This is a genomic window from Pseudaquabacterium inlustre (genome assembly GCF_038066595.1).
GTDB lineage: Bacteria > Pseudomonadota > Gammaproteobacteria > Burkholderiales > Burkholderiaceae_C > Pseudaquabacterium > Pseudaquabacterium inlustre.
The window spans coordinates 57,672-170,195 of record NZ_JBBUTH010000008.1 but is presented as its reverse complement, the minus strand read 5'-3'; the positions used below and the strand labels follow the sequence as shown (position 1 = coordinate 170,195).

General features: G+C 71.7%; 99 protein-coding genes and 1 riboswitch (1 of these 100 cut by a window edge). Of the genes, 38 read left to right on the top strand and 61 right to left on the bottom strand.

Annotated features, from left to right (window positions below):
- A protein-coding gene (locus tag AACH10_RS15340) for a serine/threonine-protein kinase (protein ID WP_341411325.1) crosses the window boundary here: on the bottom strand, positions 1–920 show its 5' portion. The gene continues 511 nt to the left of window position 1, outside the view; the window shows 920 of its 1,431 coding nt (coding positions 1–920); its start codon is at positions 918–920; its stop codon lies off the left edge, out of view.
- Positions 921–1,056: 136 nt separating this feature from the next.
- Here AACH10_RS15340 and argS point away from each other — a divergent pair, with 136 nt between their 5' ends.
- The 7 genes from argS (at position 1,057) to AACH10_RS15305 (ending at position 8,906) form a co-directional block, all read left to right on the top strand.
- Positions 1,057–2,775, top strand: coding sequence for an arginine--tRNA ligase (gene argS / locus AACH10_RS15335; protein WP_341411324.1), 1,719 nt, complete (start codon positions 1,057–1,059; stop codon positions 2,773–2,775).
- Positions 2,775–3,530, top strand: a complete 756-nt coding sequence (locus AACH10_RS15330) for an SPOR domain-containing protein (RefSeq protein ID WP_341411323.1) — start codon at positions 2,775–2,777, stop codon at positions 3,528–3,530. The genes argS and AACH10_RS15330 overlap by 1 nt, the downstream gene beginning before the upstream one ends.
- A gap of 86 nt (positions 3,531–3,616) precedes the next feature.
- Entirely contained in the window at positions 3,617–4,255 is a 639-nt protein-coding gene (locus AACH10_RS15325) for a thiol:disulfide interchange protein DsbA/DsbL (protein ID WP_341411322.1), read from the top strand.
- A gap of 143 nt (positions 4,256–4,398) precedes the next feature.
- Positions 4,399–5,058, top strand: a complete 660-nt coding sequence (gene lptA / locus AACH10_RS15320) for a lipopolysaccharide transport periplasmic protein LptA (protein ID WP_341411321.1) — start codon at positions 4,399–4,401, stop codon at positions 5,056–5,058.
- A gap of 29 nt (positions 5,059–5,087) precedes the next feature.
- Positions 5,088–5,864 (top strand): LPS export ABC transporter ATP-binding protein, encoded by a 777-nt coding sequence (gene lptB, locus AACH10_RS15315; protein WP_341411748.1) that lies wholly within the window; start codon positions 5,088–5,090, stop codon positions 5,862–5,864.
- Between the two features lie 16 nt (positions 5,865–5,880).
- Positions 5,881–7,422 (top strand): RNA polymerase factor sigma-54, encoded by a 1,542-nt coding sequence (locus AACH10_RS15310; protein WP_341411320.1) that lies wholly within the window; start codon positions 5,881–5,883, stop codon positions 7,420–7,422.
- Positions 7,419–8,906, top strand: a complete 1,488-nt coding sequence (locus tag AACH10_RS15305) for a THUMP domain-containing class I SAM-dependent RNA methyltransferase (RefSeq protein WP_341411319.1) — start codon at positions 7,419–7,421, stop codon at positions 8,904–8,906. The genes AACH10_RS15310 and AACH10_RS15305 overlap by 4 nt, the downstream gene beginning before the upstream one ends.
- Here the strand turns inward: AACH10_RS15305 and AACH10_RS15300 are convergent, their stop codons facing one another.
- The 6 genes from AACH10_RS15300 to AACH10_RS15275 all read right to left on the bottom strand — a co-directional run bounded on the left by AACH10_RS15300 (position 8,907) and on the right by AACH10_RS15275 (position 16,314).
- Positions 8,907–10,073, bottom strand: coding sequence for an MFS transporter (locus AACH10_RS15300; protein WP_341411318.1), 1,167 nt, complete (start codon positions 10,071–10,073; stop codon positions 8,907–8,909).
- 16 nt (positions 10,074–10,089) lie between these two features.
- Complete coding sequence (locus AACH10_RS15295; protein WP_341411317.1) at positions 10,090–10,839, bottom strand: 16S rRNA (uracil(1498)-N(3))-methyltransferase; 750 nt, start codon at positions 10,837–10,839, stop codon at positions 10,090–10,092.
- A gap of 30 nt (positions 10,840–10,869) precedes the next feature.
- Complete coding sequence (locus AACH10_RS15290; RefSeq protein WP_341411316.1) at positions 10,870–11,466, bottom strand: hypothetical protein; 597 nt, start codon at positions 11,464–11,466, stop codon at positions 10,870–10,872.
- Positions 11,463–13,139 carry a long-chain-fatty-acid--CoA ligase gene (locus AACH10_RS15285; protein WP_341411315.1) on the bottom strand — a complete coding sequence of 559 codons (1,677 nt, stop codon included), beginning with the start codon at positions 13,137–13,139 and terminating at the stop codon, positions 11,463–11,465. The genes AACH10_RS15290 and AACH10_RS15285 overlap by 4 nt, the downstream gene beginning before the upstream one ends.
- A 132-nt stretch (positions 13,140–13,271) precedes the next feature.
- Positions 13,272–14,690: a Re/Si-specific NAD(P)(+) transhydrogenase subunit beta gene (pntB, locus tag AACH10_RS15280; protein WP_341411314.1), complete on the bottom strand. Its 1,419-nt coding sequence runs from the start codon at positions 14,688–14,690 to the stop codon at positions 13,272–13,274.
- Between the two features lie 34 nt (positions 14,691–14,724).
- On the bottom strand, positions 14,725–16,314 hold the full coding sequence (locus AACH10_RS15275; protein WP_341411313.1) for a Re/Si-specific NAD(P)(+) transhydrogenase subunit alpha: 1,590 nt from the start codon (positions 16,312–16,314) through the stop codon (positions 14,725–14,727).
- A gap of 198 nt (positions 16,315–16,512) precedes the next feature.
- Here AACH10_RS15275 and AACH10_RS15270 point away from each other — a divergent pair, with 198 nt between their 5' ends.
- The gene (locus AACH10_RS15270; RefSeq protein WP_341411312.1) at positions 16,513–17,037 is read left to right on the top strand and encodes an NUDIX hydrolase; all 525 of its coding nucleotides are present in this window, start codon (positions 16,513–16,515) and stop codon (positions 17,035–17,037) included.
- Positions 17,034–17,936 carry an MBL fold metallo-hydrolase gene (locus AACH10_RS15265; protein ID WP_341411311.1) on the top strand — a complete coding sequence of 301 codons (903 nt, stop codon included), beginning with the start codon at positions 17,034–17,036 and terminating at the stop codon, positions 17,934–17,936. Before AACH10_RS15270 ends, AACH10_RS15265 begins: the two co-directional genes overlap by 4 nt.
- Before the next feature lie 88 nt (positions 17,937–18,024).
- On the opposite strand, the gene AACH10_RS15260 is transcribed toward AACH10_RS15265, so the two are convergent.
- The gene (locus AACH10_RS15260) at positions 18,025–19,455 is read right to left on the bottom strand and encodes an esterase-like activity of phytase family protein (RefSeq protein WP_341411310.1); all 1,431 of its coding nucleotides are present in this window, start codon (positions 19,453–19,455) and stop codon (positions 18,025–18,027) included.
- A gap of 95 nt (positions 19,456–19,550) precedes the next feature.
- On the opposite strand from AACH10_RS15260, the gene mnmA reads away from it, so the two are divergent.
- The 4 genes from mnmA to AACH10_RS15240 all read left to right on the top strand — a co-directional run bounded on the left by mnmA (position 19,551) and on the right by AACH10_RS15240 (position 24,607).
- Positions 19,551–20,693, top strand: a complete 1,143-nt coding sequence (gene mnmA / locus AACH10_RS15255; RefSeq protein ID WP_341411309.1) for a tRNA 2-thiouridine(34) synthase MnmA — start codon at positions 19,551–19,553, stop codon at positions 20,691–20,693.
- A gap of 148 nt (positions 20,694–20,841) precedes the next feature.
- Entirely contained in the window at positions 20,842–21,474 is a 633-nt protein-coding gene (locus tag AACH10_RS15250; RefSeq protein ID WP_423228613.1) for a methylamine utilization protein, read from the top strand.
- On the top strand, positions 21,474–23,903 hold the full coding sequence (locus AACH10_RS15245) for a putative bifunctional diguanylate cyclase/phosphodiesterase (protein ID WP_341411308.1): 2,430 nt from the start codon (positions 21,474–21,476) through the stop codon (positions 23,901–23,903). The genes AACH10_RS15250 and AACH10_RS15245 overlap by 1 nt, the downstream gene beginning before the upstream one ends.
- A 209-nt stretch (positions 23,904–24,112) precedes the next feature.
- Positions 24,113–24,607 carry a DUF1097 domain-containing protein gene (locus AACH10_RS15240; RefSeq protein WP_341411307.1) on the top strand — a complete coding sequence of 165 codons (495 nt, stop codon included), beginning with the start codon at positions 24,113–24,115 and terminating at the stop codon, positions 24,605–24,607.
- Here the strand turns inward: AACH10_RS15240 and AACH10_RS15235 are convergent, their stop codons facing one another.
- Positions 24,608–25,675, bottom strand: a complete 1,068-nt coding sequence (locus tag AACH10_RS15235; RefSeq protein ID WP_341411306.1) for a lytic transglycosylase domain-containing protein — start codon at positions 25,673–25,675, stop codon at positions 24,608–24,610.
- Between the two features lie 242 nt (positions 25,676–25,917).
- Between AACH10_RS15235 and AACH10_RS15230 the strand changes: the two genes are divergently transcribed.
- Positions 25,918–27,210 (top strand): O-acetylhomoserine aminocarboxypropyltransferase/cysteine synthase family protein, encoded by a 1,293-nt coding sequence (locus tag AACH10_RS15230; protein ID WP_341411305.1) that lies wholly within the window; start codon positions 25,918–25,920, stop codon positions 27,208–27,210.
- 17 nt (positions 27,211–27,227) lie between these two features.
- Here AACH10_RS15230 and AACH10_RS15225 read toward each other — a convergent pair whose 3' ends face one another.
- The gene (locus AACH10_RS15225; protein WP_341411304.1) at positions 27,228–27,566 is read right to left on the bottom strand and encodes a hypothetical protein; all 339 of its coding nucleotides are present in this window, start codon (positions 27,564–27,566) and stop codon (positions 27,228–27,230) included.
- 189 nt (positions 27,567–27,755) lie between these two features.
- A complete protein-coding gene (prsT, locus tag AACH10_RS15220) occupies positions 27,756–31,214 on the bottom strand; it encodes an XrtA/PEP-CTERM system TPR-repeat protein PrsT (RefSeq protein WP_341411302.1) in 3,459 nt (1,152 codons plus the stop codon).
- Between the two features lie 287 nt (positions 31,215–31,501).
- On the opposite strand from prsT, the gene AACH10_RS15215 reads away from it, so the two are divergent.
- Complete coding sequence (locus tag AACH10_RS15215; RefSeq protein ID WP_341411300.1) at positions 31,502–32,191, top strand: cistern family PEP-CTERM protein; 690 nt, start codon at positions 31,502–31,504, stop codon at positions 32,189–32,191.
- Between the two features lie 101 nt (positions 32,192–32,292).
- On the opposite strand, the gene AACH10_RS15210 is transcribed toward AACH10_RS15215, so the two are convergent.
- Positions 32,293–34,017: a S8 family serine peptidase gene (locus AACH10_RS15210; RefSeq protein WP_341411299.1), complete on the bottom strand. Its 1,725-nt coding sequence runs from the start codon at positions 34,015–34,017 to the stop codon at positions 32,293–32,295.
- 191 nt (positions 34,018–34,208) lie between these two features.
- Positions 34,209–34,295: riboswitch (cyclic di-GMP riboswitch) on the bottom strand.
- Between the two features lie 298 nt (positions 34,296–34,593).
- On the bottom strand, positions 34,594–35,907 hold the full coding sequence (locus AACH10_RS15205) for a serine hydrolase domain-containing protein (RefSeq protein WP_341411298.1): 1,314 nt from the start codon (positions 35,905–35,907) through the stop codon (positions 34,594–34,596).
- 111 nt (positions 35,908–36,018) lie between these two features.
- Between AACH10_RS15205 and AACH10_RS15200 the strand changes: the two genes are divergently transcribed.
- Positions 36,019–36,687, top strand: a complete 669-nt coding sequence (locus AACH10_RS15200) for a histidine phosphatase family protein (protein WP_341411297.1) — start codon at positions 36,019–36,021, stop codon at positions 36,685–36,687.
- A 27-nt stretch (positions 36,688–36,714) separates the two neighbouring features.
- On the opposite strand, the gene AACH10_RS15195 is transcribed toward AACH10_RS15200, so the two are convergent.
- From AACH10_RS15195 to AACH10_RS15175, 5 genes are all read right to left on the bottom strand, one after another.
- Entirely contained in the window at positions 36,715–37,254 is a 540-nt protein-coding gene (locus AACH10_RS15195) for a PEP-CTERM sorting domain-containing protein (RefSeq protein ID WP_341411296.1), read from the bottom strand.
- Between the two features lie 121 nt (positions 37,255–37,375).
- The gene (locus AACH10_RS15190) at positions 37,376–38,722 is read right to left on the bottom strand and encodes a tetratricopeptide repeat protein (protein WP_341411295.1); all 1,347 of its coding nucleotides are present in this window, start codon (positions 38,720–38,722) and stop codon (positions 37,376–37,378) included.
- Positions 38,719–40,212, bottom strand: a complete 1,494-nt coding sequence (locus tag AACH10_RS15185) for an ABC transporter substrate-binding protein (protein WP_423228612.1) — start codon at positions 40,210–40,212, stop codon at positions 38,719–38,721. The genes AACH10_RS15190 and AACH10_RS15185 overlap by 4 nt, the downstream gene beginning before the upstream one ends.
- A gap of 9 nt (positions 40,213–40,221) precedes the next feature.
- Positions 40,222–40,611 (bottom strand): thioredoxin family protein, encoded by a 390-nt coding sequence (locus AACH10_RS15180; RefSeq protein WP_341411293.1) that lies wholly within the window; start codon positions 40,609–40,611, stop codon positions 40,222–40,224.
- Complete coding sequence (locus AACH10_RS15175) at positions 40,608–41,543, bottom strand: LysR family transcriptional regulator (protein ID WP_341411292.1); 936 nt, start codon at positions 41,541–41,543, stop codon at positions 40,608–40,610. Before AACH10_RS15175 ends, AACH10_RS15180 begins: the two co-directional genes overlap by 4 nt.
- A 135-nt stretch (positions 41,544–41,678) precedes the next feature.
- Between AACH10_RS15175 and AACH10_RS15170 the strand changes: the two genes are divergently transcribed.
- Both AACH10_RS15170 and AACH10_RS15165 read left to right on the top strand, forming a co-directional pair.
- Complete coding sequence (locus tag AACH10_RS15170; RefSeq protein WP_341411291.1) at positions 41,679–42,380, top strand: haloacid dehalogenase type II; 702 nt, start codon at positions 41,679–41,681, stop codon at positions 42,378–42,380.
- 44 nt (positions 42,381–42,424) lie between these two features.
- Positions 42,425–44,620 carry a malate synthase G gene (locus tag AACH10_RS15165; RefSeq protein ID WP_341411290.1) on the top strand — a complete coding sequence of 732 codons (2,196 nt, stop codon included), beginning with the start codon at positions 42,425–42,427 and terminating at the stop codon, positions 44,618–44,620.
- Positions 44,621–44,713: 93 nt separating this feature from the next.
- On the opposite strand, the gene AACH10_RS15160 is transcribed toward AACH10_RS15165, so the two are convergent.
- Both AACH10_RS15160 and AACH10_RS15155 read right to left on the bottom strand, forming a co-directional pair.
- Positions 44,714–45,094 carry a hypothetical protein gene (locus AACH10_RS15160; protein WP_341411289.1) on the bottom strand — a complete coding sequence of 127 codons (381 nt, stop codon included), beginning with the start codon at positions 45,092–45,094 and terminating at the stop codon, positions 44,714–44,716.
- A 97-nt stretch (positions 45,095–45,191) separates the two neighbouring features.
- Positions 45,192–45,581: a TraR/DksA family transcriptional regulator gene (locus AACH10_RS15155; RefSeq protein ID WP_341411288.1), complete on the bottom strand. Its 390-nt coding sequence runs from the start codon at positions 45,579–45,581 to the stop codon at positions 45,192–45,194.
- Positions 45,582–45,725: 144 nt separating this feature from the next.
- Between AACH10_RS15155 and AACH10_RS15150 the strand changes: the two genes are divergently transcribed.
- From AACH10_RS15150 to AACH10_RS15135, 4 genes are all read left to right on the top strand, one after another.
- Positions 45,726–46,997, top strand: a complete 1,272-nt coding sequence (locus tag AACH10_RS15150) for an NAD(P)/FAD-dependent oxidoreductase (protein ID WP_341411287.1) — start codon at positions 45,726–45,728, stop codon at positions 46,995–46,997.
- A gap of 26 nt (positions 46,998–47,023) precedes the next feature.
- Positions 47,024–47,785: a class II glutamine amidotransferase gene (locus AACH10_RS15145; protein WP_341411286.1), complete on the top strand. Its 762-nt coding sequence runs from the start codon at positions 47,024–47,026 to the stop codon at positions 47,783–47,785.
- Between the two features lie 448 nt (positions 47,786–48,233).
- The gene (locus tag AACH10_RS15140; RefSeq protein ID WP_341411285.1) at positions 48,234–49,283 is read left to right on the top strand and encodes a hypothetical protein; all 1,050 of its coding nucleotides are present in this window, start codon (positions 48,234–48,236) and stop codon (positions 49,281–49,283) included.
- A 65-nt stretch (positions 49,284–49,348) separates the two neighbouring features.
- Entirely contained in the window at positions 49,349–51,046 is a 1,698-nt protein-coding gene (locus AACH10_RS15135; RefSeq protein WP_341411284.1) for a M14 family metallopeptidase, read from the top strand.
- Here AACH10_RS15135 and AACH10_RS15130 read toward each other — a convergent pair.
- From AACH10_RS15130 to AACH10_RS15085, 10 genes are all read right to left on the bottom strand, one after another.
- Positions 51,033–52,109, bottom strand: a complete 1,077-nt coding sequence (locus AACH10_RS15130; protein ID WP_341411283.1) for an MHFG family PEP-CTERM protein — start codon at positions 52,107–52,109, stop codon at positions 51,033–51,035. The two genes, AACH10_RS15135 and AACH10_RS15130, sit on opposite strands and share 14 nt — an antisense overlap.
- A 132-nt stretch (positions 52,110–52,241) precedes the next feature.
- Complete coding sequence (locus AACH10_RS15125) at positions 52,242–55,520, bottom strand: PAS domain S-box protein (protein WP_341411282.1); 3,279 nt, start codon at positions 55,518–55,520, stop codon at positions 52,242–52,244.
- Positions 55,521–55,684: 164 nt separating this feature from the next.
- Positions 55,685–56,512 (bottom strand): orotidine-5'-phosphate decarboxylase, encoded by an 828-nt coding sequence (pyrF, locus tag AACH10_RS15120; protein ID WP_341411281.1) that lies wholly within the window; start codon positions 56,510–56,512, stop codon positions 55,685–55,687.
- A gap of 46 nt (positions 56,513–56,558) precedes the next feature.
- Entirely contained in the window at positions 56,559–57,926 is a 1,368-nt protein-coding gene (purB, locus tag AACH10_RS15115) for an adenylosuccinate lyase (protein ID WP_341411280.1), read from the bottom strand.
- Positions 57,927–58,034: 108 nt separating this feature from the next.
- Positions 58,035–59,129 carry a M48 family metallopeptidase gene (locus AACH10_RS15110; protein ID WP_341411279.1) on the bottom strand — a complete coding sequence of 365 codons (1,095 nt, stop codon included), beginning with the start codon at positions 59,127–59,129 and terminating at the stop codon, positions 58,035–58,037.
- 16 nt (positions 59,130–59,145) lie between these two features.
- On the bottom strand, positions 59,146–60,333 hold the full coding sequence (locus AACH10_RS15105; protein WP_341411278.1) for a YjgN family protein: 1,188 nt from the start codon (positions 60,331–60,333) through the stop codon (positions 59,146–59,148).
- A 78-nt stretch (positions 60,334–60,411) separates the two neighbouring features.
- Positions 60,412–61,260 (bottom strand): DUF3667 domain-containing protein, encoded by an 849-nt coding sequence (locus tag AACH10_RS15100; RefSeq protein ID WP_341411277.1) that lies wholly within the window; start codon positions 61,258–61,260, stop codon positions 60,412–60,414.
- Between the two features lie 17 nt (positions 61,261–61,277).
- Positions 61,278–62,213, bottom strand: a complete 936-nt coding sequence (locus AACH10_RS15095; protein WP_341411276.1) for a sugar kinase — start codon at positions 62,211–62,213, stop codon at positions 61,278–61,280.
- Positions 62,214–62,265: 52 nt separating this feature from the next.
- Entirely contained in the window at positions 62,266–63,777 is a 1,512-nt protein-coding gene (gene amaB, locus AACH10_RS15090; protein ID WP_341411275.1) for an L-piperidine-6-carboxylate dehydrogenase, read from the bottom strand.
- Positions 63,778–63,788: 11 nt separating this feature from the next.
- Complete coding sequence (locus AACH10_RS15085; protein ID WP_341411274.1) at positions 63,789–64,907, bottom strand: saccharopine dehydrogenase family protein; 1,119 nt, start codon at positions 64,905–64,907, stop codon at positions 63,789–63,791.
- A gap of 133 nt (positions 64,908–65,040) precedes the next feature.
- Here AACH10_RS15085 and AACH10_RS15080 point away from each other — a divergent pair, with 133 nt between their 5' ends.
- A complete protein-coding gene (locus AACH10_RS15080) occupies positions 65,041–65,475 on the top strand; it encodes an Lrp/AsnC family transcriptional regulator (RefSeq protein WP_341411273.1) in 435 nt (144 codons plus the stop codon).
- Between the two features lie 23 nt (positions 65,476–65,498).
- Positions 65,499–66,056, top strand: a complete 558-nt coding sequence (locus AACH10_RS15075) for a GNAT family N-acetyltransferase (RefSeq protein WP_341411272.1) — start codon at positions 65,499–65,501, stop codon at positions 66,054–66,056.
- Between the two features lie 16 nt (positions 66,057–66,072).
- Here the strand turns inward: AACH10_RS15075 and holA are convergent, their stop codons facing one another.
- The 7 genes from holA to AACH10_RS15040 form a co-directional block, all read right to left on the bottom strand.
- A complete protein-coding gene (gene holA, locus AACH10_RS15070) occupies positions 66,073–67,170 on the bottom strand; it encodes a DNA polymerase III subunit delta (protein ID WP_341411271.1) in 1,098 nt (365 codons plus the stop codon).
- A 52-nt stretch (positions 67,171–67,222) separates the two neighbouring features.
- Entirely contained in the window at positions 67,223–67,762 is a 540-nt protein-coding gene (locus AACH10_RS15065) for an LPS-assembly lipoprotein LptE (protein ID WP_341411270.1), read from the bottom strand.
- A gap of 5 nt (positions 67,763–67,767) precedes the next feature.
- The gene (gene leuS / locus AACH10_RS15060; RefSeq protein ID WP_341411269.1) at positions 67,768–70,422 is read right to left on the bottom strand and encodes a leucine--tRNA ligase; all 2,655 of its coding nucleotides are present in this window, start codon (positions 70,420–70,422) and stop codon (positions 67,768–67,770) included.
- Between the two features lie 50 nt (positions 70,423–70,472).
- The gene (locus AACH10_RS15055) at positions 70,473–70,895 is read right to left on the bottom strand and encodes an ExbD/TolR family protein (RefSeq protein ID WP_341411267.1); all 423 of its coding nucleotides are present in this window, start codon (positions 70,893–70,895) and stop codon (positions 70,473–70,475) included.
- A 25-nt stretch (positions 70,896–70,920) separates the two neighbouring features.
- Complete coding sequence (locus tag AACH10_RS15050; protein WP_341411266.1) at positions 70,921–71,571, bottom strand: MotA/TolQ/ExbB proton channel family protein; 651 nt, start codon at positions 71,569–71,571, stop codon at positions 70,921–70,923.
- Between the two features lie 79 nt (positions 71,572–71,650).
- Complete coding sequence (dapB, locus tag AACH10_RS15045) at positions 71,651–72,466, bottom strand: 4-hydroxy-tetrahydrodipicolinate reductase (protein WP_341411265.1); 816 nt, start codon at positions 72,464–72,466, stop codon at positions 71,651–71,653.
- Positions 72,463–73,014, bottom strand: coding sequence for an outer membrane protein assembly factor BamE (locus AACH10_RS15040; protein WP_341411264.1), 552 nt, complete (start codon positions 73,012–73,014; stop codon positions 72,463–72,465). Before AACH10_RS15040 ends, dapB begins: the two co-directional genes overlap by 4 nt.
- A 99-nt stretch (positions 73,015–73,113) precedes the next feature.
- On the opposite strand from AACH10_RS15040, the gene fur reads away from it, so the two are divergent.
- The gene (gene fur, locus AACH10_RS15035; protein ID WP_341411263.1) at positions 73,114–73,566 is read left to right on the top strand and encodes a ferric iron uptake transcriptional regulator; all 453 of its coding nucleotides are present in this window, start codon (positions 73,114–73,116) and stop codon (positions 73,564–73,566) included.
- A gap of 71 nt (positions 73,567–73,637) precedes the next feature.
- Here the strand turns inward: fur and hprK are convergent, their stop codons facing one another.
- The 3 genes from hprK to hpf all read right to left on the bottom strand — a co-directional run bounded on the left by hprK (position 73,638) and on the right by hpf (position 75,652).
- Positions 73,638–74,591, bottom strand: coding sequence for an HPr(Ser) kinase/phosphatase (gene hprK, locus AACH10_RS15030; protein ID WP_341411262.1), 954 nt, complete (start codon positions 74,589–74,591; stop codon positions 73,638–73,640).
- Between the two features lie 25 nt (positions 74,592–74,616).
- The gene (ptsN, locus tag AACH10_RS15025) at positions 74,617–75,087 is read right to left on the bottom strand and encodes a PTS IIA-like nitrogen regulatory protein PtsN (protein WP_341411261.1); all 471 of its coding nucleotides are present in this window, start codon (positions 75,085–75,087) and stop codon (positions 74,617–74,619) included.
- Between the two features lie 214 nt (positions 75,088–75,301).
- A complete protein-coding gene (gene hpf / locus AACH10_RS15020) occupies positions 75,302–75,652 on the bottom strand; it encodes a ribosome hibernation-promoting factor, HPF/YfiA family (RefSeq protein ID WP_341411260.1) in 351 nt (116 codons plus the stop codon).
- A 410-nt stretch (positions 75,653–76,062) separates the two neighbouring features.
- Between hpf and AACH10_RS15015 the strand changes: the two genes are divergently transcribed.
- The 4 genes from AACH10_RS15015 (at position 76,063) to AACH10_RS15000 (ending at position 78,812) form a co-directional block, all read left to right on the top strand.
- On the top strand, positions 76,063–76,683 hold the full coding sequence (locus AACH10_RS15015) for a response regulator (RefSeq protein ID WP_341411259.1): 621 nt from the start codon (positions 76,063–76,065) through the stop codon (positions 76,681–76,683).
- A 28-nt stretch (positions 76,684–76,711) separates the two neighbouring features.
- Positions 76,712–77,083 carry a response regulator transcription factor gene (locus AACH10_RS15010; protein ID WP_341411258.1) on the top strand — a complete coding sequence of 124 codons (372 nt, stop codon included), beginning with the start codon at positions 76,712–76,714 and terminating at the stop codon, positions 77,081–77,083.
- Positions 77,084–77,285: 202 nt separating this feature from the next.
- Entirely contained in the window at positions 77,286–78,248 is a 963-nt protein-coding gene (gene corA / locus AACH10_RS15005) for a magnesium/cobalt transporter CorA (RefSeq protein ID WP_341411257.1), read from the top strand.
- A 165-nt stretch (positions 78,249–78,413) separates the two neighbouring features.
- Positions 78,414–78,812, top strand: a complete 399-nt coding sequence (locus tag AACH10_RS15000) for an energy transducer TonB family protein (protein ID WP_341411256.1) — start codon at positions 78,414–78,416, stop codon at positions 78,810–78,812.
- A 10-nt stretch (positions 78,813–78,822) separates the two neighbouring features.
- Here AACH10_RS15000 and AACH10_RS14995 read toward each other — a convergent pair whose 3' ends face one another.
- From AACH10_RS14995 to AACH10_RS14955, 9 genes are all read right to left on the bottom strand, one after another.
- Positions 78,823–79,263 carry a nuclear transport factor 2 family protein gene (locus AACH10_RS14995; protein WP_341411255.1) on the bottom strand — a complete coding sequence of 147 codons (441 nt, stop codon included), beginning with the start codon at positions 79,261–79,263 and terminating at the stop codon, positions 78,823–78,825.
- 7 nt (positions 79,264–79,270) lie between these two features.
- Positions 79,271–80,053 carry an SDR family NAD(P)-dependent oxidoreductase gene (locus tag AACH10_RS14990; protein WP_341411254.1) on the bottom strand — a complete coding sequence of 261 codons (783 nt, stop codon included), beginning with the start codon at positions 80,051–80,053 and terminating at the stop codon, positions 79,271–79,273.
- A gap of 9 nt (positions 80,054–80,062) precedes the next feature.
- Positions 80,063–80,692 carry a DUF3833 domain-containing protein gene (locus AACH10_RS14985; protein ID WP_341411253.1) on the bottom strand — a complete coding sequence of 210 codons (630 nt, stop codon included), beginning with the start codon at positions 80,690–80,692 and terminating at the stop codon, positions 80,063–80,065.
- On the bottom strand, positions 80,689–81,954 hold the full coding sequence (locus tag AACH10_RS14980; protein ID WP_341411252.1) for an MFS transporter: 1,266 nt from the start codon (positions 81,952–81,954) through the stop codon (positions 80,689–80,691). Before AACH10_RS14980 ends, AACH10_RS14985 begins: the two co-directional genes overlap by 4 nt.
- A complete protein-coding gene (locus AACH10_RS14975; RefSeq protein ID WP_341411251.1) occupies positions 81,951–82,520 on the bottom strand; it encodes a chalcone isomerase family protein in 570 nt (189 codons plus the stop codon). Before AACH10_RS14975 ends, AACH10_RS14980 begins: the two co-directional genes overlap by 4 nt.
- Before the next feature lie 98 nt (positions 82,521–82,618).
- Entirely contained in the window at positions 82,619–83,857 is a 1,239-nt protein-coding gene (locus tag AACH10_RS14970) for a class I SAM-dependent methyltransferase (protein ID WP_341411250.1), read from the bottom strand.
- Positions 83,858–83,931: 74 nt separating this feature from the next.
- Positions 83,932–84,720 carry a DUF1365 domain-containing protein gene (locus AACH10_RS14965; RefSeq protein WP_341411249.1) on the bottom strand — a complete coding sequence of 263 codons (789 nt, stop codon included), beginning with the start codon at positions 84,718–84,720 and terminating at the stop codon, positions 83,932–83,934.
- On the bottom strand, positions 84,717–86,096 hold the full coding sequence (locus AACH10_RS14960) for an NAD(P)/FAD-dependent oxidoreductase (protein WP_341411248.1): 1,380 nt from the start codon (positions 86,094–86,096) through the stop codon (positions 84,717–84,719). The genes AACH10_RS14965 and AACH10_RS14960 overlap by 4 nt, the downstream gene beginning before the upstream one ends.
- A gap of 321 nt (positions 86,097–86,417) precedes the next feature.
- Complete coding sequence (locus tag AACH10_RS14955; RefSeq protein WP_341411247.1) at positions 86,418–87,005, bottom strand: glutathione peroxidase; 588 nt, start codon at positions 87,003–87,005, stop codon at positions 86,418–86,420.
- Positions 87,006–87,067: 62 nt separating this feature from the next.
- On the opposite strand from AACH10_RS14955, the gene AACH10_RS14950 reads away from it, so the two are divergent.
- Positions 87,068–87,949, top strand: coding sequence for a diiron oxygenase (locus tag AACH10_RS14950; protein WP_341411245.1), 882 nt, complete (start codon positions 87,068–87,070; stop codon positions 87,947–87,949).
- Positions 87,950–87,991: 42 nt separating this feature from the next.
- Here the strand turns inward: AACH10_RS14950 and AACH10_RS14945 are convergent, their stop codons facing one another.
- The 6 genes from AACH10_RS14945 to glnE form a co-directional block, all read right to left on the bottom strand.
- The gene (locus tag AACH10_RS14945; protein ID WP_341411244.1) at positions 87,992–88,849 is read right to left on the bottom strand and encodes an AraC family transcriptional regulator; all 858 of its coding nucleotides are present in this window, start codon (positions 88,847–88,849) and stop codon (positions 87,992–87,994) included.
- A 58-nt stretch (positions 88,850–88,907) separates the two neighbouring features.
- Positions 88,908–89,411, bottom strand: a complete 504-nt coding sequence (locus tag AACH10_RS14940) for a NuoB/complex I 20 kDa subunit family protein (RefSeq protein ID WP_341411243.1) — start codon at positions 89,409–89,411, stop codon at positions 88,908–88,910.
- A gap of 82 nt (positions 89,412–89,493) precedes the next feature.
- A complete protein-coding gene (locus tag AACH10_RS14935) occupies positions 89,494–90,156 on the bottom strand; it encodes a glutathione S-transferase (RefSeq protein ID WP_341411242.1) in 663 nt (220 codons plus the stop codon).
- A 110-nt stretch (positions 90,157–90,266) separates the two neighbouring features.
- The gene (locus AACH10_RS14930) at positions 90,267–91,193 is read right to left on the bottom strand and encodes a DMT family transporter (RefSeq protein WP_341411241.1); all 927 of its coding nucleotides are present in this window, start codon (positions 91,191–91,193) and stop codon (positions 90,267–90,269) included.
- A 30-nt stretch (positions 91,194–91,223) separates the two neighbouring features.
- Entirely contained in the window at positions 91,224–91,853 is a 630-nt protein-coding gene (rrtA, locus tag AACH10_RS14925) for a rhombosortase (protein ID WP_341411240.1), read from the bottom strand.
- Positions 91,846–94,605 carry a bifunctional [glutamate--ammonia ligase]-adenylyl-L-tyrosine phosphorylase/[glutamate--ammonia-ligase] adenylyltransferase gene (gene glnE, locus AACH10_RS14920; protein WP_341411239.1) on the bottom strand — a complete coding sequence of 920 codons (2,760 nt, stop codon included), beginning with the start codon at positions 94,603–94,605 and terminating at the stop codon, positions 91,846–91,848. The genes rrtA and glnE overlap by 8 nt, the downstream gene beginning before the upstream one ends.
- A 127-nt stretch (positions 94,606–94,732) precedes the next feature.
- On the opposite strand from glnE, the gene AACH10_RS14915 reads away from it, so the two are divergent.
- Positions 94,733–98,905 carry a YhdP family protein gene (locus tag AACH10_RS14915; RefSeq protein WP_341411238.1) on the top strand — a complete coding sequence of 1,391 codons (4,173 nt, stop codon included), beginning with the start codon at positions 94,733–94,735 and terminating at the stop codon, positions 98,903–98,905.
- Here the strand turns inward: AACH10_RS14915 and AACH10_RS14910 are convergent.
- Positions 98,891–99,802: an MmyB family transcriptional regulator gene (locus AACH10_RS14910; protein ID WP_341411237.1), complete on the bottom strand. Its 912-nt coding sequence runs from the start codon at positions 99,800–99,802 to the stop codon at positions 98,891–98,893. The two genes, AACH10_RS14915 and AACH10_RS14910, sit on opposite strands and share 15 nt — an antisense overlap.
- A gap of 146 nt (positions 99,803–99,948) precedes the next feature.
- Between AACH10_RS14910 and AACH10_RS14905 the strand changes: the two genes are divergently transcribed.
- The 5 genes from AACH10_RS14905 (at position 99,949) to AACH10_RS14885 (ending at position 104,514) form a co-directional block, all read left to right on the top strand.
- A complete protein-coding gene (locus AACH10_RS14905) occupies positions 99,949–100,371 on the top strand; it encodes a hypothetical protein (protein ID WP_341411236.1) in 423 nt (140 codons plus the stop codon).
- Between the two features lie 25 nt (positions 100,372–100,396).
- Positions 100,397–100,639, top strand: a complete 243-nt coding sequence (atpE, locus tag AACH10_RS14900) for a F0F1 ATP synthase subunit C (RefSeq protein WP_341411235.1) — start codon at positions 100,397–100,399, stop codon at positions 100,637–100,639.
- Between the two features lie 103 nt (positions 100,640–100,742).
- Entirely contained in the window at positions 100,743–101,564 is an 822-nt protein-coding gene (locus AACH10_RS14895; protein ID WP_341411234.1) for a carbon-nitrogen hydrolase family protein, read from the top strand.
- Positions 101,565–101,665: 101 nt separating this feature from the next.
- Positions 101,666–103,486 (top strand): PAS domain-containing sensor histidine kinase, encoded by a 1,821-nt coding sequence (locus AACH10_RS14890; RefSeq protein WP_341411233.1) that lies wholly within the window; start codon positions 101,666–101,668, stop codon positions 103,484–103,486.
- 74 nt (positions 103,487–103,560) lie between these two features.
- A complete protein-coding gene (locus AACH10_RS14885; protein ID WP_341411232.1) occupies positions 103,561–104,514 on the top strand; it encodes a PEP-CTERM sorting domain-containing protein in 954 nt (317 codons plus the stop codon).
- On the opposite strand, the gene AACH10_RS14880 is transcribed toward AACH10_RS14885, so the two are convergent.
- Complete coding sequence (locus AACH10_RS14880) at positions 104,515–105,444, bottom strand: carbohydrate kinase family protein (RefSeq protein ID WP_341411231.1); 930 nt, start codon at positions 105,442–105,444, stop codon at positions 104,515–104,517.
- Positions 105,445–105,539: 95 nt separating this feature from the next.
- Here AACH10_RS14880 and AACH10_RS14875 point away from each other — a divergent pair, with 95 nt between their 5' ends.
- The gene (locus AACH10_RS14875) at positions 105,540–106,727 is read left to right on the top strand and encodes an ROK family transcriptional regulator (RefSeq protein ID WP_341411230.1); all 1,188 of its coding nucleotides are present in this window, start codon (positions 105,540–105,542) and stop codon (positions 106,725–106,727) included.
- Between the two features lie 12 nt (positions 106,728–106,739).
- On the opposite strand, the gene AACH10_RS14870 is transcribed toward AACH10_RS14875, so the two are convergent.
- From AACH10_RS14870 to AACH10_RS14860, 3 genes are all read right to left on the bottom strand, one after another.
- Positions 106,740–107,636 carry a substrate-binding periplasmic protein gene (locus AACH10_RS14870; protein WP_341411229.1) on the bottom strand — a complete coding sequence of 299 codons (897 nt, stop codon included), beginning with the start codon at positions 107,634–107,636 and terminating at the stop codon, positions 106,740–106,742.
- Positions 107,637–107,745: 109 nt separating this feature from the next.
- On the bottom strand, positions 107,746–108,069 hold the full coding sequence (locus AACH10_RS14865; RefSeq protein ID WP_341411228.1) for a c-type cytochrome: 324 nt from the start codon (positions 108,067–108,069) through the stop codon (positions 107,746–107,748).
- 11 nt (positions 108,070–108,080) lie between these two features.
- On the bottom strand, positions 108,081–109,748 hold the full coding sequence (locus AACH10_RS14860; protein ID WP_341411227.1) for a PQQ-dependent dehydrogenase, methanol/ethanol family: 1,668 nt from the start codon (positions 109,746–109,748) through the stop codon (positions 108,081–108,083).
- Between the two features lie 236 nt (positions 109,749–109,984).
- Between AACH10_RS14860 and AACH10_RS14855 the strand changes: the two genes are divergently transcribed.
- Positions 109,985–111,160: a helix-turn-helix domain-containing protein gene (locus tag AACH10_RS14855; RefSeq protein WP_341411226.1), complete on the top strand. Its 1,176-nt coding sequence runs from the start codon at positions 109,985–109,987 to the stop codon at positions 111,158–111,160.
- 60 nt (positions 111,161–111,220) lie between these two features.
- On the opposite strand, the gene AACH10_RS14850 is transcribed toward AACH10_RS14855, so the two are convergent.
- Positions 111,221–112,432 (bottom strand): FAD-dependent monooxygenase, encoded by a 1,212-nt coding sequence (locus AACH10_RS14850; protein WP_341411225.1) that lies wholly within the window; start codon positions 112,430–112,432, stop codon positions 111,221–111,223.
- Positions 112,433–112,524: the final 92 nt, after the last annotated feature.

The following is a 112,524-nucleotide window of genomic DNA, read 5'->3' as shown; positions in this document are numbered from 1 at the left end:
GCAAAGCTGTCCCAGTCGGCCGGCCGCTCGTCGCGCTGCTTGCTCAGCGCGCGCATCAGCAGCGCCTCCATGCGCGGCGGCACGCCTTCGCGCAGGCTGCCCAGCGGCTGCGGCGGCTGGTGGTAGATCATGTTCATCAGCGCCACCTGGTTGCCGGCCTCGAAGGGCGGGCGGCCCGAGACCAGGTGGTACAGCACCGCGGCCAGCGAGTAGATGTCGGCGCGCGCATCCACCTGCGTGCCGTCCAGCTGCTCGGGTGACATGTAGGCCAGCGAGCCGACGCGGAACACCTGCGTGCGGTCGCTGGTCTGGTCGAAGACGCTGCCGAAGTCGGTGATCTTGATGTCGGTCACCAGGTCGTTGTGCAGCAGCGCCAGGATGTTGGCCGGCTTCACGTCGCGGTGGATCAAGCCCTTGCGCGCCACGTAGCCCAGGGCCATTGCGCACTTGAAGCCGATCTCCACCACCTGCTCCAGTGACAGCAGGTTGTCGGGTCGGCAGAAGCGGCGCAGCGTGCTGCCCGGCACGTACTCCATCACCAGGTAGGGCTGCAACGGGTCTTCGACCGCGTCGATCAGCCGCACCACGTTGGGATGCTGCAGCTTGCCGACCAGGTCGGCCTCGGCGGCGAAGAAGCGCTCACGGTAGTGCAGGTCATCGCCGAACTGCGCGCTGGCGGCGCGCGCGCGCTTGATCGCCACCTGCTGCTGGTGGAACTCGTCCTCGGCGAGGAACACCTCGCTGGTGGCGCCCTCGCCCAGCCGGGCCAGCACGCGGTACTTGCCGATGCGGTCGGGCAGCGCGTTGCCGGCGGCCGCGGCCGGCGCCGGGGCCGCCGACGCGGGCGGTTCGGCGACTGGCGGTGCGGCGGTCGGCGCCAGCGGCGCGCTGAGATCGGCGAAGACGGACGAAAGGGCCATGGCTGCTGGGACTCCAAGGTCTGTCTTCGGCACCGCCGGGGCCCGGCTGTAGGCCGCCGGTCCACGCAATTGCAACCAGGCGTTCGGCGCGCCGGCGGCCGGGGCGCCGCCACCCCGCCCCGTAGAATCCCGCCCCATGATCCAAGCCAAGCAGGAGCTGTTGGCGGCACTCGGTGCCGCGGTGCAGCAGCTCGCGCCAGACACCCCGTTCACGCCCGCTTTCGAGTCGCCCAAGCAGGCCGCCCATGGCGACTTCGCCATCACCGCGGCCATGCAGCTGGCCAAGGCCGCCAAGCGCAACCCGCGCGAGCTGGCCACCGCCCTGGTCGAGGCGCTGAACGCGCAAGGCGCCGTGCAGCGCTGGGTGGACGCGCTGGAAATCGCCGGCCCCGGCTTCATCAACCTGCGCCTGAAGCCCGCCGCCAAGCAGGCCGTGGTGAGCGAGGTGCTGGCCGCCGGCGAGGCCTATGGCCGCCAGCCGGCGCACGGCCGCAGCGTGATGGTCGAGTTCGTGTCGGCCAACCCCACCGGCCCGCTGCACCTGGGCCATGCGCGCCAGGCGGCGCTGGGCGATGCGATCTGCAGCCTGTTCGCCACCCAGGGCTGGGCGGTGACGCGCGAGTTCTATTACAACGACGCCGGCGTGCAGATCGGCACCCTGGCGCACAGCACGCAGTGCCGCCTGAAGGGCCTGAAGCCCGGTGACGCCGGCTGGCCCGAGGCCGCCTACAACGGCGACTACATCCAGGACATCGCCGACGCCTTCCGCGCCCAGGCCACCGTCAAGGCCGACGACCGCGCATTCACCGCCAGCGGCGATGTGGACGACCTGGACGGCATCCGTCAGTTCGCCGTGGCCTACCTGCGCCACGAGCAGGACCTGGACCTGCAGGCCTTCGGACTGCGCTTCGACAACTACTACCTCGAGAGCGGCCTGTACACCAGTGGCCGCGTCGAGGCGGCGGTGCAGCGCCTGATCGCCAACGGCAAGACCTACGAGTCCGAAGGCGCGCTGTGGCTCAAGAGCACCGAGTACGGCGACGACAAGGACCGCGTGATGCGCAAGTCCGACGGCACGTACACCTACTTCGTGCCCGATGTGGCGTACCACATCCACAAGTTCGAGCGTGGTTTCAGCAAGTGCATCAACATCCAGGGCACCGACCACCACGGCACCATCGCCCGCGTGCGTGGCGGCCTGCAGGCGGCGGATCTGGGCATCCCGCCCGGCTTCCCCGACTACGTGCTGCACAAGATGGTGCTGGTGATGCGCGGCGGCCAGGAGGTCAAGCTCAGCAAGCGCGCCGGCAGCTACGTGACGCTGCGCGACCTGATCGACTGGACCAGCCGCGACGCGGTGCGCTTCTTCCTGGTCAGCCGCAAGGCCGACACCGAGTTCACCTTCGACGTCGACCTGGCGCTGAAGGCCAATGACGAGAACCCGGTGTTCTACGTGCAGTACGCCCATGCGCGCATCTGCTCGGTGCTGGCCGCCTGGCGCGAGAAGCAGGGCGCGGCGGTGGACGCTCCGGCCGACCTGTCGCTGCTGACCGCGCCGACCGAAACCGCGCTGATGCTCAAGCTGGCGGCTTACCCCGGCATGCTGGCCGCCGCCGCCGCCGACCTGGCGCCGCACGACGTCACCTTCTACCTGCGCGACCTGGCCGCCGCCTTCCACAGCTGGTATGCGGCCGAGCGCTTCCTGGTCGATGACCTGGCGCTGGCCGGTGCGCGCATGGCGCTGCTGGCCGCCACCGCCCAGGTGCTGCGCAATGCGCTGGCGGTGCTGGGCGTCAGCGCCCCCGAGGCCATGGCGCGCGAGGCCGCGCCCACCGACGCCGGGGAGCCGGCCTGATGGCCGCGGCGAAGGCGGGCGGCACGGTGAAGACCGTGAAGGCGGCACCGGCGCGCGGTGGCTTCGGCGTCGGCCTGGTCGTCGGCCTGCTGATCGGCCTGGCCGTCGCGCTGGGCGTGGCGCTCTACATCACCAAGGCGCCGATCCCCTTCGTCAACAAGCTGCCGCAGCGCACCGCCGAGCAGGACGCCGCCGAGGCCGAGCGCAACAAGCACTGGGACCCGAACGCACCGCTGGCCGGCAAGGGCGCCGCACCGCGGGCCGCGGTGGCCTCGGGCGCCAGCGCGCCGGACGCGGCCACCCCCGCCCCCGCACCGGCGGCCACGCCCGCACCGGCCCCCGTGGCCACCAGCCCGGCACCTGGCACGGCCCCGGCCGCGCCCACCGGCGCCCAGGCCCACTCCCCCGCGGCGCCGGCTTCGGCGGCCACCGCGCGTGCATCGGCGGCCGCATCGGCGCCGGCACGCGATCCGGCGGCCATCCTGGCCGGCCAGAACGGCACGGCGCCGGCGGCCAAGCCGGCCATGTTCTTCGTGCAGGCGGGCGCCTACTCGAACCCCGACGACGCCGAGGCGCAGCGTGCGCGGCTGGCGATGTCGGGCTTCACGGCCAAGGTGATGGCGCGCGAGCAGTCGGGCAAGACGGTCTACCGCGTGCGCCTGGGCCCGTTCGACGAGCGCGATGCCGCCGACGACCTGCGCGACAAGCTGGGCGCGGCCGGTGTCGAGTCCACGCTGGTGCGTGTCGAGCGTTGAACCAGGGTTGAACCTGTGGCGGTCGGCTGACTCCATGGGCGATCCACCCCTGAAATGCATGCCCTGAGCCGGGCAAAGGAAGTCGAATGAACCGTCGTGACATCGTGATCGGTCTGCCCGCCGCGGGCCTGCTCAGCGGCCTGGCGCTGCCCAGCCTGGCCCAGGGCGGCCCGGTCGAGGGCCAGGACTACAAGAAGCTCGACAAGCCGCTGGCCGTGGCCGCCGGCAAGATCGAGGTGGTCGAGTTCTTCGGCTACTGGTGCCCGCATTGCAACGCCTTCGAGCCGGCGCTGGACGCCTGGCAGCGCAAGCTGCCGGCCGACCAGGTGGCCTTCCGCCGCGTCTCGATCTCGTTCCGCCCGAACCAGGAGCCGCTGCAGCGCCTGTACTACGCGCTGGAGGCCCTGGGCCAGGTCGAGGCGCTGCACCGCAAGGTGTTCAACGCCGTGCACATCGAGCGCAAGCCGTTCAACAACGACGCCGACGTGCTGGCCTGGGCCCAGGCCAGTGGTGCCGATGGCGCCAAGATCGTCGAGGCGATGAAGAGCTTCGGCGTGGCCACCAAGGTGCGCCTGGCGCGCCAGCTGGCCGAGGGCTATGGCATCGACGGCGTGCCCACGCTGGGCGTGCAGGGCCGCTGGCGCACCGCGCCGTCGATGGCCGGCAGCGAGGTTCGCGCACTGGCCGTCACCGACGCGCTGATCGCGATGGCGCGCAAGGCCTGATACATCCTCTGGAAAACCCTGGGTTTCTGACGCCGCGCTGACGGCGTCACCAAGGCCCACCGGATGCCACAGATTTGGCATCCGGGTATTCCGCAGCGAACGGCACTTGGGCCTAGAATGGTCTGCAAGTTTTGTGCCGTTCGATGCCCATCCTGCCCGCCCTCACCCCGTCCGCCGCCCGGCTGCTGCCCGGTGCCGCCCTGGCCTTGACGCTGGCGGTGGCCGGACCGGCGCTGGCCGAGCGCGCCGACCGCACCAAGCCGATGGCGCTGGAAAGCGATCAGCCCTGCGTGGTGAACCTGGCCAAGCAGATCAGCCAGTGCAGCGGCAACGTGGTGATCAGCCAGGGCACGCTGCTGTTGCGCGCCGACAAGCTGGAGGTGCGTGAGACGCCCGAAGGCTGGCAGGTGGTGCAGGCCAGCGGCACGGCCGACAAGCCGGCCCGCGTGAAGCAAAAGCGCGACGGCATCGACGAGAGCGTCGAGGGCCAGGCCCAGCGCATCGACTACGACAGCAAGACCGGCGTGATCCGCTTCGAAGGCGCGGCCGTGGTGCGGCGCCTGCGCGGCGCCACGCTGGCCGATGAGATCCAGGGCGCGCGCATCGTCTGGGACGGCCAGGCCGAGACCTTCAATGTGCAGGGCGGTGGGGCCACCACCGCCACCAACCCCGGCGGCCGCGTGCGCGCGGTGATCACGCCACGCCCCGGCACCGAGGCCGCCGCCGCGATGGCCGCCGAGGCCGCGTCCGCACCCGCGCAGGCCCCGCTGAAGAGCACGCCGGCCCTCGGGGAGCGGCGGTGACATCCGCCCAGGCGCCAGAGCGCGTGGCGATGGCGGCGCAGCCCCCGATCGGCCAGAGCCAAGGGCTCCAAGGGCTGACGGTCCAGGGGCTGCAAAAGAGCTACGGCTCGCGCCAGGTGGTCAAGGAAGTGCACCTGGCCGTGGGCGCCGGCGAGGTGGTGGGCCTGCTGGGCCCCAACGGCGCCGGCAAGACCACCACCTTCTACATGGTGGTGGGTCTGGTGCGTGCCGATGCCGGCGAGATCCGCATCGACGGCCAGGCCGTGCAAGGCAAGCCCATCCACCAGCGCGCGCGCATGGGCCTGAGCTACCTGCCGCAGGAAGCCTCGATCTTCCGCAAGCTCACGGTCGAGGAGAACGTGCGTGCGGTGCTCGAGCTGCAGGTGGGCGCCGACGGCCGGCCGCTGGCGGCCACCGAGATCCAGCAGCGCCTGGACGGCCTGCTGCACGACCTGAGCATCGAGAAGCTGCGCGACTCGCCGGCGCCGGCACTGTCGGGCGGCGAGCGTCGCCGTGTCGAGATCGCCCGCGCGCTGGCCACGCAGCCGCGCTTCATCCTGCTCGACGAGCCCTTCGCTGGCGTCGATCCGATCGCGGTGATCGAGATCCAGCGCATCATCGGCTTCCTGAAGCAGCGCGGCATCGGCGTGCTGATCACCGACCACAACGTGCGCGAGATGCTGGGCATCTGCGACCGCGCCTACATCATCAGCGAGGGGCGCGTGCTGGCCGAAGGCACGCCGTCCGAGATCGTCGAGAACGCCGACGTTCGCCGGGTGTACCTCGGCGAGCATTTCAAGATGTGATGACAGGCCCGAAGTCATGAAGCCTTCATTGCAGGTCCGCCTGTCGCAGCACCTGGCGCTGACGCCCCAGCTGCAGCAATCGATCCGCCTGCTGCAACTCTCCACGCTGGAGCTGCACCAGGAAATCGAGCAGATGCTCGAGGCCAATCCCTTCCTCGACGTGGAGGACGGCGGCGACGACTCGCTGGCCTATGGCCTGGAACGCGTGGCCGCCACGCCGGAGAGCGGTGCCGGCGCCGAGCGCGAGAAGGAGCGCCTGAGCGAGCGCGAGGACGCCGGCAGCGACGAGCCTGCCGGCGTGGACACCGCCGAGTTCGGCGCCACCGAGCGCGACGACTGGGAGAACGGCACCGAGCGTGACGACTTCGACGGCATCCGCGAGGCGCCCAGCAACAGCCCCTCGGGCAGCGGCGACGACGACTTCGAGCCGGTGGACGCGGCCAGCAGCGGCCCCACGCTGCAGGAGCACCTGCGCCGCCAGCTGCTGGGCATGCGCCTGTCGGACGAAGACGCGGCCACCGTGATGGTGCTGATCGAGAGCCTGGACGAGGACGGCTGGCTGGCCGACCCGCTGGCCGAGATCGCCGAGCGCGTGGCCGCCTCGCTGGACATCCCCGAAGACGACCTGGAGGCGCGCGAAGACCTGTTCGAGCGCCTGCGCTGCGGCCTGAAGTGGCTGCAGAGCCTGGAGCCCACCGGCGTGGGCGCCGCCAACCTGGGTGAGTGCCTGTGCCTGCAACTGCGCGAGAAGCCGGCCAGCCCGGCGCGCAAGCTGGCCATGCGCATTGCCGAGCAGCACCTCGAGCTGCTGGCGCGGCGCGACATGAAGAAGCTGACGCAGGCCACCGGCGCTGATGAAGCGCTGCTGCGCGAGGCCCAGGCGCTGATCCTGACCTGCGAGCCCAAGCCGGGCCGGCCGTTCACGCGCGCCGAGGCCAACATCATCGTGCCCGACGTCATCGTGCAGAAGGCCGGGCGCGGCTGGAAGGCCGTGCTCAACCCCGACGTGATGCCCAAGCTGAAGATCAACGACCTCTATGCGCAGGCCATCCGCGGCCAGCGCAACGGGGCCGCGGGTGGGCTGTCGTCGCGGCTGCAGGAGGCGCGCTGGTTCATGAAGAACATCCTGCAGCGCTTCGACACCATCCTGCGCGTCAGCCAGGCCATCGTCGAGCGGCAGAAGGGCTTCTTCACCCACGGCGAGATCGCGATGAAGCCGCTGGTGCTGCGCGAAATCGCCGACGAACTGGGCCTGCACGAGAGCACGATCTCGCGCGTGACCACGGCCAAGTACATGAACACGCCGTTCGGCACCTTCGAGCTGAAGTACTTCTTCGGCTCCAGCCTGAACACCGAGGCCGGCGGCAACGCCAGCTCCACCGCCGTGCGCGCGCTGATCAAGCAGCTGGTGGCCAACGAAGACCCGGCCAAGCCGCTGTCGGACAGCCAGCTGTCGGACATGCTGTCCGAGCAGGGCATCCAGGTGGCGCGGCGCACGGTGGCCAAGTACCGCGAGGCGCTGAAGATCGCGCCCGCCAACCTGCGCAAAGCCCTTTGACCAAGACCCCCCGTCCGCCGATCGGCGGCTACAAGACCCAGCGCCACACCGAGGCGCGTGGGCCCGGCCCGCGTTCCGGCGGCCCTGGCGGTCCGGCCATGCGCGGTCCCGGTGGCCCCGGCATGCCGGCCCGCGGCCCGGTGCGCCTGCCCGTCAAGGCCATCGCGCCGGTGGGCGACACGCCGGTGTCGCTGTTCCTGCCCTGTGCCGCTGGCGTCGAGCCGCTGCTGGCCGACGAGGTGGCGGCCCTGCTGGGCGTGGACCGCGCCGTGGTGCCGGCCGACCCCAGCCGCCGCCGCGTGGTGGAGCAGCGTGGCGGCGTGCAGGTGCTGGGCGATGCCCGCGTGGCGATGCAGCTGAACCTGCACAGCCGCCTGGCGCAGCGCGTGCTGTGGCCGCTGGCCTTCGGCCCCTACGAGAGCGAGCACGACCTGTACGACCTGGCGCGCCGCGTGCCGTGGGGCGACTGGATCACGCCCGAGCAGACCTTCCGCATCGACACCAGCGCCACGCGCAGTCCGCTGCAGAGCCTGAACTTCGCCACGCTGCGCGTGAAGGACGCGCTGTGCGATGTGCTGCGCGACGCCACCGGCAGCCGCCCCAGCGTCGACACCCGCCACCCCGATCTGCCGCTGGTGCTGCACCTGACGGCCGACACCGCGTCGCTGTATGCCGACACCTCGGGCGAGGCGCTGTTCAAGCGCGGCTGGCGCGACGAGCGCGATGGCGGCCTGAAGGGCGAGGCGCCACTGAAGGAAACCCTGGCCGCCGCGATGCTGGCCGCCGCCGGCTGGCAGGGCCGGCCCGAAGACGGTGCGCTGCTCGACCCCTGCTGCGGCGCCGGCACCATCGCCATCGAGGCCGCGCAGATCGCCTGTGGCATCGCGCCGGGGCTGAAGCGCCGCTTCGCCTTCGAGCGCATGCTGCCGTTCCGCACGCAACTGTCCGCCTGGGGCCAGCTGAAGGCCGAGGCGCAGGCGGCCGTGCACGCGCCGGCCGTGGCCATCCACGCCGGTGACGTGAGCTTCCGCATGACCGACTTCGCCGCGCGCAATGCCCAGCGCGCCGGCGTCGGCCATGCCATCGTCTTCAAGACCGCCGACGCGCTGCAGCGCCCGCCGCCGGCCGAGGCCGGCCTGCTGGTGTTCAACCCGCCGTACGGCGAGCGCATCGAGGCCAAGGGCTCGCGCGGCGAGCGCGGCGCCGAGCGCGCGGTGCGCGAGGGCTTCGCTGAAGGCCCTGCGGGTGCGCCCGAGGGCGAGAAGGACGCCGCCGGCGCCGCCTTCTTCAGCGGCCTGGCCGCGCACTGGAAGCGCGCCTATGCCGGCTGGACGGCCTGGGTGCTCAGCCCCGACATGAAGCTGCCGCAGGCCCTGCGCCTGAAGGAAGCCCGCCGCGTGCCGATGTGGAACGGTCCGATCGAGTGCCGGCTGTTCCGCTTCGACCTGATCGCCGGCTCGGCGCGGGCGCCGCGCGCCGAGTGATCAGCGCGCCGGCCGCACCTGGCGCAGCCACAGCAGCGCGGCCCCCATCAGCGCCAGCGGCAGCAGCGCGCCCAGGTTCATGGCCTGCCAGCCGCCGGTGGTGACCAGCGCGCCCGAGCTGAACGAGGTCAGCGTCATCGTCGTGTAGACGCAGAAGTCCAGCGCCGCCTGGGCGCGGGTCTTTTCCTCGGGGCGCCAGGCCTCGGTGGCCAGCGTGGTGCCGCCGATGTAGAGGAAGTTCCAGCCCAGGCCCAGCACCATCAGCGCGCCCAGGAAGTGCATGACGTCGTTGCCCGACAGCGCGAACGCCACGCAGCCCAGGTTCAGCAGCAGGCCCACGGCCATCACCGGCTCCACGCCGAAGCGCTGGATCAGCCGGCCGGTGACGAAGCTGGGCACGAACATCGCCAGCACATGCCACTCCAGCACCAGCGCGGCGGCCGAGAACGGGTGGCTGCACTGGGCCATGGCGATGGGCGTGGCGGCCATCAGCAGGTTCATCACGCCGTAGCCGATGCTGCAGGCCGCGGCGGCGATGATGAACAGCGGCTGGCGCACGATCTCGCCCAGCGGACGGCCCTGCACCGCACCACCGCCCTGGCCCGGCAGCGGCGGAAAGGGAATCAGGCTCATCACACCCAGGCTGGCCACGGCCACGCCGGCCAGCACCAGGTAGGCGCCGGCAAACGGTGCGCCGGCCAGCAGGTCACGGCTGTGCGTGGCCAGGTTGGGGCCCACCACGCCGCCCAGGATGCCGGCCGCCAGCACCCAGGAGATGGCCCGCTCCTTGGCCTGCGGCGGCACCAGCTCGATGGCGGCAAAGCGGTACAGCGCGCCGTTGGCGTTGTAGAAGCCGGCCAGCAGCGTGGCCGCGCACAGCAGCCAGAAGCTGGCGTGGGCCGCGGCCCAGGCGCACAACAGCGCGCTGACGATGGCCACCACCAGCCCCAGCTGGAAGCTGCGCTGGCGGCCCCAGCGGCGCTGCACCCGCGCCACGATGCCGGTGGCCAGCGCGCCGCCGGCCACATAGCCGGTGACCGGCAGTGTGGCCATCCAGCCGGCCGGCGCCAGCGCCAGGCCCACCAGGCCGTTGATGGCGATGAAGGTCACGTTGTTGACCATCAGCAGGCCCTGGCAGATCACCAGCAGCGCCAGGGGGCGGTTCATGGGCGGTGCGTCCTGTTCAGGCCGTGTGGCCGTGGGCGGCGATGACGGCCAGTGCGGCCAGCGGCGCGGTGTCGGCGCGCAGCACGCGCGGGCCCAGCGACACGGGCTGGAAGCCGGCCTTCTCGGCGGCCGCCTGCTCGGCGGGGCTCAGGCCGCCCTCGGGGCCGCTCAGGAGCACCCAGTGCGTGCCCGGCGCTGCGGCGTCCAGCACCTGGCGCAGCGGCGGGGCGGTGGTGTCCAGGCTCAGCTGCAGGCCACGGGCCCCCGCACCGGCGGCGCCCAGCGCGCCGGGCAGCCAGGCGGCCAGGGTCTGTGGCGCAGCGATGGGCGGCACGCGGTTGCGCCCGCTCTGCTCGCAGGCCGACACGGCCACGGCCTGCCAGTGCTGGGCCTTGCGCTCGGCGCGCTCACCGGCCACGCGCAGCACCGAGCGCTCGGTCACCAGCGGCGCGATGGCCGTGGCGCCCAGCTCGGTGGCCTTCTCGATCAGCGTGTCCATGCGCTCGTTGGCGGGCATGCCGGGCGCCAGCGTCACGGCCTGGGCCAGCTCGACCTCCAGCGCCTCGTGCGCGATGGCGCGCGCCGTCACCTCGCGCCGGCCCATTGCCAGCACCTCGGCCTGCCACTGGCCACCGGTGCCGTCGAACAGCGTCAGCGCATCGCCGGGCTGCAGGCGCAGCACCTGCACATGGCGCGTGGCATTGGGCGGCAGCGCGATCTCGGCGCCGGGTGAGAGCGGGGTGTCGACATGCAGACGGGGAGGCATCGGCCGAGTGTGCCGCAGGGCGCGGCCGGTTCAGCCCGGCGCGCCCGCATTCGCGGCCGGCTCGGGCGCCGTCAGGCGGCCGGCCAGCGCCAGCGCAGCGGCCGGCCCCTCGGTCACGCGCACCTGCTCGACGAATTGCAGCGCCAGCGCGCGCAACTCGTCGGGGCCGTTGCAGCGTTCGACGTCGAGGACCAGCCGGTAGCCCTTGATCAGGCCCAGCACCGGCCGCGCCTCGGCGGTGATGCGGTCGTACAGCGTGCGGTAGCCCAGGCCGGCCAGGGTCTGGGCCAGCGTCGGGCGGGTGCCGGCGGCCGGCGCCGCGGCCTCGGGGGCTGGTGCGGCCGTGCCGGCGACGGGCGCCGCCGGGGTGGCCGGCGCGATCAGCCCGGCCTCGCGCAGGGCCTGCAACTCGGCGGGGCCGCAGCCCTGCACCATGGCCATCCAGTCGGCGGCCGCACGGCCGGGCTCGATGATCAGCAGCAGGTTGCGCGCCTGGCGGCTGAGGGCCAGCGCGCGGCCGCGCACCTCGGCGCGGCCGGCCTCGGTCTTGGCGTAGCGGCGCTGGGCCGCCACCGCGGGATCGTCGGGAAGGGAAGCCGCGTCGCGATCGACGGGCGGCGGGTTCACTTCGTGGCCTGTCGCAGTTCTCGCCGCAGGATCTTGCCGACGTTGGTCTTGGGCAGATCGGTGCGGAACTCGACCACCCGCGGCCGCTTGTAGCCGGTGAGGTTGCTCTCGCAGTAGGCGCGCACGTCGGCCTCGGTGATGGCCGGGTCCTTCTTGACGATGACCACCTTGACCACCTCGCCCGACTTCTCGTCGGGCACGCCCACGGCGGCGCATTCCAGCACGCCGGGCATCTGGCTCAGCACGTCTTCCACCTCGTTCGGGTAGACGTTGAAGCCGCCCACCAGGATCATGTCCTTCTTGCGGTCGACGATGCGGAAGTAGCCGCGCTCGTCGACCATGCCGACGTCGCCAGTGCGGAAGAAGCCGTCGGCGGTCATCACCTTGGCGGTTTCATCGGGGCGCTGCCAGTAGCCGGCCATCACCTGCGGGCCGCGGATGGCGATCTCGCCGGCTTGGCCGGGGCCGACTTCGCGGCCATCGTCGTCCAGCAGCTTCAGCTCGGTGCCGGGCATCGGCAGGCCGATGGTGCCCGAGTACGAGGTGCTGTCCACCGGGTTGCAGGTGGCCGAAGGGCTGGTCTCCGACAGGCCGTAGCCTTCGCAGATCGGGCAGCCGGTCTTCTCGAGCCACAGGCGGGCGGTGCCGGCCGTGACGGCCATGCCGCCGCCCACGCTGATCTTCAGGTGGCTCCAGTCGACCTTGTCGAAGTCGGGGTGGTTGGCCAATGCCGTGAACAGCGTGTTCACGGCCGGGAAGCTGTGGAAGCGCTGGCCGGCCAGGTCTTTCAGCAGCGAGCCGAAGTCGCGCGCGTTCGGGATCAGGATGTTGCAGCCGCCCATGCGCAGGCTGAGCATCATGTTCGTGTTGAAGCCGAAGATGTGGTACAGAGGCAGCGCGCACACGGTGACGATCTGCTCGCCGGCCGGAATCTTCTTGAGCGCCGGCTGGTACCAGGCCTCGGCCTGCAGGATGTTGGCCACCAGGTTGCGGTGCAGCAGCACGGCGCCCTTGCTGACGCCGGTGGTGCCGCCGGTGTACTGCAGCACGGCGATGTCTTCGGGCCCGATCTTGGGCGCGGTGTAGGTCTTGCCGCGGCCCTCGGACAGCGCGTCCTTGAAGCGCACGGTGCCCGGCAGGTTGAAGGCCGGCACCATCTTCTTCACGCGGCGCACCACGTGGTTGACGATGGCGCCCTTGACCAGGCCCAGCATGTCGCCCATGGCCGCCAGCATCACCTTCTTGGTGGGCACATGGTCGATCACCTGCTGCAGCGTGGCGGCGAAGTTCTCGAGGATGATGATGGCCTTGGCGCCCGAGTCCTTGAGCTGGTGCTCCAGCTCGCGCGGGGTGTAGAGCGGGTTCACGTTCACCACCACCATGCCGGCACGCAGGATGGCGGCCACCGCCACCGGGTACTGCGGCACGTTGGGCATCATGATGGCCACGCGGTCGCCACGCTCCAGGCCGCTGGCCTGCAGCCAGGCGGCCAGCGCGCGCGAGGCGTCGTCCACCTCGCCGAAGCGGATGGCCTTGCCCATGAACAGGTAGGCCGTCTGGTCGCGGTAGGTGCGGAAGCTGTCGTCGATCAGGGCCACCAGCGACGGGTAGGCCTCGGTGGAGATGTCCGCCGGCACGCCTGCGGGGTAATGCTTGAGCCAGATCTTGTCCATGCCGGGATTCTTGCGGATTCCTGACGGGCCAAGCCTCAGGGTAGTCGATAGCGTGCCTAGGGCGAGCTGTCTACGCCGGGCATGAAAAAGGCCCGCCAAGCGGGCCTTTCGGGTGCAGGCGGGGCGGCCGGGTCAGGCCTTCAGCGCCCCCAGCACCTCGTCGAGCATCTTCTTGGCATCGCCGAACAGCATGCGGTTGTTCTCTTTGTAGAACAGCGGGTTGTCCACGCCGGCATAGCCGCTGGCCATGCTGCGCTTCATCACGATGCTGGTCTTGGCCTTCCACACCTCCAGCACCGGCATGCCGGCGATCGGGCTGTTGGGGTCGTCCTGCGCGGCCGGGTTCACGATGTCGTTGGCGCCGATGACCATCGTGACGTCGGTGTCGGGGAAGTCCTCGTTGATCTCGTCCATCTCCAGCACGATGTCGTAAGGCACCTTGGCCTCGGCCAGCAGCACGTTCATGTGGCCCGGCATGCGGCCGGCCACCGGGTGGATGCCGAAGCGCACGTTCACGCCCTTCTCGCGCAGCAGCTTGGTGATCTCGTACACCGTGTGCTGGGCCTGGGCCACGGCCATGCCGTAGCCGGGCACGATGATCACGTTCTTGGCTTCCTTCAGCAGCTCGGCGGTCTCCACCGCGCTGACCGGGCTCACCTCGCCCTGCGGCTCGGCCGCAGCCCCGCCGGCCGGCTTGGCCGCCGGCGCACCGCCGCCGAAGCCACCGGCGATCACGCTGATGAAGTTGCGGTTCATCGCGCGGCACATGATGTAGCTGAGGATGGCGCCCGAGCTGCCCACCAGCGCGCCGGTCACGATCAGCAGGTCGTTGCTGAGCATGAAGCCGGTGGCCGCGGCGGCCCAGCCCGAGTAGCTGTTGAGCATCGAGACCACCACCGGCATGTCGGCGCCGCCAATGGCCATCACCATGTGGATGCCGAACAGCAGCGAGATCACGGTCATCACCAGCAGCGGCGTCATGCCGGCCTGGATGTCGTGCGCATGCAGGAATTCGCGGCCGAACCAGACGACGATCAGCAGACCGGCCAGGTTCAGCCAGTGGCGTGCCGGCAGCAGCAGCGGCTTGCCGCCGATCTTGCCGCTGAGCTTGCCGAAGGCCACGATGGAACCCGAGAAGGTCACCGCGCCGATCAGGATGCCGACATAGATCTCCACCTCGTGGATGGCCTTCTCGGCTTCGGTGGGGAAGACGGTGGAGGTGTCCACATAGCTGGCAAAGCCCACCAGGCAGGCCGCCAGGCCCACCAGGCTGTGCATCAGCGCCACCAGCTCGGGCATCTGCGTCATCTGCACCTTCTTGGCGGCGATGACACCGATGGCGCCGCCGATGGCCAGCGCGCCCACGATGTACGGGATGCCCGCCGGCGTGACGCGCGGGCCCAGCACGGTGGCCAGCACGGCGATGGTCATGCCGACCATGCCGAACAGGTTGCCGCGGCGGGCGGTCTCGGGGTTGGCCAGCCCGCCCAGGCTGAGGATGAAGAGGATGGTCGCGCCGATGTACGACACGGTGGCCAGGCTCGAAGTCATGATGTTCCGGTCCTTGTTGTTGTCGTTGTCGGGATCACTTGCGGAACATCGCCAGCATGCGACGCGTGACCGCGAAGCCGCCGAACATGTTGACGGCCGTGAGCGCCAGCGCAAAGACCGCCAGGCCCAGGATCAGCGCATTCGGCCGGTTGGCTGCACCCCCGGCATCCAGCGGCGGCGCCACCTGCACCAGCGCGCCGATGGCGATGATCGAGCTGATCGCGTTGGTCACGCTCATCAGCGGCGTGTGCAGGCTGGGCGTGACGTTCCACACCACCATGTAGCCGATGAAGCAGGCCAGCACGAAGACGGTGAAGTGGCTCAGGAACGCCGCCGGCGCGTACAGGCCCACCAGGCCGAACAGCAGGGCGCCCATGCCGAACACGATGGCCAGCGATTGGCCCGACATCGGCTCGCCCGGGCCGTGGCCGTGGGCCGGTGCCTTGGGCACGGCGGCGGCCGCAGCCTTGGGGGCCGGCGGCGCGGGCAGCTTCAGCGGCGGGGCGGGCCAGGTCACTTCACCGGCCTTGACCACCGTGAGGCCGCGGATCGCGTCGTCCTCGAAGTTGACGTTCAGCTGCCCGTCCTTGGCCTTGCACAGCTCTTCCGTCAGGCGCAGCAGGTTGTTGGAGTACAGCGTGGACGATTGCTTGGCCAGGCGGCTGGCCAGATCGGTGTAGCCCACGATGGTGACGCCGTGGCGCACCACGGCCTCGCCCGGCACGGTGAGCTCGCAGTTGCCGCCCTGCTCGGCGGCCATGTCGACGATCACCGAGCCCGGCTTCATGCTCTGCACCATCTCGGCCGTGATCAGCCGCGGCGCGGGCTTGCCGGGGATCAGCGCGGTGGTGATGATGATGTCGCACTCCTTGGCCTGCTGCGCGTACATCGCACGCTGCGCGGCCTGGAAGCCTTCGCTCATCACCTTGGCATAGCCGCCGCCGCCCGAGCCTTCTTCCTCGTAGTCGACCTTGACGAACTCGCCGCCCAGCGAGGTGACCTGGTCGGCCACCTCGGCGCGCGTGTCGTTGGCGCGCACGATGGCGCCCAGGTTGGCGGCGGTGCCGATGGCGGCCAGGCCCGCCACGCCGGCCCCGGCGATGAACACCTTGGCCGGCGGGATCTTGCCCGCGGCCGTGACCTGGCCGTTGAAGAAGCGGCCGAAGGCATTGGCGGCTTCGATGACGGCGCGGTAGCCGCTGATGCCGGCCATCGAGGTCAGCGCGTCCATCTTCTGCGCGCGGCTCAGCTGGCGCGGCAGGCAGTCGATGGCCAGCACGGTGAGTTTCTTGGCGGCCAGTTGCTGCATCAGCTCGGGGTTCTGCGCCGGCCAGACAAAGCCGATCAGCGTGCTGCCTTCGCGCAGCTGGGCCACTTCTTCGGCGGTGGGCACGCGCACCTTGAACACCACATCGGCCTGGGCGTACAGCGTGGCGGCATCGGGCAGCACCTCGGCGCCGGCGGCGCGGTAGGTGTCGTCGGCAAAGTTGGCCGCATCACCCGCGCCGCTTTGCACCGCCACCCGGAAGCCCAGCTTGATGAGCTTTTCCACCACCTCCGGCACGGTGGCCACGCGCTTCTCGCCCGCGGCCGTCTCCTTCGGGACGCCAATCAACAAAGCCATGAACGGAACTCCTCGTCGTGTCGGGTGGGCGCGGTGGGCTCGTGCCCCGCACCGCGCGTGCTTTCAACGCCTTGGAAGGCGCCCTTTTGTCTGCAAGAAGCTTACCTGACTTCATTCTTGCGGCCGTCGCGCGCGTGATAGAGGTCGCACCCCATTGACACTGCATCATCGCGACATGAACCGCTGCCAGAGACACCGATGACTGACTCGCGTTGGAAGCCCAGCGTCACCGTGGCCGCCATCGTGTCGCGCAATGACCCCGACGGCCCGCGCTACCTGCTGGTGGAGGAGATGACGCCCGAGGGGCTGAGGCTCAACAACCCGGCCGGCCACCTGGACCCCGGCGAATCCCCGCAACAGGCCGCTGCGCGCGAGTGTCTGGAAGAGACAGCCTGTGCCTTCGTGCCACAGGCGCTGGTGGGTGTGTACCTGTCGCGCTTCCAGCGTGGTGAGCGCCTGGTGGATGGCCTGCCCCGGCCGGCCGAGGACATCACCTTCGTGCGCTTCGCCTATTGCGGCAGCGTGGGCGAGCCCGAGCCCGGCCGCGCGCTGGACGCGCCCATCGTGCGCACGCTGTGGCTCACGCCCGACGAGGTGCGCGCCAGCGTGGCCCGCCACCGCAGCCCGCTGCTGCTGCAATGCATCGAGGACCACCTGGCCGGCAAGCGCCTGCCGCTGGACGCGGTGACGACCCACGCCTCGGTGCACGGGGCCGTGCGATGAGCGGCGAGGTGCGCAGCTTCGGGTCGGTGACCATCCACCTCGGCGACAAATCCGGCAAGTACCCTGACGGCAACCAGGTGCTGGTGAGCGGCGCCGAAGAGCGCGTGGCCTTCGACACGCCGCTGGTGGCGCAGCGCATCGGCGAGGCCTTCGACACCGTGGACCGGGTCATCCTGGGCCATGTGCACGAGGACCACATGGCGGGCTTGAGCCGCGTGCCGCAGGCCGCCGTGCAGGTGCACGAGGCCGACCTGGCGGCCGCGCAGAGCTGGGACGGCCTGGCGCGCCACTTCGGCTACGAGGAGGCGGTGCTCACGGCGTTGAAGGCGCGCATCGAGCGCGACTTCGCCTACGCCCCGCGGCCCGACGCCACCGGCTACGCCGACGGCGCGCAGTGGTCGCTGGGCGGCGGCGTCACCGTGCGCGCCCAGCACCTGCCGGGCCACACCGCCGGCCATTGCGCGCTGATCGTCGACAGCGAGGGCCTGGCCTTCATCGGCGACATCGACCTGTCCAGCTTCGGCCCGTACTACGGCGATGCCACGTCCAGCCTGGCCGACTTCCGGCGCACGCTGCGCGCCGTGGCGGCACTGGAGGCGGGGGTGTGGGTCACCTCGCACCACCGCGCGGTGCTGACCGACCGCGACGAGTTCCTGGCGGCACTGAGGGCCTTTGCCGGCCGCATCGACGAGCGCCGCGCGCGCCTGCTGGCCATGCTGGCCGATGGCCCGCAGACGCTGGATCAGCTCGCCGCGCGCCGCCTGATCTACAAGCCCGACCACGAGGCCGACTGGATCACCGGCGTCGAGCGCCGCAGCATCGGCCAGCACCTGGACGAGTTGCTGGCCGACGGCGATGCCCGCCAGTTGGACGACGGGCGTTGGGCGCTGGCGGGCTGAGGAGACCCAGGCGAGCGCCGGGCCGCCCCAAGCCGCCTGGGCACCCGCCCGGCGGGTGGTCGCCGTACCCGGCGACCGGGTGCACCAGTCAGCCGCGGCGGCGCCGTGCCACCGCGCCCAGCAGGGCCAGGCCACCGGCCATCAGCGCGTAGCTGCCCGGCTCGGGCACGGCGCTGACATTCAGCGGCGTGCTCAGGCCGATCTTCAGGAACTCGGTGTGGTCCGAGGTCAGCGCGCGGCCGCCGCCACCGGGGAAGTTGTTGTCATTGATCACGAGCAGCGTCTGGCTGTCGAGGATCAGCACATCCTCGATGGTCACGTAGGGGAAGGTGAAGGCGGTGCTGCCGTCGCCGTTCAGGTCGTGCGGGTCGGCCACGTTCATCAGGTCCACCACCTCGGTCTTCTTGGCGAAGCCGGCGGCGTCCACCTCGGCGATGTCGATCAGGAAGATCTTCTTGAACGGCGTGCCGGTGGCGCTGGTGGCCGTGGTGCCGTTGCGCTCGATCACCAGGAATTGGTGGTCGTTCACCGCGGTCATGTCGCCGATGTTGGTGCCGGCGGCGTCCAGCTTGTAGAGCCACTGCTGGCCGGTGTAGGCCTCGGCGTCGATGCTGAACTCGTCGATGCGCAGGGCCTTGTTGGTGCCGTCGTCGCCGGTCACCGTGCCTTCCAGCAGCGTGAACAGCTTGTCGCCGGCCGGGTTGATGGCCATGCCCTCGAAGCCGTTGGAGTTGCGCAGGTTGGCCGTGCCGCTGCCCAGGAAGGGGTTGCTCGGTGACATCACGAAGCCGCCCGTGGCCGTGGAGCCGGCCGGCTTGAAGTTCGGCAGCGGGATCTCCTGGCGCAGCACCTTGCCTGTGGCGTCGGTCTTCACCAGGAAGGGGCCGAACTCCTCGCCGAACCACAGGTTGCCGTGCTTGTCCTTGCGCACCGACTCGATGTCGAAGTCGGCGCCGGTCAGCAGGCGGCCGGCCTTGATGGCCGGGTCGACCAGCGGATTGGCGGCGTTGTTGTAGTAGTTCAGGTAGTCGGCCTGGATCGCGAAGCCGAGCTTGCGGTCGGGGTCGGCCAGCGTGATGTGGCTGGCCGCGCTGAAGCTGCCCAGCGCGGCGCCGCTGCTGTGGCTGGCGGCCGCCACCGTGCCGCTGCCGCCGCTGGCGGTGCGGAAGTCGGGCGCCACGGCATAGACGCGCAGCAGCGTGTCGGCCGAGCTGGCCTTGCTGCCGAAGCCGTTGTCGGGCATCACGTAGTAGCTGCCGGCCGTGGGCCCGGCCAGCACGGCCGAGAAGCCCTGCACCGGCTGCGCGTTCAGGTAGGGCGGGTTGTTGGCGGGGCTGGCGCTGTTGGTGAACGCGAACTGGCCCGAGGTGGGGCCGGGCGCAAAGGTGGCCGCGGGCATCACGGCCCAGCCTTGCAGCGTGCCGGCGGCCTGCGCGGTGACGGGCAGCGCGGCCAGGGTGGCGAGGGACAACAGACAGGCGGCGACGACGGCCGGGCGCGCGCGACGGTGGTGGGACATGGGCTCCTCCTCAGGGGCAGTGGAGCGGCGGATTCTTCGCAGCGCCCATGTCCTGGCCGTGACGGGGTTCGGGGCGGGCAAGGGACAATCGGGCCATGTCTCCCGTTCCTGCTCCCGGTTCCCTGCAGCGTGTGGTCGTCGGCCTGTCCGGCGGCGTGGATTCGGCCGTCACGGCCTGGCTGTTGAAGCAGCAGGGCCACGAGGTGGTCGGCATCTTCATGAAGAACTGGGAAGACGACGACGACAGCGAGTACTGCTCGTCGCGCCAGGACTTCCTGGACGCCGCCGCGGTGGCCGACGTGATCGGCATCGAACTGGAGCACGTGAACTTCGCGGCCGAGTACAAGGACCGCGTGTTCGCCGAGTTCCTGCGCGAGTACCAGGCCGGCCGCACGCCCAACCCCGACGTGCTGTGCAACGCCGAGATCAAGTTCAAGGCCTTCCTCGACCACGCCATGCGCCTGGGCGCGGCCAAGATCGCCACCGGCCACTACGCGCGCGTGCGGCTGAATGCGGCCACCGGCCGGCATGAACTGCTGAAGGGCCTGGACCCGCTGAAGGACCAGAGCTACTTCCTGCACCGGCTGAACCAGGCGCAGCTGGCCAACACCCTGTTCCCGGTGGGCGAGCTGCCCAAGACCGAGGTGCGCCGCATCGCCGCCGAGATCGGCCTGCCCAACGCCAAGAAGAAGGATTCCACCGGCATCTGCTTCATCGGCGAGCGACCGTTCCGCGAGTTCCTGAACCGCTACCTCAGCCACGCGCCCGGCGACATCGTCGACGAGCGCGGGCGCCGCATCGGCCAGCACGTGGGGCTGAGCTTCTACACGCTGGGCCAGCGCCAGGGCCTGGGCATCGGCGGCGTGAAGGAGAAGGGCGCGGCGCGCGGTGCTGGCGACCACGAGCCCTGGTTCGTGGCGCGCAAGGACCTGGCGCGCAACCGCCTGGTGGCGGTGCAGGGCCACGGCCACCCGTGGCTGCAGTCGCCCGAGCTGAGCTTCGACGACTGCGCCTGGGTGGCCGGTGAACCGCCGGCCGATGGGCCGCTGGCCGCCAAGACGCGCTACCGCCAGGCCGATGCGGCGTGCACGCTGCAGGCGCTGGACGGCGGCCGCTTTGCGCTGCGCTTTCCCGAGCCGCAATGGGCGGTGACGCCGGGGCAGTCGGCCGTGCTGTACGACGGCGAGGTGTGCCTGGGTGGCGGCGTGATCGCCAGCGCGCAGACGCTGGCGGACTGAAGCGCCCGGCCAGCGCCGGGGGGGGGGGGGGCGGGCGGCCACGGCCGCCGTGCCTCAAGTCGGCGCGCCGCGCGGCCGATAGACGAGTGTCGGGTCTCGCCGTGCCTGCGGCGCGGGCTCCGGTCGTCCGTCCGCCTGCCTTCCGCCCATGCCCAGCCTTCCTGCCCTGCTGCCGTCTGTCGCCCGTCTGGCGATGGTGCCGGCCTTTGGTGCGGCCCTGCTGCCCGCCGCCGCCGGCACCCTGCAGGTGCAGGTGACCGATGCCGCCGGCAAGCCGCTGGCCGGCGCCGTGGTGTTCGCCGAGTCGCCCGAGGCGCGCGCCGCGCTCAAGCCGGCCGCCGGGGTGGCCATCGTGCAGCGGCACAAGCAGTTCGAGCCCCAGGTCACCGTGGTGCCGGTGGGCACGGCGGTGAGCTTTCCGAACGAGGACACGGTGCGCCACCATGTCTACTCGTTCTCGCCGACCAAGAAGTTCGAGATCAAGCTCTACGTCGGCACACCGGCCGCGCCGGTGGTGTTCGACCGCCCCGGCATCGCCGTGCTGGGCTGCAACATCCATGACCAGATGGCCGCCTGGGTGGTGGTGCTGGACACGCCGCATGTCGGCCGCAGCGGTGCCGATGGCCAGGCCACGCTGGCCGGCGTGCCGGCCGGCGCCTACCGGCTGCGCGCCTGGCATCCCGAGCTGCCGCCGGGGGCACCGGCCGCCGAGCAGGCGGTCACCGTGGCCGCCGCCGGTGCGCCGCAGCGCGCCCAGTTCCGCCTGGGTGGGGGCAGCTGATGGACGCCCGATCACCCTCGCCGTCCCTGCCCGTGGCGGGCGAGCTGCGCCGCTGGTGGGTGACCCGCGGCCTGGTGGCGCGCCTGGTGGTGGTGTCGCTGGCGCTGCTGCTGCTGGTGCAGCTGGCCGGCTTCGTGGCCATCCGCCAGGGCATCGAGGTCAACGCCCGCCGCGGCCTGGACGAGCGCATCGCGCTGGGTGCCCAGGTGTGGCAGCGCCTGCTCGACCAGCGCTCGGCCACCTTGCACCAGGGCGCGGCGCTGCTTGCGGCCGACTATGGCTTTCGCGATGCCGTGGCCAGCCACGATGTGGCCACGCTGCGCTCGGCGCTGGACAACCACCGCCGCCGCATCGGCGCCACCGACGCGGCGCTGCTGGACACGCAGCTGGCCGTGGTGGCCACGCACGAGGCCGCCGACCCCGCGCTGGCCGAGGCCCTGCGCCGCGCCGCGCCCGAGCTGGCCAAGCGCCAGGGCCGCACCCAGGTGGCCCTGGTAGATGGCCGGCCGCTGCAGCTGGTGCTGGTGCCGATGCGCGCGCCGGTGCTGGTGGGCTGGGTGGCGATGGGTTTCCCACTCGACCGCGCGCTGGTGGACGACATGCATGCCGTCTCGGGCCTGCAGGCCACGGTGCTGGCCCAGCCGCTGCGCGCCGCGGCGCGGGTACTGGTCAGCAGCCTGCCGGCGGGCGTGTCGCCCCAGCCGCTGGCCGAGCAGCTGGCCGATGGCGAGCTGGCGTTGGGCGCCGAGAGCTGGCTGGTGCGCACCGTGCCGGTGGCCGCCGGCAACGAGGGCCGCGTGGTGCTGCGCCTGGCCGGATCGGTGGACGCGGTGGTGGCGCACTACCGCGTGCTGCAGGCCACGCTGGCGCTGATCACGCTGCTGGGCCTGGTGCTGTTCGGTGCCGGCAGCCATTGGCTGGCGCGACGCGTGACCCGGCCGCTGCGCCAGCTGGCCCGCGCCAGCGACGCGCTGGCCCGCGGCGACGCCACGGTGCCGCTGGCGCACCTGCAGCGCCGCGACGAGATCGGCGAGCTCAGCCGCGCCTTCGACCACATGCGGGGCAGCCTGGCCGAGCAGCAGCAGGCGCTGCGCGACCTGGCCTTCCGCGACCGCCTGACCCAGCTGCCCAACCGCAGCGCGTTGCGCGGCAGCCTGCAGGCGGCGATCGGCGAGGCCGATGCCGACCACGACGAGATGGCTGTGGTGATGCTGGACCTGGACCGCTTCAAGCATGTCAACGACGTGCTGGGCTACGACTTCGGCGACCGCGTGCTGTGCAGCGTGGCCGAGCGCCTGCCGCACCTGGTGCGCGAAAGCGACCTGGTGGCGCGCCTGGGCGGTGACGAGTTCGCGCTGCTGCTGCGCGGTGCCGGCATGGCCCATGCGGCCGCCGTGGCGCAGCGCCTGGCGGTGTGCTTCGAGCAGCCGCTGACGCTGGACGACCAGACCATCGACCTGTCGGCCGGGGTGGGGATCGCGCTGTGGCCCGAGCACGCCCTGGACGCCGACGGTCTGCTGCGCCGCGCCGAGGTGGCGATGTACGCCGCCAAGCGCCAGACCGGCGGCGCCCAGGTCTACGACCCGTCGGTGGACACCGCCAGCGCGCAGACGCTGTCGCTGCTGAGCGAGCTGCGCCGCGCCGTCGACCGCGACGAACTGCGCCTGTACCTGCAGCCCAAGATCGACATCGCCACCGGCGTGGTGTGCGGCGCCGAGGCGCTGGTGCGCTGGCAGCACCCTGAGCGCGGCCTGGTGCCGCCGCTGCAGTTCATCCCCTTTGCCGAGCAGACCGGCTTCATCCGCCAGCTGACGCTGTGGATGGTGGAACAGGCCGCCGCCGCGCAGGCCGCGCTGGCCCGCGCCAACGTGCGCCGCGTGTCGGTGAACCTGTCCACCCGCGACCTGATGGACCAGGAGCTGCCCGACAAGCTCGACGAGATCCTGCACCGCCACCGCGCCAAGGCCGAGGGCTTCTGCCTGGAGATCACCGAGAGCGCGATCATGGACGACCCGGCCCGCGCCGAGGCCACGTTGAACCAGCTGGCCAGCCGCGGCTACAAGCTGTCGATCGACGACTACGGCACCGGCTACTCGTCGCTGGCCTACCTGCGCCGGCTGCCGGTCAGCGAACTGAAGATCGACAAGAGCTTCGTGATGGGCATGGAGCGCAGCAGCGGCGACGCGACCATCGTGCGCAGCACCATCGACCTGGCCCACAACCTGGGCCTGACCGTGGTGGCCGAGGGCGTCGAGAACGAGGCCATCCTGAAGCTGCTGCACGGCCTGAAGTGCGACGAGGGCCAGGGCTACCACATGAGCAAGCCGCTGCCGCTGGCGCAGTTCCACGACTGGGCGCAGCGCTGGCAGGTGGTGCCGCCGCAGGTGCTGGCAGGCACCGAGCTGGCCTCGGGCGCCATGCTGCACTGAGCCGCTACCCTGCGTCAGTGCGGCGCAGACCGCCTGCGCAGGATCGGCGTTAACCCGCGCTCATCGGGTACTTGGATGGCCGAAGTGGCACACACGGCGCATGGCCCGTGTCTTGCGGTGGCCGCTGGCGGCGCGCACCCGTGCGCACCGCCATGCCGGCCGGGTGGCTGGCATGGGTGTTCCCATACCCACACATCCGGAGACAAACCATGAGCGTGCTGTTTGCGCTGACCTTTTCCATTGGCGGCCTGGCCGTGCTGGCCACCTGGCTGTTCCTCGGGCCGCTGGCGGCCCTGCAGGTGCAGGTGTGGCAGGCCTTCGTGGCCTGGGCCTGCTTCTACCACTCGGGCGGCAAGACGGCCGGCGCCACCAAGACCGTGGTGTGCATGGCCTTCGGTGCGCTGGTGGGCATGCTGAGCGTGATGCTGGCCGGCCAGCTGGGCGCCGTGGGCGCGCTGGCGGCCCCGGTGGCCGTGGGCCTTGGCGCCGCCGCCATCGTGATGGCGGCGCACGTGGGCCTGCTGGGCACCATCCCGGCCAGCGTCTACGGCTTCGCCTGCGTGGCCGGCCTGATCCTGCCGAAGGGTCTGGCGCCCGCCGATGCGCTGCTGCCCACGCTGGTGTCCATCGCCATCGGCACGGCCTTCGGCTGGCTGTCGGAGTTCATCGGCGGCAAGCTCACCGCCGCACCGGCCGCCGCCTGATCAGCGGATGTGGACTGCGCCCGTCACGCTGCGCATCAGCGGCAGGGCGGGCGTGGGCTCGGTGACGCGGGCGTCGAAGGGCTGGCGGCTGCCGTCGCCCAGCAGCGCCACCACCTTGCGCACATAGGCGCGGGTTTCGGCGTACGGGGGCACGCCGCGGTAGCGCACCACGGCGCCCTCACCCGCGTTGTACGCGGCCGCGGCCAGCGTCACGTCGCCTTCGAAGAAGGCCAGCAGCCAGCGCAGGTAGGCCATGCCGCCGCGGATGTTCTGCGCCGGGTCCATGATGTTGCGCACGTTGAAGCGGCGCGCCGTGTCGGGGATCAGCTGCATCAGTCCCATCGCGTTCTTGGGCGACTGGGCGTTGGCGTTGTAGCCCGACTCGGTGGCGATGATGGCCAGCACCAGCTGCGGCGACAGCTGGTACTCGGGCGCCACGATCTTGACGAAGTCGACGATGGGCTTGGGCGCTTCGTCGAACAGCGGATGCCAGGCGGCGCGCGACATCGGCACGCGTGCCGCGGCGGCGCGGTTGGGCAGGGCCGGCGGCACGGGCTTGGCATCGGCAGCGGCCAGCGCGCGGTCGCTGTCGGGCGGGCGCAGGCACACCGGCGGCTCGCCGCGCGGCTCGCCCAGGCGCTTGGCCATCTGGATGGCCTGCGGCAGGCCCTGCTCGGCCGCGGCCGCGAACAGGTGGGCGGCGGCCACGTCGTCGCGCAGCACGCCGCGGTCGTTGGCCAGCATCCAGGCCAGGTTGAACTGCGCCTCGGCATCGCCGTGGCGCGCCGCCTGGCAGTACAGCGTGGCGGCGCGCGCCGGGTCGCGGTCCATGCCGTTGCCGCCATGCTCCAGCAGCTTGGCCTCCTCGCGCCAGCGCTCCACGGTGGCCGGCACCACCGGGCCGGCGGGGGCGCGCGGCGCCACCATCGGCAACGCGGCCACGCCGGCGTTCAGCGCCGCGTCGATGCCCGGCACCTGGGCCTGCGCCGCACCGGCGGCCCAGGCCAGCGCGCACAGGGCGGCCGTGGCCAGGCGGCGTGGGAGGCGGGGGCGGTGCGGGGTGGGCATGGCGGGAAAACCCGAGACTCTAGTCTTTGGCCACGCCGCGCGGTGGGGCGCATTCCCGAGAACGCGGGGGGATGGCCGGGTCGGGCGCGTCGCGCCTGCTGCGGATTTCACGCATCGATGCGCGTTCTTCGCATGGCGTGCCGCGTCGGTCGGGGCCTAGACTGGCCGGCTGCCGTGTCGATCGGTGTCGATCGGCACGGTGGCCATTGCCAACCCTGGCCCATGCAAGCAGGAGAGAAGACATGACCCGTGACACCCGCGCCTGGCGCTTCGAGACCCAGCTCGTCCACGCCGGCTACCAGCCTGAGCCGACCACCCACGCCGTGGCCGTGCCGCTGTACCAGACCGTGGCCTACAGCTTCGACAGCGCCCAGCACGGCGCCGACCTGTTCGATTTGAAGGTGCCAGGCAACATCTACACCCGCATCATGAACCCCACCCAGGCGGTGCTGGAGGAGCGGGTGGCGGTGCTGGAAGGCGGCATCGCGGCGCTGGCACTGGCCTCGGGCCAGGCGGCCATCACCTACGCCATCCAGACCATCGCCGAGGCCGGCGACAACATCGTCAGTTCCACCAGCCTGTACGGCGGCACCTACAACCTGTTCGCCCACACGCTGCCGCAGTACGGCATCAGCACGCGCTTTGCCGACGACCGCGACCCGGCCAGCTTCGAGCCGCTGATCGACGAGCGCACCAAGGCCATCTACGTGGAAAGCCTGGGCAACCCGCGCGGCAACATCACCGACATCGCGGCACTGGCGGCCATCGCCCACCGCCACGGCATTCCGCTGATCGTCGACAACACCGTGCCCAGCCCCTACCTGTGCCGGCCCATCGAGCATGGCGCCGACATCGTGGTGCACAGCCTGACCAAGTACCTGGGCGGCCATGGCACCAGCATCGGCGGCGCCATCGTCGACAGCGGCAAGTTTCCGTGGGCGCAGCACAAGGCGCGCTTCAAGCGCCTGAACGAGCCCGATGTGAGCTACCACGGCGTGGTCTACACCGAGGCGCTGGGCCCGGCGGCCTACATCGGCCGCGCCCGCGTGGTGCCACTGCGCAACATGGGCGCGGCGATCTCGCCGTTCAACGCCTGGCAGATCCTGCAGGGCGTGGAGACCCTGGCGCTGCGCATGGACCGCATCTGCGACAACACGCTGGCCGTGGCGCGCCATCTGCAGCAGCACCCCAAGGTGGGCTGGGTGAACTACGCCGGCCTGGAAGACCACCCCGACCATGCGCTGGTGCAGCGCCAGATGGGCGGCCGCGCCTCGGGCCTGCTGACCTTCGGCGTGAAGAGCGGCCGCGCCGGCGGCGAGCGCTTCCTGGACGCGCTGCAGCTGTTCACCCGACTGGTCAACATCGGCGACACCAAGAGCCTGGCCACCCACCCGGCCAGCACCACCCACCGCCAGCTGTCACCCGAGGAACTGGCCAAGAGCGGCGTGGGCGAGGACACGGTGCGCCTGTGCGTGGGCATCGAGCACATCGACGACCTGATCGCGGATCTGGATCAGGCGTTGGCGGCCAGTTGAGTACTGGGCCGCCTGGTTCAGCGCGCGGTGCGGCGGCGCGTGGCGGCGCCCGCCAGCAGCAGGCTCATCGGCTCGGGCACCTGGCCAGGGCTGAAAGGCGACGCACCGATGAACACCTGCTCGAAGTTGTTGACCTGCGAGACGGCGGTGCCCCCGTCACAGCGAGCATGGCCGCCGTTGCCAATGACGGCAAAGGGCTCGGCCCAGCCATACCGCAGATCCACCCGCAACATGTACTGGCTCAGATCGGCGACCAGCGGCGCACCGCCGCGCACCGGAGACGGGGCGTGATCCGGGGCCGCCGGCATAACCGCCAGCCGTTGTGCCTGGGTGCGCGAGTCATTGGTGGCATCCAACGCCCGACTGCGCCGCCGCAGGCGTGACGACTGGCCACCACCAGCGAGTGGCTGTTGGCATCGCCGCAGGTGACATGGCCGAGGCCGGTCAGGTCCACCGTGGGCGCCACGCCGGCCAGCGCGACCCGCGAGGCCCGGCGGGTTCAGCACCCCAAGCAGGGGCGCCAGTATCAACGCTTTCGACGTAGGTCAGGCGTTCTCGTGCCCCTGCTCGCCGTGGCTGCTCAGCGCCTGCAGCCGGGCCAGGTCGGCCTGCAATTGCGAGGACAGGCGCCGCAGGTGACCACTGAACATCAGGCGCAGGTGGCGGCCGAAGTGGGCCGGTTCGCGCACGGTGCAGGTCAGCAGCGTGCCGCCGGCGCCGTCGGGCTGCGGTGCGAAGTCCCACAGCTGGCGAAGGCCCTGTGTGCCCTCGTCGATGCGTTCGGCCAGCACATGGCCGGCCTCCAATGCCGGCAGAAGCTCCAGCGTGCCGCCAGGCAGGGCGCCGCGCGCTGGCCACTCGCAGCGCTTTGACGCCGTGCTGTTGGCAACGGCGTCAAAGCGCGGCGCGCGGTCATCGGCCAGGCCCGGCAGCGTGCTCCAGGTTGGCCACTGGCGCAGGTCGCCCAGCAGCGCGCGCACCCGCTCGGGCGGAGCGGCCAGCGGCAGGGTCTGGCGCACCAGCACGAACGGCGGGTGCCTTGCGGCGCGCAGCAGCAAGGCCAAGCCGCCCAGCAGGCCCAGTGCCAGCACCGCCGCGGCCGCTGTCTCGGCGCGGGCCAGCCAGCCGGTTGGGCCGCCGGCCGGGGTCGCGCCCGCGGATGGTGCTGAGGCTTGCCAGGCCTCGTTGCCCTGCAGGGCGCCGCCGGCCGGCAGACCCAACTGCTGGCGCAGTTGCTCTGCCTCGGCACCCAGGGGCGTGCCCAGGCCGATGCGGGTCAGCTGCACAAAGGACTCGCGCGCGGCCTCCAACTCACCGGCGCGGAACTGCAGCGAGGCCAGGTTCAGCAGCAGGCCGCGGTCCAGCGGTTGCAGGCTCACCGCACGACGCTGCAGCTCGATGGCGCGAGCCCACTGGCCTGCCTCGCCGTGGGCCCGCGCGGCGGTGTCGATCACCGCCGGATGCTGCGGCGCGCGCGCCAGTGCCTTCTCGGCCAGGGTCAGGGCCTCGGGCTTGCGCTGGCGAAGCAGTGCCATGGCCAGGTTGTTCAGCACGAGCAGGTCGTCCGGGCGTTGACCCAGCAACTGGCGGTACAGGCGCTCGGCGTTCGGCCAATCGCGCCGGCCCAGGCTGGCCGACGCCAGGTGTTGCAACAGCGTCGGGTCGTCAGGATGGGCGCGTTGCCAGTTCGCCAACGTCTGCGCGGCGGCCTCCGCCTGGCCGTCGGCCAGCAGGGCGTCGTGCAGGCGCTGGGTCAGCTCAGCCGAGCCGGGCTGCCGCGCCAGCGCCTCACGGTAGGCGCTGATCGCCTCGGCCCAGCGCTGGGTGCTGGCGGCGATGTCGGCCAGCAGTGCCGCCGCCAGCGGCAACTGCGGCCAGCGCTGGCGCGCCTCCTGTGCCAGGGCGCGGGCGTTGTCGACGCGGCCGTCGCGCAGCGCCATCGCCACCGAGGCACGCAGGGCCTCGATGTCGTCAGGCTCGAATTGGCGCGCCACGCGAAGGCTTTCGCGCGCGCTGTCGAACTGGGCGCGGCCCAGCTGGGCCTCGGCCACGCGAACATAGGGGTAGGCGCGTCGGTCCATCAACGCGGCCAGGCGCTTGAAGGTGGTCTCGGCCTGCAGCAGTTCGCGCTGCATCAGGTGGGCGCGGCCCAGGCGGTCCATCAGGTCCACATGATCGGGCACGGCGGCGGTGGCCGCCTTGGCCGCCACCAGCATGGCGTCGCCGCGCTGGTCGGCCGCCAGTGCGTCGATCAGCGCCAGGTGTGCCTTGGGGTCTTGCGGATGCAGGCGCACTGCCTCGGCCAGCACGGCCTGCACCTGCGCCGGCTCGGCGCCGCGCTGGCGCATCACTTGTACCTTGGCCAGGCGCGCGTCCAGGTTGCGCGGCGAGACCGCCAGCAGGCTGTCCAGGCGCACCATGGCCGCATCGGGACGGCCCTCGTCCAGGTCGAGACGCGCCAGCAGCGCCACCGCAGCAGGGTGGGCGGGGTCGCGCTCGCGCGCTTGCTCCAGCCGCTGGCGTGCGGTCGCGCGCTGACCTTCCGCCAGCGCCAGCCGGGCGCGCAGGATCTGCCAGCCAGCGACCCCGGGCTGCGCGCGCTCCAGCGCGTCCAGCGTACGCCGCGCGCCGGCAAGGTCGCGGGCGGCCAGTTGCAGACGGACCAGGCCTGGCAGGCCGCCGGCCTCGAGCTCGGCCGACCCACCGTCCAGCGGATCGCTGGCAATGGCCTCGCGCAGCCGACCTGACATCCACAGCGCGACGGTCAGGCGCCAGCGCCCGTCGTCAGGGCGCAGGGCCAGCGCACGCCGGGCCAGCGCTTCGGCGTTTGGGGCGTCGCCCTTCAGCCGCATGGCGCGGGCCGCCAGCAGCAGGGCGTCGGCATCGCGCGCGGCCTCGCCGATGAACGGGCGCAGTGCGGCCAGGGCCTTGTCAGGCCAGCCGGTGCGCAGCTGGGCCTGGGCCAGCAATCGGCTGGGCTCGGCATTTCGGGGCGCCAGCCGCGCTGCGCGTGCCAGCAGGCTGATCCCCTGGCCGTAGGCGCCAGCCTCCATGGCTGCGCGGCCGGCCAGCATCAGGATGGCCGTGTCTTCTGGGAGGCGGCGCACCAGTTCCTGGGCCAGGCCGCGTACCCGCGCGCCATCGCCGGCGTGCTCGGCCAGCACGGCCTCGAAGTACAGCGTGCTGGCATGGTGCGGCTGCAGTTGAGCCAAGGTTTGGTGCCGCCGTCCGGCCAGCGCCAGGTCGCCGCGCTCCAGGGCCAGCGAGATCAGGCCTGCATGCGCCGGCACCAGGTCTGTGCGCAAGGCCAGCGCACGTTCCAGGGCAGCCTGGCGCTGGCTGTCCGGCGCACGCAGCCGGGCCAGCAGTTCGGCTTTGAACAGCCACAGGTCGGGTTGGTCGTTCACCTCGCCGAGCAGGGCGTCCATGCGCGCCAGGGCGGGCTGCAGTGCCTCGTCGGCGGCCAGCAGCCGTGCGTCGAGCAGGCGTGCGCCGACATGGGCCGGCTGCGCCTCCAAGGCCAACGCCAGCCGCTTGCGGGCCTCGGCGCGCTCGCCGCGGATGGCCAGCGCTTCGGCCTGGTGGCGCCAGACGCTGGCGCGCGCATCGGCGCGGGCCGGCAGCGGCGGCTCGCGCATCAAGGCCAGCAGGGGCTCGAACTTGCGCTGCGCCAGCAGCGCCTCGGCCAGCAGCGGCAAGGCATCGTCGGCGGACGCCCCCAGCGACTGCGCGCGGCTGATCTCCACCTCGGCCGCCACCCCGTCGCCGGCGGCCAGCAGCGCCTGGCCCAGCAGCAGGCGGGGCTCGGGTGCGTCGGGCTGGGCCGCCACCGCGACCTTGACCGCCTGCACGGCGCTGGCGGCATGGCCGGCCGACAGCAGGGACCGCGCCTCGGTGGCTGAGTGGCTGGCGTCGGGCGCCTCGCCGCAGCCGGCCAGCCAAAGTCCCAGCAGCAGGCCAGGGGCCAGGCGGAACGGGGTCGAGAACGGACTGCGCAGCGTCAAGCGGTCTCCCAGATCGGTGAAACCGGACGCAGCGTCACGCGCGCGGTTCCTGGTAACCAAGCGTATCGCAAGCTGCCGGCGCTGGCGGTGGGTCCCACCCGGGCGGGTGGCCAGTCCCACGCAGTCTTGTCGGGAAACTTGACGGCCGTCGCGACATGATGTGACAGTTTCGGAGCTGGTCAGTGCCAACTCATTGATCAGTGGAAGTTTTTTGCCTTTGGCTCGAGATTTGCTTTCGTTTGTGCGGAGACCCTCTTGCGGTCGGCTGGAGATTCGACGTGTTGGGCATGACTTCGCTTCGTGGTTGGGTGGTGGCTGCAGCGGCTTTGGCTGGCTCGGCCCAGGCGGCTGACTTGAACTTTGCATCGGTCAGCAGCAGCGGCACGCTGCTGTTTCAGACCGTGCGGGACGGCGCCACCCTGAATGCGTCTGCCAACTTCGTGCTGACGGCCCTGACGGCCACCAGCGCCACTTTCAACGTCACGATCGCCAACAACTCCAGCGGCCCGGGTCAAAACACGCTGACGGCGCTGGGCATTGACGTGGTGTCGCCCACGCTGACCGGTGTCACCGACACCTCCGGCACCTGGGATTCGGTGCTGAACGATACGCTGCCCACCTTAAAGAGGGTGGATTTGTGCGTCTACACCTCCAACGGCTGCAGCGGCGGCGACATTGGCGACGGCATGGCCGAAGGCGGTTCGTCGAGTTTCCGGATGACGCTGACCACGGCCGGCAACTTCACCACCAACGGGGTCACCTTCACCAGCCCCTACGGCGCGAAGTTCCAGGGTGTGGGCAACACCGGGAAGTCTTATGAGTTCGCTGGCTGCATCAGCGGAACCACGGGGTGCGGTGGAGGCGGTGGCGGTGGTCAGAACCAGGTGCCTGAGCCGGGCTCGGTGTTCCTGGCTGGTCTGGCTCTGTTGGGCATGGGCACGGCCACGGCCATGCGTCGCCGTCCGCGCGCTGCCTGAGCCGGCGAACACGTCGCTCGGCTCCATGGCAAAGGCCCGCTTCGGCGGGCCTTTTTGCTGGGCTGCGCTGGGCGCGCCGCGACTGGAGCGGCCGCGGCCCCTCAGTTGCTGACCGTCACCGAGGTCCGGGTCTCGTTGCCGGCGGCGTCGCGGGCTACGGCGGTCAGCGTGTGCGTGCCCCGTACCGACTTGCGGGTGTTCCAGTTGTAGGACAGGCTGCCACCGGTGCCGCTGGTCACCAGTACGCCGTCCAGGTACAGCGACTGCTTCAGCGCGGCCGTGCCCAGGTTGTCACTGCCGCTGATGCTGACTGCGGTGGTTCCGCTGACCTTGCTGCCCTGGGCTGGCTGGGTGATGGCCACCACCGGTGGCGTGCTGTCGGCCACCAGCAGGCTGGCATTGGCCACCGTGACGGCCAGGCTGGTCGAAGAGGCGCTGTTTCCCGCCGAGTCATAGGCCACAGCCTTCAGCGAGGCACTGCCGTTGCCCAGCGTGGCCGAGTCCAAGGCGAACTGGTAGGGCGCCACGGTATCTGAGGCCACCAGTTTGCCGTTGACCATCAAATCGACGCGGGTGACGCCAATGTTGTCGCTGGCAGCGACATCGATCGTGGTCACGCCGCTCACTGTGCTTCCGCCCGCTGGCGTGGTGATGGCCACGCTGGGCGCCTGGGTGTCCGCCGCCACGGCGCTGCGCGCAGCAACGACCGCGGCGGCTGCGTCCACACGGCCGTGGCCGTAGTAGATGTCGCGGCCGGCGCCTCCCAGGTCGGTGGCGGTGCCGTACAGGAGGCTCTCGACCTGCGATGGCCCCAGCGCCGGGTTGGTGGCCATCATCAGCGCCACGACACCGGCGGTCACCGGCGCGGCGAACGAGGTGCCCGAGGCGGCGCGGTAGCTGCCGTCGGCGGCAGTGGTCCAGATGCCGACGCCGGGCGCGGCCACTGCCACGTAGTTGCCATAGCTGGACCAACTGGCCCGCACATCGGCGCTGTCGGTGGCCGAGACCGGGATCATCGAGGTCACGGCGGGCGATCCGTCATTGCTGCCGGTGTTGCCGGCGCTGACCACCACCAATCCGCCCTTGCTGCGGAAGTACTGCGCTGCGCTTTGAACGGCTGCGCTGGCGTACACGCCAGCAAAGCTGACATTGGCCACCCGCGCGCCACGGTCGGCGGCCCAACTCAGACCACTCGCGATGGTGCTGTAGTAGGCATAGCCGGTGCTGTCGGCCACACGGATCGGCATCACGCTGGCGGCGCCGGCCACGCCGGCCACGCCACTGGCGTTGTTGGCGATGGCCGCGGCCGCACCGGCCACCGAGGTGCCATGGCCGGTGACGTCGGCGGTGTTGCTGTTGTTGTCCACCATGTTCCAGCCCGCCACCTGCCGCAGGTCGGGATGGGTGGGCAGCACACCCGAGTCGAGGATGGCGATGGTCACGCCACCGCCCTGGCTGGTGTCCCAGGCGCTCGGCGCCTGGATGCGACCGAGATGCCACTGGCTGCCGATGTAGGGATCGTTGGCGACCAGGGCGGTTGGTACGCGTCGGTCCAACTCGGCGAACTTCAGATGCGGATGCTTCTTCAGTTGCGCCAGCACGGCTGTTTCAGAGGCGCCGACGGGAAGTTGCAGCAAGTGCAGGTTGTCCTGACCCAGTTTGCGCGTGCTGCCGCCGTGCGGCTTGAGCGCCTTGCCGAGGTCGGCGCTGCTCAATCCGGCGCGCGGCATCAGCAGCAGTCGACCCAGAGCCCAGTCCGGCACCTGGGCCAGGGTCCCCAGAGGCAGCGTGCAGGCCGCCAAGCCGGCGGCCCAGGCCGCGAGCATGCGACGCGGCGGCAGGGAACCGCGGATGGACGCAGCGGATGCAGCGCGGCGCGTCAGGAGGGGACCGGAAACCATCGACATGCTCCAACTCGTGACTGCAGCCACGAGCGGCGGACTGGCGCAGACGATGGGCACCCCCAGCCCGTGGGGGCGCTGGTCATGGCGAAGTGCAGCGGGCACTGCGCGTGGCGTCTGGCAGTCCTGCCGTCATGGGGCTGCCGCCCTTTAGACCGTTGACTTTGCGTCCCACGCTTTCGCGTGGTTTGCCCTTTGCAGAACAACACTGCTGTCGAGTGCCTTCCCTGGACTGCAGAAGGGAATGACGGGTGGGTCTCGATCCGAGCTCATCCGTCAACCGTTGCGATTCTGCCGTCCACCTCGGCACCCGATGGTTCGGTTGTCGGCACGCGAATGGGTGGTTTCGAGGCCCGAACTGCGTCGACTTGTAACCCCGATCCGTGCAAACCCGGGGCGCGAGCCCGGTTGTGACCGATCCGCACGAGGGAACGGTGGATCGGGCGCACCGGATTGCGTTTTGTCACAGTCCGGTGCGCCAGAGGGGGCGTCGTGCGCCGCTCACCGGCTGTTGGGCACCCGTGGCTCCATCACCGCCCCCGCCACGATGTTGCGCAGGATGCTGCGGTAGGGCACGCGCATCTTCGGGCTTTGCATCATGAACACCACGGCCAGGTCCTGCGCCGGGTCGAGCCACATGTAGGTGCCGCCGGCGCCGCCCCAGTAGACCTCTCCCACCGCGGCCGGGTAGGCGGCCTCGCCGGCGCTGGTGCGCACCGCCAACCCCAGGCCGAAGCCGTAGCCCGGGCCGGGCAGGTACAGCGGCGTGCGTGCCACGCTGCTGCCCAGGTGGTCGGCCGTCATGTAGGCCAGCGTGGCCGGGCTGATCAGGCGCTTGCCTTCCAGTTCGCCGCCGTGGCGCAGCATGGCCAGGAAGCGCATGTAGTCCGGCGCGGTGCTCACCAGGCCGCCGCCGCCCGATTCCATCTTCTCCACCTGGCGCGGGTTGCCCACCTGCGCGCCCACGCCGATCACGCGGTCGTCGGGCAGGGGCTCGGCCAGCCGGGCCTGGCGTTCGGGCTCGGGCACGTAGAAGCTGGTGTCCTTCATGCCCAGCGGCGCGAAGATGCGCTGCTGCAGGAAGGCGCCCAGCGTCTGGCCCGAGGCCACCTCGATCACGCGGCCCAGCACGTCGGTGGCGTTGCTGTAGTCCCAGGTGCTGCCGGGATGGAAGGCCAGCGGCATCTTGGCGATCTTCTCGGCGAACTCGGCGTTGGTGATGTCGCCGGCGGCGGTGATGCCGGCCTTCTGGTAGGCCTGCTTGACCAGGCCGTCGCCGAAGAAGCCATAGGTCAGGCCGGCGGTGTGGCGCAGCAGGTCTTGCACGGTGGGCGGGCGGCGCGGCGGCACCAGTTCCAGCGTCTTGTGGCCTTGCGCGTCGGTCTTCTCGACGCCCACCTTCACGTCGGCAAAGGCCGGGATGTAGCGCGCAATGGGCGCCTCCAGCAGCAGCTTGCCCTCCTCGGCCAGCATCAGCGCGGCCACGCTGACGATGGGCTTGGTCATCGAGTAGATGCGGAAGATGTCGTCGGTCTTCATCGGCGCCGGGCTGGCCGGGTCGCGCTGGCCGACGGCGTCGACATAGGCCAGCTTGCCGCCGCGCATCACCATCACCACCGCGCCGGGGATGCGCTTGGCGGCCACCTCGGCACGCAGCCAGTCGCTCACCCGCGTGAGCCGCTCGGACGACAGGCCCACGGCCTCGGGCCGGGCGATCGGCAGGCCCTGCGCCTGCACCGGGGCCAGTGGCGCGGCGGTGGCCAGGCCCAGCAGCGCGGCCAGCAGCAGGGGGCGGATGGGGGTGCTCAGGCGCATGCGGTCTCCTCGTGTGGGGTTTGGTGGTGCGGCGGATGATGCCGCGCCGGGCGGCCTGTGGTGTCACCCAGGCTGCGCGGCGGCCCTGGGGATTGCCCGGACAATGGCGCGATGACCGAACTGCTCGTGATTCGCCATGGTGAGACCGACTGGAACCGCCAGCACCGCTTCCAGGGGCAGATCGACGTGCCGCTCAACCCGATGGGCCTGGCGCAGGCCGAGCGCCTGGCGCAGCGCCTGGTCGACGAGCCGCTGGACCTGATCATCACCAGCGACCTGCAGCGCGCCCGCGCCACCGCCGAGTCGGTGGCACGTCGGCACGGGCGTGTGCCGCCGTTGCTGCCGCTGCCCGAGGCGCTGTGGCGCGAGCAGGGTTTCGGGGTGCTGGAAGGGCTGGATGTGCCCACCATCCGCAGCCAGCACCCGCAGGTTTGGCAACAGTGGGTGCGGCACGAGGCCGACTACGCGCCGCCCGGCGGCGAGAGCAACGCGGTGTTCCACGGCCGTGTGATGCAGGCGCTGCATGCGCTGCTGGCCGAGCACGCGGGCCGCCGCGTGGCGGTGTTCAGCCACGGGGGCGTGCTGGACATGCTGTGGCGCACCGCGCAGGGCCAGCCGCTGGCCGGCCCGCGCACCTGCGAGATCCCGAACACCGGTCTGAACCGGCTGCGCTGGGAGGGCGGCACGCTGCGCATCGTGCAGTGGGCCGAGGCCGGGCACCTGCAGGGCCTGCCGCCACAGCCCAGCACGGCGCAGACACGGCACCCCGAGGCACCGTAGCCGGGCGCAAGCGCCCGACGCGCAGCGTCAGCGCCGACGCGTCGCGCGCAGCGCCAGAGCGGCCAGACCGCCCGCCAGCATCAGCCAGGTTCCCGGCTCGGGCACATGGGCCACCTGGAATGCGGCAAAGCCGCCCGGCGACTGGCCCTGGTTGTCGACCGACTGGGCCCAGGCTGCCAGATTCCACTGGTGGGCCAGCGTGTGCGGCGTGGACGGCAGATGGTCTTCGGTACCGCCGGAGAAGCTGGAACCACCGGCGGCCACCACGGCCACCGGCAGGGCATGGATGACGTTCTCGATCTGTTCCCCATGCGGGCCCGTCTTGTGCAGATAGCTCAGTTCGACGCGCCAGGCCTTTGCCAGGTCATCCCAGGTTTCGGCGAACCAGACGTCCCAGTATTGCCCCTTGACGTACCCGCTGCCGCCCACATCCCAGCCCAGGTCGATCTTCAGGTTGGTGACGGTGTCCTGCATCACCTGCGGCATGTTGTTGACGGCATGTGCCGCCGGCAGGGCGGTGGCGGCCAGGGCCAGCAGGCCCGACTGGAGCCAGTGTTTCGCGATCACGGCAGTCCTCCCTCGTGAATGAGGCCTCCAGCTTAGGAAGTGCACGCCTGGGGTGGGCTGCGCTCGATCATGCGGAAACCCCGGATTTGCGGGGGTGACAACCGCGCCCTTCGCGTGGCGCTCAGTGCCTGTCTGGCAGCCCCAAGGCCGCATGCACCGTGCGCAGCCGGCGCGCCAGCCGCCGCGACTGCGGCGCCGCGTTCAGCCGCGGCTGCAGCACATTGAGCACGGTGGCCGCGTCGCCCGCGCGTTGGGCGGCATCCAGCCAGATCTGCTCGAACAGGTCTCGCTGGGCGTGGCTGCCGCCAATGCGCACCAGGCGCGGCAAGGCCACGGTCAGGGCCTCGGCGGCCTCGGCCCAGCGGCCTTGCGCATGGGCCAGCAGGCCGTGGGCGGCGGGCACCGCCACCTGCTGCCAGGCTGAGCGGCTGGTGGCGGGGGCGCGTGGCGCGAAGGCCACGATGGCGTCGCGCAGCGCCAGTGCCTCGGGCCGGCCGGCGCGCGCCAGGCCGTACAGGTACTGCAGGTCGAGGAAGGGCTGCACCTGGTCGTGCACGCGGCCGGCCAGGTGGTCGGCCAGGTCCTGCCAGCGATCGCCCACATCGACGCCGGCCAGCTCCAGCCGCGCCAGCAGTGACACCGCGCCCACCTGGTCCTGGCTGTAGCCCTTGTCCACGCCCCACACCTCGCGGTCGTACTGCGCCAGCGCCGCGGCCTCGTCGCCCAGCTCCAGGTGGAACAGCGCCAGGTGCCACCCGTTGTGGGTGCGCATGAAGGACGTCAGCCCTTGCCACGGCGCGCTGGCGCGGGCCATGAAGTCGCGCCCCTCGGCGAAGCGGCCGTCGGTGAGCATGACATGGGCGATGGCGTGCTCGGCCCAGGGCTCGGCGGCGCGCAGCGCCAGCGCGCGGCGGGCGCAGGCCTTGGCCTCGTGCAGGTGGTGGCACTGCTCGTGCGCGAAGGCCAGCAGGCCGTGGGTCCAGGCCACATCGGCGGCGGCGGCCTGGGCCGGCAGGGCCAGCCGCAGCATGGTGGGCGCATCGCCCAGGTTGAAGGCGTGGTACTGGCCCAGCTTGATGGCGGCCAGGTCACGCGGGTGGGCGCGGGCCAGCTCGGCGTGCACGGCCAGCGCGCTGGCCAGGTCGCCCTCGACCCAGGCCTGTACCGCGGTGGCGAACTGGCGCTCGCGATCGCTGGCGGGGCAGCCGGCGGCGCGCGCACGCGCCAGGTGGACGCGCGCCTGCGGCGGGCCGGCCGGCGATTCGCTGAACATCCACAGCGCGGCGGCGCAGGTCTGCACGATCAGGCTGTCGTCGTGCTCGGCCGCTGCCAGCACGGCCAGGATGCGCGGCTCGTAGGCCAGAAATCCCTCGATGAAACCAGCCACGGCGGCCACGCTGTCGGGCCGCTGCACCTGGATGGGATGGCCGAAGGGGTCGTGCGCCGCCAGCATGGCCCCGTGGCTCACCAGCTCAGCGCGGACAGGTCGTTGGCGAAGATCGGCATGTCCCGGCCCACGCCCTTGAGGCCGGTCTTGGCCACGGTGATGAAGGTGGGCTGGTACAGCCAGGCGGCCACGGCGTCGTCGGACACCAGGCGCTGGGCGTCGCCCATCAGCCGGTTGCGCTGGGCCAGGTCGGCCGTGGCCTGGATCTGCGCCCACAACGCGTTGAACTTGGCGCTCTCGTAGTTCCAGTAGTAGCCCGGCCGCGCGAAGTTGCCGAAGTCCAGCGGCTCCACATGGCTGACGATGGTCAGGTCATAGGCCTTCTGCTTGTAGACGGCATCCAGCCACTGCGCCCATTCCACATTTTCTTGTTTGGCGACGATGCCCACCTTGGCCAGCATGGCCGCGATCACCTCGCCGCCCTGGCGCGCATAGGGCACCGGTGGCAACTTCAGGCTCAGCTCCAGCGGGGTGGTGACGCCGGCTTCCTTCAGCAGCGCGCGGGCGCGGTCGGGGTTGAAGGCGTTCACCGCGGTCAGGTCCACGAAGCCCGGCGCGCCGGGCACGTAGAAGCTGCCGATCGGCGTGCCGAAGCCATCGGCCGAGCCGTCGACCACGGCCTTGCGGTCGATGGCCATGGCGATGGCGCGGCGCACGCGCACGTCGTCCAGCGGCTTGCGCCGGTTGTTCATGGCCAGGATGGTCTTGGCGCGCGTGCCGCCCACCAGCACCTGGAAGCGCTTGTCGGCGCGCAGTTGCGGCAGCGCCCGCGCCACCGCCACACGCGGGAACAGGTCCACGTCACCGGCCAGCAATGCCGCCACCTGGGCCGCGGCGTCGTTGATGAAGCGGATGCTCACGCGGCGCAGCGCGATGGCCTTGGCGTCGCGGTGGCCGTCCCAGCGCGCCAGCGTGATCTGCGCGCCCTTGGCCCAGGACTCCAGCCGGTAGGGGCCGGTGCCCACCGGGTTGGTGGCGTTGGTGGCCACGCTGCGGGGCTCGACGATCACGCCGGTGGCCTGGCCGATCTGGAACAGGAAGTCGGGGTTGACGTTCTTCAGCGTGATGACGACGGTGAGCGGGTCGGTGGCGCTGATGTTGACGATGTTGGCGTAGACCGCCTTGTCCTTGTTCAGGCTGTCGGCGGCGCCGGCGCGCTCGAAGGCGTACTTCACCGTCTGGGCGTTGAAGGGCTCGCCGTTGTGGAAGGTGACGCCGGGGCGCAGGTGGAAGGCCCAGGTCTTGTTGTCGGGCGTCACGGTCCAGCGCTCGGCCAGCAGCGGGGCGATGCTGCCGTCGGGCCGGATCTTGGTCAGCGTCTCCAGCACGTTGTAGAGCACCACCTCGCCGATGGCCGAGGCCGCGCCGGCGGTGGGGTCGAGCCCCGGCGGCTCCAGCGTCATGGCCAGCACCAGGCTGTCCTTGCGGCCCTGGGCATGGGCCGTGGCACCGGCCAAGCTGGACGCCAGGCCCCAGGCCGGCAGCGACAGGAACGGGCGACGTTGCATCACGGGTCTCCTTCAGTCCTTGCGGGCCGGCAGCGGCCGCTGCGGCCCCAGCCGCCACACGGCCCGGGCCATGTCGGGCGGCACCGGGCTGCCGGCGGCCAGGCTGCCGGCCTGCAGCGCCTCCAGCGTGCGCTGCAGCGTGCTGCCGTGCGGCAGCAGCGTGCCGAAGAACAACTGCTCGGGCCCGGCCGCGCTGGCGCGCTGGATCATCACGGTGGGGAAGTTCTCGATGTCCAGCGCATCGTCGCCCAGCGCGTCGCTGTCGTCCTCGATGTCGATCCAGGCAAAGCGGACCTGCGGCCAGGCGGCGGCCAGGCTGGCCATCGTGGCCTGGTAGGCGGTGCAGGTGGTGCACCAGCCGGCACACAGGCAGGTCACGAGCACGTCGGGGGCGGCGGTCATCGGCCGGATTCTCCGGTGCCGGGCGCGCCCTTGCGCCAGTACATCGGATCACCGTAGCTGTGCTTCAGGAAATCGATCCACAGCCGCACGCGCAGCGGCAGGTGCTTGCGCTGCGGCACCACGGCGTAGATGCCGTTGGGTGGCGAGGCGAAGTCGTCCAGCAGGGCCACCAGCGCGCCGCTGGCCAGGTCGGCTTCCACCTCCCAGGTGCTGCGCCACGCGATGCCCAGGCCCTGCAGGCACCAGGCGTGCAGCACCTGGCCGTCGCTGCAGTCCAGCCGGCCGCCGGGGCGCAGGTGCTGCACCTCGCCATCGACCGTGAAGGCCCAGCCGCGCGTCTGGCTGGCGTCGCTGCTGAGCGTCAGGCACTGGTGGCGCGCCAGATCGGTCGGCGTGGCCGGCATGCCGGCGCGTGCCAGGTAGCCGGGCGCGGCCACGCACAGGCGCCGGTTGTCAGCCAGGCGCACGCTGACCAGGCTGGAGTCGGGCATGTCGCCCACGCGCACCGCCACGTCGAAGCCCTCGTTGACGATGTCGACGACGCGGTCCGACAGGTTCAGCGACAGGCTCACGTCGGGGTGCTGGGCCAGAAAGCCCGGCACCAGCGTGGCCACATGGCGGCGGCCGAAGCCGGCCGGCGCGGTGATGCGCAGGTGGCCGCTGGCTTTCACGCCGCCGGCGGTGACGCTGGCCTCGGCATTGGCGATGTCCGACAGGATGCGCTGGCAATCCTCCAGGAACGCGCTGCCCTCGTGGGTGAGGGTGATGCGCCGCGTGGTGCGCACCAGCAGCTTGACCCCCAGGCGCTCTTCCAGCGCGTCAATGCGCCGGCCGATGACGGCGGGCGCCACCTCGGCGGCCTGGGCGGCGGCGGTCAGGCTGCCCTTGGTGGCCACCGCCACGAACGATTCGATCTGCTTTAGTCGGTCCACGGGCGCAGATTACACACTCGCAAGTCACGAATCAATCGCGAAACCACGCGGTTGATTGCATTCAATCAAGTCATCAATCCAAGAACTTTCATCTGCTTAATCGGTGCTCAGGTTCGGAATAGAGTTCGGGCCACGATGGACAAGCTGCCTGCCACCGCCGCCCACACGCCCGACGCCGTGCTGTTCGACGCCTACGGCACGCTGTTCGACGTGTACAGCGTGGCGCTGGCGGCCGAGCAGCTGTTTGCCGGCCAGGGCGCGGCGCTGGCCCAGGCCTGGCGCGACAAGCAGATCGAGTACACCCGGCTGCTGAGCATGAGCGGGCGCTACCGGCCGTTCTGGGACATCACCCGCGCGGCGCTGCGTTTCTGTGCCCAGCAACTGCAGCTGCCGCTGGGCCGCGCGGCCGAAGACCGGCTGATGAACGAGTACCGCCATCTCTCGGCCTTCCCCGAGAACGGCGAGGTGCTGCGCACGCTGCGCGAACGCGGGGTGCGCGCCGGCATCCTGAGCAATGGCGACCGCGAGATGCTGGCGGTGGCCGTGAAGAGCGCCGGCTTCGGCGACTGGCTCGACCCGGTGCTGTCGGCCGACGCGGTGCGCTGCTTCAAGACCGATCCGCGCGTCTACCAGCTGGGCTGCGACGCGCTGGCCCTGCCCGCGAGAAAGATCCTGTTCGTCTCCAGCAACGGCTGGGACGCCATCGGCGCCACCTGGTTCGGCTTCCACACGCTGTGGGTCAACCGCGCCGATGCACCGCTGGAGCAGCTGGACTGCGAGCCCACGCGCATCGGCCGCAGCCTGCGCGACGTGCTGGGCTTCTTTCCGGCCCGCTGACTTCCGTTTTCCACACTTCCCCGTCACGCTGAGGAGCTGACCCCATGACCGCACGCACCACGATCCATCGCCTGCAAGTGGCCACCCCGCTGGCCCAGTTCATCGACACCGAGGTGCTGCCCGGCACCGGGGTGGACCGTGCGGCCTTCTGGGCCGGCTTCGACGCCATCGCCCACGAGCTGGCGCCCAAGAACGCCGCGCTGCTGGCCGAGCGCGACCGCCTGCAGACCGAGATGGACGCCTGGCACCGCGCCCACCCCGGCCCGATCACCGACATGCCGGCCTACCGCGCCCAGCTGGAGCGCATCGGCTACCTGCAGCCGGTGCCGGCCGACTTCACCGTGACCACCGCCAATGTCGACGCCGAGCTGGCCACCCAGGCCGGCCCGCAGCTGGTGGTGCCGATCTTGAACGCCCGCTACGCGCTGAACGCCGCCAACGCCCGCTGGGGCAGCCTGTACGACGCGCTGTACGGCACCGACGCCATCGGTGAAGAGGGCGGCGCCGAGCGCGCCGGCGCCTACAACCCGGTGCGTGGCGCCAAGGTCATCGCCTTCGCCCGCCAGGTGCTGGACGACAGCGCCCCGCTGGCCGAGGGCAGCCACGCCCAGGCAACGCGCTACACGGTGCACGACGGCGCGCTGCATGTCACGCTCAGCAGCGGCCATGTCACCGGCCTGAAGGACGCCACGCAGTTCGTCGGCTTCCAGGGCGATGCGGCCTCGCCCTCGTCGGTGCTGCTGCAGCACAACGGCCTGCATCTGGACATCCGCATCGACCGCGGCACGCCCATCGGCCAGAGCGACGCCGCCGGCGTGGCCGACCTGGTGCTGGAGTCGGCGCTGTCCACCATCCTCGACCTGGAAGACTCGGTGGCCGCGGTGGACGCCGAAGACAAGCTGCTGGGCTACCGCAACTGGCTGGGCATCCTGCGCGGCACGCTGACCGAGGAGGTCAGCAAGGGCGGCAAGACCTTCACGCGCGGCCTCAACCTGGACCGCATGTACCACGGCCCCCGCGGCGAGAACGTGCGCCTGCACGGCCGCAGCCTGATGTTCGTGCGCAACGTGGGCCACCTGATGACCAACCCGGCCATCCTGCTGGCCGGCGGCGGCGAGATCCCCGAGGGCATCATGGACGCGGTGATCACCACCGCCATCGCGCTGCACGACCTGAAGGGTCTGGGCACTGCGGGCATCCGCAACAGCCGCACGGGCAGCGTCTACATCGTCAAGCCCAAGATGCACGGCCCGGCCGAGGTGGCCTTCGCCAGCGAGCTGTTCGGCCGTGTCGAGCAGCTGCTGGGCCTGCCCGACAGCACCGTGAAGCTGGGCATCATGGACGAGGAGCGCCGCACCAGCGTCAACCTGAAGGCCTGCATCGCCGCCGCCAGCAGCCGTGTGGCCTTCATCAACACCGGCTTCCTCGACCGCACCGGCGACGAGATGCACACCGCCATGCTGGCCGGCCCGATGATGCGCAAGGGCGACATCAAGGGCAGCGCCTGGATTGCCGCCTACGAGCGCCGCAACGTGCTGATCGGCCTGCAGTGCGGCCTGCGCGGCCGCGCCCAGATCGGCAAGGGCATGTGGGCCATGCCCGACCTGATGGCCGAGATGCTCAAGCAGAAGATCGGCCACCCCAAGGCCGGCGCCAACACCGCCTGGACACCCAGCCCCACCGCCGCCACGCTGCACGCGCTGCACTACCACCAGGTGAAAGTGGCCGAGGTGCAGCAGGCCATCGAGGCCAGCGGCGACGCCGGCAATGCCGCCATCACCGACAAGCTGCTGACCGACCTGCTGACCATCCCCGTGGTGGCCGAGGCCCGGTGGAGCGAGGCCGAGAAGCAGCAGGAGATCGACAACAACATCCAGGGCATCCTGGGCTACGTGGTGCGCTGGGTCGACCAGGGCGTGGGCTGCTCCAAGGTGCCCGACATCAACGACATCGGCCTGATGGAAGACCGCGCCACGCTGCGCATCAGCAGCCAGCACGTGGCCAACTGGCTGCACCACGGCGTCGTCACCGAAGCCCAGGTGCGCGACAGCTTCGCGCGCATGGCCGCCAAGGTGGACGGCCAGAACGCCGACGACAAGGCCTACAAGAGCCTGGTGGCCAACCCGAACGGCGCCGCCTTCCAGGCCGCGCTGGACCTGGTGTTCAAGGGCAAGGAGCAGCCCAGCGGCTACACCGAGCCGCTGCTGCACGCCTGGCGCCTGAAGGTCAAGGCGGCCTGATCGCGCGGCGGCCGCTCCGGCCGCACCATGAACAAGGGCGCCCCGCGGGGCGCCCTTGTTCGTTTCAGCCCGCGCGGGACGCGCGGACCGGGCTCACATCGGCGTGGGCGTGCCGTTCATGCGGTCGTACTTGACGAAGTACTTGCGCGCCTCGGCGATCAGCTGGTTCTCGGTGGGGTGGTCCACCGGCTCGTAGCCGACGATCTGCTTGCCCACCGGCGCGCGGTGCTTCTCGACGTAGTGGCGGAAGTCGGCCATCGCGCTGTTCGAGCCCGTCACCAGCACCTCGGTGATGCCGGACAGCGCGTCGCACACATGGCCGAAGAACTCGTGCTCGGTGCGCACGCCGCTGCCGTGCGTGCGGGTGTGGCGGCTGCTGGCCTTGACCTTCTGCGCCTCGACATGCTCGGCGTCGAACTGGAGGATCTGGGCCTGGTGGTGGTCGAGCCAGACGACGGCGTGGAACAGGGACATGACGGTTCTCCGGTGTCGGCGCCGCAACGCGGGCGCCGGGTTGGCAAAGTGGAATGAAAGTCGAAAGGGAAGACGGCGTGTGCGACGGGCGGCCGGCCTACATCGACGCGGTGCGCGGCCGCAGGCGCTCGCGCTGGGTCTCGCAGGCCACGCAGCGCAGGGCCTGCGGCTCCAGCTTCAGGCGCGCGAGCGGGATCTCGCCGTCGCAGTCGCTGCACAGGCCGTAGTGGCCGCTCGCCAAGCGGGCCAGGGCGGCGTCGATGGCGGCCAGTTCCACCACCTCGCGGTCCGAGATGGCCAGGTCCACCTCGCGGTCGGCGTCGCGTTGTGGCGCGTCGTCGCCGTCCTGCAGCAGCACCTCGCGGGCATGCTCCACGCGGGTCTGGCCAGCCAGGTGGCTGCGCTGTTGGGCTTCGATCTGCGTGCGCCGCGCGGCCAGTGCCGCATGCAGCGCTGTCTTGTCCTGGCCGTTCAGATGGGTGCTCATGTCATCTCTCCTTGAGCCCACTGTGGCACTGCGCCGGCGGGCCGGCGTTGATGCCGGTCAAGCCGTGGCGGCCTGCCTACAATCGCGCACCTTTCACCCGGCACGCCCCTGGCGGCGCGCCGCTTCAGCACCCCGACACGCACCATGACCGTCCCCACGCCCCTGCTGCCCGCGCGCTGCGATGTGCTGGTGGTGGGCGCCGGTCCCGCCGGCAGCGCCTGTGCGCAATGGCTGGCCCGGCATGGAGTGGACGTGGTGCAGGTCGATCAGCACCCCTTTCCGCGCGACAAGATCTGCGGCGACGGCCTGATCCCCGATGCCCACCACGCGCTGCAGCGCCTGGGCGTGCACGACGAGGTGATGGCCCTGGCCCAGCCGGTGGCGCATGTGGGCTGCATCGGCCCGCGCGGCGGCCGTGTCGATGTGCCCGGCCGCCTGGCCGTGCTGCCGCGCCGCCAGCTCGACCACATCCTGCAGCGTGCGGCCGAGCGTGCCGGCGTGCGCTTCTTCGCGCCCTGGCGCTTCGAGGCACCGCTGCTGGACGGCGAAGGCGATGGCGCCCGCGTGGCCGGTGCGCGCCTGAAGGCCCCGGGCGGTGCCCAGGCGCACGACATCCGTGCCCGCTGGGTGGTGCTGGCCACCGGCGCCGCTCCCAAGGCCCTGCAAGCCGCCGGCGTGTGCGAGCGCCACACGCCCAGCGGCATCGCGCTGCGCGGCTATGTGAAGAACGAGGCCATGGCCCCGCGCATCCGCGCGCTGGAGGTGGTGTGGCACAAGCGCCTGCGCAAGGGCTACGGCTGGATCTTTCCGTGCCGCGACGGCGTGTTCAACATCGGCGTGGGCCTGGCCCACAGCCATGACCAGGCCGCCGACGGCAAGGGCTCGATGCAGGACGTGAACCTGCGCGAGCTGTTCCAGGCCTTCACCGAGGTGCACCCGCATGCCGCGCAGCTGATGGCCGGCGGCACCGTGGTGGGCGAGCTGAAAGGCGCACCGCTGCGCTGCTCGCTGGAAGGCGCGCGCTGGAGCCGGCCCGGCCTGCTGGTCACAGGCGAGGCCGCCGGCAGCACCTATGCTTTCACCGGCGAGGGCATCGGCAAGGCCATGGAGACCGGCCTGCTGGCCGCCGAAGCCCTGCTGGGCGACCGCGGTGCAGCCGCGGCCGAGGCCGCCATCGACACCCTCGTGCGCCAGGCCTACGAGCACAGCCTGGCTGCGCTGAAGCCGCGTTTCGACCTCTACGAGCGCGCCAACCGGGTCAACAACCACCCCTGGCTGGCCGACCTGCTGATCTGGCGCGCCAACAAGAGCGCGCGCATCCTGCGCCGCATGGCCGGCGTGCTGGAAGAGACCGGCAACCCGGGCAACCTGGTCAGCCTGCGCGGCATCGCCAAGCTGTTCGTGCCGGGCCTCTGAACCGAACCCGCGAGGAGCGTGCCGCGATGTGTCAGCTGATGGGCATGAACGCGAACACGCCCACCGACGTGATGTTCTCGTTCGCCGGCCTGGCCACGCGCGCCACCGAACACAAGGACGGCTTCGGCATCGCCTTCTTCGAGGACAAGGGCGTGCGCCTGTTCGTCGACCCCGAGAGCGCGCTGCACTCGCCGGTGGCCGACCTCGTCAAGCGCTACCCGATCAAGAGCAGCCATGTCATCGCCCACATCCGCAAGGCCACGCAGGGCCAAGTGCGGCTGCAGAACACGCACCCCTTCGTGCGCGAGCTGTGGGGCCGCTACTGGGTGTTCGCCCACAACGGCGACCTGAAGGACTTCAACCCCCGGCTGCACGGCAGCTTTCGCCCCGTGGGCGACACCGACAGCGAGCGCGCGTTCTGCTGGCTGATGCAGGAACTGGCCAAGGCCCACGCCAGCGTGCCCACGGTCGATGAACTGACCCACACGCTGGCCGAACTGCTGCCCCAGCCGGCGCGCCACGGCACCTTCAACTGCCTGCTGGGCAACGGCCAGGCGCTGTGGGCGCATTGCAGCACCCACCTGCACTGGCTGGAACGCAAGCACCCCTTCGGCGCAGCCCACCTGGCCGACGAGGACCTGAGCGTGGACTTCGGCGCACTGACTTCGCCCGGCGACCGCGTGGCCATCGTGGCCACCCAGCCACTCACGCGCGGCGAGGACTGGACGGCGTTCGGGGCGGGGGAGTTGAGGGTGTTCGTGGGTGGCGCGTCGTCAGGGTACGGCTGATCTTATGCGGCACGTCGTAAGACCTTTGATCCGGGTCGCGCTGGGCGCGCTGTTGGTTGGCGTTCTAACACTGGCAGGTCTGGTGTACGTCACTGGCCGCAGCCCATTGGATGTGGTCATTGCTGCCTCGGAGTTCGGGGCCGGATCGCTGATTCGACACTTGGAGCGTCGCGTCGAAGGACATCCCCGCCTAGAACAGTGGCTAATTCCTGGCCTGCGCTTTGTCCAGCGTCGGGTAGAGCGGCCAGTTCCGACCACGGAGCTGGCGTCAGTCAGTGTCAAGGGACAACAGCTCCAAGCGTTGGCACCTTCGCGCTGGCGAGACGGAGCAGTCCTTGATGTCCTGATCACGGACCCTCTGTCGGAGGCCAGTCACGACATGTCGAGGTTCATACTCGTCCAGAACTTGTCGGAACTGCTTCAGGCTATAGCCGATGCCGAGCCCGGAATGGTGATCGAACTCATGCCGGGCGAATACATCGTGTCGCGCAGCATCTGGACAAAGCGCGGAGGACTCGCGCAACGCCCGATCGTTGTCCGTGCGGGCCGACCGGGGCTGGTTCGACTGAACTTTGTAGCGCAGGAGGGGTTTGTCGTTGCGCATCCGTATTGGCATTTTGAGAATTTAGAAATAAAGGGGGCATGTTCTGACGACAGCACTTGCGAGCACGCATTTCATATCGTCGGAAATGGACACCATGCGGTGATACGCAACAACCGCTTGCTAAATTTCAACGCACACGTGAAGGTCAATGGGCATGAAGGGCATTTCCCTGATGATGGTCTTCTGCAGTTCAATACCCTGAGCAACGAGCGAGTCAGGCGGACGGATAATCCAGTCTCACCGGTCGATATCGTCGCTGCCAGTCGTTGGCGTGTACTTGATAATACGGTGTCGAACTTCGCGCGCACCAACCGCCATCCGACTTACGGCGTCTTCATGAAAGGAGCCGGAGAGGGTGGTCGAATCGAGCGAAATCTTGTGCTTTGCACTACGGCTGATGTGTCTCGGAGCGGGACGCGTGTTGGCATTTCTCTCGGTGGCGGGGGCACATCGCCCAATGCCTGCCGCGACAAGGTGTGCAGGTTTGAACATTCGGCAGGTCGCATTGCCAACAATATCGTTGCCTTCTGCAATGAAAGCGGAGTCGACATCAATCGGTCGATCGGTGCAGACGTTCAACACAACACATTGGTCAATACAGCAGGGATCAGCGTTCGCGGTGAACCGGCAGTCGCGAGCCTCAGGGCGAACTTGTTGGATGGCCGAATCTTGGTTCGGAGAGAGGCCACAACATTTCAGATTGAGAACACGAAGATTGATTACTCCGACTATGACTCCGCAGACCGCCTGCGATTCTCCTGGTTAGGTCACGTGCCCAAGGTCACCATTGCCCAGCCGCTGAGTCGCGATTTCTGTGGACTTCCTAGACAACGCTCGGACGCAGTGGGCGCCATTGGTGTGTCGAGTACATGCGTGAAGAGCAGTGGTCAATGATGCGCTGCAACAACTTCTCACCTTGGCCTTCGCGGCTTTGGCTCTGCCTTTGAAGGGCTAGCTCCATGACGCCTCCCCCCCCCACCCCCCGCTTCGACACCTTCTACCGCCACGCCGAGCTCACCCAACTGCTGCGCGACTACGCTGCCGCGCGGCCGCAGCTGGTGCAGCTGTCGTCGCTGGGCAAGAGCTTCGAGGGGCGCGACATCTGGCTGCTCACCCTCACCAACACCGCCACCGGCGCCGCCTCCGACAAGCCGGCGATCTGGGTCGACGGCAACATCCATGCGGCCGAGCTGACGGCCAGCACGGCCTGCCTGTACTGGCTGCACCAGCTGGTGTCGGGCCATGGCAGCGACGCGGCGGTGACGCAGTTGCTGGACACCCGCGCTGTCTACCTGTGCCCGCGGCTGAATCCCGATGGCGCCGAGCTGGCGCTGGCCGACAAGCCGCGCTACATCCGCAGCTCCACCCGGCCCTACCCGTGGGACGAGGAGCCGGTGGAGGGCCTGACGGTGCAGGACATGGATGGCGACGGCCGCATACTGCACATGCGCATTCCCGATCCGCACGGGCCCTGGAAGGCGCACCCCGACGATGCGCGGCTGATGATCCCGCGCGAGCCGGGCGAGTTCGGCGGCCAGTACTGGCGCGTGATGCCGGAGGGCTCGCTGACGCACTTCGACGGCCTGCAGGTCAAGGTCAACCCCGACAAGGAAGGCCTGGACCTGAACCGCAACTTCCCGTCGCAGTGGCGCCAGGAGTTCCAGCAGCCCGGTGCGGGGCCGTACCCCACCAGCGAGCCCGAGGTGCGGGCCATGGTCGACTTCATCGTCCAGCATCCGAACATCGGCGCGGCGGTCAGCTTCCACACGCATTCCGGCGTCATCCTGCGGCCCATGGGCACGCAGAAGGACGACGACATGACGCCCGAGGATCTGTGGATGATCAAGCGCCTGTCGGCCATAGGCGAGAAGCTCACCGGCTACCCGGCGATCAGCATCTTCCACGACTTCAAGTACCACCCGAAGGAAGTCATCACCGGCACGCAGGACTGGCTGTACGAGCACCTGGGCGCGCTGTTCTGGACCGTGGAGCTGTGGGCGCCCAACCGCGAAGCCGGCATCACCGACTACGACTTCATCCACTGGTACCGCGACCATCCGCCCGAAGACGACCTGAAGCTGCTGAAGTGGAGCGACACGGTGTGCGGCGGCCAGGCGCACGTGGCCTGGTACCCCTACCGCCACCCGCAGCTGGGCATGGTGGAGCTGGGCGGCTGGGACCGGCTGAACTTCTGGCGCAACCCGCCGCCGGCGCTGCGCGAGAAGGAGGTGGCGCGCTTTCCGGCCTGGCTGAACCAGATCGGCCTGTCGCTGCCCAAGCTGGAGGTGTTGCGCACCGAGGTGCGATCACTGGGCGGTGACAGCTGGCGCATCCGCTTCGCGGTGGCCAACTCGGGCTACCTGCCCAGCTACGTGACGCAGCGCGCGCAGGAGCGCAAGGTGGTGCGCGGCACGGTGTTCGAGCTGCACCTGCCCGAGGGCGTGACGCTGCAGACCGGCAAGCGCCGGGTCGAGGCCGGGCCGCTGGAGGGCCATGCCGCGAAGAACTCGCTGCAGGCCTTCCTGCCCACGCGCGCCGTCACCGCCGACCGGGCGGTGGCCGAATGGGTGGTCAGCGCACCGCGTGGCACGCGCATCGCGCTCACCGCCGTGGCCGACCGCGCCGGCACGGTGCGCACCGAGGTCACGCTCGACTGATCGGGGCGCGGCCCGGCGCCCGTCGCCGGGCCACCAGGCCCAGACCGGCCAGGCCCAGGGCCCACAGCGCCACGGTGCCGGGCTCGGGCACCGGCGCGGCCGGCAGTTGGGTGGGCAACTGGGTGGGCAGCAGATCCGGGGTGGCTGTCGCCGGACCGTCGGCCAGGTTCTGGCGCGACACGAAGGCGATGCCCGACATCGACGGCGCTGCGCCGGCCAGCGGCTGCGGCACGACGCTGCTGCCGGTGGCCGCACCGGTACCGCCGCCGATCCACGGGCTCATGCCGCTGTCGCTGCCGGTGAGGGGCCAGCGCACCGTCGCGTGGTCGGCGCTGCCGCCACCCTGGCTCTGGCTCAGCCCACCGGCGTGGGTGGCGTCGACTGCGGCCTGTGCCTGATCGGCCGGCGTCCCGGGCGCGGCACCGCGCGCAAAGGAGTCCGGCGCGGCCGCCATGTCCTGGCCACCCGCGCCGTCGGTACCGGCCGTGGCTGAAGTGGCCGCCGTGGCCGCAGAACCGGGAGCGGCCGCAGCGCCACCGCCACCGCCACCGCCACCGCCACCGCCACCGCCACCGCCACCCGTGCTGGGCGCCGCGCTGCCGGAAGACGCCGCGACCGCTTCCGGCCGGCCGGTCTGGCCACCGGCGGCAGCCACGCCGGCGTTGCGCTGGATGCGGCTGAGGTTGCGGCACACCGTGGGCACCAGCAGGCAGTGGCCGTCCTCGCAGTACACCAGGCCGCGCTCCAGCGCCTGCTCGCTCCAGCGGGCGCGCGTCACCGTGCCGCACACCTGGCCGGAGCCGAAGTGCATGTCGCGGATCTCGGCACGGTAGCTGGCCTTGCGGCCATCGATGCGGTCGCGGCGGATGTCGACGATCTCGTCGTACTGCCGCTGCGCCATGCGGGCCTTCAGGCGCGCGCGCACCGGCGCGGGGATGTCGGCATAGCGGTCCACCGCCGCCACCAGGTCACCGGTGAAGGGGTTGTGGCCTGGGCGGTCCCAGGTGCAGGCAGGAAGGGTTGCAGGCGCGGTGGCCACCGCGACCGCCAGGGCCAACGACATGGTGTTCTCTTGGGTTCGGACTCGGCCCGGTCACCGCCAGCGGCGCCAGGTTACCTGCAGAATTTAGCGATTCGGCCCGCGTTCGGGTGGACAGGCCCCCCCGATTCACGCGGGAAGGCGCGCGGTGATCGGTCACGCTCCGACCGGGCCCGTTGCCACCGCGGCAGGCTGCCGGGCGGCCAGTGCCTGGCGCAGCGCCTCGCGCAGGCGCGCCGGCTCCACCGGCTTGGTGACGAAGTCGGTCATGCCGCTGGCCAGCGCGCGGTCGCGCTCGGAGGTCAGCGCGGCGGCGGTCAGCGCGATCACCGGCAGCTCGGCCGCCGTCCAGCGCTGGCGCAGGCGCAGCGTGGTGTCGTAGCCGCTCAGGCCGGGCATCTGCACATCCATCAGCACCACCTCGATCGGCTGGCCGGCGGCCAGCGCATCGTCCAGTGCGGCCAGGGCGCGCTCGCCGTCCTCGGCCTGCGTGACCACCAGGCCCCAGTGCTCCAGCAGCGACACGCCGATGACCATGTTGACGGCGTTGTCCTCCACCAGCAGCACGCGCACGCCGCGCAGCGCGGGGTCGACGCCGCTGCTGGTGGTGGCGGGGCTGTCCTGCGGCGGGGCGGGCGGCAGCGGCAGCTCCACATGGAAGCAGCTGCCGCGGCCGGGCTCGCTGTCGACGCCGATGCGCCCGCCCATCAGCTGCGCCAGTTCGCGGCTGATCGACAGGCCCAGGCCGGTGCCGCCGAAGCGCCGGGTGATCGACTGGTCGGCCTGCGTGAAGGGCTGGAACAGCCGCGCGCAGGTGGCCGCGTCGATGCCCGGCCCGGTGTCGCGCACCTCGAAGCGCACCCAGGGCGGGCCGTCGCCATCGGGCGCGGCGATGGGGCGCGCATGCAGTGCCACCTGGCCGACGGTGGTGAACTTCAGCGCGTTGTGCAGCAGGTTCACCAGCACCTGGCGCAGGCGCAGTGCGTCACCCTGCGCCCAGGCCGGCAGCGCCGGGTCGAGGCGGGCTTCGAAGCCCAGGCCGTGTGCGGCGGCCAGCGCGCCATAGGCCTGCTGCAGTGACTGCAGCAGCGCATCCAGCGCGAACGGTGCCGCCTCCACCGCCAGCTTGCCGGCCTCGATCTTCGACAGGTCGAGGATGTCGGAGATCAGCTGCGACAGTGTTTCGGCGCTCTCGCCGATCTGGTCCAGGTACAGGCGCAGCCGGGCCGGCTCCACCCCGGGCTGGCGCGCCAGGCGGGCCATGCCCAGCAGGCCGTTGAGCGGCGTGCGGATCTCGTGGCTGGTGCTGGCCAGGAAGGCGCTCTTGGCGCGGCTGGCGGCCTCGGCGGCGTCGCGGGCGCGGGCCAGCTCGCGCTCGGCCTGGCGGGCCTCGGTCACGTCGTCGGCGATCCAGATCGTGCCGCCCTCGGCGGGGCGCTGTGGGTCGATGGCCTTGGCCGCGAAGCGCATCATGAACCGGCTGCCGTCGCGCCGTCGCGCCTCGCGCTCGCCGCTCACCGCCTCGCCGCGCGACAGCGCCGGGCCCAGCTCCTCGCCGAGCGCGCGGTAGTCCTCGAGCGTGGGCCAGGTCACGGCGCCGGGCTGGCCGGCCAGCGTGCCGGGCGCCCAGCCCAGCATGCGCTCGTAGAAGGGGTTGGCCAGCTCGTAGCGCCGGTCGCGCGTGAAGGCGATGCCGATCGACGCGTTGGCCAGCATGGCCTCGCGTTCCTGCTGCAGGCGCAGCAGTTCGGTGATGTCGCGTGCGTTGATCAGCAGGTAGTCCTCGCCGTCGCGGGTGAAGCGCGTGGCAGCCAGCATCAGCCGCGCCACGCCCGCGCCGGTGTTGAAGCCGATCACCAGGTCGCGCACCTGGCCGTCGCGTGCCACCTGCTGCACCAGGCGGTCGCGGTCGGCCAGGTCGTGCCAGACGTTCAGCTCGATCGCGGTGCGGCCCAGCACCTCGCTGCGGGCCCGCCCCAGCACGCGGCAGAAGCTGTCGTTGACCATCACGTAGCGGCCGGTGTGCAGGTCGGTCAGCGTGATGATGTCGGGGCTCATCGACACCACGCGCTGCAGCAGGGCCTCGCTGCGCTGCAGCGCCTCGGCGGCCTGGTGGCGCGCGGTCTCGTCGCGGAACATGGCCAGCACCAGTGGCTCGCCATCACGCACCACGCGCACGGCCGAGGCCCGGGTCCACACCTTGCGGCCGTCGCGGGTGAGCATCACGCGGTCGGCCTCGGGCGCGGTGGCGTTGGCATCGTTCAGCGTGGCCAACCGCGCCTGCGCGACCGTGCGCTCGTCGGGCCCCATGTGCTCGCTCAGGATGTCATGGCCCAGCAGCGCGGCCACGCTGTCGTAGCCCAGCAGTTCGGCCGCGGCCGGGTTGGCGTCGACGATGGCGCCGCGCCGGTGCAGCACCATGGCACTGGGCGTGCGCATGAACAGGTCGCGGTAGCGCGACTCGGTGGCGGCCAGCGCCAGCCGGGCCTGGTGGTGGTCGGTCACGTCGCGTGCCACGCCCCAGAAGCCGGCCAGCCGTCCATCGGCATCCAGGCGCGCGCCGCCGCTGGCCAGCAGGTGGCGCATGCTGCCATCGGGCCGGCGCCAGGCCAGCGGCAGGTCGTGCAGTGCGCCCTGGCCGCTGAGCATGCGCCGCAACTCGGCCGAGGCCGCGTCGCCCAGCTCGATGGCCGGCAGCTCCCAGGGCGTGCGCCCCAGGGCCTGGCCCAGCGGCTTGAACTCGCCCTGGGCATTGCGCGCCTCGACGCGGCGCAGGCGCAGCTGCGCATCGGTCTCCCAGTAGGCCACGGTGGCAAAGCCCAGCAGGCTGCGAAAGCGCGCCTCGCGCTGTTCGGCGGCGGTGATGTGCTGCGCGATCAGGCCCACCACCGCGCGCCCCACGGCCGCGCCGGTGGCGATGGCCAGCAACTGCGCCACCGTCTGCAAGGGCAGCGGTGCCAGACCGGTGCCGGGGCCGGTGGGCGCACCAAGCAGGCCGGCCGCCTGCCCGGCGCTGAGCGCCAGCACCATGGCGGCGGCCAGGCCGGTGGCCACCCAGCCGAAGCGCGCCGAGCCGGCCACGTTGGCAATGGCCACCAGCAGCCCGTAGAACACCAGGCCCGGCGTCGTCAGGCCCCAGCCGCCCAGCGCGCTGTTCAGCCCCACCAGCGCCAGGGTCACCACGACCATGGTGCTCAGCGCCGTGCCGGCCCAGCGCTCGGGCATGCGCAGCGCCACCAGGCCGCCGAACGTCATCAGCCCGTAGCCGCTCAGCATCAGCCGGAAGGTGGGGAGGTCGACGCGGTGCCGCAGCACCAGCAGCGCCACCAGCGCGAACGCGCAGGAGAAGGTGTAGATCAGGAACACCGAGCGCACGATCCGGTACTGCAGCACCTGGCGCGCTGCGGATTGGCTGGCGTCTTTCAGCAGGGTCATGCCGGAGTGGGCGGTTCGGCCCAGGGCCGTGGTCCGGACCAGTGTCACCGATCCGTGCGGGCGCTCAAGGGCTGGAAAGCCCTTAACCCCTGGGGGTGTCGAGGCGGGGCATCATCCGCCGTCTGCCGCGCGGCCCTCGGCCGCGGCGGGCAGGCGGTTGGCGTTCAGCGCGCGGCGTTGAGCGCGCGGCGCGTGGTGTCGGCCACCGCGCGGGCGGCGCTGGCGAAGTCGTCGCCCGACGAGGCGTACAGCACCGCGCGCGACGAGTTCACGACGATCGGGCCGGTGGCGCTGCCAGCGGCCGCGCGCCAGCCGGCGCGCACCGTGGCCGCGGCATCGCCGCCCTGGGCGCCCACGCCCGGGATCAGCAGCGGCAGCGTGGGCGCCAGGGCCCGTACGCGCTCGATCTCGGCCGGGAAGGTGGCGCCCACCACCAGGCCCACCTGGCCGTTGCGGTTCCAGTCGCCGGCGGCCAGCTTGGCCACGTGTTCGTACAGCAGGCCACCGTCGGCCAGCGCCTGCGCCTGCAGGTCCGAGCCGCCGGGGTTGCTGGTGCGGCACAGCAGGAACAGGCCGCGGCCGTCCCAGCGCAGCCAGGGTTCCAGCGAGTCGAAGCCCATGTACGGCGACAGCGTCACCGCGTCGGCCTGGTAGCGCTCGAAGGCCTCGCGGGCATACAGCTCGGCGGTGGCGCCGATGTCGCCGCGCTTGGCGTCCAGGATGATGGGCACCTCGGGCGCGTTGCGCTTGATGTAGGCCATCAGCTCTTCCAGCTGGCCTTCCGCCCGGTGCGCCGCGAAGTAGGCGATCTGCGGCTTGTAGGCCAGCACCAGATCCTTCGTGGCGTCGACGATGCGTGCGCAGAAGTCGAAGATGCGACCGGCATCACCCTTCCAGGCCCCAGGGAACTTCGAGGGCTCGGGGTCCAGGCCCACGCACAGCAGGGAATCGGCACGCTTCTCAGCGGCGAGCAGGCGGTCGGTGAAGCGCATCGTCGTGGGGCTTTCGGGTCAGTCGCTCGGCGCGGGGCCGGCAGGGTCAGATGCGGCCAGCCAGCGTGGTGGCCAGGCCGGTGTAGCTGGCGGGCGTCATGGCCAGCAGGCGGGCCTTCTCGTCGGCCGGCAGGTCCAGCTTCTCGATGAAGCCCAGCATCAGCTCGCGCGTCATCGGCTGGCCGCGGGTGAAAGCCTTGAGCTGCTCGTACGGCTCGGGCAGGCCGTGGCGGCGCATCACGGTCTGGATGGCCTCGGCCATCACTTCCCAGGCGCCGTCCAGATCGGCGGCCAGCGCGGCGCGGTTGACTTCCAGCTTGCCCAGGCCCTTGGCCAGGCTGTCCAGGCCCAGCACGGCATAGCCCAGTGCCACGCCCATGTTGCGCAGCACGGTGCTGTCGGTCAGGTCACGCTGCCAGCGGCTGACCGGCAGCTTCTGGCTCAGGTGGGTGAGCAGCGCGCTGGCGATGCCGAAGTTGCCCTCGGCGTTCTCGAAGTCGATCGGGTTGACCTTGTGCGGCATGGTGCTGCTGCCGACTTCGCCGTCTTTCAGCTTTTGCTTGAAGTAGCCCAGCGAGATGTAGCCCCACACATCCCGGCTCCAGTCGATCAGGATGGTGTTGGCGCGGGTGATGGCGTCGAACAGCTCGGCCATGTAGTCGTGCGGCTCGATCTGGATGGTGTACGGGTTGAACGTCAGGCCCAGGCGCTCTTCCACCACGATGCGGCTGAAGGCCTGCCAGTCGTGCGCCGGGTAGGCGGCCAGATGGGCGTTGTAGTTGCCCACGGCGCCGTTCATCTTGGCCAGCAGCTTCACGTCGGCGATGCGTGCGCGCGCGGCGGTCAGGCGCGCCACCACGTTGGCGATCTCCTTGCCCACGGTGGTGGGGCTGGCGGTCTGGCCATGGGTGCGGCTGAGCATCGGCAGGTCGGCCAGGCCGTGGGCCATGCCACGCAGCGTGGCGATGACCTTGTCCAGCGCGGGCAGCAGCACGTCGGCGCGGGCGCCCTTGAGCATCAGCGCATGGCTGGTGTTGTTGATGTCCTCGCTGGTGCAGGCGAAGTGCACGAACTCGCCGGCGGCTTCCAGCTCCGGATGGCCCTTGAACTTGGCCTTCAGCCAGTACTCCACCGCCTTGACATCGTGGTTGGTGGTGCGCTCGATGTCCTTGATGGCGTTGGCATCGGCCTCTGCAAAGCGCAGCACCAGGCCGCGCAGGTAGCCGCGGCTGGCTTCCGACAGCGGCTTGAACTCGGTGAAGCCGGCGTCCGACAGCGCGATGAACCATTCCACCTCGACCTGCACGCGGCGGTGCATCAGGCCGTACTCGCTCATCAGCGGGCGCAGCGGGGCCAGGCGGCCGGCATAGCGGCCGTCCAGCGGCGACAGGGCGGAAATGGTGGAGAGGGTCATGGCGCGGGCAGGGCTGGGACGCCTCGCCGGCGCGCGCCGTCCACAGGGGGGCGGGCACACCGGATCGGCGTGGCGGCGCAAAGGCCGGGAAAGGGGGAAACCCGGATTTTAGTCGGTGGCCACCATGCGCCGCACGCGCTCGGCGTCGGGCGGGTGCGTGGCCAGGCCGATCGGCAACTCGACCGTGGCGCCGTCGCCGTCCTGGCGGGCGCTGCCGGCGCGGGCCGGCCCGGCGCGCAGGCGCTCGAACAGCAGGGCCATCACCTGCGGCGAATGGCCGTTGGCGCGCAGCAGGCGCGCCGCCTCGGCGTCGGCCTCGAACTCGAAGCCGCGCGAGTAGGCGGCGTGGCTGAACACCACCGGCACCAGGGCCAGCAGCGACGACACATCGCCCAGCACCAGGCTGCTGACGCCGGCCACCACCGCGCCCTGCACCAGCATGCGCATGCCGTGGCGGTGCTGCACATGGCCCAGCTCATGGCCCAGCACGCCCATCAGCACCTCGGGCCGATCGGCCAGCAGCTGGGCCAGGCTGTCGGTCAGCACGATGTGGCCGCCCGGCAGCGCGAAGGCGTTGGGCCCGATGCCACGCTCGGGCGTGGCGCGAAAGTGCAGCGTGTAGGCCGGCAGCGGCGCCAGGCCGCGCGCACGGCGCTGCGCATCGGTGCGCTGCACTGCCTGCTGGAACTGGCTGCGGATGGCCGCCTGGCGCGCATCGGGCAGCGCGCTGGGGCGCAGCATCTCGCGCTCGAACTGCGCCAGGCCGGCGTCGCCCAGCTGCGTGTCCACCTTGGCTGGCACGAAGGCCAGCACGCCACGCGCCAGCGCCGGCAGGCCCCACAGCCAGGCCACCGGCACCGCGGCGATGGCCAGCACCAGCGCCGCCAGCACGCCGCGCCAGCTGAGGATCCATCGGTTCACCCAGCCCGGCCCGGCGCCCTGGGCCGCGGCCCAGGCATCCCAGGCTGCGGCATCCGGGCCCACCAGCAGGCCGTGGCCGGGCAGGTAGGCCTGGCGCTGGCCATGGCGGCTGCGTTCGGGCCAGCTCACCTGGCGCCAGGGCAGGCGGCGCAGTTCGCGGCCGTCGGCGTCGGCCTCGATCAGCAGCGCGCTGCCGGCACGCCGCAGCCGCGCGGTCTGCGGGCTGGCGCTGTGGCCATCGAAGTACTGGACGGTCAGGGGGGCAAGGTCGCTGGCGGTCATGGGGTGCAGGCCGGGCTCAGAGCCCGACGTCGATGTCCAGCAGGTCGCCGGCGGCGTCGCCCACCGCGCTGCCGGCGCTGGGGGCGGTGCCGGCCACCCACAGGGCGGGGTCTTCGCTGGCCTCGATCTGCAGGCTGCCCAGGCGCAGCGCGGTCAGGCGCACCCAGCCGAAGGGCCAGTACAGGCCCAGCGTCAGGGCCGTGAACACCAGGTTGCGGGCCAGCTGGGCCATCACCGGGCGCACCTCCAGCGCACTGAGGAAGCGCAGCTTGTCCGAGCGCGTGTGGCCCCAGATCAGGTTCTGCATGCGCGCCAGCAGGTAGGCCTGGCCGAAGATCAGCGCGGTGACGTAGCCCAGCGCGATCATCCCCATCAGGCCGATGAACACCACCGCGCCGGTGTGGGCGGGTTGCTTGTGCGACGACAGCGCCGGCAGCAGGATGGCGGCCACCACGCCCACCAGGAACACCGGCAACACCACCACCATGCCGGCGCGGAAGTTGACGCCGTAGAACGCGCCGGCGGTGGTGTCCAGCCGCGTGGTCTGCCCGGCCCAGTGGTAGTGGGCATGCTGGTAGCGCTTCATGCGGAAGGCGACCCATGGCCACAACAGGCCGGTCGCCAGCGGCGCAAGCGCCAGCCACCACGGGGCCTCGGTGCCGGGCTCGGCCGGCCGCACGAACGAGGCCAGCGCCAGTGCAGCCGGCAGCAGCATCGGCGCCACGGCCGCATAGGCCTCGCCCAGGCTGCCGGTGAACTGCAGGCGCACGCCGCGCCAGCTGGTGTTGGCCAGACGAAAGCGCAGCGAGGCCTGCCACAGCGCCGGCCACAGTGCCGCCAGCGCGGCCGAGGCCAGCAGGCCGGCCGTGGCCGAGAAGCGCCCGGCAGCCAGGTACACCCCCGCGAACACCAGGATCAGCAGGTGGCCGCGCAGCATCTTCCACGCATCGCCATGGAAGCCGAGCGGCTGCCCGTCGACCAGCGTGTTGGCGTACTGCCAGCGCAGCCGCCGCAGCTTGGCGAACGGGGCGTACAGCGTCAGCGTCACCAGTGTCAGCAGCAGGTTGACGATCCAGATGCGCAGGTACTCGCTGCCCGATCCGGTGAATCGCAGCGCCAGCTGGCGTGTGGCCGGGGCCGACGGGGCTGACAGGTCGGACGGCGAGGTCCAGCCGGGGGCCATGCGCGCGGCGTGAAAGTCCATGGAATCCTCCCTCCGGGGTCGAGCAGCCCCGCTGCGGCGGCAGTGTAGGGTGGGGGCGCCGCGCGGCCGGGCGTCGCCTCACGCCAGCAGCGTATAGAGCCCCAGTGCCGTGGTCGTGACCAGCAGTGCCAGCCCCTGCGCCAGGCCGATGGCCAGCACCCGCAGCGCGCGCACCCAGCGCCGGTCGCGGTAGACGCGGCCCAGCGCCAGCCAGCCATGCACCGGCACCGCCAGCAGCGCCAGCACGATCAGCCAGTCCCAGCCGCTGAGCATCAGGCCCAGCATCAGGAACCAGAAGGCGTGCAGGTGCAGCGCGAACACCAGGTGCTCGGTGTAGTGCAGGCGCCGGTTGCGGTAGGCCAGTTGCAGCCACAGCGCGAAGCTGGGCAGCAGCACGAACATGGCCGTGCCCAGGTTGCCCAGGAAGCGCTCACCCAGCGTGCTCACCTGGCGTGCCAGCGCCTGCGGCGCCAGGTCCAGCCGCTGCTGCAGGTTGGCGCACATCCAGGCCGGCAGGCGCTGGCAATAGAACACGCCGTCCTTCATGCCGGCCTCGCCCGGCCCCAGGCGCAGCTGCACATTCGGCATGCGGTGGCTGTCGGCCGGCAGGTCGGCCACGTTGACGTTGACATGGGCCACCGTGCGCATCAGCAGCAGCACCAGCACGCTCACTGTGAGGTACAGGCGCAGCGGCAGCACATAGTGGCGGCGCCGGCCGCGCAGGTATTGCACGGTCAGCTCGCCCGGCCGGCGCAGCAGCAGCGCCAGCGTGCGCCACAGCGCGCCCTCGGTGGACAGGTAGGCACCGCCGAACTGCTGGCCCAGCTCCAGCAGCGTGGGCGGGCGCAGCCGGGTTTCCTGTCCGCAATGGCCGCAATAGGCGGTGACCGGTTGCGGCAGGGGCTGGCCGCAGTTGGCGCAGTGCACGGAGGTCGTGTGGGGGCTCAATACGGCCAGGCGATGCCGGCGGCGGCCATGTCGGTGGCGCGTGGCAGCGGCGCCACCGCGCCCCAGCCGCGGGTGCTGAGGGCGGCAGCCACGTTGGCGGCGCGCGCCGCCTGGGCCAGCGGCACGCCGTGCGCCAGCTGCGCCAGGCAGGCGCCGGCAAAGCAGTCACCGGCGCCGGTGGCGTCCAGCGCCTGCACCGGATGCGCGGGCAGGGTCTCGCGGCTGTGGCCGTCGCTGACGCGGCAGCCCTGGGCGCCCAGCTTCAGCGCCACGCGGGCGGCGCCTTGCGCATGGGCCCAGTCGATCACCGCGTCGGGCTGGCCGATGCCGGTGAGGGCGTGGATCTCGTCCAGGCTGGGCAGGAACAGGTCGCACTGCTGCAGCACGGCGCGCGCCATGGCCAGTGCGCGCGCGCCCGACCACAGCCGCGGCCGGTGGTTCAGGTCGAAGCTGACCTGCGCCCCCTCTGCGCGGGCCAGCGCCACGGCGTCGAGCACCGTGTCGCAGGCGGTGCCACTGATGGCCATCGAGATGCCCGACACATGCAGCCAGCGCGTGCGTGCCAGCAGCGCGCGCGGCAGGTGGCCGGGGGTGAGCTGGGTGGCCGGACTGTTCTGGCGTCGGTAGCTGAACTGGTGGCCGCCGTCGCCGTGGGTGACGAAGTACAGGCCGGTCTGGCCGCCGGCCACCACGCGCACGCCCTCGGTGTCGACCTTCTCGCGCTGCCACAGCGCCAGCAGCTCATGGCCGAAGGTGTCGTCACCCACCTGGCTGATGTAGGCGCAGCGCGCGCCCAGCCGGGCCGCGGCGATCACCGCATTGCTGGTGTCGCCGCCGTGGCCGCGGTGGAACTCGGGCCGGGCCGGATCGCGCTGGTTGAACTCGATCAGGCCTTCGCCGATGGCGACGATGTCGTAGAGGGCGTCGGACATGGTGGGCGCGATGATGCGCCGAAACCGCCGGTCTTGAAAAGCCCGGCGGCCGTCAGACGTCGAAGCGCACGCCCTGGGCGAGCGGCAGCGCGCGTGAGTAGTTCACCGTGTTGGTGGCGCGGCGCATGTAGTTCTTCCAGGCGTCGCTGCCGCTCTCGCGGCCGCCGCCGGTTTCCTTCTCGCCGCCGAAGGCGCCGCCGATCTCGGCGCCCGAGGTGCCGATGTTGACGTTGGCGATGCCGCAGTCGCTGCCGGTGGCCGACAGGAAGGTCTCGGCTTCGCGCAGGTCGTTGGTGAAGATGGCCGACGACAGGCCTTGCGGCACGCCGTTCTGCAGTGCGATGGCTTCATCGAGCGTCGCGTACTTCAGCACATAGAGGATGGGCGCGAAAGTCTCGTGGCAGACCACGGCGCTCTGCGCTGGCATCGTCACCAGCGCCGGCGCGGCATACCAGGCGTCGGCCTGGCCGTTGACATTGGCACGCGCGCCGCCGCGCACCTCGCCACCCTGGGTGCGGGCGTCGGCCAGCGCGGCCTGCATGGCGTCGAAGGCGCCCTGGTCGACCAGCGGGCCCACCAGCACGCCGGCCTCGCGCGGATCGCCGATCTTCAGGCTGGCGCGGGCGCGTTCCAGGCGCGCCACCAGCTCGTCGTGCACGCTGGCATGCGCGATGACGCGGCGCGTGGTGGTGCAGCGCTGGCCGGCCGTGCCCCAGGCGCCGAAGGCGATGCCGCGCACAGCCAGATCCAGGTCGGCCGTGGGGCTGACGATGATGGCGTTGTTGCCGCCCAGCTCCAGCAGGCAGCGGCCGAAGCGCTGCGCCACGCGCGGGCCCACGGCGCGGCCCATGCGGGTGGAGCCGGTGGCCGAGACCAGCGCCACGCGCGGGTCGTCCACCAGCGCCTCGCCCACATCCGCATGGCCGATCAGCAGCTGGCTCAGGCCCGCCGGGGACTCGTTGCCCGCCGCCGAGTAGCGCGCCAGCGCCTGCTCGAACAGCGCCTGCGTGGCCAGTGCGGTCAGCGGCGTCTTCTCGCTGGGCTTCCACACCACGCTGTCGCCGCAGACGAGTGCCAGCGCGGCGTTCCAGGCCCACACCGCGACGGGGAAGTTGAAGGCCGAGATCACGCCCACCACGCCCAGCGGATGCCACTGCTCCATCATGCGGTGGCCTGGGCGCTCGCTGGCGATCGTGAGGCCGTGCAGCTGGCGCGACAGGCCGACGGCGAAGTCGCAGATGTCGATCATCTCCTGCACCTCGCCTTCGCCCTCGCTGGACACCTTGCCGGCCTCCAGCGTGACGAGCGCGGCCAGATCGGTCTTGTGGGCGCGCAGCACCTCGCCGAACAGGCGCACCAGTTCGCCGCGGCGCGGCGCCGGCACCGCGCGCCAGGCCAGGAAGGCGGCCTGCGCGCGGCCGATGGCGGCGCGCATGTCCTCGGCCGTGGCCAGCGGCACCTGGCCGGTGGTGGCGCCGTCGATGGGCGAGCGGGCGCGCAGCGCCCCGCCGGTGAATTGCGAGGCGGGGACGCCCAGTCGGGCGAGGAGGTCGGAGGCGTTCATGGTCATGCCGTTCAAGCGATGGATTCGACCTGGCGCGACTGCTGATACGCGCGACCGAAGCGGTTGGCCAGGAAGGCGGGCAACTCTACCTGCTCCTGGCGGATGAAGCCGCTGGCCGGCAGCCGGCCCTCGCGGAACAGGTCGACGGCGGCGCAGATGCCGGCGGCCGTGGTGATCTGGATCGCCGACAGCGGGTTCGTGACATCCCGGTCGGCGAAGATCTTGCGCGCGAACACCTCCTGCACGAAGTGGCCGCGCTTCATGCCCGAGACGGTGACGAAGACCAGCACCACGTCCTGCATGGTGGCCGGCATGCTCTTGCGCAGGATGCCCTTGAGCAGTTCCTGATCCGTGGCCAGGCCCAGGTCATCCAGCAGGAACTTCATGCGCTCGCGGTGGCCGGGGTAGCGCACGGTCTTGTAGTCGAGGTGGCGCACGCGGCCAGCCCAGGTTTCGCACAGCGTGCCCAGGCCGCCCGAGGTGTTGAAGGCCTCGTACTCCACGCCGTCCAGGCTGAAGTGCTCCAGGCCTTCCAGCGGCAGGGCCTGGATGAAGGCACCGTCGTGGATGGCCTCGCAGGGGTGGCAGTACTCGTTGATCAGGCCGTCCACGCTCCAGGTCAGGTTGTATTTCAGCTGGTTGGTGGGGAAGGCCGGCAGCGCGCCGACGCGCATCTGCACGTCGCGCACGGTGTCGAACTGGCTGGCGAGGTGGTGCGCCACGATGCCGATGAAGCCCGGCGCCAGCCCGCACTGCGGCATGAAGGCAGTGGGTGCCCCTTCGGCCAGCGCCTGGATGGCCTTGGTGGCGGCCACGTCCTCGGTCAGGTCGAAGTAGTGGCAGCCGGCCTCGCGCGCCACGGTGGCCGCGGTGATGGCCAGGTGGTACGGCAGCGCATTGACGATCGTCTGCTGCCCCAGGCCGGCGCGCACCGCGGTCAGCAGTGCGGCGGTGTCCTCGGTGTCCACCTGCAGCGTGTGCAGCGCGGCGTCGGCCGGCATGGCGGCGGCCACACGGGCCAGCGCGGCGGGGTCGCGGTCGATCAGCGTGACGCTGTAGTCGCCGCTGGTGGCCAGCAGGCGGGAGATCGTCTGGCCGATGTGGCCGGCGCCGAGCAGGGCAATGCGCATGGTCTGGGCTCCTGGGGTCTGGGGGCAGGGAGGGGCAATGCGCTGGAGTCTGGTCAAGAGGCTTGCCGATTGAAAGGCCAGTTTCGTCAGGATGATTCAGAATCTCGCCGTTTCGACCAAGCTGATCGACGCAATGATTCAGGACGCCACCGACCGCGCGCTCGTCGCACTGCTGCGCACCAATGCCCGCGCGTCCACGGCCGATCTGGCGCGCCAGCTGGGCATCGCCCGCACCACGGTGGTGGCGCGGCTGCAGCGCCTGGAGCGCAGCGGCGCCATCGTGGGCTACACGGTGCGCCTGGGCCAGGACGAGGAGCGCCCGCGCGTGATGGCGCATGTGGGCATCTCCGTGGAGCCCAAGCGCTCGCGCGAGCTGGTGCTGCGCCTGCAGGCCATCCCCGAGCTGACCCAGCTGTACACGGTGAGCGGCGAGAGCGACCTGATCGCCGTGCTGCGCGCCGACAGCACGGCCCGGCTGGATGCCCTGCTGGATGAGATTGGCGAAACCGATGGCGTGCGCAAGACCACCACCTCGGTGGTGCTGGCGGTGCGGGTGGACCGCGCCTGAACCTGGACCTGGAGAACCCCGCCATGCCCCTGCCCGCCACCGATGCCATCGAGACCCCGCGCCTGCGCCTGCTGCCGGTGGCGGACGCCCACCTCGACGACCTGCTGGCCGTCAACGGCGACGATCGGGCCACGCAGTTCCTGCCCTATGCCAGCTGGGTGGATCGCGCCGATGCCGAGGCTTGGCTGGCCCGGATGCAGACCTTGCAGGCCACCGGCACCGCGCAGCAGCGCGTGCTGGTGCGCCGGGATGATGGTCGCGCCATCGGCACGCTGCTGCTGTTCAAGCACGACGAGGGCAGCCGCCGCATCGAGCTGGGCTATGTGCTGGCGCGCGAGCTTTGGGGCCAGGGCTACATGCGCGAGGCCGCGCAGGCCGCCTGCGCCCATGCCTTCGGCGCGCTGGGCCTGCGCCGCATCGAGGCCGAGGTGAACCCGGACAACGCGGCATCGTGTGCACTGCTGCTGCGCCTGGGCTTCACGCTGGAAGGGCGGCTGCGCCAGCGCTGGACGGCCAAGGGCCGCAGCTACGACACGAACCTCTACGGCCTGCTCGACACCGACCCGCGGCCGGCAGGCTGAATGCCCAACCAGCCGTTCAGGCTTCGAGGGCCAGCCGCACGCGCACCGCGGCGCGCCCGCGCGGGGCCGGCGGCGCGGCCACGGCCTGCACCAGCATCATGGCCAGGCGCTTCAGCGCATCCCAGGGCTCCAGCGGCCAGTGCGGGTGCTTCAGGCCCTTGACGATGCCATCACACACGCTGGCGGCTTCCACCAGGTGCGCCAGCTGGTGTTCGGCCAGCAGCGGGATCACGCGCTCGAACAGGCGCTCCTTGTTGCCCCACACGCGGCTTTCGCGCAGCGCCATCGGCAGCGGCTTGCCGTGGGCCATGGCGTCCTTCACGCGCTTGAGCGCGCGGATGTCCTCGGCCAGCGTCCAGTGCACCAGCACCGTGGCCTCGCCCTCGGCGCGCAGACCGTCCAGCATGCGCAGCGCCCGTGCGGTCTGGCCGGCCAGCACGGCCTCGCTGAGCTTGAACACGTCGTAACGCGCCACGTTCAGCACGGCGGCCTCCACCTGCTCGAAGCTCAGCTCGCCGGCCGGGTACAGCAGGGCCAGCTTCTGCAGCTCCTGGTGGGCGGCCAGCAGATTGCCCTCCACGCGGTCGGCGAAGAAGCCCAGGGTCTGCACGCCTGCCTCGCCCTCCGCCACGCGCTGGCCCTGCTTGGCCAGGCGCTGGGCGATCCACTGCGGCAGTGCGCGGCGTTCCACCGGGTCGACGCGGATGCTGACGCCTGCGCCATCGAGTGCTGTGAACCAGGCCGACTGCTGCTGCTGGCGGTCCAGCTTGGGCAGGTGCACGATGGTCAGCACGTCGTCGCTGAGCGACTCGCAGTAGCGCTGCAGCGCCTCCGATCCATCCTTGCCCGGCTTGCCGCCGGGGATGCGGATCTCGATCAGCTGGCGCTCGGCGAACAGGCTCATCGCCTGGGCCGCGCCCAGCACGCCCGACCAGTCGAAATGCGCGCCACTGACGGTGAACACCTTGCGCTCGCCATAGCCTGCGGCGCGGGCTGCGGCGCGCACCGCGTCACCGGCTTCCTGGGCCAGCAGCGGCTCGTCGCCGTGCACGGTGTAGACGGCCTTCAGGCCACGCGCCAGGTGGGCGTCGATCTGGTCGCTGCGCAGTTGCATCTTGAGGCGCGATTGTGGCGCCAGAACCGGGCCGCGGCGAGGGCTTGCAGCCTCAGCCGATTTGCACCCGCGACAACCGCCGCAGCACCTGCAGCACGATGTCGGTCTGCATCGCGGCGTAGAGCTCGGCCTCTTCCTGCTCCTTGGCCAGGGCCGAGGTCTCGCTGTAGCTCATGTCGCGCTCGAGCATCAGCTCGCTGTCGGGGATCAGCGTGCGGCCGGCGGGCGTTTCGGCGCGGAAGCTGAAGCGCACGCGCAGCGTCAGCTCGCGCACCTGGCCGGCAGCGGTGGACGCGGCCACCACCTTCTGGCGCCGGTCTTCCTGCACGCGCAGCAGCACCTGGGCCCCGGCTGGTGCCGTCAGCACCTGCACCTGGCTGCCCAGACGCTGTCGCAGCTCGGCGCCCAGCGGCGAGGCCTCGGTGAAGCCCAGCAGGGCGATCTTGCTGAACGGCAGCACCGGCTCGCTGCGCAGCGCGAAGCCGCAGCCGGTCAGCAGCGCGCCCAGGCCACCACCGGCCACCAGCGCTGCGCCGTGGCGCAGCAGGCGGCGGCGGGGCAGGGCGGGTGGGTGCACGGGCGTGGTGGCCACGCCGCTCACACCACCACGTTGACCAGGCGGCCCGGCACCACGATCACCTTCTTCGGTGCCTTGCCCTCGGCGAACTTGGCGAACTCGGCACTGGCCAGCGCAGCGGCCTCGATGCCGGCCTTGTCGGCGGCGGCCGGCACCTTCACGGCGCCGCGGGTCTTGCCGTTGATCTGCAGCACCAGTTCCACCTCGTCCTGCACCAGCGCGGCCTCGTCCACCGCGGGCCAGGGGGTATCGAGCAGCTCGCCCAGGCGGGCGGCGTAGCCCAGCTCGGTCCACAGGCCGTGGGTGATGTGCGGGCAGGCCGGGTACAGCGCGCGCAGCAGCACCGAGACGGCTTCGCACAGCACCGCCGTGTCGCCATCGCTGCCGTCGGGCTTGAAGCCTTCCAGCGCGTTCAGCAGCTTCATGCAGCCCGAGACCACGGTGTTGTACTGCATGCGCTCGTAGTCGTGGCTCATCTGGCGCAGCACCAGATGCATCTCACGGCGCAGCGCCTTGGCCTCGGCACGCAGCGCGGCCTGGGACAGATCGCCCGCCGTCGCGCGCTTCAACGCCTCGGCGTTCTTCGCGCCGAAGGCCCACACGCGCTTGAGGAAGCGGTGCGCGCCTTCCACGCCGGCGTCGTTCCACTCCAGCGTTTGCTCGGGCGGGCTGGCGAACATCACGAACAGGCGCGCGGTGTCGGCGCCGTAGCGGTCGATCAGCTCCTGCGGGTCGACGCCGTTGTTCTTGGACTTCGACATCGTGCCGACGCCGCCGTAGTCCACCGCCGAGCCGTCGCTCTTCAACTTGGCGCCCACCACCTTGCCGCCAGCATCAAAGACGTTCTCGACCTCGTGCGGCCAGAAGTACTCGATGCCGCCCTGCGCGGTGCGGCGGCTGTAGATGTGGTTCAGCACCATGCCCTGGGTGAGCAGCTTGGTGAAGGGCTCGCTGACCTGCACCAGCTTCAGATCGCGCATCACCTTGGTCCAGAAGCGGGCGTACAGCAGGTGCAGGATGGCGTGCTCGATGCCGCCGATGTACTGGTCCATCGGCATCCAGTACTTCGTGCCCTCGGCCACCATGGCCTGGTCATTCACCGGATCGCAGTAGCGCATGAAGTACCACGAGCTGTCCACGAAGGTGTCCATCGTGTCGGTCTCGCGGCGCGCCGGCTTGCCGCAGCAAGGGCAGTCCACCTTCAGGAAGGCCTCGCTCTTGTTCAGCGGGTTGCCGCTGCCATCGGGGATGCAGTCTTCCGGCAGCACCACCGGCAGGTCCTTCTCGGGCACCGGCACGGGGCCGCAGGACTCGCAGTGGATGATCGGGATCGGCGTGCCCCAGTAGCGTTGGCGGCTGATGCCCCAATCGCGCAGGCGCCAGGTGGTCTTCTTCTCGCCGAGGCCCTTGGCGGCGAGCAGTTCGGCCACCTTGCTGACCGCCTCCTTGTGGGTGAGACCGTCCAGCACGCCGCTGTTCACGCAGCGCGCACGCGGCTTGTCGCCGTACCACTCGGCCCAGGCGTCGGTGCTGAAGGCCTCGCCTTCCACGGCGATCACCTGGCGGATCGGCAGGCTGTACTTCTTGGCAAACGCGAAGTCGCGCTCGTCATGCGCCGGCACGCCCATCACCGCGCCGTCGCCATAGCTCATCAGCACGTAGTTGCCGACCCACACCTCCACCTGCGCGCCGGTGAGCGGGTGCGTCACGAACAGGCCCGTGGCCTGGCCTTCCTTCTCCTTGGTGGCCAGTTCGGCCTCGGTGGTGCCGCCGGCCTTGCAGGCCTCGATGAAGGCGGCCAGCGTGGGGTTCGACGCCGCCGCGTGCGTGGCCAGCGGATGCTCGGGCGCCACGGCGCAGAAGGTCACGCCCATGATGGTGTCGGCGCGGGTGGTGAACACCCACATGCGGCCGTCACCGATCAGCGCACCGCTGGCATCGCGGATGTCGTGCGTGAAGGCGAAGCGCACGCCCTCGCTCTTGCCGATCCAGTTCTCCTGCATCAGGCGCACGCGCTCGGGCCAGCCGGCCAGGTAATTCGGGTCTTCCGGGTTGCTCACCGCCGACAGCAACTCGTCGGCGTAGTCGGTGATCTTCAGGTAGTAGCCGGGGATCTCGCGCTTTTCCACCGGCGCGCCCGAGCGCCAGCCGCGGCCGTCGATGACCTGCTCGTTGGCCAGCACGGTCTGGTCCACCGGGTCCCAGTTCACCACCTGGGTGCGGCGCTCGGCGATGCCCTTTTCCAGCATCTTCAGGAACAGCCATTGGTTCCAGCGGTAGTACTGCGGCTGGCAGGTGGCGACCTCGCGGCTCCAGTCGATGGCCAGGCCCATGGCCAGCATCTGGCCCTTCATGTGGGCGATGTTGGAGTAGGTCCACTGCGCCGGCGGCACCTTGTTCTTCATCGCCGCGTTCTCGGCCGGCAAGCCGAAGGCGTCCCAGCCCATGGGCATCAGCACGTTCATGCCCTTCATGCGCAGCTGGCGCGTGAGCATGTCGTTGATGGTGTAGTTGCGCACATGGCCCATGTGCAGCTTGCCGCTGGGGTAGGGCAGCATCGAGCAGGCGTAGAACTTGGGCCGCGTGTCGTCCTCGACCACACGGTAGGCATCGGTCGCGTTCCAGTGCGACTGGGCGGCCGCTTCGACCTCGGCGGGGGCGTATTTCTCGTTCATACCCCCGATTGTAGGAGGGGGGTCTGGCCGCATGCGGCCAGGGCCGGGACTCAGCGCGCCGGCGGGCCTTCGGTGACGAAGCCGATGCGCACCAGCCCGGCCTGCTGCACCAGGCCGATCAGCTCGGCGATGCGGCCGTAGGGCACGGCCTGGTCGGCGCGCAGCTGCACCTCGGTGGTGGCGTCGCGGGCGGCGGCTTCCCGCACGCGGGCCTGCAGTTGGTCGGGCTTCACCGGCTCGTCGCCCCAGAACAGCTGGCCCTGGGCGTTTACCGCCACGGCCACCGCGCTGGGGGCGGCGCTGGGCGTGGCGCCCTGGGCCTTGGGCAGGTCGAGCCGCAGGCTGCTGCTCATCAGCGGCGCGGTGATGATGAAGATCACCAGCAGCACCAGCATCACGTCGATCAGCGGCGTCATGTTGATGTCGCTCATCGGCTGCGAGGCCGACGATCGCTCAAGGCGGCCAAAGCTCATCGCTGGGCGCGTCCGCGGTGGTGCATCAACGGCCGCCGTTCACGACCATCTCGCGCAAATCGTGCGCGAAGCCTTCGAGCTCGGCCTCGCAGCCGGCCACCCACTTGCCGAACAGGTTGTAGGCCAGCACGGCCGGGATGGCCACCGCCAGGCCGGCGGCGGTCATGATCAGCGCCTCGCCCACCGGGCCGGCCACCTTGTCGATGGTGATGGCGCCGGCGGCCGAGATGCTCAGCAGCGCGTGGTAAATGCCCCAGACCGTGCCGAACAGGCCGATGAACGGCGCCGTGCTGCCGATCGAGGCCAGCAGCACCTGGCCGTACTGCAGGCGCAGCAGGCTGCGGTGCATGGCGTCGCGCAGCCGGCGGGTGATCTGGCTGGCGCGGTCGGCGCGGGTGGCCAGCGTGCCGGTGGCCTCGTCGGCCACAGCGGCGTCCAGCAAAGGCAGCAGCACCGCCTCGCGGTCGAGGGCCGACAGGCGCTGGCGGCCGGTGTCCACCGTGTCGGCGCCCCAGAACGCGGCGATGGCCAGCGCCAGATCGCGCCGGGCGCGGTTCAGGCCATGGCCCTTCCAGAGGATGACGACCCAGGCGCTGACCGACATGGCCAGCAGCAGCACCGCCACGGCCCGGCCGATGGCGTCGCTCTCGGCCCAGAACTGTGCCAGACCCTGCATGGCCTCAGCCCCGCCGGGCCGCCCCAAGGGGCTGAGAGCCCCCTCGGGGGGCAGGAGCGAAGCGACGTGGGGGCATGGCTCAGGCGGCCTTGAAGCCCAGCACGTCGCCCATGTCGAACAGGCCGCTGGCGCGCGTGGCCAGGAAGCGCGCGGCGCGCAGGCTGCCCTGGGCGTAGCCGGCGCGGCTGGACGACTTGTGCGAGATCTCGATGCGCTCGCCGGTGCCGGCGAACAGCACCGTGTGGTCGCCGATGATGTCGCCGCCACGGATGGTGGCGAAGCCGATGGTGGACGGATCGCGCTCGCCGGTCACGCCCTCGCGGCCGTAGACGGCGCAATCCTTCAGGTCGCGGCCCAGCGCCGCGGCCACCGTCTCACCCATGGCCAGCGCGGTGCCGCTGGGGGCATCGACCTTGTGGCGGTGGTGGGCCTCGATGATCTCGATGTCGTAGCCCTGGCTCAGCGCGCGGGCGGCCTGGTCGAGCAGGCGCATCACCACGTTCACGCCCACGCTCATGTTGGGCGCCAGCAGGATGGCGGTGCGCTCGGCGTGGCCGCGGATCTCGGCCTTCTGGGCCTCGCTGAAGCCCGTGGTGCCGATGACCAGCTTGACGCCGGCGGCCGCGCAGGCCGCGGCATGCGCCAGCGTGCCCTCGGGGCGGGTGAAGTCGATCAGCACCTGGGCGTTGGCCAGGCCGGCGGTCAGGTCGGACGTGATCGGCACACCGGTGTCACGGCCGGCGAACGCGCCGGCATCCTGGCCCAGTGCCGGGCTGCCCGGCACGTCCAGCGCGCCGGCCAGCTGGCAGTCGGGCGCAGCCAGCACGGCCTCGACCAGCATACGACCCATGCGGCCGGACGCGCCGGCGATGGCGATGCGCAGCGGCGTGCTCACGAGGCCTCCAGCGGCGGATAGCTGCGCTGCGGCGGCGGTGTCTCGGTCGGTGGCGCATCCACCTTGGCCGGGCGTGGCAGGGCCTGCCGTTCCTCGGGCGTCAGTTCCAGCACCGGCTTCTTGGCGTCGGCGCGCACGCGGCTGATCGAGTTGACGAACTCGTGCTCACCGGGCGGGTCGGGCGCCTCGAGCTTCTCGAGCTTGTCGCCTTTGAACCAGGCCACCACGCTGCGGCGCTGCGGCTCGGTGCCGGGGCGGCGGATGGTGAACACGTAGTCCCAGCGGTCGGCGTGGAACACGTCGGTCAGCATCGGCGAGCCGAGGATGTCGCGCACCTGGGCACGCGCCATGCCCGGCTTGATCAGCGCCACCTGTTCCTTGGTGACGACGTTGCCCTGCACGATGTCCATGCGGTAGGGGGTGATCACGCCGAGGAAGGTGTCGGCCTGGCTGATGCTGGGCAGCGACGGCAGGTAGGAGCAACCGCCCAGGCCCAGGGCCAGCATCAGGGCCAGCGGCAGGCGGGCGACGGAACGAACGGGGGACATGCTGCGCAAGAGGCCTGCCATGCGGTGGGGGTGCGAAAGGGCACTGCATTGCGCAGCACCGGCGGCTGGATATGATCCGGCGATTCTAGCGATGCCACCATGCCGCACACCGACGGAACCCCGCAAGCCCGCGTCGACGAGCTCAAGAGCAGCGGCCTGAAAGCCACCCTGCCCCGCATCAAGATCCTCGAGGTCTTCCAGCGCACCACCGAGCGCCACATGACCGCCGAGGACGTCTACAAGGCCCTGCTGGTCGAGGGCGCCGACATCGGCCTGGCCACGGTCTACCGCGTGCTGATGCAGTTCGAGCAGGCCGGCCTGCTGTCGCGCAGCCATTTCGAGAGCGGAAAGTCGGTGTTCGAGCTCAACGAGGGCCGGCATCACGACCACCTGGTGTGCCTGACCTGCGGCCGCGTCGAGGAGTTCTACGACGCCGAGATCGAGCAGCGCCAGCGCGCCATCGCCCAGAGCCATGGCTTCGACCTGCAGGACCACGCGCTGTCGCTGTATGCCGTGTGCAACAAGCCAGCCTGTCCGCACCGGGGTAAGTAACCGCTTCTGAGCGCCAGCGGGCCGGGCGCCGGGCCGCACACGGGCCGGCCCGCACCCGCCTGGCGGGGGCGTCAGTCGTCCGGTTGCTGCATCGCGCGCTGGTGGCGCTGGATGAATTCCTGGTACGTATCGATGCCGCGCAGCTGCAGGATGGTGTTGCGCACCGCGGCCTCCACCAGCACCGCCAGGTTGCGGCCGGCGTCCACCGCGATCACCACCTTGCGCACCGGGATGCCGAGGATCTCCTCGTACAGCGGCTCGTAAGGCAGGCGCTCGAACTCGCGCTCCATCGTCTCCTTGCGCACCAGGTGCACGATGAGCTTCAGGCGCATCTTCCGGCGCACGGCGGTCTCGCCGAAGATGGCCTTGATGTCGAGCAGGCCGATGCCGCGCACTTCCAGCAGGTTCTGCAGCAGCTCGGGGCAGCGGCCTTCCAGCGCGCTCTGGCTCACCTTGTACAGATCTACCGCGTCGTCGGCCACCAGGCCGTGGCCGCGGCTGATCAGTTCCAGGCCCAGCTCGCTCTTGCCCAGGCCCGATTCGCCGGTCAGCAGCACGCCCAGGCCCAGGATGTCCATGAACACGCCGTGGCGCGTGATGCGGTCGGCGAACAACTGCGCGAGGTAGGCGCGCACGATGTCGATCACCTGGCCGGCCGATTCGCTGGTGACGAACAGCGGAATCTCGGCGCGGTCGCACATGGCCACCAGCCGGTCGGGCGGGGCCACGCCGTCGGCGCCGATCAGCACCGGCGGCTCCAGCGTGACGATGCGCGCGATGCGGCGCTCCTGGTCTTCCGGCGCCGACTGCGACAGGTAGGCCACCTCGCGGCGGCCGACGATCTGCACCCGGTAGGGGTGGATGTAGTTCAGGTAGCCGACCAGGTCAGCGGCGCTCTGCGCGTCGCGCACGGCGGCGTCGTCGAAGCGGCGCTCGGGGTGCGCGTGACCGGCGATCCACTCCCAGCGCAGCACCTCGCGCTGCGCCTCGAACAGCGCCTCGGCGCTGATGGATGTGGGTTTCACGCGGTGGCTGCCGGCAGCGAGAGCGTCAGGCCACCGACTTCAGCGGCGCCCAGTCCGAGATCAGCTTGTGCAGCGCCTCGGCGGTCTCGGCCGTCTTCAGCTGCTCGCGCAGCGCACGGTCGGACAGCATCTCGGCGATCTCGGACAGGATTTCCAGATGGCGCTGCGTGGCGGCCTCGGGCACCAGCAGAAAGATCAGCAGGCCCACCGGCTCGTCGTCGGGCGCGTCGAACGGAATCGGCTGCTGCACGCGGATCACCGCGGCCAGCGGATTCTTCAAGCCCTTGATGCGGCCATGGGGAATGGCCACGCCATGGCCCAGGCCGGTGGAGCCCAGGCGTTCTCGGGCGAACAGGTTGTCCGTGACCGTGGCCCGCGCGATGGCATGCTGGTTTTCGAACAGCAGGCCGGCCTGTTCGAATGCGCGCTTCTTGCTGGTGGCATCCACATCCACCAGCACATTGCTGGCCGGCAGGATGGCGGCGAGACGGTTCATGGCTTTGCCCCCATGCAGCGCCTGGCGTCGATTGGCGCGACCACGGGTCGGGTGACAGAGCGACGCATTATAGAAAGGGCTTGCTGCACTGCAGTGTGGACTTGCCCCGCACGTGCGGGATGTTGTCAAGATGATGAAAAGTCGCCGCGCGGCGATGAAAAACGGCCCCGAGGGGCCGCTTTGTGGGAGGGCTGGAAGCCCTGCGCGGTGTACGTCAAGGGGCTTCGGCGTCCAGCATCATGCTGCGCTTGGTGGTGGCGTGGTGGTGGTCCTGCAGGCGGTCCTTGTGGCGGACGACCTGGCGGTCCAGCTTGTCCATCAGCTGGTCGATCGCCGCGTACAGATCCTCGTGGGACTGTTCGACGAAGATGTCACGACCCTTCACATGCAGCGTCACTTCGGCCTTCTGTCGGCGTTCCTTCTCCTTCAGCTTCTCGACCGTCAGCAAAACGGAGACATCGACCACTTGGTCGAAATGTCGCGTCACCCGATCCAGCTTGGTGAGCACGTACTCACGAAGCGCCGGGGTCACTTCCAGGTGGTGACCGCTGATCGTCAGGTTCATCGAAGCGTCCTTTCAAATGGTTTCCAGTGCGCGTGGACGGGCCTTCACAACCGGTCGGGCTGCTTGTCGAACCGCGCCCGTCCGAGTCCAGTGTGCGCCTGTTTCGCGCCGTCTGACAATAGCCATGCCCGGTGTAGGATGCTGAGGTTTGCCAGTTCCTGCACAGAGCTTGCGGGCCGTTCGCTGGGACGCGTTTTGTTACATACTGGCAGAGTTTCCATCCGCACTTACCATGAGATCGGCGGCCGTCGCGGCCGGCAATCGCGGTAAAGTGGCAAAAACGGCGGCATTTGCGTGCATCGCGGCGCCGGGGCGGCCCGGCCGGCGCAGGTTGGCACGGCGCCCCGACGTCCGAAGCGGCATGCCGAGGCACCACCCCAGACCCAGGAGCCGTGACCGGCGGCAGCCCGATGCGTAAGAGCGCCACCAACGACGACGTGTTGTCCACCCGAGAAGCGGCCGAACGGCTGGGCGTGGCCCTGCGCACGGTGCAGCTGTGGGTCGAGAGCGGCGTGCTGCCGGCCTGGAAGACCGCCGGTGGCCACCGTCGCATCTCGCGCACGGCGGTCGAGCGCCTGATCGAGGAGCGTCGCAACGCGCTGGCCGGCGAGGGCCGCACCGAGCCCGAGGGCGACGGCAGCCTGTTCAAGGTGATGGTGGTCGAGGACGAGCCGCAGCTGCTGCAGCTGCTGATCATGGTCATCAAGGGCTGGGAACTGCCGCTGGAAGTGAGCGGCGCACGCGATGGTTTCGACGCGCTGCTGCAGATGGGGCGCAGCTGCCCCGACCTGCTGATCACCGACCTGAACATGCCCGGCATGGATGGTTTCAAGATGATCGCCTCGCTGCGTGCCCAGGGCCCGGCCTTCGGCGCGATGGACATCGTGGTGGTCACGGCGCTGTCCGAGTCCGAGATCGCCCAGCGCGGTGGCCTGCCCGAGGGTGTGCGCGTGTTCCACAAGCCGGTGCCCTACGACCACATCGAGCAGCTGGTGCGCGACCGGCTCGGCGGTCTGGCGGCAGCGGCCTGAGCGCGCGGGCGGCCGCGTGCACGGCCCCATGCCCCGCGTGCTGATCGTCGACGACCAGCCCGACATCCGGCGCCTGATCCGCATGACGCTGGAGGAAGAGCCCTTCGAGCTGCAGGAAGCGGCCGACGGTGACGAGGCGCTGGCCGTGGTGGCCGCCTGGCGGCCCGACCTGATCCTGCTGGATGTGATGATGCCGGGTCGCCATGACGGCCTGCAGGTGTGCGCCAGCGTGCGTGCCGACCCTGCACTGGCCGCCACCCGCGTGGTGCTGCTGAGCGCCCGCGCCGATGGTGGCGATCGCGAGGCCGGACGGGCCGCCGGCGCCGACGAGTACCTGACCAAGCCCTTCAGCCCGCTGCAGCTGCTCGAGACCATCGACCGCCTGCTGCCCACCGCCTGAACTGACAGGGCGCCGAATGGCGCGATGCCATAATCCGCGGATCGTCGCTTTGGAGCACGGCCTTGGACCAGAGTCACCCTCGGTGACCGTCCACTCCAGATCCGTTCTGGGGTGAGGCGGTACACACGCAAGCCCCCATTCCCCACGGATCTTCGCCGGCCGCCTGCTGCACAGGCCGCCGCGCCGCGCAGGAGCAGTCTCCATGCTCAACATGTTCACGCTGGCCAACGGCCGGCTCGTGCAGACCGAGATCGCCGACCCCAGCGAGATGGCCCATTGCCAGCCGGTGTGGCTGGATCTGGAATCGCCCTCGCCGATGGAGAAGGCCTGGATCAGCAGCCGTTTCGGCCTGGCCATTCCCGATGACATCGTCGATGACGACCTGGAAGAGTCGGCCCGTTTTTACGAGGAAGACAACGGCGAGCTGCACATCCGCTCGGACTTCCTGATCGACGACGACATCACGCCGCGCAACGTGCGCGTGGCCTTCATCCTGAAGGACGGCGTGCTGTTCTCGGTGCACGGCGAAGACCTGCCGGTGTTCCGCCTGCTGCGGCTGCGCGCGCGGCGCATCCCGGCGCTGATCGAGGACGCCAAGGACGTGCTGCTGAAGCTCTACGACGCCGATGCCGAATACTCGGCCGACGCGCTGGAGGGCATCTACGACGCGCTGGAGAAGGTGTCGGCGCGGGTGCTCAAGCAGGACGTGGACGACAACGCCGCCGGTGATGCGCTCTCGGCCATCGCCAAGGAGGAAGACCTGAACGGCCGCATCCGCCGCAACGTGATGGACACGCGCCGCGCGGTCAGCTTCATGATGCGCAGCCGCATGCTCAACGCCGAGCAGTTCGAGGAGGCGCGGCAGATCCTGCGCGACATCGACTCGCTGGACAGCCACACGGCCTTCCTGTTCGACAAGATCAACTTCCTGATGGACGCCACGGTCGGCTTCATCAACATCAACCAGAACAAGATCATCAAGATCTTCTCGGTGGCCAGCGTGGCGCTGCTGCCGCCCACGCTGATCGCCAGCATCTACGGCATGAACTTCCAGCACATGCCCGAGCTGAGCCAGCCCTGGGGCTATCCGTTCGCGCTGGGCCTGATGGTGGCTTCGGTGGCCGCGCCGTTCATCTACTTCCGCCGCAAGGGTTGGTTGCGCTGAGCCCACGGTCCCGCGTCTGGCGGATGTAACAAAGAACACGCCTGTGCTAGCGTGCCGGCTGTCACGGCGCGTCTTCACGGCCGGCCTCTACACTGTTCGCCCATGCTTGCCCTGCACCGCGTTTCCCGCCTGTCCCTGGCTGCTCTGGCCGTCGGCGTCCTGAGCATGGCCCCCGCCCGGGCCCAGTTCGCGATGGTGCCGGCGCCGCTGCCGCCGGCGCTGCAGCCCAGCCAGGCCGAGAGCGATGCCGACTACCGCGCCGAGGCCGCCAAGCACCTGTACGCCACGTACCCGATGCGCGTTTACAAGGGCAAGATGCCGCCGCTGCTGTACGGCGTGGCCATCGTCGAGACCGAGATCGATGCCGAGGGCAACCTGATTGACGTGCGCATCCGCCGTCCGCCCGCCGCGCCCGAGGTGGGCCCGTGGATCGTGCAGATGATCCGCAAGGCAGCCCCGTTCCCGCCGCCGGCCAAGCTGGGCAAGGCGGTGTACCAGGACATCTGGCTGGTGCACAAGGGCGGCAATTTCCAGCTCGACACGCTGACCGAAGGCCAGCACTGAGCCGTTGCGCTCAGCTTGCGGCCAGGCGGCGGCGCAGCAGCCGCAACACCGCGCCCAGCACGGGCACCTGTTCATAGACCTGCTGCGCGGCATCCCAGTAGTCGCGGTGCAACTGCACGCGGCCGTCGGCCGCGAAGCGCAGGTGCGTGCCGCCGTGGATGCGCAGCGCCCGCCCGCGCAGGCGGAAGTCGAAGTCCCAGCTCAGGAAGGCCTCGTCGCCATCGGCCAGCCGGGTCAGCACCGTGAAGCGCGGCGCCTCCAGCGCGTCGAACATGTGGGCGAAGATGCGCTGGATCGGCGCCAGGCCGACCACGTCGTTGAATGGATCGACGAAACGCGCGTTGGTCGCGTACACCTCGCCCAGCTGCGCCAGCGACTGCGGACTCAGCTGCTCGAACAGCGTGATCACCCGTGCCAGCCGGGGATCGGCCACCGATGCGGGCATCGCCATGCGCGTGTCAGCCGGTGGCACGGCGCACCGCGGCGAAGTAGGGCCCGTCGGGGCACAGGCGCAGGGTCTTCATCAGCCGGGTGAATCGCTTGGGGAAGTGGATCTCGAAGCGCCCGTCGGACCAGCCCTGCACGATGGCTTCGGCGGCGGCCTCGGGGGTGATCAGTGCGGGCATGCGGAAGCGATTCTGCGCCGTCAGCGGGGTCTCGACGAAGCCGGGGTTGACCAGCGACACACCCACGCCCAGCGGCGCGAGGTCGAGGTACAGGCTCTCGGCCAGGTTGATCAGCGCGGCCTTGGTGGGGCCGTAGGCCAGCGCGTTGGGCAGACCGCGGTAGCCGGCCACGCTGGCCACCAGGCTCAGGTGCGCCGGCTGGCCGTCCTCGGCCTGGCTTTGCAGCGTGGGCAGCAGCGCATCGAGCAGGTGCAGGGCGCCGACATAGTTCACCTGCTGGTGACGCACGGCGTCGGCCAGGTCGAACTGCGCCGCACGCATCGCGCGGTAGTGACCGGCGCAGTACATGGCCAGGTCGATGCGGCCGTGGTGCGCCAGCACCTCGCCGGTGGCGGCGCGCACGGCGGCGGCGTCGGTGCTGTCCAGCGGCAGGGTCCAGGCGCCAGGATGGGCCCGGGCCCAGGCGCAGAGCTTGTCGGACGGCCGCGCCGACACCACCACCTGCGCGCCGCGGCGCCACAGCAGCGTGGCGGTGGCGGCGCCGATGCCCGACGAGGCGCCCACCAGCCACACGCAGCGGCCGCGCCAGTCGGTGATGCGGGGGTTCAGCGGCATGGCGCGGCCTCAGCCCGTCTCGCCAGGGGCGAGCTTGCGGAAGGACAGCAGCACCTCGCCCACGCGGATGCCGAACTTGCTCATCACCGCACGGTTGATCAGCACGCGCTCGTCGACCAGGAACATCCAATCGTCGAAGTCGATCTCCCAGACCCGGCCGTCGACCGGCAGCTTCAGCGTGTAGCGCCAGTTCAACGCATTGCCGGCAGCCTGGCCCTGGGCCTCGCCCAGCACATCGGCGGCGCGGCCGGTCCAGCGGCCGTTGGCGCCGCGCTGCAGCGTCCACACGCGCTGCTCGCGGCGGCCATCGGCATAGCTGAACTGCTCGTCCAGCGTGCCGGTGTCGCCCTGCCAGGTGCCGGTCAGGCGCACCGTGAAGCGCTGCAGCACCTGGCCACCGCGGTCGGTGACCAGGCCGTGCGCGATCAGCGTGCCGTCGAAGTAGCGGCGCAGGTCCAGCGGGGGCTGCTGCGCGGCGTAGTCGGCCACCTGCGGCGTGGCGCAGCCGGTCAGGCCCAGGCCGCCGGCGAGCGCCAGCGCCGTGAGCAGGGCGGCACCCGTGCGGCGCCAGTGGCGAGCGGGGTGGCGCGCGGGGTGGGCAGCCGGCCGTGCAGCGGCCATGCGGGGCGAGGTGGTCATCGGGGTTCCAGCAACTGGCGCGAGCGCCACAGCAAGCCGGCCGCGGCCAGCTTGATCAGACAGGGCAGGCCGGCATAGGCCAGGGCCAGGGCATCGAGACCGGCTGCGCTGGCCGCGCCGGGGCGGTAGCCGGCCGCCTGCAGCGCGGGCAGCGCCAGGCCGGCGGCCAGCGCCAGGTTCAGCTTGGTGGCCGCATGCCACCAGCCGATGTAGCGGCCCTCGTGGCGTTGGCCGTGGCCGGCGCGGCGGATCACCTCGGCCAACATGGCGCCGGGAATCGCCAGTTCGGCGCCCAGCGCCAGGCCGCAGCCCACGCACACCGCCGTGAAGGCGGCGGCATCGCCAGGCCCCAGGCGCAGGGCCCAGGCGAACACCGCCACGGCCAGCAGCATGCCGGCACCCCAGCTGCGCAGCGCACCGAAGCGCGCCGCGGCCCGCACCCACAGCGGCAGGCCCAGCGCCGCGGCCGTGAAGTAGCTGCCGAGAAACAGCGGCTCCAGCGCCGGCAACTGCAGCCGGTCGCGCACGAAGAACAGCAGCAGCGTGGCCGGGATCGCGCTGGCCACGCCGTTGGCCACGAACACCGCGAACAGCCGGCGGAACGCGCGGTTGTGCCAAGGCAGCGTCCACGGCGTGCCGGTGTCGTCGGCGGCGCCGGCCGCGGCCGTGCTGGCGTGAAACGGCGCCCCGCTCAGTGCCGCCAGCGCCAGCGCCAGCAGCGACAGACCGGCTGCCACCGTCACCACCATGCCGGCCAGGCCGGGCAGCACGCTGCCGGCGATCACCCCGGCCAGCGCCAGGCCCTCGCGCCAGCCGGCCCAGCGCGACTGGGCCGCCAGCCCGCCGCCCAGCCGCGTGCCCCAGGCCTGGTGCAGCACGCCCAGCGCGCTGTAGCCGGCATAGGTGAGCACCAGCGCCGCGGCGCACCAGGCCAGCAGCGGCCCGGCGCCCTGCACCGGCGGAAAGTACAGCGCCACGAAGCCGGCCCCCAGCAGCAGCGCGGCCCCGCCGGCCAGGCCCAGCGCGGCGCGGCGGCCGGTGCCCAGCACGCGGTCGGCCAGCCGGCCCAGCCAGGGGTCGACCAGCGCATCGGCCACGCGCGTGGCCAGCAGCACTGCACCCAGGCCTGCCAGCGGCACGCCCAGCTGCGCGGCGTAGTGGCCCGGCAGCAGCAGGTACAGCGGCAGCGCCACGAAGGCCAGCGGGGCGCCCAGCGCGCCGTAGCACAGACCGTCCCAGGCGCGCACGGTGGTCGCGCTCATGCCGCATCACCCAGCAACTGCCTGCGCAGGCCGGGCTCGGAAGTGCGCGGCGACAGCCAGATGCCGAAGAACAGCGGCGCGAAGTCGGTGTCGGCCACCACGCCGCGCGCCTGGCCGTTGTGGAAGAAGCGCGTGCCGGCGCCCGGGCGGTGCAGGCCGGTCAGGCGGTCGCCGGCCTTCACGTCGGGGAACAGCCGGCCCATCTCGGCCTGCCAGCGCGCGGCGCGCGCGTCGTCGAACGGGCCGATGCGCCGCATCTCGCTGATCGAGCGCTCGGCGATGCGCTGGCCGTCCAGCGCGCGGGCGTATTGCAGCTCGAGGGCCAGCGCCTGGCCGGTCCAGTCGGCGCCCACCAGGGCAGTGGGGCTCCACAGGCGCACGTCGTAGATCTGCAGGCCCAGCCAGCGCATCGTGGCGCTGCCACGCAGGCGGGCCTCGGCCAGCTCGGCCTTCACCTCGGCCGGCGGTTCGGCGCGTGGGGCGCTGGATGGGTTGGCGGCTGGCTGCGCGCGCAGCGTCACCGGCAGCACCGCTCCGGCCAGCACGGTGGCCAGGGACTGCCGCAACAGGCGGCGCCGAGGCGGGAGCGGGGCGGGATCGGCCATGTCGGGGCGGGGTGATTGGGTGTGGCGAGCGCGCGTGTGCGGGGGACCGTTGCGCCGCCTCAGGCGTGGCGCAGCGTGAACTGCATGACGTCGGTGTTGCCGGCTTCGAAGGCGGCTTCGCAGTAGGCGAGGTAGAACTCCCAGGTGCGCACGAAGCGGGTGTCGAAGCCCTGGGCGCGCACGGCCTCGTCCTGGCGCAGGAAGTCGGCACGCCAGCGGCGCAGCGTCTCGGCGTAGTCGCGGCCGAAGGCCAGTTCCTGCTCGACCACCAGGCCGGCGCGCTGCGCCTCGGCGCGGAAGGCCGCGGGGCTGGGCAGCAGGCCGCCGGGGAAGATGTACTGCTGGATGAAATCGGTGCCGCTGACGTAGCGGTCGAACAGGTCGTCGCGGATGGTGATGGTCTGCACGCAGGCGCGGCCACCGGGCGCGAGGTTGCGCCGCACGGTGTCGAACCAGCTGGCCCAGTAGTCGCGGCCCACGGCCTCGAACATCTCGATCGACACGATGGCGTCGAACGGGCCGTCGGCGATGTCGCGGTAGTCCTGCAGGCGCAGCTCGGCCTGGCCCAGCAGGCCGCCGTTGGCCAGGCGCTGGCGGCCGAAGGCCAGCTGCTCGGTGGACAGCGTGACGCCGGTGACGCGGGCACCGTATTCGCGCACCGCGCATTCGGCCAGTGCGCCCCAGCCGCAGCCGATCTCCAGCAGGCGCTGGCCGTCGCGCAGCCGGCATTCGCCGAGCGCGCGGCGCATCTTGGCCTGCTGGGCCTGGGCCATGGGCTGTTGCCGGTCGCCCTGGAACCAGGCGCTGGAGTAGTTCATGGTCGGGTCCAGCCACAGCCGGTAGAAGGCATTGCCCAGGTCGTAATGGGCGTGGATGTTGCGGCGGCTGCCGGCGCGCGAGTTGCGGTTCAGCCAGTGGCGCATGCGGTGCAGCAGGCTGCCCCACCAGTGGCCGTAGACCACGCTGTCCAGCGCCTCGCGGTTGGCGATGAACAGGCCCAGCAGCGCCGCCAGGTCGGTGGTGGTCCAGTCGCCGGCGATGTAGGTCTCGGCCACGCCGATGTCGCCCGAGCGCAGCGCCGCGCTGCAGACGTTCCAGTTGCGCAGGCGCAGCGTGGCGTGCGGGCCGTCGGATCCGGCGCCGGCCTGGCCGAAGTGGGCCTGGCTGCCGTCGGGCAACTGCACGTCCAGCCGGCCGACACGCAGCTTGGCCAGCAGCGCGAACACGGCGCGTGCGGCAGCGGGCGCGCTGCCGGGCACCGCGAGCATCGAGGGCAGGGTGGTGGCGGACTGGGGCATGGCGGTTCTCTGGGCGGAGGCGTCGGAGGGGACGGGGGTGGGCCGGCGCGGCGGGGCGGCTGTCGGTGCGGGTGTCAGTGCGGCTGCGGCCGCGCCGGCGTGGTGCCGAAGAAGGGCACGCGCTTGAGCAGCAGGCGCAGCGCATGCCAGTGGATGCGGGCCATCACGCCCAGCGTCAGCAGCGGCCACTGGCGCAGGGCGCGGCGCAGGCGCCGCGGCGTCAGCGAGGCCAGTTCGCCGCTGACCGAGGTGGCCAGCAGCGGGCCCTGCGCGTCGTCGTAGTCGATGCGCACCAGCGTGCGGGCGCTGCTGGCGTCGTCGCCGGCCACGGGGCTGCGCAGGAAGCGGAAGCGGTAGCCGCCCTCCACCTGGCAGAACGGTGAGACATGGAAGGCCTTGTCGGCCCGCTGTTCGGTGCCGAAGCCCAGGCGCGGGCCGTCCAGCAGGTAGCAGTGGCGCCCGCCGAAGGTGTTGTTGACCTCGGCCACCACGGCGGCCAGCGAGCCGTCGGCCCGGTGGCAGTACCAGAAGCTGACCGGGTTGAACACGAAGCCCAGCACGCGCGGGTAGGTGTGCAGCCACGCCTCGCCGTCGGCATCGGCGATGCCGGCGCGCTGCAACTGCTCGTCCAGCCATTGCAGGCAGTCGGCGCGGCCGTCACCGTGGTCGGTGTCGTGGAAGCTGACCCAGCCGGCACGGTTGCGGCGCAGCGTGGCATCGGGCTGGGCACGCAGGCTGCGCAGCGGCAGCAGCAGGAACCAGGTCGGCACGTCCAGCCGGTGCGGCGCCGGGCGCAGGCGCTGGTGGATCACGCGGCCGATGGCCAGCTGCGCGCGCTGGCCGGTGGGCTGGCCGAGGTTCACGCGGCGTCCCGGGTGGCCAGGCCGTCGTCGGTGCGGTCGGGCTGTTGCCAGCGCTGCTGCAGCGCCTGGGCCACGGCCAGGCCCGAGCGCAGGCCGTCCTCGTGGAAGCCGTAGCGCGTCCAGGCGCCGGCGAACCACACATGGCCCACGCCCTGCAATTGCGGCACGCGGGCCTGCGCGGCGATGGCCGCCAGGTCGAACACCGGGTGGGCGTAGTCGAATTCGGCATGCACCGTGGCGGCATCGGGCTCGCGCGCCGGGTTCATCGACACGATCACCGGCGTCTGCCAGGGCAGCGGCTGCAGGCGGTTGAGCAGGTAGTGCAGGCACACGGCGTTCTGCTCGGCATGGTCGGCCGGCGCGCGCTCGTAGTTCCAGGCGGCCCAGGCCTTGCGCCGCTGCGGCAGCAGGCCGGCATCGGTGTGCAGCAGCGCGCGGTTGCGGTGGTAGCGGATGGCGCCCAGCACCGCGCGCTCTTCCGGGCTGGCGTGGGTGCCCAGCAGCGCCAGGCTCTGGTCGCTGTGGGTGGCCAGCACCACCTCGTCGAAGCGCTCGGCGCCGCTGTCCAGATCCAGCCACACGCCGGCGCTTGCCGTGCCCGGCGGCACGCGGCGCACCGCGCGCACCGGCGTGCCCAGGCGCGCATCGCGGATGTGCGCCAGCATGCGGCGCACGTACTCGCGCGAGCCGCCGGCCACGGTGTGCCACTGCGGCCGGTCGGCCACGCGGATCAGGCCGTGGTTGTGGCAGAAGCGGATCATCGTGGCCACCGGAAAGCGCAGCATCTGGTCGGTGGGGCAACTCCAGATGCAGCCCAGCATCGGCAGCAGGTACCAGTCGCGGAAGGCTGCGCTGTAGCCGCCTTCGGTCAGGAAGTCACCCAGCGTGATCTGCAGCGCTGCCTCGTCGCCGCGCTCGGCGATGGCCGTGGTGGCGCGGTTGAAGCGCATCAGGTCGGCCAGCATGCGCAAGAAACCGGGGCGCAGCAGGTTGCGGCGCTGGGCGAACACGCTGTCCAGGTCGGTGCCGCTCCATTCCAGCCGGGCCTGCGGCACCTGCACCGAGAACGACATGTCCGACGGTGCGGTGGGCACCTGCAGCTCGGCGAACAGGCGGATCAGGTTCGGATAGGTGGCGTGGTTGAAGACCAGGAAGCCGGTGTCCACGCCATGCGTCACACCGTCGAGCGTGAGGTCCACCGTGTTGGCGTGGCCGCCGAAGTGCCGGCCGGCCTCGAACAGCGTGACGTCGGCCTGCGCGTCGAGCTGGTAGGCCACCGCCAGGCCCGAGATGCCCGAGCCGACCACGGCCACGCGCGGGCGGCCGGAGCCCGCCCGCGAGGCGGTGGGGGGGAAGAGGGGGCGAGGCGCGCTCATTGCGCACCCCACCGGGCAGAGAAGAGCGCCGTGCAGCGCCCTGAGGCCAACGAGGGAGGGAGGGAGGAGGAGGAGAGATACCTCAGGATTTCACTTCGGACATCCGAAAGGCTGCACGGCACATGAAACGGGTAAAGAGCGCGGCCAGCAGGGGCGGCAAGGCGTCGGTGCAGGCGCTGTGAACGACTTTTCGGCGCCCACACCCGTGCATTGAGTGCGGTTCCGTGTGGAAGTTCCGGCCCTGTTGCGCCTGACGTGTGCATCGAATGATTCCGGTTGGCCACAAATTGAACTGCTGAGTTCAATCATGACCGACCAGTCTCATTCTGTCTTCAAAAGTCTTTCCAATTCCCGCACGAACCCAGGGTCATTGGGCTCGACCGCCGAGGTGAAGCTGCTCACCTGGGTGCCGTCGCGGCCGATCAGGTACTTGTGGAAGTTCCATTTCGGCGCCTGGCCGGTGCGGCCGGCCAGCTGCGCATACAGCGGATTCAGCGTACCGCCGGCCTTGGGGCTGACGGTGGATTTGGCGAACATCGGGAAGCGCACGCCGAAGGTGTTGTCGCAGAACGCCGCGATGTCACGGTTGCTGCCGGGCTCCTGCGCGCCGAAGTCGTTGCTCGGGAAGCCCAGCACCACCAGGCCGCGGCCACGGTGCTTCTCGTACAGCGCCTCCAGCGACTTGTACTGCGAGGTGAAGCCGCAGTAGCTGGCGGTGTTGACCACCAGCACCACCTGGCCGGCCCAGCCGCACAGGTTCACCGGCTTCTCGTCCTGCAGGCGCGGCAGCGTGTGTTTCAGCAGGGCCGGGCAGGCGGCGGGGCCCGGTGCCTCGGCCGTGGCCGCCCACGCGCCCGGGGTGAGCGCCGCCAGCAGCAACCCTGCCGCCATGACCTTCGATCGTGCCATTCGACCTCCGTCCAACTAAAATCGAGAACTTGCTCTAGACCTCACCCGGCCAGGACCCGCCCATGCTCTACCCCGAACTCTTCAAACAGCTCGAAGCCGTGCGCTGGAACATGGACACCGACATCGCCTGGGACCAGTTCGACGCCAGCAAGCTGTCCGACGAGCAGGCGATGACGATCAAGATGAACGCCATCACCGAGTGGGCCGCGCTGCCGGCCACCGAGATGTTCCTGCGCGACAACCGGGAAGACAGCGATTTTTCCGCGTTCATGAGCGTGTGGTTCTTCGAGGAGCAAAAGCACTCGTTGGTGTTGATGGAATACCTGCGCCGCTTCCGCCCCGACCTGGTGCCCACCGAGCAGGAACTGCACGAGATCCGCTTCGAGTTCGACCCGGCGCCGGCGCTCGAGACGCTGATGCTGCACTTCTGCGGCGAGGTGCGCCTGAACCACTGGTACCGCCGCGCCGCCGAATGGCACACCGAGCCGGTGATCAAGCAGATCTACGAAACCCTGGCCAAGGACGAGGCCCGCCACGGCGGCGCCTACCTGCGCTACATGAAGCGCGCGATGGCCAAGTTCGGTGACGAGGCGCGTGCCGCCTTCGCCAAGGTGGGCGTGCTGATGGCCAGCGCGCGCCGCACCGCGCAGGCGCTGCACCCGACCAACCTGCACGTCAACGAGAAGCTGTTCCCGCGCGACACCATCCAGAGCCGCCTGCCCAACCCCGAGTGGCTGGAGCACTGGCTCTCGCAGCAGATCCAGTTCGACGCGGTGTGGGAGACCAAGGTGGTCGAGCGCATCCTGCACAACATGAGCCTGCTGATGGAGCGCAGCTTCGCCAGCGTGCAGGAGCTCAACCGCTTCCGCAAGGAAGTGACGGCGCGCGTGGCGGCGGCGGCTGCCACCGCCGGCGGGGCCGCACCGGGCGCCCAGCCGGCCTGACCGCGCCCCCGGCGGGCCGGTCGCGCCGGCCCCGCTGGCCCTTTACAGCCGCCCGTGGCGGCGCAGCCGGTACAGCCACCAGCTCTCGTCGTCGCCGGCCAGTTGCCGGCGCAACTCGGCCGGGCTGACGCCCAGCAGGCGGCGGTATTCGCGCGTCATGTGCGGCTGGTCGGCATAACCGTGCTGTTGCGCGGCATCGGCCAGCGGCTCGGCCGCCTGGTCGGCCAGCACGGCGTCATGGCCGCGGGTGATGGTGCGCAGCTCGCGCGGGCTCAGGCCATGGGCCTGCAGGCTGCGGCGCTCCAGCTGACGCGGGCTGAAGCCCAGCCAGGCCGCCACCGCACGCACCGGCAGGCCGCGCAGCACCTGCGGCAGGTCGGCCAGGCGCTGGTCGAGCCGGCCGCGCGCAGCGCGCCAGCGCGGCAGCAACCAGGCCGCGGCGGCGGCGATGCGGGCCTCGTCGTCCGACGCCTGGCGCACGGCAGTGTCCAGCGCGGCCCATTCGGCCGGCAGGGCCCTGGCCAGCGGCCGGTGGCGGTCGCGCAGCGCGGTGGCCGGCTGGCCCGCCAGCGCCGCGAAGGCCTGCGGATGGAACACCAGGCAGAAGGTGTGGATCGGACCGTCGTTGCGCGAGGCGAAGGGCGCCGTCTGCGGGCCCGAGACGAACACCGGCGGCAGCGGCCCGGTGTCGGGGTGGTCGGCCGGCGACTCCAGCCGCGCGCCGCCGTGCAGGATCCAGGTGATGCCGCAGTAGGGCAGCGCCGGGAAACGGTTGATGCGCTGATCGGGCGGCAGGCCCTCGCCCAGCGGCCGGGTGTCGCGCACCAGCACGGCATACAGCGCGCCGCGCAGGCCGGCGGGTGGGGCGATCAGGCGGGCGGTGTCGTCGGGGCTGGGCATGGGCAGCGGCGGAAGGTGGCCGGGTGCGGGCCGGGTGCACGCCGGGTGCGGTCCGGGATCAGGCCCTGGCAATGCTGCCTTCGTGGATCTTGCGCTGCAACTGCGCGATGCCGTAGAGCAGAGCCTCGGCCGTGGGCGGGCAGCCGGGCACGTAGACATCCACCGGGATGATGCGGTCGCAGCCGCGCACCGTGCTGTAGCCGTGGTGGTAGTAGCCGCCGCCGTTGGCGCAGCTGCCCATCGAGATGACGTAGCGCGGCTCGGCCATCTGGTCGTAGACGCGGCGGATGGCGCGCGCCATCTTGTTGGTGAGCGTGCCGCTGACGATCATCAGGTCGGCCTGGCGCGGGCTGGCGCGCGGGATCATCGAGAAGCGCTCGAGGTCGTAGCGCGCCATCGCGGCGTGGATCATCTCCACCGCGCAGCAGGCCAGGCCGAAGGTCAGGTACCACAGGCTGTTGCCGCGGGCCAGGTCGGCCAGCGGCTCCAGCCGGGTCAGCACATAGCCATCGCGCAGCAGTTGCGGCGGGCGTTCGACGAGGGAGGGGGCGGGATCGGGCATGGCGCCATGCTGCCGCCCCGCCCGGCCGCGTGTCTTGAACGTTTGCGACCTGTGCGCCGCGCCGGTGTCGGACGCGCGGGGCTCAGGCCTTCTTGGCGGCCGCGGCCATGCGCGCGGCGTCGGCCTTCTTGTCGGCGTCCACCTTCTGCGCGTGCGGGCGCTGGCCGATCAGCGCGCAGTAGGCCTTCCAGTCGATGCCGGCGGCGGCCAGCAGGTCCTCGCCCAGCACCTTCTTGGTGGCCAGCGCCACCAGCGGCAGGCTCACGTAGGCGGCGCAGTCGGCCAGCGTGAACTGGTCACCGGCGATGTAGGGGCTGAACTTCGCCAGGCGCTGGAAGGCCGGGATGGCCTTGGCCAGCTGCTTCTTCACGCGCGCCTTGGTGTCGTCGCTGACCGTGCCGCCGAAGAAAGCTTCGGCGTACAGCTCGCGCGCCACCAGTTCGAGGTGCAGGTCGACATAGGTGCACAGCTCGCGCACCTTGGCCGCGGCGAACGGGTCGGCCGGCACCAGCGGCACCTGCGGGTAGGCGGCTTCCAGGTAGTCGCAGATGACCTGGCTTTCGCACAGCGCGCCCTGCGGCGTCTTCAGGAACGGCACCTTGCCCAGCGGCGTGGCGCCGAGCACCGCCTCGTCCTTCGAGCCGGTCATCACCAGCTCCTCGTTGAACGGGATGCCCTTTTCCAGCAGGGCCAGCTTGACCTTGTTGTAGTAGTTCGACACCGCGAAGCCGCACAGCGTGAGCATGGAAAGTCTCCTTCGATCCGTTGGATGGGGTGGCGGCAGTCTAGGTGGCGCGGCGTCCCGCCCGCGGCACGCAGGCGACAAGGGCCGGCGGCTTGCCGCGCCTCAAGCCGTCACGGCGCGCGCGGCGGCCGGTTCACCAGCACGATGCCCACGGCCACCGCGGCGCAGGCCAGCAGCAGGCGCGGGGTCAGCGGCTCGCCCAGCAGCAGCACGCCGGCACCCAGGCCGGCCATCGGCGTCAGCAGCGTGCCGGCGGCCAGGCGCGTGGCCGGGTAGTGGCGCATCAGCCAGAACCACAGCAGGTAGCTGGCGAAGGTGACGACCACGGTCTGGAAGGCCATCAGCCACCAGGCCTGGGCGCGCAGCGCGCCCGGCGCCGGCCAGGCCTCGCCGGTGGCGACCGAGGCGGCGATGAGCAGCAGGCCCGAGACGGCCAGCTGGTAGAACAGCGTCTGCTCGGCCGGCGCGCTGGCCAGGCGCGAGGCGCGGATCGTCAGCGTGGTGCAGCCCCACAGCAGCGCCGCGGTCACGCCCAGCGCATCGCCCCACCATTGGCGCTGGCCGGCGCTGGGCCGGTGGAAGCCCTCGGCGAAGGCCCAGGCCACGCCCGCGAAGGCGGCCACCAGGCCCACCCACTGCACTGTGCCCAGGCGCTCGGCATGGGCCACGCGCCGGCCCAGCAGCGGCATGCCCAGCGCCACGACGAAGGGCGCGAGGTAGATGAACACGCCCATGCGCGAGGCCGTGGTGTGCTGCAGGCCGAGGATGATGCAGCCGAACTCGACCGCGAACAGCGTGCCGGCCAGCAGCCCGGCCGGGCCGGTGCCGTTGGTGCCCGGCGACAGCCGGATGCCGCGCCGGGCCGACCACAGCGCCACCAGCACCGCCGCGCCCAGCGAGCGGCTGCCCATCTGCAGCAGCGGTGGCACATCGGCCAGCGTGGCCTTGCTGGCGGCCTGGTTCAGGCCCCACAGCACGCAGCACAGCACCAGGCAGGCGACGGCCAGGCCATCGAGATGTGTCTTGCGGTCGGTCATGGGCGGGGGGCTTGGCAGGCGGTCATCGGTTCAAGGGGCGGCGCTGGCGTCACGCAGGCCCGCGCGCAGCGCCAGCGCGCAGGCGGCGCCGGCCAGTGCGCCGGCCAGGTGCGCGCCGGGCGCGATGGCGATGTCCCAGCCCGGCACCTGGCGCAGCGGGCCTTGCCAGGGCGCCTCCAGCAGCAGCTTGGCGAGCAGGCCGGCGCCCAGCGCCGCACCGATGGCCTGGCGGCGGCCGCGCTCGGCCCGCAGCAGCTGCACCACGGCCACCGCCACGCCGGCATGCAGCACGCCCGACAGGCCGGCGTAGCGGGCGAGCGCGGGTTGCCACAGAAGCGCGGCCTGGGTGAGCGGCCAGGCCAGCGCCCAGGCGGCGGTGGCGCGCGGCCCGCAGCCGGCCACCACGCCGAGGGCCGCCACCAGCGCGCAGCCGGCCAGATTGGCCAGCAGGTGCAGGTGGCTCAGGTGCACCCAGGCGGCGGTGATGGCGCGCCAGGGTTCGCGTGCCGCGAGTTCGGGCGCCCAGTCGAGCCGGGCCGGCCAGCCCGGTGGGGCGGCGGCCAGCAGCAGCGCGCCCAGTGCGGCCAGCCCGCTCAGCGCCAGCCAGGGGCGTGCCGAGGCTGGCAGCGCGGCGGGCGGCAGATGGGGTGACTCAGCCAAAGACCGCGTGCCAGACGGCCAGCACGGCGTCGCGCTCAGCGGCCATCTGTTCGGGCGGCACCTGGGTGGGCTGCTCGTCCAGGCGGGCGCGGTGCTGGGCGCGGCGCAGCTCGCGGTAGGCGTCGGCGGCGGCCTGGCCGGCGCCGGCGGGCAGCAGGCCCAGGCCTTCGGCGCGCTGCAGCAGCGCGATGTTGCCCACGTTGTCCAGCAGCGCCGGGTGCTGCGCGGCATGGGCCAGCACCAGGTACTGCACCGCGAACTCGGCGTCCATCATGCCGCCGGGGCTGTGCTTGACGTCGAACAGCTCGGCCTTGACCGGCCGCGCGGCGCGCACCTTCTCGCGCATGTCCATCACCTCGCGCTTGAGCGCATCGAGGTCGCGCCCGGCCGACAGCACATGCCGCCGCACGGCCTCGAAGCGCCCGCCCAGCGCCGCGCTGCCGGCGCAAAAGCGCGCGCGGGTGACGGCCTGGTGCTCCCAGGTCCAGGCGGTGTTGCCGCCGCGGCCCTGCTGGTAGCGCTCGAAGGCGTTGATCGACGTGACCAGCAGGCCCGAGTTGCCGTTGGGCCGCAGCGCGGTGTCGATGTCGAACAGTTCGCCGGCCCCGGTGCGCAGCGTCAGCCAGGTGATGACCTTGCGCACGAAATGCGCGTAGACCTCCTGGGCCTTGTACTCGTCGGTCTCGTCAGCGTCGTCGTAGAGGAAGACCACATCGAGGTCGCTGCCGTAGCCCAGCTCCTTGCCGCCCAGCTTGCCGTAGGCGATGACGGCGAACTGCGGCACCGCGCGGTGGTGCTGGCGCAGCCGCGGCCAGGCCCAGCGCAGCGTGCACTCCAGCGTGGCGTCGGCCAGGGCCGACAGGTCGTCGGCCACCTGCTCGACGGTGATGAGTTCTTCCACGTCGCGCACCAGCGTGCGGAAGACCTCGGCATGGTGGGCGTGGCGCAGCGTGTCGAGCAGCGACTCTTCATCGGCCTCGCCGGCGCGCACCCAGGCGGTGTGGCGCTCTTCCAGCTCGTCGATGTAGGCGTGGCGGTCGAAGCGCTCGTGCATCAGGCGCGGGTCGGCCAGCTCGTCGATCACGCCGGGGTGGCGCATCAGGTACTGCATCGGCCAGCGCGCCAGGCCCAGCAGGCGCAGCAGGCGCTTCATCACCTCGGGCCGCTCGGCCAGCAGGGCCAGGTAGCTGTCGCGGCGCAGCAGCGGCTCCAGCCAGTCGATGAAGCGCAGCGCGGCCTCCTGCGTGCACAGGCCGTCGGCCACGCCGGCCGCGGCGCGCTGCACCAGCTTGCCCAGGCGAAGCCGGCCTTCGTCGCGCAGGGCCTGCACGCGCGGCTGCTGCACCCAGTGGCGCACGCGCTCGGCCAGGGCCGGTGGCAGGCGCTCGAGCAGGGCGTCGCTGTCCAGCGGCAGCGGCGCGCCGCAGTTGCGGCAGCCGCCCTTGGCGGTCGGACCGGGGGGCTGGCCGTCGTGCAGCAGCGCGTCGAACTCGGTGGCCACCAGTTCGCGGATCTCCAGCAGGCGATCCAGCAGCTGGCAGGCGTCGGGCGTGCAGGCGGCCAGGCCCATGGATTGCGCGATCCAGGCCAGGTCGCCATCCTGTGTGGGCAGCAGGTGGGTCTGCTGGTCGTCCAGGTACTGGATGCGGTGCTCCACGCGGCGCAGGAACACATAGGCCTCGGCCAGCCTGTCGGCGGTGGCCGGCGTCATCAGGCCGCGCGCGGCCACCTTCTGCAGGCTCTTGAGCGTGCTGCGGGTGCGGATCTCGGGGAACTGCCCGCCGCGCACCACCAGCAGCAGCTGCACGATGAACTCGATCTCGCGGATGCCGCCGCGCGACAGCTTCACGTCGTTCGCGCGCTCGGGCCGGCCCGCGGCGCGGCGCTGGGCCTCCTCGCGGATCTTGCGGTGCAGCTGGCGCAGGCCCTCGAAGATGCCGTAATCGAGGTAGCGGCGGTAGACGAATGCGGTGACCAGGCTGCGCAGCGGCAGCGGCCGGCCGCTGGCCACGCTGGCGGCCGGCGCCACCACGCGGCTCTTCAGCCAGGCAAAGCGCTCCCACTCGCGGCCCTGCACCAGGAAATACTCTTCCAGCATGCCCAGGCTGACCACCGGCGGGCCCGAGTTGCCGTTGGGGCGCAGCGCCAGGTCGACGCGGAACACGAAGCCATCGTCGGTGGTGTCGCCGATCAGCGCATACAGGCGCTTGGCCACCTGGGCGAAGTATTCGTGCGCGGTGATCTTCAGCGGTCCGTCGGTCTCGCCATCGTCCTCGTAGACGTAGATCAGGTCGATGTCGGACGAGACATTGAGCTCGCGCGCACCGAGCTTGCCCATGCCGATGATCCAGAAGTCGATCACCTGGCCCTGGGCGTCGCGCGGTGCGCCGTGCTTGGCGTCGATCTCGGCGCGGGCCTCGGCCAGCGCGATCTCCAGCGTGGCCTCGGCCAGCCAGGTCATGGTGTGCGTGACGACTTCAAGCGGCGCCTGCTGCTCGACGTCCAGCACCACCAGGCGCTCCATCACCAGCTGGCGGGCCACGCGCAGCGCCGAGGGCAGGGCGCGGCCCTCGGCCTGCAGCCGGCGCACCAGCGCGGTGATGGTGGCCGCATCGGGCTGGCCCGGCGGCAGCAGCGCCAGCTCGGCCGCGTAACGGCGGCGGATGCGCTGCACGTAGCGGCTGTGGTCGGCCGGCGCGGCGGCGGGCGGGACGGGCGGCTGTGTATCGGCCACGTGAAGTTCGGAACCCATGGGCAGACGGGGGCTCTGTGCTAGATTGCGCCGCGCTGCGGACGCCCGAAACAGGGTGCCTGGCGTGCCACGAACGCCGGCCGGCGGCGGGTCGGCTCAACGGCTGCGTGCTGCTCGTCCCTCATTCATGTCCTTTTCGTCGCTTGCCGCCCGCTCGGGTCTGGCCATCTGGCGCCTGTTGGCCGGCGTGTGGCGCGTCATCGCCCTCGCGCTGGTCGGCCTGACCAGCTTAGTGCTGCTGGCCTGGCTGATTCTCCACTGGGGGATTTTGCCCCGGCTGGACGAATGGCGTCCCCGGGTGGAACACGAAGCCAGCCAGGCCATCGGGGCAAAGGTCAGCATCGGCCGCATCCTGTCGCGCAGTGGCAGCTGGGTGCCGGCCTTCGAACTCGACGACGTGGTGCTGCGCGACGCCCAGGGCCGCGAGGCGCTGCGGCTGCCGCGCGTGTCGGCGGCGCTGTCGGTGCCGTCGCTGCTGGCCTTTCGGCTGCGCTTCGAGCAGTTGCTGATCGATGGCGCCCGGCTCGAGGTGCGGCGCGATGCGCGCGGGCGCTGGCATGTGGCCGGGCTGGACGTGGAGGACGGCGGCGCCACGCTGGACGGCAGCGCCTCGGCCGACTGGTTCTTCGAGCAGCACGAGTTCGTGATCCGCGGCGGTGAGCTGCGCTGGGTGGACGAGCTGCGCGCCGCACCGCCGCTGGCGCTGTCGGATGTGCGCCTGGTGCTGCGCAACCGCGGCCTGCGCCACGAGCTGCGCCTGGACGCCACGCCGCCCACCGACTGGGGCGAGCGGTTCACCGTGGTGGCCAAGGCCCGCCAGCCGCTGCTGACCCGCTCGGGCCTGGTGCGCACCGGCTTCACGCGGCCGGGCGACTGGCGGCGCTGGACCGGCAGCCTGTACGCCCAGCTGCCGCGTGCCGACGTGTCGCAGCTGCGCCGCCATGTCGACCTGCCGATCGACCTGGACCAGGGCCATGGCGCCTTGCGCGCCTGGCTGGACTGGGACCAGGCCGTGCCCCGCGCCGCCACGGTGGACCTGGCGCTGGCCGACGTGTCGGTGCGCCTGGGCCGCGAACTGGAGCCGCTGGCCTTCACCCGGCTGAACGCGCGGCTGAGCGGCGAGCGCGACGAGAAGGGCGTGCGCGTGGCCGCCAGCGGGCTGGAGTTCGCCACCACCGAAGGCCACCGCTGGACGCCCAGCCAGCTGGCCTTCAGCTGGCAGCAGGTGCAGGACCTGGCCGCGCTGGCGCCGGGTGGGGTGGCCAGCCAGGCGGCCGCACCGGCCAGTGGCGCCCCGGCCGCGGCGAACCCGGTCACCGGCGGCGAGCTCACCGCCGACCGGCTGGACCTGGCCTCGCTGGCCGAGCTGGCCGAGCGCCTGCCCATCGGCCGCAGCGTGCGCGAGCTGCTGCTGCAGCTGGCACCCGAGGGCACGGTGGAGAAGCTCGCGGCGCGCTGGCGCGGGCCGCTGGACGCGCCCACCGGCTACCAGGTCAAGGCCAGCGTGCGCGACATGGCGATCGCCGCCGCGCCGGCGCCCAGCGCCGACGGCGTGGGCCGGCCCGGCTGGCGCGGGGCCGACTTCGAGTTCACGGCCGGCGAGACCGGGGGCCAGGCGACGCTGTCGCTGGCCGATGGCGCGCTGGAGTTTCCCGGCGTGTTCGAGCAGGCGGTGGTGCCGCTCAAGAGCTTCTCGGCCCAGCTGCAGTGGCGCATCGGCGCCGGTGCCACGCCCGACGCGCCGCCGCGCATCGAGCTGAAGGTGGACAAGGCGCGCTTCGCCAACGCCGACGCCAGCGGCGAGGCCTCGGCCAGCTGGCGCACCGGCAGTGGCCCCGATTTCGGCAAGGGCGGGCGCCTGCCCGGCGTGCTGGAGCTCAGCGGCAAGCTGGCGCGTGGCCGCGCCACGGCCGTGGCGCGCTACCTGCCGCTGGGCATCGGCACCGACACGCGGGCCTGGGTGACGCGCGCGGTGCAGGGCGGCGAGGTGCAGAACGTCAGCTTCCGGGTCAAGGGCGACCTGTGGGACTTTCCGTTCGTCAACCGCCGCGATGGCGACTTCCGCATCGCCGGCGAGGTGCGGGACGTGACCCTGGCCCCGGTGCCGCCGGCGCCGGGCGAGACCTGGCCGGCCTTCGGCCAGGTGGGCGGCGAGCTGGTGTTCGAGCGCAACGCCATGCAGTTCCAGAAGGCGCATGGCCGGCTGTGGGGCGTGGACCTGGTGGACGTGCAGGGCCGCATCCGCGACCTGTCGCCCCAGGCGGTGCTGGAGCTGGAGGGCACGGCCCGCGGCCCGGCGCAGGACCTGCTGCGCTACGTGGCCACCACGCCCATCGGCGGCTGGCTGGACCAGGCGCTGGCGCCGGCCAGCGCCACCGGCAGCGCCGAGCTGAAGCTGGGCCTGAACATCCCGCTGGAGCACCCGTCCGACACGGTGCTGCGCGGCAGCGTGCAGCTGGCCGGCAATGACCTGAAGCTGCGCCCCGAGGTGCCGCTGCTGGCCAACGCGCGCGGCCGGGTCGAGTTCACCCACCGCGGCGTGCAGGTGCAGGCCGTGCATGCGCAGCTGCTGGGCGGCGAGGCGCAGATCGACGGCGGCAGCCAGGCCGACGGCAGCCTGCGCTTCAACGCCAGCGGCACGGCCAGCTTGGACGGCCTGCGCCGCGCCACCGAACTGGGTGCCGTGGCCCGCGCCGCCGCGCAGTGGCAGGGCCGCGTGCAGGGCCAGGCGGCCTACCGGCTGCAGCTGGGCCTGGGGCGCGGCCAGCCCGAGTACCAGATCAGCAGCAACCTGCAGGGCGTGTCGATCGACCTGCCCGCGCCGCTGCGCAAGCTGGCCTCGGAAACCCTGCCGCTGAAGATCAGCAGCACGCTGCAGCCGGCCGTGCCGGCCGGCGCGGCGCCCACGCGCGACCTGCTGCGCCTGGAGCTGGGCCCGCTGCAGGCGGCGCTGCTGCGCGACATCTCGGGGCCGGAGGCGCAGCTGCTGCGCTCGGCCTGGTCCTGGGCCGCGCCGCTGCCCGAGCCGGTGGCCGGTGGCCGCGCCACGCTGGTGATGCCGGCGCTGGATGTCGATGCCTGGCGCATCTTGTGGGGGCCGGGCGGGCCGCTGGCGTCCAGTGCGGCGGCGGCCAGCAGCAGCGCGGGCCTGGCCACGCTGCTGCCGCACGTGATCCGCCTGCAGACGCCCGAGCTGCTGGCCGAGGGTCGGCGCCTGACCGGGCTGACGCTGGATGTGCAGCGCGTGGACACGGCGGGCGAAGAGGGCTGGCGCGCCCAGGTGGTGGCCGACCAGACCAGCGGCAGCCTCGAGTGGCGCGAGGGCCGCGGCGCCCAGGGCGCCGGGCGCATCCGCGCGCGGCTGGCGCGGCTGTCGGTGCCGCCGTCCGAGGCCGACGGCATGGCCGGCCTGCTCGACCGCGTGCCCACCAGCGTGCCGGCGCTGGACATCGACATCGCCGCCTTCGATCTGCGCGGCAAGGCGCTGGGCCATCTGGCGGTGGAGGCGGTGAACCGCAGCGCGCCCGGCGCCGACGGCGTGCCGCGGGCGCAGTGGCGGCTGGACAAGCTGGCGCTGGACAACGCCGATGCCAAGCTGGCCGCCAGCGGCCAGTGGCAGGCGGTGGCCGGCGATCCGTCGCGCCGGCGCATGGCGCTGGACTTCAAGCTCGACATCGCCGACGGCGGCGCGCTGCTGGAGCGCCTGGGCTTCGGCCGCGTGGTCAAGGGTGCCAAGGGCCACCTGCAGGGCACGCTGGGCTGGGAGGGCTCGCCGCTGTCGCTGGACATGCCCTCGCTGGACGGCGGCTTCCACGTGGCGCTGGAGGGCGGGCAGTTCCTGAAGGCCGACGCCGGTGCCGGCCGCCTGCTGGGCGTGCTGAGCCTGCAGGCCCTGCCACGGCGCCTGGTGCTGGACTTCCGCGACGTGTTCGCCGAGGGCTTCGGCTTCGACGACGTGGGCGGCGACGTGAAGATCCAGCGCGGCGTGGCGCAGACCCACAACCTGCGCATGCGGGGCCTGCAGGCCGCGGTGCTGATGGAGGGCACGGCCGACATCGCCCGCGCCACGCAGGACCTGCATGTGGTGGTGGTGCCCGAGCTGAACACCGCCAGCGCCTCGCTGGCCTATGTGGCGGTGAACCCGGCCATCGGCCTGGGCGCCTTCCTGGGCCAGTGGATCCTGCGCGAGCCGCTGCGCCAGGCCAGCATGCGCGAATTCCAGATCAGCGGCGGCTGGGATGACCCCAAGGTCGAGAAGATCGAGCGCAAGCTGCCCGAGGCCGCGTCAGCCCCGCGTTGAGGCGTCCGAGGCCGGGTGGGCCGCGGCGCGCAGCAGCGCCTCGCTGGCCGCATCGGCCGGGTAGAACAGCTCCACCGCCAGTTCGTCCAGCGTGATGTCGCGCGGCGTGCCGAACGAGGTCAGCGTGGTGAACAGCGACACCCGCTGCGGCGCACCCGGCCGGCCATCGGGGCCGGGCAGCGGCAGCCACATCTCGCAGGGCAGCAGCAGCGTGGGCGTGTCCTCGGGCGGGCGCGGGCCACGGGCGGCCTGCTCGGCCTGCGCGGCCAGCAGCGCGGCCACGTTGGGATAGGCCTGCACCTCCTGCAGCAGCGCGGCCAGCGCGGGGTCGGCGCTGTCGGCCACGCTGCGCTGCAGCCCCTCCACCAGGTAGCCGCCCCACTCGGCGAAATTGGCCGTGGCCGCGGCAAAGCCGCGCGGGTGCAGGCTGGCGCGCAGGATGTTGAGCGGCGGGCCCAGCAGCTCGGGCGGCAGCAGGCCCACCAGGGCCTGGGCGGCGCCGTTGGCCAGCAGCACGTTCCACTGCCGGTCGAGCACCACGCCGGGGTAGGGGTGGTGGGCGTCCAGCAGGCGCTGCAGCGCGGCGCGCACGCTGGCCATCTCGGGCGCGTCCAGGCTGCGCTGGGCAAAGCGCGGCGCGTGGCCGGCGGCCAGCAGCAGGCGGTTGCGCTCGCGCAGCGGCAGCGCCAGCTGCTCGGCCAGCGCCAGCACCATGGCCGCGCTGGGCCGCGAGCGCCCGGTCTCGATGAAGCTCAGGTGGCGCGGCGACACGCCCACGTCCAGCGCCAGATCCAGCTGGCTGCGGCGGCGGCGCGTGCGCCATTCGCGCAGCAGCGGGCCCACGCCCTGCGGGCTGGACGGGGAGAGGTCGTGCGGGACGGGCGGGTGCGGGCGCATGGCGGCGGGCGGTGGATCGGCTGACGACCGATTCTGCGGCGCTCGTTGCACGGCGGCCATTACCTCTCAGGGAATCGCGGCGCGGCAGCGGCCTGCGAAGAATGGACCCGTCCCGTCAACGCCTCAACCTGTCCAGGAGATCTTCGATGCGATCCGTTCTGCCTTCGCCGCTGCTGCGCGGCGCCTTCGTGCTCGATGCCGTGGTCAGCGCCGCGGCCGGTGTGCTGCAACTGGCTCCCGGCGCCCGCATGGTGGCCTGGCTGGGCCTGCCCGCGCCGCTGCTCACCGAGACCGGCGTGTTCCTGCTGGCCTATGCCGGCGCCCTGCTGCTGCTGGCGCGCAGCCGCACGCTGTGGGCGCCGCTGGTGCAGGCCGTGGTGCTGGGCAATGCCGGCTGGGCGCTGGGCTGCGTGCTGGCGCTGCTGCTGGGCTGGCTGGCCCCCACCGCGCTGGGCACGGCCTGGCTGCTGCTGCAGGCCGTGGCCGTGCTGGCCTTCGCCGCCGCCGAGGGCCTGGGCCTCGCGCGCTCGGCACCGGCCCCGGCGGCCGTGGGCCTGGCCCGTTCCTGAACCCCTCACCGACCGGAGAAACACGATGACTTCCAGCCTCAACCTGCTGCCCCTGGCCGTGGCCCTGCTGATCGGCATCCCGGCGCTGGGCTCGTGCATCGGCATCGGCCTGGCGACGATGAAGTTCCTCGAAGCCTCGGCGCGTCAGCCCGAGCTGATGGATGCGCTGCAGACCAAGTTCTTCCTGGCCGTGGGCGTGACCGACGGCGCCTTCATCATCGCCACCGGCATCGGGCTGTGGTTTGCCACGGCCAATCCATTCTCGTGATCGAGGCAAAGCGGGCCGAGCGCCGGGCCGCCCCAAGCCGGCCCGCACCCGCTCGGCGGGTGGTCCCGCGTACCCGCGGGGCCGGGTGCGTCATGATTGGCGCATGATTCTGAACATCGCCGCCCTGCAGATGGTGTCCACGCCCGACGTGGACCGCAACCTGGCCGACGCCGGCCGCCTGATCGCCGAGGCCGCCGACGCCGGCGTGCAACTGGTGGCCCTGCCCGAGTACTTCTGCCTGCTGGGCCGCAGCGACCGCGACAAGCTGGCGATCGCCGAGGCCGATGGCGCCGGCCCGATCCAGGACTTCCTGGCCGCGGCCGCGCAGCGCCACCGCCTGCACATCATCGGCGGCACGCTGCCGTTGCGCGGCGCCGATGCCGACCACGTGCGCAACAGCTGCCTGGTCTGGGGCCCCGACGGGCAGCGCCTGGCGCGCTACGACAAGATCCACCTGTTCGCCTTCGACAACGGCCGCGAGCGCTACGACGAGGGCCGCGTGCTCGAGGCCGGCGCGCAGCCGGTGGCGTTCGATGCGGTGGTCGACGGTCAGACCTGGCGCGTGGGCCTGTCGATCTGCTACGACCTGCGCTTTCCCGAGCTCTACCGCCGGCTGATGCAGCCGCAGCCCTGCGATGTGCTGGTGGTGCCCTCGGCCTTCACCCACACCACCGGCCAGGCGCACTGGGAGCTGCTGCTGCGCGCCCGCGCCGTGGAGAACCAGTGCTATGTGCTGGCCCCGGCCCAGGGCGGCCTGCACGAGAACGGCCGCCGCACCTGGGGCCACAGCCTGGTGGCCGACCCCTGGGGCGCCGTGCTGGCCTGCCAGCCAGAAGGCACCGCCGTGGTGCGCGCCGGCGCCACGCGCCAGCGCCTGGCCGAGGTGCGCCAGCAGCTGCCCGCGCTGGCGCACCGCGTGCTCTGAGCGCGCCGCACCACCCATCCGGTGGATGAACGTGCCTCGTCGTTGTGCACGCAAGATGAGCGTCCACGTTACGATGGTGCATGGCAGCTGTATCGTCAGGCGTGCGGACCGGTCTGTGGGCCGGTCTGGCGGGCGCAGGCCTGGCGGGGGGCGCGTCGGCGCTGTGGCGCCTGGGCTCGGTGCCCGGCGGGGCGGCCATGGTTGGCGCCGCGGCCTGCGCGCTGGGCCTGGCCGCCGGTGCGGCCGGCCTGGCGCACGAGCTGGCCGCCCGGCGTGAGCGCCGCGCCCAGGCCCGGGCCGCCGACGCCGGCGCGCGCCAGCAGCAGGCCCTGACCCAGGCGCTGGCCGACCGCGAATCGGCCGACGCCTTCCTGCGCCTGGTGGCCGACAGCCTGCCGGCGCGCCTGAGCTACTGGGACCGCGACAACCGCTGCCGCTTCGCCAACCGCGGCTTCTGCGAGTGGCATGGCGTCACGCCCGAGCAGATGATCGGCCGGCGCATCGCCGACCTGGGCCCGCCCTGGGACCGCCGCGCCGCGCACAACGCCCCGCATGTGGCGGCGGTGCTGGCCGGTGAGCCGCAGCGCTTCGAGCGCGACGACACCACGCCCGACGGGCGGCCCTGCACCTCGCTGGCGCATTACGTGCCCGACTGGCGCGGTGGCCAGGTGCAGGGCTTCGTGGTGCTGGCCACCGACCTGAGCACCGAGCGCGCCCACCAGCGCGAGCTGGCGGCCGCGCTGGGCCGGGCCGAGGCCGCCACCCGTGCCAAGAGCGCATTCCTGGCCAACATGAGCCACGAGATCCGCACGCCGCTCAATGCCATCCTGGGCCTGGTGCAGCTGATGCGGCACGAGGCCGCCGAGCCGGTGGCCGCGCGCCGGCTGGCGCATGTGGAGGATGCCTCGCAGCACCTGCTGGCGCTGATCGACGACATCCTCGACCTGTCGCGCGTGGAGGCCGGCAAGCTCACGCTGTCGCCGCGCGACATCGACCTGCCGGCGCTGCTGGAGCGCGTGCACGCGCTGCTGGCCGGCCGCGCGGCCGCCAAGGGCGTGGCCCTGGTGCTGCAGGCCGAGGGCCTGCCCGCGCGGGTGCATGCGGACCCGACGCGCCTGACCCAGGTGCTGCTGAACCTGGCTGGCAACGCGGTGAAGTTCACCGACCAGGGGCAGGTCACGCTGTCGGCGCGCTTGCTGGACGCCCCACCGGGGGCCGCGCCGGGCGCCGGCTGGCGGGTGCGCTTCGAGGTGGCCGACACCGGCCCCGGCATCCCGCACGCGCAGCTGCCGCTGCTGTTCGCGCCGTTCGAGCAGGGCGATGCGTCAACCACCCGCCGCCATGGCGGCAGTGGCCTGGGCCTGGCCATCTCGCGCGAGGTGGTGGCGCTGCTGGGCGGCGAGATCACGGTGCACAGCCGGCCCGGCGAGGGCGCGTGCTTCGCGTTCGAGCTGACGCTGCGGCCGGCGCTGGCTGCGGCCGCGCCGGCCGAGAGCGCGCCTTCGCTGGCGGCGCTGCGTGCGCGCCACGCCGGCCGGCGCGTGCTGCTGGTGGAGGACAACCCGATCAACCAGGCCGTGGCCGGTGAGCTGCTGCAGGAGGCCGGCCTGCAGGTGACGCTGGCCGCCGACGGCGAGCAGGCGCTGGCCGCGGCCCGCCGCGAGGCGCCCGCGCTGATGCTGATGGACGTGCACATGCCGTTGATGGACGGCCTGGCCGCCACGCGCGCCTGGCGTGCGCACGAGGCGCGTGCCGGCCTGGCGCGCACGCCGGTGATCGCGCTGACCGCCACCGCCTTCGCCGGCGAGCGCGATGCCTGCCTGGATGCCGGCATGGACGACCACCTGGCCAAGCCGATCGACGCGCCGCAACTGTTCGCCGCGGTGCTGCGCTGGCTGGACCGCGGCGTGGACGCCGGCTGACGCTCAAGCTGCGCGCGGCGGCGCCGATAGCCAGAGACGATCCGTGGCCATGGGGGCCGCGCACCGCCTCCCGCATGGCAGCCGTACCGCCACACACACCACCGCCCGCCGCCGCACCCCGGTCCGATGCGCCCCCCGCCGACGTGGCGGCCGGCGACGCGCGCGCACGCCGCCGGCGCACCGGCCGCCGGGCCGGGCAGGGGCGGCGCACACGGCGGGCCGCACGGTCGGCGGCACAGGCGCGCCTGTGGCGCTGGGCCGGCCGGGCGCTGCCGCTGGCCTTCTTCACCGCGCTGTCGGCCGGCGCGGCCAGCCTGGGTGTGCTGCTGTGGTCGGCCGGCACCGGCGCCGATCCGTTCCACCTGGGCGGGGCGGGCGTGCATTTCGAGGGCGACCCGCTGCCGGCCGGCCACCCGCTGCTGCGGCCGGCCGCGCCGCCGCTGGCCTACCGCCAGCGCTGCGTGTGGGGCAAGCCGGGCAGCAACCCGTACCGCGGCACGGTGGTGCAGGCGCTGCAGGCCGCGCGGTTGCCCGACGAGGTGGTGCGCCAGCTGGCCACGCAGGTGGCCGAGAAGCGGCGCACCGACCGGCTGGAGATCCGCCGCGACGGCATCCGGGCGCTGGGCAGCGGCCGCGTGTTCGATCCCCGCCGCGTGGCGCTGACCTTCGGCGAGACGATGTGCCTGGGGGCGCGCGTGAACTTCGCCGCCGGCCACATGGAGCCGGCCGACCTGTACGAAGCCTCCGACCATGCCGGGCGCGTCTACGCGGTGATGGTGCCCGAGGTGTGCGGCAACGTCTCGGTGCTGTCGCAGCAGGGCGAGCGGCGGCGGCCGCTGCTGCTGGCCGCGGCCGACCCGGTGCCGGGCCCGATGCGCCGCCTGCCCGCGGCGCTGGAGGACGGTGGCGGCGACGGCATCTTCGCCTTTGCCGACGACCTGCCGCGCCACGACGTGCCCGAGCCGGGCACGCTGGCCTGCGTGGCGCTGGGCCTGGCGGCGCTGGTGGCGTTCAGGCGCCGGCGCTGATCAGCCCAGTTCGGCGCGCCGCGGCAGGTCGGCGCCGCGCCGGCCGCAGGTGATGGCGGCCGCACGCATCGCGAAGCCCAGCGCCTCGGTCATCGCCGCGGCGTCCAGCGCGCGCACCGCCGCGGCGGTGAGCCGGCCGGTCTCGGCCAGCCAGGTCAGCAGCGCGGCCTGGAAGGTGTCGCCGGCGCCCACCGTGTCCACCACCTGCACCGGCTGCGGCGGCAGCGCCACGCGGCCGGCCGTGGCGTGGTAGCCCACCGCGTCTGCGCCGCCGCGGGTCACCACCACCCAGGGCACGCCGGCGGCCAGCGCCTCGGCGGCAAAGTCGTCCAGGGCGCGGCCCGGAAACAGCAGGCCCAGGTCCTCGTCGCTCACCTTCAGCAGGTGGGTGCGCGGCAGCATCCAGGCCAGGGTGTCGCGCCACACCGCCAGGTCGGGCTGCACATTGGTGCGGATGTTGGGGTCGTAGCTGATCAGGCTGCGTGCGTGCTCGCGCTCGACCAGCGCGCGCTGGGTGTCGGCGGTGGGCGGCACCACCATCGCGAACGAGCCGAAGTGGAAGGCGCGCGCCTCGGCCGGAATGGCCGCCAGGTGCTCGGGCCCCACCAGCCGGTCGGCGCAGCCGTGGCCGTAGAAGGCGTAGCTGGGCACGCCGCGCGCATCCACGCCCACCAGGCTGATCGTGGTGGGCGCGTCCAGCCGCGGCGTGCAACGCGTGTCGATGCCCTCGTCGGTCAGCGCGCGCAGCAGGCGCTCGCCGGCAAAGCCGGTACCGATGCCGCCGAAGAAGCCCACCGGCTGCCCCAGGCGGGCCAGGCCCAGGGCCACGTTGAACGGCGAGCCGCCGATGCGGCCGTCGAAGCCGATGCCGGTGGGCGTTTCGCCGGTGGCGAACACGTCGAACAGGGCTTCACCGCTGACGATGATCATGGGAGGTCTCCAGGCTGGGCGTGCGGGCGCTTGCACGGGCGGCGAGCATAAATCAATCAACTTGATTTATCCATCGGGCGGGTCAGAATGGCGCGATGCCCAGCCTTCGCCGCGACCTGCCCGCCCTGCGCAGCCCGCGCTCGGCCAACGAGCGCCTGGTGCTGCAGGCCATCCGCCAGCACGGCGCGCTGGCCGGGGCCGAGATCGCGCGGCTGACCCGGCTGACGGCGCAGACCGTGTCGCTGATCACCCGCCGGCTCGAGGCCGACGGCCTGCTGCGCCGCGGCGAGCCCCAGCGCGGCCGGGTGGGCCAGCCGGCGGTGCCGCTGTCGCTGGCGCCGGATGGCGCCTACGCGGTGGGCATCCAGCTCGGCCGCCGCAGCCTGGACACGCTGCTGGTCGACTTCAGCGGCGCGGTGCGCCAGCGCTGGCGCCTGGCCTACCGCCAGCCCGAGCCGCAGGCGCTGCTGGCCGAGATCCGACAGCGCCTGGACGATGTGCGCACGCTGCTGACGCCCGAGGCCAATGCCCGCGTGCAGGGCGTGGGCCTGGCCGCACCGCTGCAACTGGGTGGCTGGCAGGCGCTGCTGGACATGCCGGCCGAACTGGCCGCGCGCTGGCAGGCGCTGGACCTGCGCGCCGCCGTGGCCGCGTGCACCGCGCTCCCGGTGCTGCAGCGCAAGGACACGGCCGCGGCCTGCGTGGCCGAGCTGGCGGCCGGCCCCGGCCCTGGCGGGCCGAGCTTTCTGTACGTGTTCATCGACACCTTCGCCGGTGGCGGCCTGGTGCTGGACGGGCAGCTGCGCCCGGGCCGGCATGGCAACGCCGGCGCCATCGGCTCGCTGGCGCTGTCCATCGCGCAGCCGCCGGGCCACCCGCCGCCGCAATTGCTGAGCGTGGCCTCGCTGCTGCGCCTGGAGCAGCGCTTCCAGGCCGCCGGCCTGGACGCCACGGCGGTGGCCGACGCGCGTGCGCTGCAGCCGCCCTGGCAGGCCCACACCGCGGCCTGGCTGGCCGAGGCCGCCGGCGCGCTGGCGCTGGCCGCGCACGACGCGGCCTGCCTGCTCGACCTGGACGGCCTGGTCATCGACGGGACCTTCAGCCGCGAGCTGCTGGCCGCGCTGCTGGCGGCCACCGGGCAGGCGATGGCGGGCTACAGCTGGGAGGGCGTGGCCCGCCCGCCGCTGCAGGCCGGCCGCGCCGGGCCCGATGCGCGGGCGCTGGGCGGCGCCTGGCTGCCGCTGCACGCGGCCTTCGCGCCGGAGGGCCGCGTGCCCGAGTAGCCGCGTGGCCGCCTAATCCTGGCTGAGCCAGGCCAGCGTGGGGCCGGCGCCGACGTTGGGCTGGGTGGGCGGCGACCAGCTCACGCCTTCCTCGGCGGCCCAGCGGGCCAGCGTGCCATCGGCCAGCGCGCCCTGGATCACGCGGTCGATCAGCGCGCGCAGCGGTGCGGCGCCCTGCAGCGTCACGAAGCCCAGGTTCAGGTCCAGCGGACGGCGCCAGGCGGTCACGCGCAGCGGGCTGTCGCGGTGGCTCAGCTTCCAGCCGTCGAAGCGGGCCAGCGCCACCAGCGCGGCGCCGGCGCGGCCATCGGCCACGGTGTCCAGCACCTCCTCGCGTTGCGACACGGTCAGCGTGCGCGGGCGCAGCGCGCCGTGGCGCCAAATCTGGGCCAGGCTGCCGGCCAGCGTGCCGCTGGTCACGCCCAGCTTCAGCTGGCCCCCGTCGTCGCGCGCCGCCAGATCGGCCAGCCCGTGCACCGGCGGGTGGGGCGCGGCGGTGTCGCGCACCACCAGGCCCAGGGCCAGCGCCAGGTAGCCCTGGCTGGGCACCAGCGTGCCCAGCGGCACGAAGGGGCGATCACGCTTGCGCGGCGCGCCGGGAAAGTCGGGCGTGCGTGCCGAGGGCCGGGTCGGCGCCCCCAGGTCGGCCTGCAGCAGCGGAAAGCCGCTGGCCGCCTCGCACACGCCCGACGAGAGCAGCGCGTTCACCTCGTGCGTGAGCTGCGTCTCCTTCTCGTAGGCGGTCTCGAAGGGCACCAGCTTCAGCGGTCGGCCGGCCGCGTCGGCAATGGCCTGGGCCAGGCGCACGTCGAGGCCGCGCACCGCGTCCTTCACGGTGTAGGACAGCGGGGCGTTGTCGGCCGCCACGCACACGGCCAGCGGCTCGGCGGCCTGCGCACCCAGCCACACACCGGCGTACAGCGCCGCCCCAACCCAGCGGCCGCCGCGGAACCGGCGGGGCCGCGGCGCTGGCGGCGCCCCCCTGGGAGGGAGCGGCCTTGGCCGCTTCGGGGCGGGGTCAGGGTTCCTTGCCACCGCGGCTGCCCACATAGGCCCACAGCAGTTCCAGCTGCCCGGGCTCCAGCGCGTCCTTGAAGGACGGCATGTTGCCCTTGCCGTGCGTCACGCTCTGGATGAAGCGATCGGGCTGGTCGGTGGGAAACTTGCGCAGGTCGAACACGGTGGTGCCCGAGTTCACCATGTTGCGCCCATGGCACTGGGCACAGGTGCGGTGGAACTGGTCCCGGCCGCGCTCGATCTGCTCCATCGTGAAGCGCGGCGTGGTGGCCTGCGCCAGCGTGGCCACCGGCAGGGCCATCAACACCAGGGCGGTGGCTCGCATCCGGCGCACGCTCAGTTCAGGCTGAAGGTCCACACCGAGCCGCCGGCCGGGGTGTCGGCCATGCGCTCGTCGCCCAGCAGGCCCCACACGCCGCCGGCACCGCCGACGATGGTGACGTACTGCTTGCCCTTCATCTCCCAGGTGACGGGCAGGCCGATGATGCCGGTGCCGATGTTGAACTCGTAGAGCTTCTTGCCGTTGGTCGCGTCCACGGCGATGAACTCGCCGGTGGCCGCGCCGGTGAACACCAGGCCGCCGCCGGTGCTCAGCGTGCCGGCCATGCTGGGCTGGCCCGGCCAGGCCATCTGCCACTTGCTCTTGCCGGTCATCGGGTCGATGGCGCTCAGGAAGCCGTGCGGCTGGTCCTTGGGCATGCTCACGCCGCGGAAGTTGACACCCAGGTACCACTCGCCCTTCTTGTATTCGGGCTTGGCGATCTGGTACGGCCACGCGATGTTCAGCGTGTTGGCATAGGCCAGGCCGGTGGCGGGGTTCCAGCTCATCGGCGTCCAGTTCTTGCCGCCCAGCACCGAGGGCCACACCATCTCGTCGCCACCGGCGCGGATGTTCTTGGTGACCTGGCTTTCCACCGGCCGCCCGGTGGCCAGGTCGATCTTGTCGGCCCAGTTCACCTTCACGTACGGATTGGCCGCCAGCAGCTTGCCGTTGCTGCGGTCGAGCACGTAGAAGAAGCCGTTGCGATTGGCCTGGATCAGCGCCTTGGTGGGCTTGCCGGCCACCTTCATGTCGACCAGCATGCCCACCTCGGTGGCGTCGTAGTCGTAGGGGTCGTTGGGGCTGAACTGGTAGTGCCACACCAGCTCGCCGGTCTTGGGCCGGATGGCGACCACCGAGCACACGTACAGGTTGTCGCCCAGGCGCACCTGCGGGTTCCACGGGCCGGCGTTGCCGGTGCCCCAGTAGACCAGGTCCAGGTCGGGGTCGTAGGCGCCGGTCAGCCAGGTGGGTGCGCCGCCCTTGCTGGCGGTGTCGCCGGGCCAGGTGTCGCCGCCCTTCTCGCCCGGTGCGGCCGTGGTGTAGAACTTCCACAGGTGCTTGCCGGTGGCCGGGTCCCAGCCGTCGATGAAGCCACGCGTGCCGTACTCGCCGCCGGCAATGCCGGTGATGACCACGCCATTGGCGATCAGCGGTGCGCTGGTCATGGCATGGCCGTCCTTGTAGTCGGCGGCCTTGCTCTTCCACAGCTGCTTGCCGGTCTTGGCATCCAGCGCGATGACGTGCGCGTCCAGCGTCACGCGGTAGACCTTGCCTTCGTAGATGGCCGCGCCGCGGTTCAGGATGCCGCAGCAGGCGTACTTGAACACGTCCTGCGGCAGCTCATGGTCGACCTTCCAGATCTGCTTGCCGGTCAACGGGTTCAGGGCCACCGTGTCCTTGAAGGTGGTGACGTACATGACCCCGTCGTGGATGATGGGCTGCGACTCCTGGCCCTGCGGATTGTTCAGGCTGTAGGACCAGGTGGGCTGCAGCTTGGCGGCGTTGGACGCATTGATCTGCTTAAGCGGGCTGTAGCGCTGGTTGTTGTAGCCCATGCCGTAGGTCAGCACGTCACCGGGCGTGCTGTGGTCGGCCTTCAGGGCCGCCGCGTCCTGGGCCCAGGCGGGTTGGGCCAGGCAGGCCGCCGCCGCGGCTGCCGCCAGCCAATGCATCTTCGCCATCGCAGTCTCCTCGTGGTGGGGTGTGTGCGTTGCCTCGAAGCGGGCAACGTCAGACGGCGTGGATGGTCGGCCGCCGCGCCGGGCGCTGTCCACGGCCCCCGTGCATTCCCTAGTTAGCCGCCGGGGGGCGTCCTGCATAGAGTGCCGCGCAAAGACCCGATTGAAGCGAAGTGGTACAGCCTGGTGTAGCAGCCTGCTACACCGGCCCCGAGCGCCGACGCGGGCCAGGAGTCCGCATGATCGCGTCAGAGTTCGACAGCCGGCTGCAGGCCGTACGCAGCCTTTACCGCGTGTCGCCCTGGATCCAGCCACGGGCCGACGAGGAGCCCCTGGTGCGCTCCTGGCAACGCTGCCACGACGCCGGCATGCGCGAGCACGAGACGGTGAATTTCGAGCTGGTGGGCCGGGCGATGCTGTCCGAGCTGGACGACCGCTGGGGATCGCTGGTGCGCGCCGCGCGGCCCGAGACCGAGCGTCTGGCATCCACCGTGAGCGGTGCCGGCTGCGCGGTGATGCTGTTCAACCCGCGCGGCGTGGTCATCGACCGCCTGGCGCACGACGCCGCGCTGCATCCGGTGCTGCGCGCGGCCTCGCGCGTGGGGGTCAACGTGGCCGAGCGTTGCGTGGGCACCACCGCGCCGGCCATCGCGCTGGCCGACGGCGTGCCCTACCTGGTGGGCCGCGACGCGCACTTCTTTGCCAATGTGCGGCCCTTCTTCTGCGTGGCCGCGCCGATCGACAGCCCGCGCGGCGAGCGCCTGGCGGCCCTCGACATCACCTGTTACGACAGTGTGCCCGGCTTCGACGTCTACTCGCTGGTGGTGGACGCCGCGATGGCCATCGAGAACAGCCTGTTCCAGGCCAGCGACGACCGTGTGGTGGTGCACTTCCATCCGCGGCCCGAGATGGTGAACACCGCGCTCGAGGCGCTGATGGAGGTGGATGGCAGCGGCACCGTGGTGGGCGTCAACCGCGCCGCCAGCCGTCTGCTCAACCAGCCACGCAGCGCGCTGCTGGGCCGGCCCTTCGCGCAGCTGTTCGACCGCCGGCTGGGCGCGCTGTTCGGCGCCACGCTGCGCCAGGGCGGCGACCTGGTCGAGATGCACAGCCGCGACGGCCTGCTGGTGATGGCGCGCTTCGAGTGCGCGGCGCGTGGCGGCGCCACGCTCGGGGCCCGCGCCGCCTTCGCCACCAGTGCCGACGCGGCCGACCTGCCGCCCGGCCTGGCCCGTCCACCCGAGCCCGAGGCCCGCGGCACCGAGGCCAGCCTGAGCATGCGCGAAGTCGAACGCCGCACCATCGAGGACGCACTGGCCGCACACGACGGCAACGTCTCGGCCGCCGCCCGGCAACTGGGCATCAGCCGCAGCACCATCTACCGGCGCCTGGGCATCACGCCCGGCGCACACTGAGGCAGGCCGGCCGAGCGCCCGGCGGGTGGCCCTGCGTACCCGCAGGGCCGGGTGCGCCACTCACCGTCGGCCGAACATCATCTGCCGCGCCAGCAGGTGCTTGAGCGGCGGCAGCGCCTGCAGCGCCGCCAGCCCCAGCCCGCGGGCGGCCGGCAGGCCCGGCCACTGCCAGGTGAAGCTGCGCGCCAGGAAGTCGGTGGCGGCGATCATGCTCCAGCGGTCGGGGCCGCGCTGCCATTCCAGCCGCCGCAGCACTTGCGGCAGGGCCTCGGGCGTGGCTTCGCGCAGCGCCTCCACCAGCACCGCGGCGTCGCGCAGGCCCAGGTTCAGGCCCTGGCCGGCCACCGGGTGCAGGGTCTGCGCGGCATTGCCGATGCGCACCACCGCGCCATCCACCAGCGTGCGCTCGGCGTTCAGGCCCAGCGCGAAATGCTTCAGCGGCGACAGGCCGGTCACGCGGCCGGCCACCTCGGGCAGCAGCGAGTTCAGCACCGTGACGCGCTGCGCCTCGCTGAGCGCGCCCACCGGGTCGTCGTCGGCCGGCATGCACCACACCAGCGCCGCGCGTTGGCGGTCGGCGGGCTGATCGGCCACGCGCGGCAGCGGCAGCAGCGCCACCGGCCCGTGGCGCGTGAAGCGCTCCACCGCGCGGCCCGGCGTGGCGCCGGACAGCGTGGCCGTGCCCACCCAGGCGGTCTGGCGGTAGTCGTGCACCACCGCCTTGCGTGCCTGCTCGGCGAACACGCCGCCCTCGGCCACCACGGCCAGGTCGAAGCGCTCGGCCACGCCGGCATCCACCTCGGCGCCGCCACCCTGGGTGGCGTCCAGCGCGCGCACTTGCGCCACCGGCAGGCCGAAGCGTGACTGCAGCCGCGGCTGCTCGGCCGCCACCGCCAGCCAGGCCTGCTGCAGCCGGCTGACCAGGGCGCCGTAGCTCAGCACCGCGCCCAGCTGCTCCTCGCCCTCGTCGGCGGCGCTGATGCGCACCTCGGCCGGCGTGCCCCAGGGCGCCAGCGTGGGCGGTGCCTGCGACACATGCACCTCCAGGATGGGCTGGGCCAGCGCCGCCGGCCAGGCGCCCAGGCGGCGCAGCCACTGCACGCTGCCCAGCGACAGCGCCAGCGTGCGCGGGTCGGCCGACACGTCGCGCTCCAGCGGGCGGGCGTCGAACAGCGCGATCTGGGCCGCCGGCAGGCGGCGCGCGGCATGCAGGGCCAGCGCCAGTCCGGCCGGGCCGGCGCCGATGACGGCAATCTTCCAGGGGGTGCTCACGCGGGGGCCTCGGTGGTGGATCGGCGCGGTGCCGGGACAGACAGGGGCGAAACGATAGCCGATCGGCGTGCTGCCGTGCAGCATGCGGCGCC

Excerpts from the sequence above, each read along its gene's own strand:
- AACH10_RS15215 (WP_341411300.1), top strand. The coding sequence starts at position 31,502 with ATGACTTCGCTTCGTGGTTGGGTGGTGGCTGCAGCGGCTTTGGCTGGC.
- AACH10_RS15110 (WP_341411279.1), bottom strand. The coding sequence starts at position 59,129 with ATGACCGCCAGCGACCTTGCCCCCCTGACCGTCCAGTACTTCGATGGC.
- AACH10_RS15205 (WP_341411298.1), bottom strand. The coding sequence starts at position 35,907 with ATGCGCCTGAGCACCCCCATCCGCCCCCTGCTGCTGGCCGCGCTGCTG.
- pntB (WP_341411314.1), bottom strand. The coding sequence starts at position 14,690 with ATGACTTCGAGCCTGGCCACCGTGTCGTACATCGGCGCGACCATCCTC.
- AACH10_RS15210 (WP_341411299.1), bottom strand. The coding sequence starts at position 34,017 with ATGCTCGCGGCCTGGGCCGCCGGCTTGGCGGCCTGCACGCTGCCTCTG.
- glnE (WP_341411239.1), bottom strand. The coding sequence starts at position 94,605 with ATGGGTTCCGAACTTCACGTGGCCGATACACAGCCGCCCGTCCCGCCC.
- AACH10_RS14895 (WP_341411234.1), top strand. The coding sequence starts at position 100,743 with ATGATTCTGAACATCGCCGCCCTGCAGATGGTGTCCACGCCCGACGTG.
- AACH10_RS15295 (WP_341411317.1), bottom strand. The coding sequence starts at position 10,839 with ATGCCTCCCCGTCTGCATGTCGACACCCCGCTCTCACCCGGCGCCGAG.
- holA (WP_341411271.1), bottom strand. The coding sequence starts at position 67,170 with ATGCAACTGCGCAGCGACCAGATCGACGCCCACCTGGCGCGTGGCCTG.
- AACH10_RS15050 (WP_341411266.1), bottom strand. The coding sequence starts at position 71,571 with ATGCAGGGTCTGGCACAGTTCTGGGCCGAGAGCGACGCCATCGGCCGG.
- hpf (WP_341411260.1), bottom strand. The coding sequence starts at position 75,652 with ATGAACCTGACGATCAGCGGTCACCACCTGGAAGTGACCCCGGCGCTT.
- AACH10_RS15180 (WP_341411293.1), bottom strand. The coding sequence starts at position 40,611 with ATGACCGCCGCCCCCGACGTGCTCGTGACCTGCCTGTGTGCCGGCTGG.
- lptA (WP_341411321.1), top strand. The coding sequence starts at position 4,399 with ATGCCCATCCTGCCCGCCCTCACCCCGTCCGCCGCCCGGCTGCTGCCC.
- AACH10_RS15125 (WP_341411282.1), bottom strand. The coding sequence starts at position 55,520 with ATGACCCTGCTGAAAGACGCCAGCCAATCCGCAGCGCGCCAGGTGCTG.
- AACH10_RS15095 (WP_341411276.1), bottom strand. The coding sequence starts at position 62,213 with ATGTCCGACGCCCTCTACGACATCGTCGCCATCGGCGAAGGCCTGATC.
- AACH10_RS15135 (WP_341411284.1), top strand. The coding sequence starts at position 49,349 with ATGACGCCTCCCCCCCCCACCCCCCGCTTCGACACCTTCTACCGCCAC.
- AACH10_RS15230 (WP_341411305.1), top strand. The coding sequence starts at position 25,918 with ATGACCCGTGACACCCGCGCCTGGCGCTTCGAGACCCAGCTCGTCCAC.
- atpE (WP_341411235.1), top strand. The coding sequence starts at position 100,397 with ATGACTTCCAGCCTCAACCTGCTGCCCCTGGCCGTGGCCCTGCTGATC.
- AACH10_RS14955 (WP_341411247.1), bottom strand. The coding sequence starts at position 87,005 with ATGGCACGATCGAAGGTCATGGCGGCAGGGTTGCTGCTGGCGGCGCTC.
- AACH10_RS15105 (WP_341411278.1), bottom strand. The coding sequence starts at position 60,333 with ATGGACTTTCACGCCGCGCGCATGGCCCCCGGCTGGACCTCGCCGTCC.
- AACH10_RS14990 (WP_341411254.1), bottom strand. The coding sequence starts at position 80,053 with ATGCCGCTGAACCCCCGCATCACCGACTGGCGCGGCCGCTGCGTGTGG.
- ptsN (WP_341411261.1), bottom strand. The coding sequence starts at position 75,087 with ATGAACCGTCTCGCCGCCATCCTGCCGGCCAGCAATGTGCTGGTGGAT.
- AACH10_RS15130 (WP_341411283.1), bottom strand. The coding sequence starts at position 52,109 with ATGTCGTTGGCCCTGGCGGTCGCGGTGGCCACCGCGCCTGCAACCCTT.
- AACH10_RS14875 (WP_341411230.1), top strand. The coding sequence starts at position 105,540 with ATGCCCAGCCTTCGCCGCGACCTGCCCGCCCTGCGCAGCCCGCGCTCG.
- AACH10_RS14910 (WP_341411237.1), bottom strand. The coding sequence starts at position 99,802 with ATGCGCCCGCACCCGCCCGTCCCGCACGACCTCTCCCCGTCCAGCCCG.
- corA (WP_341411257.1), top strand. The coding sequence starts at position 77,286 with ATGCTCAACATGTTCACGCTGGCCAACGGCCGGCTCGTGCAGACCGAG.
- lptB (WP_341411748.1), top strand. The coding sequence starts at position 5,088 with ATGGCGGCGCAGCCCCCGATCGGCCAGAGCCAAGGGCTCCAAGGGCTG.
- fur (WP_341411263.1), top strand. The coding sequence starts at position 73,114 with ATGCCGCACACCGACGGAACCCCGCAAGCCCGCGTCGACGAGCTCAAG.
- argS (WP_341411324.1), top strand. The coding sequence starts at position 1,057 with ATGATCCAAGCCAAGCAGGAGCTGTTGGCGGCACTCGGTGCCGCGGTG.
- AACH10_RS15165 (WP_341411290.1), top strand. The coding sequence starts at position 42,425 with ATGACCGCACGCACCACGATCCATCGCCTGCAAGTGGCCACCCCGCTG.
- AACH10_RS14985 (WP_341411253.1), bottom strand. The coding sequence starts at position 80,692 with ATGACCACCTCGCCCCGCATGGCCGCTGCACGGCCGGCTGCCCACCCC.
- AACH10_RS15285 (WP_341411315.1), bottom strand. The coding sequence starts at position 13,139 with ATGGACAAGATCTGGCTCAAGCATTACCCCGCAGGCGTGCCGGCGGAC.
- AACH10_RS14880 (WP_341411231.1), bottom strand. The coding sequence starts at position 105,444 with ATGATCATCGTCAGCGGTGAAGCCCTGTTCGACGTGTTCGCCACCGGC.
- AACH10_RS15040 (WP_341411264.1), bottom strand. The coding sequence starts at position 73,014 with ATGTCCCCCGTTCGTTCCGTCGCCCGCCTGCCGCTGGCCCTGATGCTG.
- AACH10_RS15085 (WP_341411274.1), bottom strand. The coding sequence starts at position 64,907 with ATGCGCATTGCCCTGCTCGGCGCCGGCCACATCGGCCAGACGATCTCC.
- AACH10_RS14860 (WP_341411227.1), bottom strand. The coding sequence starts at position 109,748 with ATGGCGAAGATGCATTGGCTGGCGGCAGCCGCGGCGGCGGCCTGCCTG.
- pyrF (WP_341411281.1), bottom strand. The coding sequence starts at position 56,512 with ATGCGCTTCACCGACCGCCTGCTCGCCGCTGAGAAGCGTGCCGATTCC.
- AACH10_RS14945 (WP_341411244.1), bottom strand. The coding sequence starts at position 88,849 with ATGCCCAGCCCCGACGACACCGCCCGCCTGATCGCCCCACCCGCCGGC.
- AACH10_RS15300 (WP_341411318.1), bottom strand. The coding sequence starts at position 10,073 with ATGAACCGCCCCCTGGCGCTGCTGGTGATCTGCCAGGGCCTGCTGATG.
- AACH10_RS14885 (WP_341411232.1), top strand. The coding sequence starts at position 103,561 with ATGGCAGCCGTACCGCCACACACACCACCGCCCGCCGCCGCACCCCGG.
- AACH10_RS14960 (WP_341411248.1), bottom strand. The coding sequence starts at position 86,096 with ATGAGCGCGCCTCGCCCCCTCTTCCCCCCCACCGCCTCGCGGGCGGGC.
- AACH10_RS15015 (WP_341411259.1), top strand. The coding sequence starts at position 76,063 with ATGCGTAAGAGCGCCACCAACGACGACGTGTTGTCCACCCGAGAAGCG.
- AACH10_RS15310 (WP_341411320.1), top strand. The coding sequence starts at position 5,881 with ATGAAGCCTTCATTGCAGGTCCGCCTGTCGCAGCACCTGGCGCTGACG.
- mnmA (WP_341411309.1), top strand. The coding sequence starts at position 19,551 with ATGTCTCCCGTTCCTGCTCCCGGTTCCCTGCAGCGTGTGGTCGTCGGC.
- AACH10_RS14935 (WP_341411242.1), bottom strand. The coding sequence starts at position 90,156 with ATGCTCACGCTGTGCGGCTTCGCGGTGTCGAACTACTACAACAAGGTC.
- AACH10_RS14970 (WP_341411250.1), bottom strand. The coding sequence starts at position 83,857 with ATGCCCCAGTCCGCCACCACCCTGCCCTCGATGCTCGCGGTGCCCGGC.
- AACH10_RS15275 (WP_341411313.1), bottom strand. The coding sequence starts at position 16,314 with ATGGCTTTGTTGATTGGCGTCCCGAAGGAGACGGCCGCGGGCGAGAAG.
- AACH10_RS15160 (WP_341411289.1), bottom strand. The coding sequence starts at position 45,094 with ATGTCCCTGTTCCACGCCGTCGTCTGGCTCGACCACCACCAGGCCCAG.
- AACH10_RS15145 (WP_341411286.1), top strand. The coding sequence starts at position 47,024 with ATGTGTCAGCTGATGGGCATGAACGCGAACACGCCCACCGACGTGATG.
- AACH10_RS15155 (WP_341411288.1), bottom strand. The coding sequence starts at position 45,581 with ATGAGCACCCATCTGAACGGCCAGGACAAGACAGCGCTGCATGCGGCA.
- AACH10_RS15265 (WP_341411311.1), top strand. The coding sequence starts at position 17,034 with ATGAGCGGCGAGGTGCGCAGCTTCGGGTCGGTGACCATCCACCTCGGC.
- AACH10_RS15200 (WP_341411297.1), top strand. The coding sequence starts at position 36,019 with ATGACCGAACTGCTCGTGATTCGCCATGGTGAGACCGACTGGAACCGC.
- AACH10_RS15260 (WP_341411310.1), bottom strand. The coding sequence starts at position 19,455 with ATGTCCCACCACCGTCGCGCGCGCCCGGCCGTCGTCGCCGCCTGTCTG.
- AACH10_RS15235 (WP_341411306.1), bottom strand. The coding sequence starts at position 25,675 with ATGCCCACCCCGCACCGCCCCCGCCTCCCACGCCGCCTGGCCACGGCC.
- amaB (WP_341411275.1), bottom strand. The coding sequence starts at position 63,777 with ATGAACGCCTCCGACCTCCTCGCCCGACTGGGCGTCCCCGCCTCGCAA.
- AACH10_RS14950 (WP_341411245.1), top strand. The coding sequence starts at position 87,068 with ATGCTCTACCCCGAACTCTTCAAACAGCTCGAAGCCGTGCGCTGGAAC.
- AACH10_RS15330 (WP_341411323.1), top strand. The coding sequence starts at position 2,775 with ATGGCCGCGGCGAAGGCGGGCGGCACGGTGAAGACCGTGAAGGCGGCA.
- AACH10_RS15000 (WP_341411256.1), top strand. The coding sequence starts at position 78,414 with ATGGCCCCCGCCCGGGCCCAGTTCGCGATGGTGCCGGCGCCGCTGCCG.
- leuS (WP_341411269.1), bottom strand. The coding sequence starts at position 70,422 with ATGAACGAGAAATACGCCCCCGCCGAGGTCGAAGCGGCCGCCCAGTCG.
- AACH10_RS15075 (WP_341411272.1), top strand. The coding sequence starts at position 65,499 with ATGCCCCTGCCCGCCACCGATGCCATCGAGACCCCGCGCCTGCGCCTG.
- AACH10_RS15170 (WP_341411291.1), top strand. The coding sequence starts at position 41,679 with ATGGACAAGCTGCCTGCCACCGCCGCCCACACGCCCGACGCCGTGCTG.
- AACH10_RS15240 (WP_341411307.1), top strand. The coding sequence starts at position 24,113 with ATGAGCGTGCTGTTTGCGCTGACCTTTTCCATTGGCGGCCTGGCCGTG.
- AACH10_RS15150 (WP_341411287.1), top strand. The coding sequence starts at position 45,726 with ATGACCGTCCCCACGCCCCTGCTGCCCGCGCGCTGCGATGTGCTGGTG.
- AACH10_RS15055 (WP_341411267.1), bottom strand. The coding sequence starts at position 70,895 with ATGAGCTTTGGCCGCCTTGAGCGATCGTCGGCCTCGCAGCCGATGAGC.
- AACH10_RS15245 (WP_341411308.1), top strand. The coding sequence starts at position 21,474 with ATGGACGCCCGATCACCCTCGCCGTCCCTGCCCGTGGCGGGCGAGCTG.
- purB (WP_341411280.1), bottom strand. The coding sequence starts at position 57,926 with ATGACCCTCTCCACCATTTCCGCCCTGTCGCCGCTGGACGGCCGCTAT.
- AACH10_RS14930 (WP_341411241.1), bottom strand. The coding sequence starts at position 91,193 with ATGACCGACCGCAAGACACATCTCGATGGCCTGGCCGTCGCCTGCCTG.
- AACH10_RS14995 (WP_341411255.1), bottom strand. The coding sequence starts at position 79,263 with ATGGCGATGCCCGCATCGGTGGCCGATCCCCGGCTGGCACGGGTGATC.
- AACH10_RS14905 (WP_341411236.1), top strand. The coding sequence starts at position 99,949 with ATGCGATCCGTTCTGCCTTCGCCGCTGCTGCGCGGCGCCTTCGTGCTC.
- AACH10_RS15080 (WP_341411273.1), top strand. The coding sequence starts at position 65,041 with ATGATTCAGGACGCCACCGACCGCGCGCTCGTCGCACTGCTGCGCACC.
- AACH10_RS15325 (WP_341411322.1), top strand. The coding sequence starts at position 3,617 with ATGAACCGTCGTGACATCGTGATCGGTCTGCCCGCCGCGGGCCTGCTC.
- AACH10_RS14915 (WP_341411238.1), top strand. The coding sequence starts at position 94,733 with ATGTCCTTTTCGTCGCTTGCCGCCCGCTCGGGTCTGGCCATCTGGCGC.
- AACH10_RS15270 (WP_341411312.1), top strand. The coding sequence starts at position 16,513 with ATGACTGACTCGCGTTGGAAGCCCAGCGTCACCGTGGCCGCCATCGTG.
- AACH10_RS15140 (WP_341411285.1), top strand. The coding sequence starts at position 48,234 with ATGGTGATCGAACTCATGCCGGGCGAATACATCGTGTCGCGCAGCATC.
- AACH10_RS15010 (WP_341411258.1), top strand. The coding sequence starts at position 76,712 with ATGCCCCGCGTGCTGATCGTCGACGACCAGCCCGACATCCGGCGCCTG.
- AACH10_RS14980 (WP_341411252.1), bottom strand. The coding sequence starts at position 81,954 with ATGAGCGCGACCACCGTGCGCGCCTGGGACGGTCTGTGCTACGGCGCG.
- AACH10_RS14855 (WP_341411226.1), top strand. The coding sequence starts at position 109,985 with ATGATCGCGTCAGAGTTCGACAGCCGGCTGCAGGCCGTACGCAGCCTT.
- AACH10_RS14865 (WP_341411228.1), bottom strand. The coding sequence starts at position 108,069 with ATGCGAGCCACCGCCCTGGTGTTGATGGCCCTGCCGGTGGCCACGCTG.
- AACH10_RS14940 (WP_341411243.1), bottom strand. The coding sequence starts at position 89,411 with ATGCCCGATCCCGCCCCCTCCCTCGTCGAACGCCCGCCGCAACTGCTG.
- AACH10_RS15250 (WP_423228613.1), top strand. The coding sequence starts at position 20,842 with ATGCCCAGCCTTCCTGCCCTGCTGCCGTCTGTCGCCCGTCTGGCGATG.